The following is a 111873-nucleotide window of genomic DNA, read 5'->3' as shown; positions in this document are numbered from 1 at the left end:
CTGATCACCAGACGCTGGATCTGGTTGGTGCCCTCGAAGATCTGCGTGATCTTGGCGTCGCGCATGTACCGCTCGACCCGGAAGTCTCGGGTGTACCCGTAGCCTCCGAACACCTGCACGCCGTCGGTCGTCACCTTCATCGCCGCGTCCGTCGCCACGAGCTTGGCCACGGAGGCCTGACGTGAGAACGGCAGTCCGGCATCCTTGCGGCGTGCCGCGTCGATGTACGTCGCCCGGGCCGAGTCCACCGCCGCTGCCATGTCGGCCAGCACGAACCCGAGCCCTTGATGATCGATGATCTTGCGGCCGAACGTCGTTCGCTCCTGCGCATAGGCCACGGCATCGTCGAGCGCGGCCTGGGCGATGCCGACGGCGACGGCGGCGATGCCCAGCCTCCCGGCGTCGAGGGCACTGAACGCGATGCCGAGCCCCTGCCCCTCCTCGCCGATGCGGCGATCGGCCGACAGCACCGCGCCGTCGTAGTGGGCGGCCGTCGTGGGTATCGCGTGCAGCCCCATCTTCTCCTCCGGAGCTCCGAAGGAGAGCCCCTCTAGGTCGGCGGGCACGAGGAAGCAGGAGATGCCCCGCGAGCCCTCGCCTGTGCGCGCGAAGAGCGTGTAGAAGTCCGCCTTGCCGCCGTGCGTGATCCAGGCCTTCGACCCGGTGACGGTGTACCCGGCCGGACCGGCCACGGCCTTGCAGGAGAGGGCGGCCGCGTCGCTGCCGGCCTGTGGCTCCGAGAGGCTGTAGGCGCCGATCGTGCGCCCACCGAGCATGTCCGGCAACCACCGCGACTTCTGGTCCTCCGACCCGAAGGACATCAGCGGGTGGCACGAGAGCCCGTGCACGCTCACGGCGACGGCCACCGCGGCCCAGCGCGACGCCAGTTCCTCGAGCACCTGCAGATAGACCTCGTAGGACTGACCGCCGCCGCCCCACTCCTCCGGATACGGCAGGCTGAGCAGCCCCGCCTCGCCGAGCGTGGCGAAGACGCCGTCGGGATAGGTCTCGGCCTTCTCGTGTTCGTCGACGATGGGGTCGAGGACCTTGTCCGCGATGTCGCGGGTCAACTGGAGAAGGTCACGTGCGTCGTCGTTCGGCAGCAGTCGTTCGACAGCCATGGGTCCTCGTCTCGGTCGCGGATCGGATGAGGCGGCACCAGTACTGCAGCGGGCACCTCAGTACTACGACAGTACTGCATGGCGTTCTGCAGTACTGTCGCTCACCATGACAGCAGCTCACGCGACGGCGCGGCGCGCGCAGCTCTTCGATTCCGTGGTGGCCCTGTTCCTGGCCGAAGGCTTCGCGCACCTCACTCTCGACGACATCGCCGCCCGCCTTCGGTGCTCGAAGAGCACGCTGTACACCCTCGCCGCGAGCAAGGACGACCTCGTCCGCTCCGCCGCGGTGCACTTCTTCACCTCGGCAGCGGTCCGCGTGGACGCGGCCTCCGACGCCGCGACGGGCACCCGCGAGCGCCTCGCGGCGTATCTGGGCGCGGTCGGTGAAGCACTCGCGCCGGCGTCGGAACGGTTCATGACCGACCTCGCCGACTTCGAGCCGTCGAGGCTCGTCTACGAACGCAACACCGCCATCGCGGCCGAGCGAGTCCGCGGCATCATCGACGACGGGGTCCGCGCCGGCGACGTGCGGGACGTCCACGCCGCGTTCGTCGCCGACGTCGCCGCGTCGGTGATGGTCTCGATCCAGAGCCGTGCCCTCGCCCGTCGCACGGGTCTGGACGACGCCGCCGCCTACCGGGAGCTGGCCACACTGCTGACTGCCGGCATCGCGCGATGACTTTCGCCGTCGACCGGAGTCGACACGGCTGACGGGTCGAGTTCGCTCCGCCATCCGAAGACGAAGGACCTCACGATGCAGAAGATCACCCCCACACTGTGGTTCGACGACCGGGCCGAGGAGGCCGCGGAGTTCTACCTCTCGACGTTCGGCACGGGAGCGATACTGAACGTCAGCCGCTACGGGGACGGTGGACCCGGCGCCCCGGGCCGCGCGATGATGGTCGACTTCGAGCTCTTCGGTCAGCGATTCAACGCCCTGAACGGGGGGCCACAGTTCCCGTTCACCGAAGCGATCTCCATGGCTGTCAGCTGCGACGGGCAGGAAGAGGTCGACCGCTACTGGAACGCGCTCACGTCCGACGGTGGATCCGAGGGCCGGTGCGCCTGGTGCAAGGACAAGTTCGGGGTCTCCTGGCAGATCGTCCCGGTCCAGCTGATGCAGCTGATGAGCACCCCGGATCCGGCGGCGTCCCAGCGCGTCGTGCAGGCCATGCTGTCGATGTCGAAGATCGTGGTCGCCGACCTGCAGAAGGCCCACGACGGAGCCTGAGCGGCGACGTTTCCTCACGTCACACACCGGGCAATCCCCGAGCGTGAACGAGACGTCGATGCCCGTGCGCGCGCTCGCCCTGCCGTTCGGGCTGGGGTCGGCGCTGCGCCACGCCAAGCTGTTCCATCCCCACGGGAAGGTTCTGACGGGCACACTGCGCCGTACCGCCGAGGGCGACGCCGGACTGCCTGTGGGCACGTGCGAGGTGACGGTGCGCCTGTCCACCGCGCTCGGGCTGCCCCGACGGGTTCCCGACGTCGCGGGTCTCGCGTTGCGTCTCCCGCCGACCGACCGGGCCGACGGTGCCTGGGACATCCTCCTTGCCAGCGCCGGGCGGGAGGTCGTGACGCGGTGCGTTCCGCTCCCGGTGCTCGCGTTCGAGACGGCCTCCTTCTCGACGCTGATGCCGCTGCAGTTCGAGGGTGGTCAGTGGTGGGTCCGCGCGCGGGCCGTCGCCGCGCCGCCGCTGCCCACCCTGGACTCCATCGTCGACGCTGTACGTGCGAGGCCGCTGGTCTTCGAGTTCGAGCAGGCCGAGGGCACCGGGGCGTACGCCCCGCTGGCCGAACTGATGCTCGGCTCGGTCGACCAGTCCGGTGGCGACCTGTCGTTCGACCCGATCCGGCGCACTCCCGACAGTGTCCGGCCCGGTCCGGAATGGCTGCGGTCCCTCAGGGCGAGGGCCTACCTCGACAGTCGACGCGGCCGGTCCGACACCTGACCGGAATGCGACCGACTCAGGTTCCCTGACCGATCTCGCGCCCACACCCCACTCAGCGCGCCACACCCCTGTCGACACGCGGCACAGGGTGTGCCCCTCACGAAACCCGTGCACGCCGGCGGCGACCACGCACCCGCGCACCCGACCGACGGGGTTCGACTGCCGCATTTGTGGATATTCACACGCGAAGTAGGATTTGTTCACATACGCGTGTGCCGATGGGGGTGGGCGCGTCCCAGGGGAAGGCTCCACGTGACCAGCAATTCGGTGACCGACGACTCCGTGACAGGTGCTCACGAGACTCGCCCGCTCGTTCCGCACGAGCCCGATCACCGGTTCGAACGCAGCTCCCGCCTGGTCGGACACGCCTACGTCATCCCCGACTACTACGAGGTCGGCCGCGAGAAGATCCGCGAACTCTCCCGCGCCATCCAGAACGAACATCCGGCGCACCACAAGGAGGCCGCTGCGGCCGAGTTGGGATACGAGGGACTCGTCGCGCCCGCGACCTTCGTGAGCGTCGTCGGATCCATCGCCATCGACTATCTCTTCGCGCACATCCTCGTGGAGTACGAGATCACGGCAGTCATGCAGACCGATCAAAGCTTCGTTCTGCATCGCCCGGTCATGCAGGGAGATCAGCTGGTGTCCACTCTCCAGGTGCTGTCGATCCGCCAGTTCGCGGGCAACGACATCCTGGTGGTCCAGAACCATCTGACGTCGCACGGCGAGGACGTGTGCACCAGCACCACGACGTTCATCGCCCGGACCGATGCCGACGTGGACCCGCGAGCGGCGGCTCTCGTCGACGCCGTGCTCCCCGCCAGCGTGCCGCGGATGGGCCCCACCGCCCGCCCGACCGCCTGACCGCCTGCATTCCGACCGACCCCGGCCTTCCCGCCACACCCCGACCGGCCTCCGGCCCTCCCGCTAGAGTCCCCCGTGTGGAGGACGAATTCGCCGACCGGTCGTTCGAGGACGAGAACTACAACGAGATCGACGCACACGGCCAGCGGTGGGACAGGCGTTCGTACACGTCCTGCAGCTTCATCGACGCGGACCTCGGCGGTCTGACCACCCACGGTGTCGTCTTCACCGACTGCGACTTCTCCGGCGTGGATCTGACGGACTCGACGCACATCGGGTCGGCCTTCCGCAACTGCGAGTTCCGGCGGAGCCGGTTGTGGCACAGCACCTTCCGCAGCACATCGTTTCTCGGTTCCGCCATCGCGGACTCGCGCATCACGCCCGCGGTCTTCGACGAGGTCGATCTCATGCTCACCTCGCTCGGCGGTCTCGACCTCCGCGGACTCGACCTCACCGGGGCGCGCCTGCGTGACGCCAACCTCGTCGGGACCGATCTCCGCAAGGCCACGCTGCGCGGTGTCGACTTCGGCGGTGCCCGCACCTCCGGGCTCCGGTTGAACGATGCGGATCTGCGGGGCAGCATCGCCGATGCCACGTTCTGGACGTCGGCCGTGCTCGACGGAGCTCGCATCGACACGGTCCAGGCACTCGCCTACGTGCACGCGCACGGTCTCACCGTCTCGGACTGAGTAGATCCGACCTCCGCCCGACTCCGAATAGAAGACGGAAACGGCCTCCCCGCCCGCGTGGTCCGTGCGGGAAGGCCGTTCCATCGGCAGGCTGTGGTCTCAACCTCACCGGGCGTCCACGCCGACGCACGCGCCGCCGCTGCCGCCGCACGTCTTCTACCCGAGCCACCCACTTCCGAAACGGACACAGGTGCTCGACCGCGTCGAACCGCGATGATCGGAACCCTGGACCGGACGACACCCGAGGACGCACGATGACGGGGAACTGTCACCGAGTGAAGGGCACACCATGAGCGACAACGTCTACCGCGTCACCGAGATCGTCGGAACCTCGACGGAGGGTGTAGACGACGCCATCCGCAAGGCCATCTCCCGTGCGAGCAGCACACTGCGGGAGCTCGACTGGTTCGAGGTCACCGAGACCCGCGGACACATCGAGAACGGCGCTGTCGCGCACTTCCAGGTGACGCTGAAGGTCGGCTTCAAGCTCGACGACTGAGCGATCGGGCGGGCGACGACTCGGCGGGAACGCGGCGGCCCCCGTGCCCGTTTCCGATCGAGCACGACGGGTAGCCGACCAGGATGCCCGTCGTCAGAGTCGCGTCCGATCCCGGCTTCGCCGCCGCCGTCGCCGACTCCGTCGCGGCCGATCTCGACGGATCGGCCACGCGCGACGGCGACGTGCTCACCGTCGACCAGGTCGCGATCCCGTTGCCACCGGTACAGAGCGGCAGCCCCGACCTGGACACCTGGGCGTCCCTGCTCGGCCATACCGGGGGCAGCGAGGACATCCTCACCGTGTGCGTGTCCGAAATACCGCGGCGCGTGCGGTCCCGCCCCGTACTCGCCGAGATCGTCGGGCCGTCGATGGTGGTCGTCTACGTTCCGTCGTTCGGGACCCACCGAGTCGCGCCGCGGGCGCGCGCCGTCACGCTGGCCGCGCTGGAAGCGCTACGCGACGCCACCGGTGTCGACAGGCCCGATCCCGCCACGGGTCTCGCGCACTGGTCCACCGTCTCCGGCCACGACGCCCTGGTGGCGCCCGCCCTGGCGGGACGAGCGCGAGTGGTCGCGGGCATGATCCGCACCAACCGACCGTGGCGGCTGATACCGACACTGTCGGGCGCACTGGCCGCGGCGACCGCGACGTCCGCGTTCGGCCTCTTCTACTCGAGCATCTGGCAGATGGCGGCGTCGATGTCGATCATGCGCCTGACGGCGGTGTCCGCCACCGCCCTGTTGGCCGTGACGGCCTGGCTCATCTTTCCGAACGGATTGTGGGAGAGGCACACTCGGCGAGCGCGAGCGATCGACCGCACGATGTACAACCTCGCCACCCTCGGCACGGTCGCCGCCGGAGTCGTCACCATGTACGCGGTCCTGTTCCTGGTGGTCGGCGCAGCAGCCGCAGTGGTGATCTCTCCGTCGTTCCTGTCCGAACAGATCGGGCGGTCGGCGAACGTCTCCGACTACGTGCGCCTGGCGTGGCTCTCGGCATCGCTGGGCACCGTGGCGGGTGCAGTCGGCAGCACCGTGGCCGACCAGGAGCAGATTCTCGGGGCGACGTTCGGACACCGCGAGGTCTTGCGTCGACGCGCGGCGGCCGGCCGACTGGACGACACACGGGACCACGTCGACTCGTGACCCGTCCCGAAGTTCCGATCGAATCATCAGCACTGGCATCCGACCCTGTTATGTTGCCGCGGAGCCGAGGGGACGGCGTCGAGACACGGGGGAACCACGATGGCGACACGACGACAAGCTCTGCAGACACTGATCGGCGGAGGCATGCTCGGCGCGGGCCTGCTCGCGGCCACAGGGCCGACGGCCTCGGCCGCGCCCGTGGGTGCCTATCGAGTGGACCTGCACGCGCACATGATCCCGCCGATGTATCGGGAGGCCGTGCTGCGCGCCGGGCTTCTCGCTCCGGGCGGCCTACCGCTGCCCGCGTGGTCGCCGGAGTCCGCTCTCGCGTTCATGGACGAATTCGGCATCGCGGCCCAGGTGCTCTCGATCTCCGACCCCGGAGTGCGGTTCGTGCGCGGCCTCGAGGCGGTGCGCCTCGCGCGCTCCTGCAACGACTACGCGGCCGACCAGGTTCGACTGCATCCCACTCGTTTCGGCTCCCTGGTCACCGTGCCACTTCCGGACGTGCCGGCGTCCCTCGCCGAGATCGCGTACGGCCTGGACGTGCTGGGAATGGACGGGGTGGCACTGCTGTCGTCGTACGACGGCATCTACCTCGGCGACCCACGCTTCGAGCCGATCATGGCGTTGCTCGACGCGCGGTCCGCCCTCGTCTTCGTGCACCCCGGCGAGCTCCCCGCGGGTTCGGCTCCCCCACTGCCGCTTCCGAGCTTCCTCCTCGAGTTCCCGTTCGAGACCACACGGACCGCGGTCGAGATGATCGCGGCCGGCACCCTCGACCGGTATCCGAACATCCGCTTCGTCCTCGCTCACGCGGGCGGTTGCCTGCCGTACCTCGCCACGCGGCTGAATGCGCCCCGCGCCGTCGCACCGGATCAGATCCCGTCCGTGTCGCTGCTCGGCCTCGAGGGTGCACTGCGACGCTTCCATTACGACACCGCACTGTCCGCCTCGGCGTCGTCGCTGCGATCGGTGCTCGAAGTGACCGACGTCGACCACATCGTCTTCGGAACCGACTGGCCCTTCAGCGGACTCACCTACTCCGCCTCGGACACGGACGACCCGGCCCCCGGCCTGTCCGACGTGTTCGACGGCGACGGCCGGGCACGGGTGGAACGCGCCAATCCCCTCGCGCTGCTCCCTCGGCTGGCGGCGGAGCTGCGGTAGCCGGTCGAGGTTCTGCCACCATGGGGGTATGGCCACGAGCACCACTGCCCCACTCACCGGATATCTCAGCGACAACGCCGCGGGCACCGCCCCGGAGATCCTCGCGGCCATGGCGGAGGCATCGACCGGGCTCGCAGCCCCGTACGGCAACGATCCGACGTCCGCTCGTCTCACGACGCTGATGGCCGACGTCTTCGAGCGTCCCGTCGACGTGTTCGTCGTCGGAACCGGTTCGGCGGCCAACGGACTGGCGCTGGCCGCGTGTACACCGCCGTGGGGCAGCATCCTCACTCATCCCGACGGCCACATCACCAACGACGAGGCCGGCGCTCCGGAGTTCTTCACCGACGGCGCCAAGATCGTCCTCGTGGACGGCCCCCGTTCGACGATGGATCCCACCGCACTGCGCGCCGCGGTCGTGCGACGACGCGGCGACGTCCACAGTGTCCAGCCGTCGGTGGTGAGCCTCACGCAGGTCACCGAGACGGGCAGCGTCCACACCCTCGACGAGGTGCGTGAGGTGTCGACCATCGCGCACGATGCCGGACTCCGCGTGCACATGGACGGCGCCCGGTTCGCCAACGCGCTCGTGGCCCTCGAGTGCACGCCGGCCGAGATGACCTGGCGAGCAGGCGTGGACATCCTGTCCTTCGGCGCGACGAAGAACGGCACGATGACCGCCGAGGCCATCGTGTCGTTCGATCCCTCGTTGTCCACCGAACTGGCGTTCCGACACAAGCGCGGTGGCCAGCTGACGTCCAAGATGCGGTTCCAGAGCGCGCAACTGGTCGCGTACCTGGAGAACGACCTCTGGATGCGTCATGCGCGGAACGCCAACGCGATGGCCGCGCGGCTCCGAGACGGGCTCCGACAGATCGGGGGCATCGAGGTCGTGGGCGACGCGTCGGCGAACATGTCCTACTTCCGCTTCCCCGCTGCTCTGACACAGGCACTGCACGACCGCGGATTCACGTTCTACGACGACCGGTGGGAGCCGGGGGTCGTGCGTCTCGTGACGTCGTTCGCGCACACTGCGCGCGACGTGGACGCGTTCGTCGATGCCGTGCGGGCGCTCGCCATTATTGACTGATCAGTCTAGAATGGGTGCATGCCGAGACCGCGCGAGTTCGACACGGACACTGTGCTCGCGGCCGCCGTCGACACGTTCGTCCGTCACGGTTACACCGGCGCGTCCATCGATCAGATCCTCGACGCCGTCGGCATCCGACGGGCGAGCCTCTACAACGCGTTCGGAAGCAAGCGCGGACTGTTCCTCACCGCACTGCGCTCGACGCACTCCACGATGCCTCTGCTTCTCGTCGCTCTCATGGATCTGGCCCCCTCCGATCCCTCGGTGAGGCAGGAGATCCGCGAGAAGTTGGTTGCCGAGAACATCGACGCACGGGCACTGGGCGACGCGATACTCACGCGCGCCTGCATCGAGAGAAAGGGCACAGCATGAACACCGTGACCATCGTCGACGGCCGACTGGTCGTCGAACCACGCGGCCTCGACAAGCTCTGGAGCTTCACGCGCCGACTCGACATTCCGCTGTCCGAGGTGAAGGGCGCCACCGTCGACACCGGTGTACGGCGTGAGCCCAGGGGCATCAGGGCTCCGGGCCTCTCGATACCGGGAAAGTACGCCGGCACCTTCCATCGTGACGGCGAGAAAGTGTTCTGGAACGTCGGGGACCCGGTGCGCAACATCGTGATCGAGCTCGACGGCACCGGACGGTTCGATCGACTCGTCCTGACGGTGGACGATCCGACCCGAACGGAGAACGCGGTCAACGCCGCACTCGCGACCTAGTTCTCACAGGTCCGCCCATGCCTCCGGATTGACGGCGTGGGGCGGCATCGTGCCGGCGGCCATCGCGACGGCGTTCTCCGCGCACAGACGCGCCATCTCGCTCCGCACCGACACCGTCGCGCTCCCGACGTGCGGCAGCAGCACGGTGTTGGCCAGCTCCGACAGGCCGGGTGCCGTGGCCGGTTCGTCCTCGTAGACGTCGAGCCCCGCACCGGCGATCACGCCGTCCCGCAACGCCTCCACCAGAGCGGACTCGTCGACCACCGGCCCGCGCGCGGTGTTCACCAGAATCGCGGAGGTCTTCATCGCGCCGAGAACCCGAGCATCGACGAGGTGGTACGTCGCCTCGGTCAGCGGAACGTGCAGGGACAGGAAGTCGCTCGTCGCCACCAACTCGTCCCACGAGACGTGCTCGACGCGACCGCCGAACTCGTCGAGCTCCGCATCGTCGACGGGCCTGTCGGACGGGGGCCGTGGGCAGAACCGCACCGTCATACCGAATCCGAGAGCGCGCCGCGCCGTCGCGCGAGCGATGCGCCCGAATCCGGCCAGTCCCAGCACCCGTCCGGACACGTCCGTGCCGAGCATCAGGTCCGGTGCCCATCCGGTGAACTCACCGGCGCGCACCGTCCGGTCCGCCTCGAGCGCCCGACGCGCTGTGGCCAGCATCAGCAGGAGAGCGATGTCCGCCGTGGAGTCCGTCAGGACGCCCGGAGTGTTCCCGACGACGATGCCTCGGGCGGTGGCGGCGCCGACGTCGATGTTGTCGACACCCACCGCGTAGTTGGAGATCCCACGCAGGCGCGCACCGGCGAGCAGTGCGCTGTCGAACCGGTCCCGGAGCTGGGCCACCACCACGTCGTAGTCGCCGGAGGCGCATCGCTCCGCCAGCGCGACGTGATCGAGCGCGATAACGTCGACGTCGGCGGCGCGGCGCAGAATCTCCATACCCGGTTCGGGAATCGGCAGGGTGACCAGAATCCGTGTCATGCGTCGTGCTCGCTCTCGGTGCGTCCCAACAGTTCCTGCAGTACTTCGGCGGTGTGCTCGCCGAGGTCCGGTCCGAGCGATCGGATGGGAACGGACGCGTCGCCGATGACGGGCACCACACCGACGAAACCCACGTCCACCGGAGTCTCACCACCGACGTCCACGGGGAACGTCTGAATCATGTTGCGCGCTCGATACTGTGGATCCCGCACGATGTCGGCGGCCGTGTAGATGGGCCCCGACGGCACACCAGCCCGATCGAGCACCGCCAACGCCTCGTCGCGGGAGTGCAGCATGGTCCAGGCGGAGATGGCCGCGTCCAGTTCGTCCCGACGTCGCCAGCGGCCGGCGTTGGCGGACAGCTCGGGATCCGCGCCGAGATCCGGCCGGCCGATCGTCTCCATGTAGCGCTGGAAGATGGCGTCGCCGTTGCCGGCGATGATGATCGAGTGACCGTCGTTGCACGGGTACGCATTCGAGGGCGCGATGCCTTCCATCCGCCCACCGGTGCGCTCGCGTTCCACTCCGTAGGCGAGGTAGTCCGGTACCAGCGATTCCATCATCGACAGAATCGACTCGTTGAGCGCGACGTCGATCGAGCGTTGCTCGAGCGAGAGCTCGCTCGACGCGGTCTGGCGTCGGAACAGAGCCATGACACACCCGAAGGCGGCGTAGAGGCCGGCGATGGAGTCACCGATCGACACTCCGACGCGAACCGGTGGTCGGTCGGGGTCGCCGACGAGGTTGCGAAATCCCCCGTAGGCCTCGGCGACGGCGGCAAATCCGGGACGCTCGGCCATCGGACCGGTCTGCCCGAAAGCGGAGATGCGGGTGATGATGAGATCGGGGTTCCTCTCGCTCAACCGCTCCGGCGAGAGTCCCCATTTCTCGAGAGTGCCGGGCCGAAAGTTCTCGAGCACGATGTCGCACTGCGCGGCGAGATCCAGCACGTCCTGCCGCCCCTGCTCGGTGCGCAGATCGAGCACGATCGACTTCTTGTTGCGGTTGATCGTCCGGTACAACATCGACGTGGTACCGGAATAGAGACGCCAGTTCCGGATCTCGTCGCCGGTGCCGGGTCGCTCGACCTTGATCACCTCCGCGCCGAAGTCCGCGAGCATGCGTCCCGCGGTCGGCGCGGCGATGTAGTTGCCGAGCTCCAGCACTCGAACGCCGGTCAGCGGTAGCGACATGGGGTCCTCTCCGTCAGTCCCGGTCGTCCGGGCGCACGTCCTGCTCGGGATACCGGTCCATCAGCATCCTGTGGACCGCCGGGTTCGCACCCTCGAGCACCCGGCCCGCGAGTCGCCCGAGCTCGAGTGCGTCCTCACGACCGAGGCGGTCGACGACCAGTTCTCGCACCTGCGCGACGTGACCGGGAGCCGCGCGACGAACGATCTCCATGCCCTCGTCGGTCAACGTCACCGCGGTCTGCCCACCGGGGCCTCCGCGTGGCCCCCGTTCGACCCACCCCCGCGACTCCATACGCGTGAGTGCGTGGGAGACCCGAGAGAGTGATCCTGCGGCGAAGGCAGCGATCTCACTCGTCGGCGAACTCCGACCAGGCGACTCGGACAGACCGGCCAGAAGCATGTATTCGAAGTGGTTGACCCCCGCGTCGTTCTTCAACTGCGAGTTCAGTACAGCGGGGAGCGCCTCGAGGAGGCCTGCGACCGCGAGCCACGCGCGTACCTCGTCGGGTCGCAGCCACTCGACGTCGTCGTTCACGCACCCAGCCTAGGTGTCGTGAACCTTCGCTACCCTCACTTGAAGGTTCAACTCGACGACACCACAGAGTGTTGAACCTTCACTACATCGGCAGAACGGCACCAATGCAGATCGGGATCGGCAACTTCGTGTCGGCCGTCGTCGAGTACGACACCGGCCACCGCGTCACCGCTCGCGAGCGGGTGGCGCATCTCTTGGACGGACCATGCTGCGGGGCATCGAGTTGCTCGGCACCGAGGTCGCGCCGCTGGTGAAGGCACGCGTGAGCGATCGCCTCCGAGCATCACGACCGGAGCGCCTCCGCCAGCATGGGCACCACGGTGTCGAGTGCGTACTGCAGCGAGAGCGCCGAGTTGGTGGAGTAGGACTTCGCCACCGCCGGGTCGTCGAACACGATCGCATGCCCCTGCGCCACGGCCGGGATGCTGCGGAACAGCGGGTTCTGCTCGATGTCCTGCGCAGTCTTGCCGATCGGAAACATGACGACGAGATCCGCGTCGAGCAGACCCAGCTGCTCGTCCGCGATCGGTACGGAGAACCGCACCGGGGTCATCGATGCGATGGTCGGGTTCTGCCGGAACCCGAGCCGCATCAGGAACTGCACCCGCTCGCTGTCCTCTATGTAGGCGCCGTAGCCGGTTCCGCTGAGGGCGCCCACCGTCACGGTCTTCTCTGCGAACTCCGGATGGTCCGCAGCGGCCGTGCGGAAGCCGTCGTCCAGCCCGGCGATCAGCTCGGCGCCCTTCTCGGGCACACCGAGCGCCGCGGCCACCATGGTGACCTGATCCTCGTAGGACGTCGTGTAGTTCTCCGCACCCTCCGGGATGCCGACGGTCGGCGCGATGGCCGCCAGCCGGTCGTGCCGGCCGACGTCGCCCGAGCTCTTGGTGTCGAGGATCAGATCCGGCTCGAGTGCCGCCACGTCTTCGTAGGACGGTTCCAGGGTTCCGATGATCTCGGGTGGTGTGTCGTAGAGACCCTCCGCCCACGGACCGACGCCCTCTCCGCCGAAGTCGAGCCAGTCGCTGGCACCGACCGGCTGGACCCCGAGGGCCAATGCCGTCTCCGCGTCCCCCCACCCCAGCGCCACGACGCGCGTCGGCGCCGACTCGAGGTCGACGGCGCCGAACGCGGTGTCGACCGTCGCTGGATAGACGCCGCCGGCCGCCGTCTGCGCCGCGTCGCGGCCGTCCTCGGTGGCGGCCGACGAGCACGACACGGTGAGGGCCACCGTCGCGACGAGTACAGGGATCAGTCGCCTCACGGGCGCACACACGGTGAGAAACATTGCGTTAGCCTAACCTAACCTGACGCCCACGAGCGCACTGCGATCCAGCTCACAATCTGCATCACCCCAGGTGAGACCCGTTCTCGACTGGTCGCCGAAAAATATCTCGGCAGATCGGTAATGAAATTCGGGATGGGCGCGATTCAGTAGACATGAGCATTGCAACCGACTTCGCCACCGCAGACGTCACGCGCAACCACGGTGCCGACACCGCCCACGACATCGACTCCATGCACGACGAGATCGAGCGTCTCGACGCCCAGATCCTGGCCGCAGTGGCACGACGCACCGAGCTCACTCGCACTGTCGGCATGATGGAGCCCCGCTCGGCCGCATCGTCCGCACGCGAGATGTCGGTGCTCCAGCACTTCGGTGATCTCGGCCGCGAGGGCCGCACCCTCGGCATGCTCCTCCTGCGCATGGGCCGCGGACAGATCGCTCGCTAGTCCCGCCCGCGGTAGAACTACCGCATGGTGTGGTTCGTTCTGGCGGCGGCCGTGGTGGCCGAAGTGTCCGCCACCCTGTCGCTCAAAGGTTCCGAGACCCGTCCCGTCCTCTACGTCGTGGTGATCATCGGTTATCTGCTGGCCTTCGTCGGACTCGCGTCCGTACTGCGCCGCGGTATGGCCCTCGGTGTCGCCTACGGTATCTGGGGAGCAAGCGGTGTCGCTCTCACCGCCCTTCTCGCGTCAGCGCTCTTCGGTGAACCGCTGACCATCGTGATGGGTCTCGGAATCGGACTGGTCATCGTCGGTGTACTCCTCGTCGAGACCGGGTCCCACCCCGCAGAGCGGGAACCGTGATGCAGTACCTCTTCCTCCTCGGCGCCATCCTCCTCGAGGTGTCGGCCACGCTGTCGCTCCGCGTGGCGGCCACCGGACGCCCCGCGTTCTACGGGGTCGTCGCTCTCGGCTATCTCCTCGCGTTCGTCGCCCTGCTCGGTGCGCTCCGTTCGGGTCTGGCCCTGGGAGTGGCCTACGGCATCTGGGCCGCGTGCGGAGTCGCCCTCACCGCCGTGGCCTCCCGGTACCTCTTTCGAGAACCCCTGACCCGCCGCATGCTCGGCGGGATCGCATGCATCGTCGTCGGCGTCCTGCTCATCGAACTCGGTGCCGCGGCCGCTCGATGAACCTGCCGAGCAGTCAGTGACCGGTGACGTCGAGTGCGGCCCGGACGATCGAGTCGGTGTCGATCTGATGGTGGCGGTACACCTCGTCGAGTGCGCCGACCTGACCGAACTCACTCACCCCGAGAGACGTGGACGGCACCCGGTTCACCGTCGCCAGGAACGCGAGCGTGTGGGGATGACCGTCGAGGACCGTCACCATCGGCGTCGCCCGCTCTGCCGGCAGCAGATGATCGAGAATCCACGACTCCGCCTCGAGATGCCCCTGCCGTGCCTGCACCGCCCGATACAGCTCCCCCGGACTCGTGACGCACAGGACGTCGGCAGCGAGCCCGATCTGTTCGAGCCGCTCCGCCGCGGCGAGGGCCTCGGTGACCATCGCGCCCATCGCCGCGATGGTCACCACCGCACCGTCCCGCCGCACCAGCGGGTATCCCCCGGCGACCACCTGCCGCCGTCGGCGCTCCCGCGCCGCCGGATCCGCCGGAACGTTCGCCAGCGACTGATCGACCGGCCTGGTCGACAGGCGCAGATACGCCGACGTGCCGCCCGGGCGCCCCAACCGTCCGATCGCCGCCAGCAGCGTCCACTCGACGTCGATCGCGAACGCCGGTTCCCAGCTCACGCACCCGGGCTGCTCCAGACCGATCGACGGGGTCTTGATCGACTGGTGCGCACCACCTTCCGCCGCCAGGGTCACTCCCGAGGGGGTGCCGACGAGGATGGACTGTCCGCCTGCGTAGATGCCGTACGACCACGGCTCGAGCGCGCGCTCGACGAACGGGTCGTACATGACTCCGATCGGGAACAGCGGCTCTCCCCACCGGCTCCACGTCGCACCGAGCTCGCCCATCAGTCCGACGAGGTTGGTCTCGGCGATGCCCAGTTCCATGTGTTGCCCCGTGGGGCTCTCGCGCCAGTGCATGATCGTCTCGGCGTCGTCACCGAACCAATCGTGGCGTTCCGAGGACGACCAGACGCCGACCTTGTTCACCCAGCCGCCGAGGTTGGTGGTGGAGCTGACGTCGGGACTGACGGTGACGACCCGCCGCGCGGCGTCCGGAGCCGCTCTGGTGAGGTCGAGCAGGACGCGACCGAGCGCGGCCTGTGTCGTCGCCGTTCCCTTGGGCGTGCGCCCGATGTCGGTGGGCACCGAGGGAGGCTCGGCCGTGTGTATCGGTTCCCGGCGCAGCCGGTCCGCGGTGTCCGCGCACACCCGCCCGGCCGGACTGTCGTCCGAGAATCGTGCCCAGGGCGCGTCGGGGTCGGTGCCCAGCGAGCCGGCGAGTGCGGCGTACTCCTCGACCGTCAGCAACGACGAGTGATTCTGCGGATGACCCTGCGTCGGCAACCCGAAGCCCTTGACGGTGTACGCGATGATCACGGTGGGACGGGTGTCGTCGATACGGGCGAACGCGGCGCGCAGTGCGGCGAGGTCGTGTCCGCCCAGGTTGCGGACGGCCTCCGTCAGAGCGGCATCGTCCAGATCGGCGACGAGGGCACGAATCCGTTCGGCACCGGGCCCGGCGCCGGGCAGTCGGGTGCGCAGTTCGTCCGCCGTGCAGCGCAGGAGGCGTTGGTACTCCGGGTTGGGCATGTCGACGATGCGTTCGCGCAGGGCCTCGCCGCCGGGACGGGCGAACAATGCGTCGAGAAGGGTGCCGAACGAGACCGTGACGACCTGCCAGCCGGCGGCGTCGAACATCTTCTCCAGCCGCCGCGCAGCGAAGTTCGGCACCACTCGATCCAGCGATTGGCGGTTCAGGTCGACGATCCACACGATCTCGCCGAGGTCGGCGATTCCCGGGTCGATCACCGCTTCCCACACCGCGCCCTCGTCCAGTTCGGCGTCGCCGACGAGCGAGTACTGCCGCCCCCGGAATCCGGTCGCTGTCCGGGCGTCGTCGTGCGCGTCACCGAAGGCGGCGTCGACGTAGCGGCGCGACATCGCACCCCAGATCGGTGCGGTCGCTCCGATTCCCACGGACCCGGTGGAGTAGTCGACGGTGTCGGGGTCCTTGGCACGCGAGGGGTAGGACTGCAGACCGCCGTAGGACCGCAGCGTCGTCAGGTACTTCTCGTCCAACTCACCGAGGAGGTAGTTGATCGCGTGCAGCACCGGAGACGCGTGCGGCTTGACCGACACCCGGTCCCCGGGCTGCAACTGTTCGAACCACAGGGAGGTCATGATCGACACCATCGACGCGCACGAGGCTTGATGGCCTCCGACTTTGAGTCCGCTGGGGTTGGGCCGAATCCGATTGGCGTGGTGGATCATCGAGGTCGACAGCCACAACACACGCTGTGCGATCTCCTCCAGGGTCTCCACCGTCTGTGGCGCTCGATCATCGACATGCTCGTTGCTGGTCATGGCGCTTCCCCCTCAGGACGTCATCTCCGGCTCGATGCTTCGCGGAGATCCCCAGGTGACCACGGTCTTGCCGACTGCGCAAGATCCGGCTCCGCGACCGAGCATTCTGCGCACAGCACCGCATGTCGTCGTGGGTCTTCCGAGCGTGTCGACCACTCAGGTGACCGCCGACACCCGGTGAGTGGGCGCCCGTGTTCGAGGACACCGGCCGGATGTGGTGTGCGGAGCCGACGGACGGGTACACGATGAACGGCGAGACACACCCTCAGCTGCGGTCCACGAACCGGTTACACGAACGCAGCGAAGGACGCCCCATGGCATCGAACTCGGCCCGCGAGCCCCATCCACCCGACGAACGCGTCACGGGCGCCCTGCGGTCCGGACGCACTGCGGAGACATGGCTGGCCGCGTGCGTGCAGTGGTGCCGGGCGGACGGAGCCGCCGTGGTGGCGGAATCGGCGGCCGATGCCGACGTCCGGCTCGTCACGTACGCGACGGACGACCTGGCGGAGCGGCTGGCCGACCTCCAGTACCTGCTCGGCTGCGGACCGCACACCGAGTCGATGGCGGGAGCGGGACACAGCCGACTCGATGTCGAGGACCCTGACCACGGCGTCCGCTGGACCACTCTCGTCGACGAATTGGCGACCCTCGGAGTCGTCGAGGTCGCGACGTTCCCCATCGGTGCACCCGCCACCCCCCTGGGAACGCTCCAGATGTACTGGCGTGGTCGACGCCGCAGCAGCACGCACTCCGACGCCGCCATCGCAGCGCTCGTGGAACGCCGCCCGGAGTTGCTTGCGCCGCGAGTTCCCCTGTGCGACGACCTGGACGGAGACACTGTCCTCACGGCCGTCGACGGCGGGCCCGACCACGGCTTCGACCTGTCGACCGTGCACCTGGCGATCGGCGTGGTGGTCGCTCGGCACCACCTCGGCGTCCAGGCAGCGTCGGCACTGCTGCGAGCACAGGCCTACAGCGCTGGGACCACGGTCACCGAGCAGGCTCGACGGGTGCTGGACGACCAACGAGGCTGACGACCGTCGTCGCCGACACCCACTAGGCTCCCCTTCATGCTGTCGAGCGACGTCCCCACCGCAGTCGGACTCACCACAGCGGAAGCGGAGACCCTCGCATCGCAGGGTCGGTCCAACGACGTGCCGGCCCGCTCCTCGAGGTCGGTCGCAGACATCCTGCGCGGCAACATCTTCACGCGCATCAACGCGATTCTGGCGGTACTTCTCGTCATCGTGCTGTCGACCGGATCGATCATCGACGCGATGTTCGGTCTGCTCATCGTCGCCAACAGCGGGATCGGCATCATCCAGGAACTGCGCGCGAAGCGCACCCTCGACGCGCTCGCCATCGTGGGCCAGAGTCGGCCCCTCGTGCGACGAGACGGCCGTGCACGGGACCTCGCTCCCCACGAGGTGGTGCTCGGCGACGTCGTGGAACTCGGTCCGGGCGATCAGATCATCGTCGACGGCGACGTGATCGAGGCGGACTCGCTCGACGTCGACGAATCACTGCTGACGGGTGAGTCCGACTCGATGACCAAGACCCCGAGCGACTCCGTGTTCTCCGGGTCGTTCGTCGTCGCCGGCCGCGGAGCCTACCGCGTCACCAAGGTGGGGAGGGAAGCGTACGCGGCCCAGTTGGCCGAGGAGGCAGGCAAGTTCACGCTCATCGACTCCGAACTCCGGTCCGGTATCGACCGCATCCTCCGCCACATCACCCGGGTGATGGTCCCGGCCGGCATCGTCATCGTCGTCAACCAGCTCGTCGTCACGGGCCAGCCGCTCGGCCCCGCGCTCAACGGCATGGTGGCGGCGCTGGTCCCGATGGTGCCGGAAGGACTGGTCCTGCTCACCTCACTGGCCTTCGCCGTCGGCGTGGTCCGCCTCGGACGTCGACAGTGCCTCGTGCAGGAGCTTCCGGCGGTCGAGGGGCTGGCCCGTATCGACGTGGTGTGCGCCGACAAGACCGGAACGCTGACCGAGAACGCGATGGTCATGTCGGACCTCCTCGTGCTGTCGGCCGAGTCCGACGAGGACGTCCGGCGCGACCTGTCCGCCGTCGTCGCCGACGACGATCGACCGAACGCCAGCATGATCGCCGTCGCCGACGCGCTTCCGACCGCGCCTGCCCGGACGGCGTCCGCGCGGGCTCCGTTCTCGTCGGAGAAGAAGTGGAGCGGAGTCTCCTTCCCCGACGCGGGCAACTTCCTGGTCGGTGCTCCGGACGTGCTGCTGGATCCGGCATCGGAGGCCTCCGCACGCGCCACCGAGCTGGGCGCGGCCGGAAAGAGGGTGCTGCTCTTCGCCACCAGCGACCTCCCGATGGATCACGCCGACGCGCCGGGTGTCGTGACGCCCCGAGCCCTCGTCGTGCTCGAGCAGAAGATCCGGGCGGACGCCGGCGACACACTGAACTACTTCGCGGATCAGTCCGTCCAGGTCAAGATCATCTCCGGCGACAACGCGGTGTCCGTGGGCGCGGTGGCCGGGTCGCTCGATGCTCTGCCGTCGGGCGATGCGGTCGACGCTCGCAGTCTCCCGTCGAACACGGACGATCTCGCGGACACCATGGAGCGTCATGCCGTGTTCGGACGGGTACGCCCGGAACAGAAGCGGGACATGGTCACCGCCTTGCAGAGCCGTGGTCACACGGTGGCCATGACGGGTGACGGCGTCAACGACGTTCTCGCACTGAAGAAGGCCGACATCGGTGTCGCCATGGGCGCGGGAAGTCCCGCGGCGCGGTCCGTGGCGCAGATCGTGTTGCTGGACAACGCCTTCTCGACGCTGCCCCACGTGGTGGCCGAGGGTCGACGAGTCATCGGCAATATCGAACGGGTCTCCACGCTGTTCCTCACCAAGACGGTCTACTCGGTGGTGCTCGCGGTCCTCGTCGGGCTGTCCGGCCTGCTGTCCCTGGTCGTGAACGTCGACCCGCTGCCCTACCCGTTTCTTCCCCGCCACGTCACCATCGCGGCGTGGTTCACCATCGGCATTCCCGCGTTCCTGCTGTCGCTGGCGCCGAACAACGAACGGGCCCGCTCCGGCTTCGTCCCTCGGGTACTGCGCAAGGCGGTGCCTGCAGGACTGGTGGTGGGAATCGCCACGTTCGCGACCTATCTCGCCACCTACGACGGACCCGATGCCTCGCGGGTGGACCGGATCCAGTCCAGCACCTCGGCGCTCATCACTCTCATCGTCGTCGCGATGTGGGTCCTCGGGACGGTGGCCCGGCCCATGCAGTGGTGGAAGGTGACGCTGCTGACCGTGTCCGTGGCGGCCTACGCGGTCATCTTCACCGTGCCGCCACTCGCCCGCTTCTTCGAGCTCGATGCGGGCAACGTGTCGTACACCGTGCTCGCCTTCGTCTCCGCGGCAGTGGGTATCGCGGTTCTGGAGGCGGTACGCCCCGTCATGCGGCGCCGCGCGGCGTAGCGCGCACAGCACCGCGCGCCGCGCATGATTGGCGACGACGGGAATCGGGCATTTCACAGCTGTGCATTTCACGCCGGCCCGGGTCGAGCGCATCGTCGCAGTGGTGCCCGCCCACAACGAGGACGCATCGCTGTCGGCGTGCCTCGATGCCCTGCGCACCGCTCGCACGCTGTCGCCGGTCCCCGTCCGACTGGTGGTGGTGCTGGACGCCTGCAGTGACCGCACCGCGGAGGTGGTGGGTGGGGGCGTCCGGTGCGTCACGACGGACGTCGCGAACGTGGGAGCTGCACGGGCCCTGGGGTTCCGATCCGAGACGTCGAGCGCCGGATCGTCCACCTGGTACGTCAACACCGACGCCGATTCGCTGGTCGACCCCGGCCACTTCCGATCGATCGTGGCGTGCGCTGCGCAGTCACACGTCGTCCCCGGACCGGTGCGCGTCGACGAGGGCCTGCGCGATCCCGTCGTGCTCCGGCGATTCCGGCGCGACTACGCGGACCGTGAACGACGCGGTCTCCTGCAGGTCCACGGAGCCAACCTCGCGGTGCGCGCCGACGCCTACCGTGCGGTCGGCGGCTTCCGCGCGCTCGCCGTCCACGAGGACGTCGATCTGGTCGAGCGACTCGTACGCCGGGGGTACCGCATACGCCGCACCGCCGCTCCGTGCGTGACCACGTCGGCCCGCACCAGTACGCGCACCACAGGAGGTTTCGCCGCGTTCCTCGACGAGATGGCGACTCCCGTCACCGCCTGATCAGTGTGCGCCGGTACCCCGCGTGAAGACGTCGACGAGAACGTCGTCGTCGCGGTACTCCGCCCGGAGGAGCAGGTGCGGTGACGCGCGGAACGCGGTGTGCACCTCGGCCGCAGTGCTCGGGTACTCCGGAACGTCGTGGCGCCAGTGCGCGACGCACACGGTTCCGCCGGGCTCTGCCGCACCGACCGCCTTCGACACCAGAGCGTCGAGCGCCGTCGGGTGGACGTAGTAACACATCTCGCTCAGCACGACGAGATCGAACTGCTCGTCCGGCCACCCGTCGTGCAGCGACTCTCGGCGGAACTCCACGTTCGGAATCCCACGCTCCCGTGCGCGACGCAACGGTGCCTCCGCGATGTCCGTGGAGAGCAGGCGATCGGCTCGGCCCGCGATGAGTTCGGACAGAACTCCGACGGAACACCCCGGCTCGAAGGCCGACCGGTACCGCTCGTTCGGGAGCATCGCCATCGTGAGGGCGTACTTGCGTCGCTCGTACCACCGGCTCTCGAACCCCCACGGGTCCGGATCGGCCTCGTACATGCGCTCGAAATAACTCGCCGGGACACCTCCGGCCTGCCCGCCCGTTTCCGACCGGCCTCCGGCCTGCCCGCCCGATTCCGACCGGCCTCCGGCCTGCCCGCCCGATCCCGACCGGCCTCCGGCCTGCCCGCTCACACGAACACCGTCTCGTGAGAACGCAGGAGCCGCTCCAGAACCCACGGCGGGAGGATCTCGTCCTCGTTCCCGTCCCGAGTCGTCTGGCTGACGAATCTGCTCACCGCTACCTCCTTGCGCGCGATCGCGTCCGCGTCGAGCGTGATCGTGCGGGCCGACTCCCAGTCCACGGCCTCGTCCCCCGGTTCTGCCCAGTGCCACATCCACACCGGGTACTCGACGAGCGTGCACCCGTTCCGGCTCGCCGCCGCGGCCGACGCGCGCCCGACCGCTTCGTGATCGGGGTGGCCGTCGCCGCGCAGCGTCGTCGCGCACCACACCGTCGTACCGCGCCCCACGGTGTCGAGCACGTCGACGAGAGCGTCGACGAGGGCGCGCTCGTGCTCGGCCACCTGTCCGTCGGGCATGCTCAGCCGACGGATGTCGACCATACCGAGATCCACCAGCGCCGAGGCACTCTCGGCTCTGCGCACCGCTTCCAGGTCGGCGCGCGACCGCGCGGGCGTGGGGGTGTGAGACGCGCCCCCGTCGGTGACGGCGACCACCGTCACCGGAACACCGGATGCGGCCAGCATCGATGCCCAGCCGCCCAGACCGAGGACCTCGTCATCGGGGTGCGGAGCGACGAGGACCAGATGCGCCAGCCCGTCGTGGACAAGGTCGGGGTACGTCGGACCGTTCTCGCGCCACACGGACTCGGGCGTTCCATGCTGTGCCACCGGGCGTTCCGCGAACCTGTCCACACTCACGATGCGGAACCCGACGCCGCGACCGCCCGGCCCAGGTTCTCCAGATCGACCTCGGCGTGGCTCTGGCGAAGATACGTCGTCAGGTCTGCCACCCGGCGGGAGTGCTCCGCGTCCAGACCGAGGGGTGCCGCACCCAGCGCGCGGCCGACCCGGTCGAGAACTTCGGTGCAGGCCCGCTCCACGATGGCGCGAACCCGCATGGCGCGGACTCTCGCCTCGTCCAGAGCCAGTGGGTCTCGGTCCACCTCGTCGGCAGCGACGTCGAAGGTGTTGACACAGGCCGTCAGTGCCGCGTCCACTGCTCCGAGGTGCGCGAGCGCATGCGGTCCGGCCCGGTCCGCAGCGGCCCGGCGGTAGAGCGGGTCGGCGACGGCGAGTGCCACCCCGAACCAGCAGGCGGCCACCCCGATCGCACCGTGCCAGAATCCGGCACGCGCGGTGTAGTCACCCGGTTGCCCCACCGCGACCGCGGGCGTTCCCGCGAGAGACACTGCGCCGGAATCGCTCTCGCGCATACCCGTCGCGTGCCACGTGTTCGGTTCAGGGATCACGGTGCCGCTGTCCAGCGCCACGGCGAACAAGGCGGAGTCCTCCCCCGCCCGTGCCGTCACCAGCGCATGCGAGCAACTGTGGGCGCCCGAGCACCACATCTTCCGGCCGGTCAGCGACCAGGAACCGTGCTCGTCGGAGACCGCGTTGACGGGCGGCGGCGTCTCTGCGGCCCACACTCCCCACATCTGCTCGGACGAGGTCGCGGGACCACCCAGCTCCGCGCAGATGGCGACGGCGTCGAAGTGGGCTTCGAGCAACCGGCCGACCACCGCGTCGTCGCGGCACCACGCGGCCAGCAGATCCCAGCGTCGCCTGGTCGCACCGGACCCCGGTAGCGGGATCTCACCAGCGGACGCGATGCGGGACCGTACGGCCGCGGCGACACCGGGGTCGAGATCGTCCGTACTCACGTGAGTTGCTCCTGTCGTCGTTCCGCGGGGTACCCGATCGGCGTCAGGCCTACGCAGACCGGTCGATCGCTCGCTGTGCGGCTGCACAGCGCAGGCCGACCCGACGTGGAGTCACGCACCTGTCGCGGGGCTGCTCGCCGGGCGACGCTGAGGGGACCGCGAACGACGACCCGTGAAGGACAGCGCATGGCATCGATGGCAGGCAAGGTCGTACTCATCACCGGCGGTGCGTCCGGGATCGGTCTCGAGACCGGACGCCGACTCGCGTCGCAGGGCGCGCACGTGGTGCTCGTGGACCGATCCGACATACCCGCATCGGTGATCGGGAGCCTGGACACCAGCGCTCACGGCCGGCACCTGGCCGTGACCGCCGACGTCACGGACACCGCGTCACTCGAATCAGCTGTTGCACAGATCCTCTCGGAGTACGGGTGCCTCGACGTGGTGGTGGCCAATGCGGGCATCGCCGAGGCCGGCACCGTCGCCATCAGCGACGTCGAGACACTGACCCGCATCGTCGACATCAATCTGAACGGCGTCATCCGCACCGTGCACGCCACGTTGCCCGCCGTGACCGCACAGCGCGGCTTCTATCTGTTGGTCTCGTCCGCGGCCGCCCTGAAGACCGTGCCGGGCCAGTCCGCCTACGCGGCCGCCAAGACGGGTGTCGAGGCATTCGGCGGCGGACTGCGCCTCGAGGTGGCACACAAGGGCGTCGGCGTCGGGGTCGCGCATCCCGCATTCGTCCGGACTCCGATGTTCGAGTCGCAGCACAGCATCGAGTCGGTGCGGGCGAGCATCGAGGAACTGCCCTGGCCGTTCGATGTCGTCACCGACGTCGAGGACTGCGCCGACGCGTTCGTCGACGCCATCGTCCGGCGCCGCCGGAAGGTGTACGTGCCGGGCGCTCTGCGCGGCGTCGACAAGATCCGCGGTGTGTTCACCGGCTCGCTGTGGGACGCGATTCTCCGTCCGAAGATGCGGAAGACGGTTCCACTACTGGAGCGGGGGATCCTGGAGAGCCGAGCGCGCGCTGCGCTCACGCGTCAGTAGCCACCACGCGAGGACGAGATCGGCTGTCCGGTCGATGTCGAGGCCCGTCAGATCACCGAAACGCGCCACCCTGTTGCGCACGGTGTTGCGATGCACGTAGAGGGCGGCGGCGGTGTCGTCGACGCGCCGATCATGGTCGAGGTACGCCGCGACGGTGTCCAGGATCTCGCGACCCGCCTCGCCGCGTTCGGCCACCGTGGTCAGATGCGCGGACGCGAGTCGATCCGCGGCCTCCTCCCCCAGCGCGAGGAGAGGAAGCGGTCCGAGTGCGGCCAGGTCGACCACCCCAGTCCTCGCGAAGCGGGTGGCGAGGTCGAGTGCGTGCCGCGCCTGCCCGTACGACGCGCGCGCGTCCGTGGCCGGTCGAGCATCGCCCAGACCGACCGCCACCGAGGCCGCGAGGCGGTCCGGAACCACGGGCAGAAGGGCGACGAGACAGCCGTCGATGACCGCGTCCACCACGCCGAGATCATCGGTGCCGCAACGTAGTCGCAGCATCGACCGGATGTCCGACACGATCGACGAGTCGTTCCAGGTCACACAGGCGACGCTGTAGTGGTGATCGAGCGCGATACCGTGCTCACGGGCGTCCCGCTCGACGGACGCGGGCACGTACGACCCGTCGACGAGCTGCCGGATGAGATCCGCACGCCGGGTGGCACCCGTGACCGCTCGTTCCTGCATCACCGTGTTCACGGCGGCCGAGTACGACGTGGCCCACTCCCACATCATGTCCTGCATGTCGTCGATGACATCGGTCGACAACTGCTGCTCGACGGCGTTGCGCCGGATCATCTTGAACAGCTCGCGGGCACCGAGCTGGATGCTGTGTGCGACGAGTTCGAGGGGGATCCGCTGATCGGCCCACCGCCGGACCAGATCGGCGACGTCCCGCTCGTTCACGGCAGGTGCATCGCTACGCACTCGCCACAGCACGATGTCCAGGACGGCACGCGTGTTGCGCTGCACCTCCTCGTGCGCCACCGAGTCGTACACCGGAATGCTTCTGCGGTACAACGACGTCAGGTCCGACGCGACGGCATCGAGTTCCTGCTCGGCGTCGGTGACGAGGGAGGCGATGCGCGCGGCGATCTCCCGCTCCCGCGGAGTACCCGTCCGGTCGCTCATCGCGCCTCCTCTTCCACCACCCTGCCTGTCCGGTTCACGAGCGTCGCACATCCCGAGCAGCGAGCGCACGAATCCGCGGAGCTGCTGCTCGACTCCGCGCAGTGAACGGTGCCGTCGGGAGCGCGGCACGGAGGACGATGAGGACGCGGCCGGCTCTCGGGTACACCATGCGCGACGACCGCCGCTCCAGCGCGCGGACGATGTGCGGAACGATGTCGTCGACGGGGCTGACCGCACCGAACGGGCCGGGAAGGGCGGCGAGCAGGGCCGCGAACGCGGGCTGCGCCATCTTTCCCGTGACCATCGACGTGTCGATCCATCCCGGGTGCAGGGATCCGACACGCACTCCGGTGCCGCTGAGTTCCAGTCGAAGGGCGTTCGCGAACGCTTCCAGCCCCGCCTTCGCCGCGGCGTAGCCCGAGTGGCCGGGCTGATGAGCGAAGGACGCCCAGGAACACGTGAAGGCGATGTGGCCGCGCGAGACCAGAACAGCCGGGAGCGCGGCCCGCACGATGTTGTGGGCACCGATCAGGTTGATGTCGATCATGCGCTTCCACGCTCCGTCGGGCAGAAGGTCGAGCGGACCGTACTCCGACACACCGGCATTGGCCCACACGATGTCGACCCGCCCCCGCTCGGCGACGACGGTATCGATCACTCGGCGGCAGGCATCGGCGTCCCGGACGTCGAGCACGTGGGTGTCGCACGGGCCCGTCAGCGACCGCGCGGTGCGGGTCAGACCGCCCTCGTCCACGTCGAGCAGGACGACGATCGCACCGAGGTCCGAGCACCGCCGCGCCGTCGCGGAACCGATGCCTCCGGCCGCGCCCGTGACGACGAGGACCTGGCCGTCGAGGCTGCTCACCATTCGACTCTCCCCTGTGACGTGGGCGGGAGGTCGACGACCGCCAGCGCGGATTCGGTGATGCTTCCGAGAATCAGTTGCGTGCCGCGTCGGACCACGCTGGTCACCATCGAGTACTCGGGAGATGCCGACTGCAGGTCGTGCACGACCGTGCCGCCGGAGTCGAGAGCGATCACCCAGGTCGTGGACTCGCCATGTCGCACACTCTCGGGGAGGCGGTACGCGAACCTCCGGACGATGCCGGGGAGCTGCGCGACCCGATCGTGCAGTGTGCTGCGCGGCGTCGCCAGGGCCACCCACAGAAGGTCACCGTCGACCGAGACGTTGTCGGGGAAGGCGGGCAGGTTGTCGGCGACGACATGCGGCGGTCCGGCGTGACCGTCGACGAGGGGGTACCGCAGTACGGCGAAGTCGCCTGTCGAGATCACGGTGACGGAATCCTCGTCGTCCGAGACCGCCAGCCCGTTGGCGAACTGGACACCGTCGACGAGCGTGCGCGCGGCGCTGTCGGGCGACACCACCGCCAGCCGGCCCGTGCCGGAGTGCTCGAGGAGATCGGCGAGGAAGTCGTGGAACCCGAACCGCCGGGTGGACACCGTGAAGTAGATGTTGCCCGACCGCCCCTGGACGATGTTCGACGCGAAGGTGATCGGTTCGCCGTCGAGTCGGTCGAGAAGGACGTCGACCACCCCGGTGCCGAGATCCACGCGGAGAACACCTCGTTCGGCATCGCACACCAGCAACGTGGCGTCGTCGACGACGGTGATGCCGAGCGGTCGACCTCCCGTGTGCGCGAGAGTCTCGACGCCGTGACCGGTGTCGTCGATGGTGACCCGGACGATGCGCCCGTCCTCCAGGCCGGTGAGTACCCGCCCCCGCGAGTCCAGCCTGACGTCCTCCGGCCCGCGGCCCGGTAGTTCGAGACGCCGGATCGACGCCACCGGCTCCCTGCTCGTCACCTGCCGTGCTCGGGCCGGCGCGCTCGGTGGAGTCCACCGGACCGGGCGTAGTCGCGGAGCCACCGTGGAAGTGGGTCGAACGGCCTCGCTCGGGTGCGCGTCGCCGGCGATCACGGCGGCCACGGCACCGGCCGAACTCCACGGGGCACCGTGCCCCTCGCGCCGCAGCGGATACGCGGTGGTGCGCGGGCCGCCTGCACTGTCGGCCATCGCGGCCGGATCCACACGTCGGTCGTTCAGGCCGTACACCAGTGAGACCGGGACGGACAGTCTCGACAGTCGTTCTCTCAGCGGCGCTTCGGTCACGTAGTGGTCGATCGCCGTCGAGGACGCGCGGAACCGACGCAGTCCCGTCGCGACGAGGTCCCGCACCGCGAACTCGGGAACCGGACCACCGGGGGCGAACGCCGACGCGAGACCGGACCGGAGCCTGCGCTCGGGCAGCATCGTCCACACCGCGGCGCCGACGACCGGCACACCGAGAACCATCTCGGAGACACCTCTGGCCGTCAGCCGACTCGCCGTGGTCGGCGGAGTCGCGACCAGCACCAGACGGGTCACGAGGCCCGGGAACTGCTCCGCCAGGGACGTGGCGACGAGTCCGCCGCGCGAGTGTCCCACCACGACAGCGGGACCGATGCCGGCGGCCCGAACCGCCCGGGCGATGTCGAGGGCGTCCTGCTCGATCGACGCGGTACCCGCGATCTCGGGCGCGAGCACCGTACCGGTGAGCAGCGGTCGAACGCGATCCCAGATCGCAGGCGACCCGCCGAGTCCGTGCAGGAGGACGACGGGCTCGCTCATCGCGGCACCGTGTCCGCGTGGACCGCGTGGTGCTTCTCGTCGAATCGCTCGGCACGGCGTCGATACCCGAGGATGCTGCCCGGCCAGAGGTTGCTGTTGCGGCCGGCGGGGTCGAGGTACCAACTCGAGCACCCACCGCTCGTCCACACCGTCCCGTCGGTGAGGTCGTCGATGTCGGTCGAGTACTCGGCCTGCGCCCGGGCGGTCGGCTCGATGGAACCGCGTGCGGTCATCGCACGACGCATCGCCTTCTCGATGTATGCGATCTGAGACTCGAACATCAGGATCACCGACGTGTGGCCGAGTGCGATGTTCGGTCCGTGCATCAGATAGAGATTCGGGAATCCCGCGACGGTCGTTCCCAGGTAGGCCCGCGGACTGTCGCCCCACGTGTCCGCCATCGATCGACCCGACCCGTCGAAGACACTGTCCGTCAGCGGAAGTCGACTGGTGTCGAACCCGGTGCCGAAGATGACGGCGTCCACCTCGTGCGCGGTGCCGTTCGTGTCGATCACTCCGGTGGGAGTCACCGTCGCCACGCCCGCCGTCTCGACGGACACGTTGGGTTGCGCCAGGGCCGGGTAGTACTCGTCGGACAACAGGATCCGCTTGCAGCCCATCCGATAGTCCGGTGTGAGTTTCTGCCGCAGAACAGGATCGCTCACGGCATGTGCGAGGTGCGCACGACCCTCGCGCTCCCCCATCGCCATCAACGCAGGGTGCCGGAAGGCCAGGAGCTTCACCTCCCGCTCGAGGTAGATGGCCGCGCGCGCAGCACGCTGGTATCCGGGAACCGACTTCAGCAGGGTCCGCGTGCGTGCGGAGATGGGCTTGTCGTCGCGCGGCATCACCCACGGTGCCGTGCGCTGGAACAGGGTCAGGGACTCCACCAGCGGTTGGATTCTCGGGACGAACTGGATCGCGGAGGCACCGGTACCGACGACGGCGACGCGCATACCCGTCAGATCCGTGTCGTGGTCCCACTGCGACGAGTGGAACATCGGACCCGCGAAGGACTCGATGCCGTCGACGGCGGGGAGAGAGGGGTCGGCGAGGGATCCCGTGGCGAGAACGACGTGATCCGCGGTCGACGTCCCGCGCGGCGTCTCGAGAGTCCATCGCGCCGCGCTCGCGTCCCAGGTGAGGGACGTGACCGGGCACTGCGTCCGGAGTCGCGGGAGCAACCCGTGGTCCCGCGCCACCCGGTCGAGGTACTCGCGGATCTCGGGCTGCCGTGCGTAGGTGTGACGCCACCGGTGGCTGGGAGCGAACGAGAACGAATAGAGGAGGCTCTGGACGTCGCACGCAGCACCCGGATAGTCGTTGTCGCGCCACACCCCGCCGAGCGTCGCCGCGCGCTCGAAGATGACGACGCTCCCCTGGTGCAACGGTGCCAGCCCGATCGCTGCTCCGACTCCCGCGAAACCCGAGCCGACGACCGCCAGCGTGTGGTGGTCGGAACTCGTGGTGGTCCCGGACGATGTCATCACTGACCCTCTTTCCCTGCGTGGTGGTGACGGGCGAACTCCGACCATTCCGCGACTGCTGTCGGGATGCGGTCGGGCAGCACGAACGTGCCGTCGAGAGCGAGGATCCGCGCCGGCGGCACCGACCCGCCGCCCCGATCGGTCAGTCGGACGGACACCACCGCGGTGGCATGGTCGACGTCGCGAATGTGGAAGACCTGCTCGAAGTACAGGTTCTTGGCATCGGTACCGATCAGACGGGTCCGCACGCGATACGCACGCGGGAAGGTCAGCGAGCGCCGGTAGGTGATGCTCTGCGCCGTGACGACGGGACTCCAGCCCCGCACGCGGAATTGGTGCCACAGACCGGTTCTCGCGTAGTACGCGATGCGGGCCGCGTCCAGAACGGACAGGTACCGGCCGTTGGTCATGTGCATCAGGATGTCGAGATCCGCCGGGAGTACGCGGAACCGTGTCTCGAGAGGATCACCCACTCGCGCCGTCCGTCCGAACGAGTGCATGCGGAGGACCCAGCGCAGCATCATGATCACGTGCCACTCCTCGCCGGACGACGGTATCGATCACTCGAGTGTGGCCTTCGGGAGCGTCGCGCACGATGGCTGTCGCGACACGGCGCAGCACGATGCGTTGTGCACGTGCCCACCGCCGCGAGGGATGCGCGGCGTCAGTGCCCGGTGACCACGCCGAAGGCTCTCACCACGAGGTCCACGACGTCGTCGAGCGACAGGTCGTCGCGCTCGACGTACTCGTCAGCCGCCCGGTCGAGAAATCCCGTCCAGGCGACGACCGCCGTCTGCATCACCGGAGTCAGGGGCTGCTCCAGTCCGACGATGTCCGCCACCTGACGCGCGCCTGCCGCACGTGCCTCGCGGAGCGCCCGTTCGACGGCCGGATCGCCCAGCACGCCCTCGACGACGACGCGGACGTACAGCGTCCGATGGTTCTCCAGGAACTCGATGTGCCGTCGGACGAAACCGTCGAGGCGTTGCTCCGGAGTCTGCTCGTCCGCCCTCGGACTCTGGTGATGCATCAAGCGCGACAACACGTCTGCGAGCGCCGCAGCCACCAAGCCCTGCTTGTCGGTGAAGTAGTAGAACAGCAACCCGTGTGCCACGTCGGCCCGCCGGGAGATGGCGGCCGCGCTGATGTCCGCGTCGCCGCCCTCGCTCATGAGGGCGATGGCCGCATCGATGAGTGCCTGTCGACGATCCCGTCGCGGACGACGCGCGCCGTCGGGGGGGTTCGCGGACATGGCACCGAGGGTAGTGCACCCCGCCCTGCACCTCGAGCACAAGTCAATTTCTTGACTGACAGTCAAAGTGCTCGTAGCGTCGCGGTCACTTCCCCACGGCGAGAGGCGACGATGAACGCGACGGGTGACCACACCGGCTCGGCCGGTCTCGGCAGGCACGGACCGGATCGCATCGCCCACTGGGTGGTGAAATCGACTCGCACCGACGAGATGGTGCGGTGGTACGGCACCGTCTTCGGGGCGCAGGTCGCGTATCAGGACAACGAGATCACGTTCCTGACCTGGGACGACGAGTCGCACCGCCTGGCGATCATCGCCGTGCCCCCGGTTCTGCGGCTTCTCTTCCCGCTCGCGAGGCTCAAGCGCAAGGTCTACGGCATCGACCACATCGCGCTGACCTTCACGTCCCTCGAACGGCTGCTCGAGAACTACGTGCGGTTGAAGCGCCAGGGCATCCGCCCGGTCTGGTCCATCAACCACGGCCCGACCATCTCCCTCTACTACGAGGATCCCGACGGCATCCGACTCGAGTTCCAGGTGGAGAACTTCGACCCGGATCACACCGCGGCGTTCTTCTACAGCGACGAGTTCGCCCGCAATCCGATCGGCGTGAACATCGATCCCGACTACCTGCTGAGCCGACTGCGCAACGGCGAGTCGCCGAAGGAGCTGCGGCGGCGGGAGGCCGGGACCAGGCCGGGCCGGCCGGTCGTGGCGAACAAGAAGACCATCTCGTTCCGTACCTTGTGATCCCTTCTCGAGAAAGCGAATCACCATGCCCGTGAACATTGTTCGCACTGCCGAGGGATGGTGGCGCCTGCACGGTGAGACCGCGGCCCGCATCGACACCACGGCCGACACCACCCGTGATCTGCTCGCCGATCGTGCGGCCGTCGAGAGCGCACACGGCGAGGACGCCGTCGCGGCGGATCTCGACGTCCTCTCGCCGATCACCGCACCGTGCCGCGTCGTGGCTCAGTTGCTCAACTACCGGTCGCACGCGCTGGACATCGGAGCCGACCCGGCAACGCTGTACCCCACGTTCTTCCGGAAATCGTCGGCCTCCATCAGCGGCCCCAACGATCCGATCCGCCAACCCGCCGACGTCGCCCTGCTGGATCACGAGATCGAGCTGGGCATCGTCATCGGGGCGGACGTCCCTGTCGGGACCACGGTCACGCAGGACACCCTGCCGCACTACGCCGCGGGGGTGGTCGTGGCCGACGACGTGTCGGCGCGCGAGATCCAGCTGACCCGCGTCCAGGTCTACGAGAGCAAGTCCTATCCCACCTTCACGCCACTCGGCCCGCGACTCGTCCTGTTCGACGCAGCGGACTGGGCGCGGCTTCCCGAGTTGCACATGACCCTGTCCGTCAACGGCGACGTCCGTCAGGATCAGACCATCGGCGATGACCTGATCACGCCACCCGCCGAGGCACTCACCCGCCTGTCTCGTTTCCAATCCCTCTCCGCAGGAGACGTTCTCCTGACGGGCACGCCCGTCGGAACCGCCATCTCCGCCCCACCGAAGATCGTGCAGAAGATCGGCGAACTCCTTCCGCCGACGGTCAAGTGGAAGATCTTCTTCGCTCGACAGGCGCGCAATCCCCATTATCTCTCCGTCGACGACGTCGTGACCGCCACCATCCGCACGGCCGACGGCACCATCGACCTCGGCACTCAGCGGACCGTCGTCCGATGACGACTCCGGTGGTGATCGTCGGCGCGGGTCCGGCAGGCGCCACAGCCGCACTGCTGTTGGCTCGCAGGGGTATCCGCACCGCTGTCCTGGAGCGTCGAGCCACGCCGCTCTTCCATCCGGCCGCACACGTGATCAATGCCCGCACGCTCGAGATCTGGCACGAGTACAGCCCCGATCTCGCGTCGGTCATCGCGTCGATGTCGCCTCCGCACGACGAGGTGAACCTCATCAGTTGGTTCGGCGGCATCGACGACGGCCCCATCGGGTCCATCGACCTGCTGTCCGATCCCGAGCGGAAAGCAGTCGTCGAGAGCCAGAGCCCGTACATGGTCTCGCACATCGGACAGCACCTGCTCATGCCCGTGCTGTGGAACGCGCTGGACGAGGACCCGCTCATCGACTTCCGCCGCGGCGTCACGGTTCTGGATGTCGAGTCCACACCCGAGGTCGCCCGAGTGCGAACGCGCAGTGGAGATGACGACGGAGAGCTGACCGCTCGGTACGTCTTGGGGTGCGACGGGGCCAACAGCCCTGTTCGCGATGCCAGTGGAATCGACCTCGACGGGCCGGTCCTGGCGAACATGGGCAGCGCGTTCTTCACCTCGCACACGCTGTTCCCGGACGACGCTCGTCCACTTCTGAGCTGGATCTACACGCCGGATCTGTGCGGCGTCCTGATATCGCACGCCGATCACCGGTACATCCTCATGACGGCCTACCTGCACCCGGCCCAGGAGATCGCCGCGAACAGCCGCCAGTTCTGGGCCGACATGTTGCCGAAGGTGCTCGGTGACAAAGACTTCGAGCTGGAGTCGACCGGCACCTGGGTGATGACGTCGCAGACCGCGGACTCGTTCCGCCGCGGGCGGCTCCTGCTCCTCGGTGACGCTGCGCATCGGTTCCCGCACACCGGCGGCTTCGGCCTGAACTCCGGGGTGCAGGACGCGCACAATCTCGCGTGGAAGCTCGACGCGGTGCTGTCCGGCACTGCCTCTCCCACTCTGCTCGACACCTACGAGACGGAACGCCGACCGGTGGTGGAGAAGTTCGCGGAGCAGAGTGTGGCCAACCATTTCCGGCTCGACGACATCGGTGGACGCATCGGCATCACCAACAGGATGCTCGCGGTCGCGACCCGGGTCGCGGCACGTGCACCGCTCGTGTCGCTCCCCGACCGGCTCGTCGCGCCGATGGCCACGGCGATGATGCGTCGGCAGATGCGTCGAGCGCGGCGACTGCATCCTCGGGCTCCGGGTTCGACGGCACTGCGCGGGCAGATCGCGGAGGCGTTGCCCGGTCAGATCGAACACTTCGTCTCCACCGGTCTGCAGTTCGGCTATCTGCACACGAGCGACCTCGTCGCCGACGACGACCCTGCAGTGCGGCCGCCCGAGGACGTGGTCGACTATCTCCCCACCACCTACCCCGGCGCCCGGCTTCCCCACGCGATGATCTCGACGCGCGGGCTCACCACGGGCATCCACGACGTACTCCACCGGACCTCGTTGACCCTCCTCGCCCTCGACGACGACGGGTGGGAGAACGAGCTCGGCACTCACCGCATCGTGGGCCCGGGCGTCGTGGTGGCCCCCGTCGACGCACCGGATCCCGCAGACCGACGTCGACTGATCGACCTGCTGGAGGTCGGCGAGAAGGGAGCCGTGCTGGTCCGCCCGGACGGGCACGTGGCCTGGCGTACGACCTCGCCGGCGTCGTCGGGTGTGGCCGAGTTGACGAGATTCCTCGAACGCTGGCGCCAGCACTATCCGATGCGGTGACAGCGGCATGTCGAGGGTTCCGCGCTCCGATTCCTTCGGCAACACCGGAACCGACGGGGTTGACTGTGCCCATGACTGACACGAGGGTCGCCATCGTGACCGGCGGTGGACGCGGGATCGGACGGGCCATCAGCCTGGCCCTGGCCCGCGCCGGGTGGGACGTGGTGATCGGCTACCACTCCGACGCGGACTCGGCCGACGCCGTCGCAGCTGACGTCACAGCCCTCGGTCGCCGCGCGGTGTGCTGCGCGGTCGACATCGTCGACGAGGATTCCGTCGCCGCGTTCTTCGCGGCAGCGGAGACGTTCGGGCCGGTGACCGGGGTGGTGAACAACGCCGGCGCGGCCACCGCAGTGGGGCGGCTCGAGGACAACGACCTCGCGGCGATCCACCGGGACCTCGACGTCGACCTCTTCGGAGTGATCGTCTGCTGCAAGTTCGCGCAGGCAGCACTCATGAGACAGGGCGGTGGATCGATCGTCTCGATCTCGTCCGCGGCCGCGACGCTCGGAAGTCCGTCGAGGTACGTCCACTACGCGGCAGCGAAAGCCGGAGTCGACGCACTGACACTCGGACTGTCGAAAGAACTTGCCCCCGCGATCCGCGTGAACGCCGTGTCGCCCGGCACGATCTGGACCGACTTCCACCAGGAGCCGGACCGGCCCGCGCAGGTCGCCCCGACGGTGCCGCTCGGTCGAGCGGGCACCGTCGACGACATCGCGGGAGCCGTCGTCTGGCTCATGTCCGAGGACGCGAGTTACGTGACGGGTGCGGTGCTCCGGGTGGCCGGTGGACTGTGAACTACCTGCGGTGCGGACCCACCTTGTTCTCCGAGTTCTCGTAGTCCCCCCGGTAGAGGCGATTGCTGAACGGCTTCTCGTTCACGGGGATCTCGATCAGCCAGTCGTGCTCACGGATGTCACGCGGCCGATACGACCCCTTGAACGTCACGGTCACCGCGCCACCGCGTTCCGCAGCGGCCTCCTCGGTGGCCTCGCGACCGGTGTTGAACGTCTCGGCGAGGTCGCGACCGTCGTTGCCGACGATGATGGTCCCGTCGTGCACGAACTGGACGAAGGTGCCGTTCGTGGCCGCTGCGGTTCCGGCGACGGCCGACCCCAACTCCGGGTTCAGTTCGGCGACGAAGTCGGGGGTGCCCGGCGCGGCCTCGCGGTCGTCCGCTCGTACGTCCGCGTGGCGGGCCGGTGCGGGCGCGAGGGTGACGTACTGGCCGAGGGCACTGTGGCGTCCGCGATCGACGATGTCCCAGACGTGCGAACTTGAGGTGACCTTCACCCTCCCGTCGTGGAAGACGGTGACGCGGTCGGCGCCGTTGCTCAGAATCGTGCGCTTCGCGTTGGGGGGCATCCGGTAAGTATGCGCCCCGGGACCGTCCGCACTCACGCTCGGCTCCGAAGACATGGGCCGTGGTGAGGCCAGGCGCGATCAGTCGGCCGACGTGATGGTCACCGTCACCGTGCCACCGAGCGCACCGACCACGCCGACTCCCGACGGGTCCATGGTCCCGAGTACGACGATGCCGGGGAAGTAGCGCTGATCGCCGTAGTACAGAACGACGTCGTTCGACGGCGCGTAGTACCCGATGTCGCCGGGATCGGGATCCGCCCCTGCGGGAGACCCGTCCGTGCTCAGCACCGCCGGCAGCGGACCCGTCTTCTCCACGCCGCCGTGATCCGACATCTCCACCGTCACGGGCAGAAGTGCCGCGAGATCGCGGGCCGCCACACTGTCGTTCAGCGTTCCGATCACCGTGGTGCCCTCGACGTCGATCGCGATGCGCATCGTCTCTCCGTTCCGTTCTGCGGCGGTCGGCCGCGTGGTCGTCGGTGACGAGGCAGCCGCACCGACGGTGTCGCTCTCAGCCGAGCAGCCGGCGAGCAGAGAGACTGCGGACGCGAGGGCAATCGCTCCGCGGCGCGTCATCCACGCTCGTAGGTGGCCCGGAAGCCGTCGGCAGGATCGCTCGGTGTCGGAACGAGAGTGTCACCGTCCACCTCGTGAGCACGATGAAGGGTCTGCCCGATGAGATCGCGCGCCAGAGCCGACTCCACCGAGATCGTGAAGGTCCCCGAGGTTCCGTCGGACTCGGTCACGAGATCACCGTGGAACGACTCGTACCCCTGCAGGATCGAACGCCGAGCCCGGTCATGCGCCACTCCCCCACCAGCGGGCTCGCCTCCTCCGACGCCGTCCACGCCGCGCCCAGTGCGGGCACAGCGACCGCCGGCGCGGCAATCACGAACGGTCTCTTCACGGTTGGTACCTCGTCACGTCGGAGGGTTGGTCTGGCCCCACCAACGCTAGAGACGTGATCGCACGCGAGGGAGTCCCTACGAGGGCACCTTTTGCTGTCTCCCGACGACACTCAGAAATCGAGGCTGTCCACTCCGTCGGACGCACCACGTACACGCCGAATGTGCACCCGTCGAACGAGGCGGATGACAGGCCGGACGAGCAACTCGATGCTCCCGACAAGGAAGAGGACTGTTCCGAGCTCGGTGGTCGACTCACTGAAGAACAGCACACTGCCCGCGATGAACCACACCGCGATCGCGATGTCGTTGACGATGCTGACCACTTCCCACCGGTGACGGACGATCAACTCGTCGTGTCCGATGGTGAGTGTCAGCGTCTTCCCGCTGGTGTCGATACCCACGGTCGCCGATCAGGAGTCGGTGTTCGCATCCCCGGGGTGCGGCACGTTCTCCTCGTCGACGTACGCGGTGTGCTCGGTGTCCTGCTCGTGCTCGCGCGGTCCGTCGTTGCTTCCGGCGGCGGGCACGGCGTCCGCAGCATCACTGGGCATCGTCATCGCGGGGTCCTGCTCTCTGATCGGTGGTCGGGTCACGCCCTGAATGCCCCGCGCCCCGATTCCGCAACCCTCAGGCGGGTGTGCCGTCGCCGACCAGATCACCCATGTCGAGCACGAACCGGTAGCGCACGTCTCCGGCCTCGAGGCGATCGAGAGCGATGCCGACGAGGGCCGACGGCAGCACCTCCACCTGCGCGGTGATGCCGTGGTCGCCGCAGAAGTCGAGCATCTCCTGCGTGTGCCGGCGACCACCGCTGCCGGACGAGCTCACCGATTTGCGACCGACCAGGAGATCCACCGTCTCGATCGAGACCGAGCCGAGGTGGCCCACCAGACAGAGGGTTCCGTCGAGCGCCAGGCTCGCGAGGTACGGCTGCGGATCGTGAGCGACCGGGATGCAGTCGACGACGAGATCCAGTCCGCCCTGCACCGCCGCCATCGCGGCGTCGTCGGTCGACAGTACGGTGTGGTGAGCACCCAGTTCCCGCGCCTCCTCCGCCTTGGCCGACGAGGTGGTGAACACGGTGACCTCGGCGCCCAGCGCCGCCGCGAATCGCACGGCGAGATGACCGAGGCCACCGATTCCGGCAACACCGACACGAGAGCCGGGACCGATGTTCCAGCGGCGCAACGGCTCCCACACCGTGATGCCCGCGCACATCAGGGGAGCGACCGCGGCCGCATCGAGGCCTTTCGGCCGGTGGTAGACGAACCGATCCCGCACGACGTACTCCGCCGAGAAGGCTCCTGCCGTCGTCGATCCGTCGACGCGGTCCCGCCCGCCGTAGGTGAGGGTGGGGAACTCACGGCAGTAGTTCTCCTGCCCCGCAGCGCACATGTCGCACACGTCGCACGAGTCGACGATGTTGCCGACGGCCACGGGGTCCCCAGGGGCGAAGTCCGTGACGCCGCTGCCCACGTCGAGCACCGTTCCGACGAACTCGTGGCCCGGGGTGAGCGGGAAGGACCCCGCGTCGTCCCGGAGCGCGTGCAGATCGGAATGGCACACACCGCAGTGGCTCACGAGCACGGCGACGTCGTCGGCCCGCAGGTCCCGTCGCTCCACCGAGTCCCGGATCAACGGGGCTCCGGGTGCGGATGCGCTGTAGGCGGCCACGGTTCTCACTGGATGTCCCTTCGACGTGGACCGGTCGGTGACAACCAACTGGTTAGTTGGAAGCGTAACCGAGAACGATCGAAGTGACCAACCAGTTGGTCACTGCGTAGGCTCGACCCATGGGTGACGCCGCCGAGACGAGACGACGAATACTCCGTGCAGGGACGGCCGAGTTCGCCGAGCACGGCATCGCGGGGGCGCGCGTCGACCGCATCGCTGCGAACGCCGCCATCAACAAGTCGCAGATCTATGCGTACTTCGGCAGCAAACAGGCACTGTTCGACGCGGTATTCGACAACCGGGTGGACGTCGACATGGCGGACGTCCCGCTCGACGCGGACGACCTGCCCGGATACGTCGCGGCCCTCTACGACATGTACCTCGGCGATCCCGAGCTGGTGCGCCTGGTGACCTGGGCGCGGTTGGAGCGGACTCCGATCGGCCCCCTCTTCGCGCACCGCGAGGATGCCGGTCGCGCCGAGTTGGACGCCATCCGCGACGCACAGAAGCGGGGCACTCTCGTCGACGACGTCGCGGCGGAGGATCTCTGGTCGATGCTGGTGTCGCTCGCCGCCACATGGGCGCAGTCTGCGATCGTCCACACCGCGCACGCGGGTGAGAGCGCGTCCGACCACGACCGCCGACGAGCAGCACTGGCAGCGACAGCGCGGAGGGCGTTCCACGCGATCTGAGCCGGCGAGGCACCCGTCAGCCGAAGACCGTCTGCCGTTCGGTGTGGGTGAAGGTGAAGATCGTGGCACCGAAGCTGAACAGCGCGGCGAGCAGGAGCACCTGGGGACCGGTGATGACGACGCCGATGAAAGCGCCGATCGCACCGCCGAGCGAGAACGACCCCAGCAGCATGAGGTAGCAGAGCCAGTCGTAGCGGGTTCCGCCACCGCAAAGGTGGCGTTCGATTCCCTGCCCCAGCTTGACCAGCGTTCCGGTGACATAACTCAGCGGAATGTAGGTCTCTTCCTTCTTGGTGAAGGCGGTGTTCAACGCGCCGAGCGCGAAAGCGATGAGAAGGATCGGATAGAAGTTCACGTCGGCGGACGACCACCCGGACAGTGCGATGTCGATCGACCCCGCCACCGCGAGCGCGATCGTCGTCACCACGGTGGCACCGTGCGGATGGTTCGACCAGTACTTCCGTCGGCAGATCGACGCGATGACCACGCCGAGCAGGAACGATCCCATCAGTGCCAGTGCGGCCCAGGGAGATGCGCCCGGAGCCACCTCCTTGCCGGCGGGCTCACCGAAATGTCCCACGACCGCGCGTTCGGTATTTCCCGTCATGAAGGTGACGAAGTATCCAGCGGAATGCAGAAATGCGACGGCGCCGACCATCCCGGCGAGGCCCGACAGAATCCAGGACAACCGGGCTTCCGGGCCGACTGCTGTGTCACGGCTGATCGCCACAGATGAGGTCATACCTGTCATTCTCCGGACGGAATGTGCTCGGACGGCTCCGTGAGGCGTGTATCACAGAACAATAAAGATGCTTAACACCAGTGAAATGTGGTGGGTCACAACAGCGTTCTCCGAAGGCTGGAACAACACCGAAGGATTGAGGGTGGTCAGACTCGGGGCACCCGTGCTGCGTGGGCGGCAGTTCCGCCCCACGCCTGAGGAGGCCCCATGTATCTGCACGTACAGAAGCTGATCCACGACATCGTTCCCGACGAGCCCGATCCCGCCGCAGCGAACGCGCTGCAGGAGGGCCTCGGTGGCCAGTTCGGCGAGATGCGCACGATGATGCAGTACCTGTTCCAGTCGATGAACTTCCGCGGCTCCGCGGCCAAGCCCTACCGGGACCTGATCCAGGGCATCGGTACCGAGGAGATCAGTCACGTCGAACTCATCGGCACCACCATCTCTCGCCTGCTCGACGGGTCGCCGCGATACCAGGGCAAGCAGAACGATCCGCTCGACACACCGGGCGCGGGCGGCGCCGTGCCGCTGAACATCGCCCTGTCCGAGGGCAATATCCACCACTACCTCGTCGGTGCTCAGGGCGCGATGCCCGTCGACTCGGTGGGCAACCCGTGGAGCGGCAGTTACGTCTACAACTCGGGCAACCTCGTGCTCGATCTGCTGTACAACCTGATGCTCGAATCGACGGGCCGCCTGCAGAAGTGCCGCATGTACGAGATGACCGACAACAAGACCGCCCGGTCCACCATCTCCTACCTCATCGTTCGGGACCAGGCGCACGAGAACGGCTACGCGAAGGCACTCGAGACACTGGGTGTCGACTGGAAGAAGACGCTGCCCATTCCGAAGACGAACGCCGAGCAGTTCCCCGAGGTGCAGAAGCTCGTGGAGATGGGCCTGCAGAGCAAGCAGTACACCTTCGACCTCACCGGCGCGTCCGAGGCGGGCCGTATCTACCAGGGCATGTCGCCGTCGAAGGACGGAACGGATCTCGACGCGAGCGAACAGGCGCCGGCGGGTGCACCCCTCGACATCGCGCCCGAGCGACCGGAGGAGTTCGCACCCGGGCTCGATCCGGAGCTCATGGAGCTGATCCAGCAGACCGCAGAGATGGAGATGGCCGACATCGACGCCACGTTCGGCGAACTCGGGAAGTGATCTGACAGATCACGACACCATGCGTCGCAACAACCCGACAGCCTTCTTCATCCCGTAGGCCACGACGGTCCTGCGACCGTCCTCGTGTGTCCACTCGAGGAGAGCCGAGCCGTCCTTCACCGATCCCTCCAACACGGTGGGTGCACCGACGAGAGGCAGCGGACCGACGACCTTGATGGACAATCCCAGTACCTCGGTCCAGAAGTAGTCGTCCGTCGGTGCGCACCGGGCCGGCACATCCAACACCGATGCCGCGGCGACCCTGCCCTGCGCGATCGCAGTGGACCAGAACGGGGTACGGCGAACCCGGCCGTTTTCGTCCGAGCCACGAGTGACGTCTCCCGCAGCGAACACTCCCGGCACCGCGGTCGCACAGCGGTCGTCGATGTCGACGCCGCCGCCGTCACCGATCCCGCTGCCGTCGAGCCAGTGCGTGCCGGGGACCTCACCGACACAGCTGACCACGAGATCGGCCGTCGACTCGATGCCGTCGATCCGGACCCCACCCACCGGATCGCCGATCAACTCGACGGGCCGGTCCACCCGGCGGACGTCGACCGAGCGTGCAGCCGCCCGTGCGGTGATCGCCTCGGACAGGAACGGGCCGAGTATCCGCTGCAACGGCGGATCCACGTCGATGACCGTGACCGGAACATCGCGTGCCGCACAGGCACTCACCACTTCCATCCCCAGGAACCCTGCGCCGACGACGATCGCGGACGTCGCATTCTCCAGCCGCTCCCGCAGCAGACGAGCATCGGCAAGGCTGCGCACCACCAGCTCACCGCTCTGGTCGGGTGCAGCCAGTCTGCGAGCGTCCGCCCCCGTCGCCACGATGAGAGCGTCGTACGGAACGTCGTCACCCTCCGCGAGAGTGATCAGTCGTCGCCCGACATCGACTCCGGTCGCCAGCGCGGTGACGGCGGTCAGGTCGAGATCGGACAGGTCCCAGACATCGGACGCACCGATGCCCTCCGCGAGAACGCGTTTGGACAGCGGCGGCCGGGCATAGCAGCCGTCGGGATCGCATCCGATCATGGTGATCGGACCGTCGTGACCCAGCGCTCGGAGTTCACGTGCGGCGGTACATCCGGCGATGGAATCACCGACGATCACCACCCGGCGTGCGGCACCGCTCACGCGCGCTCACGCAGCGCCGCGACCGGACAGACACTCACGGCGGACCGAGCACCGGGCACCAACTCGTCCGGGACGTCCGCGCCGTCGTAGGCATGGTGCAGCTCGCCCTCGTCGTCGAGGCTGAACACCTCCGGCGCCTGCTCTGCGCAGATGCCGTGTCCCTCGCATCGATCCCAGTCGACATCGACGATCATGACGATCTCCTCTCTGCTGCGACCAACCTCAGTGGGAGGCGGTCGAATCGGTGGATGACGTTGTTCACCGCACGCGACGGTGTGCCCGTGAGTTCGATGCGCTCGACGCGCTCGGCCAGCACTCGCAGCATCGTGGACGCCTCGAGACGAGCGAGCCCCTGACCCGCGCATCCGTGCACGCCGGATCCGAAGCCGAGTTGACGGGACGCATCGCGGGTGATGTCGAAGGAGTCCGGGTCGTGCCACTCGCGGGGGTCACGGTTCGCCGACGCGTAGAGCACCAGCACTCGCGCGCCCCGAGGAATGATCGCGTCGCCGATGGTCTCCTGGCGCACCGCCCTGCGGGAGAACGCACGGATCGGCGACTCGTATCGCACGACCTCGTTGACCGCGTTGGGAATCAGGGACGGATCCTCGCGGACCGCCTGCCACTGGTCCGGATGGGTCGCGAACAGGTGCAGTGCACCGGAGATGGCGCCGATGGTCGTGTCCAGCGACGGTCCGAGGTAGTCGATCATCAACGCCGGGCACTGCGATCTCTCGATGCGCCCCTCGTCGGCCGCGGCGAGAACGTCCGCACCCATGCTGCCCGGCAGCACCGAGCGTTCACGGACCACCCGGCGGGAGTAGGCCATCATCTCCGACGCTGCTCGGGTCGCCGTCACCGCGTGCCGGTTCAGGGGACCGAGCGCATCGAATGTCGCTCCGGCCCAGCGCAGCAGGTCGCCACGGCCGTCCTCCGGCCACCCGACGAGATCGGGAACGATCGACGTCGGGAGCGCGGTGGCCAGGTCGTCGACTCCGTCGATGCACTGCTGCGTCAGCGCCGCGTCGACGATCTGCTCGGCCTTGTCCTGCACCGCCGACGCCATCTTCCGGACGGCCTTCGGAGTGAGACGATGTGCGAGCACGGATCGCTTCAACGCGTGCTCGTCGCCGTCACTGTTGAGCGTCGTTCCACGACCAAGTCTATTGGCGACGGGATTCAGCGCGACACCGTCGCCGGAGACGAACGTGCCGTCGTCGAGCAGCGTCGACTTGCATTCCGCGTAGCGCGTGATCGCGTGAACCTTCTGGCGAGTCAGCCACACCACCGGACCCAGAGCCCGCATCTCCGCATAGTGCGGGTACGGATCGAGAATGGCCGCGGTGGAGTAGATGTCCTCGGTGTAGCGAGGAAGTGCCGTGTCAGTTCTCATCGGCGCGTCCGATCGTGTTCGGGGGCAACGGGCTCGGCGACGGCGGTACAAGGGTGTGGAGGGCGGACAGTGACCGCGCGGTCGCCATCACCGTCCGGTCGGGGCGGACCAGAGCGGCGGACACCCGTCCGCGGCGTAACCATCTGCCGTGGTCGGAGCCGGGGCTGACCAGAAGGACCTCCGCGCCGCGGCGGGCGATCTCCTGACGTTGCGCAGGTTCGGGTTTCACGGTGGTGACCACTGTGAACCGGTACGGTGCCACGGCATCGAAGCGAACACCGCGCTCGGTCGGCGCGTTGGGGCACAGCGTTCCCTCGAGCCTGCGCGGCGACATCGATCCACGTCGCACGAACATCGACGGGTGCAGACGCGGAGTCGCGCTGTCCGTGACGACGGAACTCAGTCCGGGAACACGTGTCACCACCGGGAACACCCGGCGACGCAGACCCGCGACCCTCTCACCGCCGCCGTTCATGGCCCATCCGACGGCAACTGCCTGGCGGATCATGGCGCGCGCGTGCGGTACTCGTTCCTGCTCGTAGCTGTCGAGAGCAGCCTCGGGCAAAGATCCGCCCAGCACCCCGGCCACCTTCCAGGTCAGGTTGTAGGCGTCGCGCAGACCGGCGCCCATCCCCTGGCCGATGAACGGCGGTGTCAGATGCGCCGCGTCGCCCAGCAGGAACACCCGTCGATCACGCCACCGGTCTGCGAGCTGGGCCCGGAACGTGTACTCGGTGACCCGGACGAGCTCGAGATCGGTGCGCGGTGCTCGGCGCAGCCACGGGTCGAGCAGCGGTGCGAGTGCATCCAGATCCGGGAAGTCGCCGACGGTCTCGTGTTCGAGAAGTTCGAACTCCCAGCGATAGCGGGTCTCGCCGATGCGCATGAACGTGCCCGCGCGGTGCGGATCGCACAGCTGATGCACCCCGTCCCACAGGCCGGGGTCGACGGGGCTCGACGCGTCGACCACCAGCCACCGCTGTTCGGGCGCGAGAGTCCGCATCGTCGTTCCGAGCGCGGCCCGCACCGCGCTGTTCGCACCGTCGCACCCGAGCACCACGTCGGCCGTGACGGCGCTGCGTTCGCCCGTGGCGACGTCCCGGACGATCACCTGCACGTGGTCCCTCATCGTGGCCACGTCGGTGATCTCCACGCCGCCGCGAAACTGCACGTGAGGATTCCGCATCATCGCCGATCGCAGGATGCGCTCGAGCTCCGGCTGGTCGAACATGTTGGCCGGAGGGAAGCCGTGGGGACGGGAATCGGGATCACGCTCGAACTCGGCGATGGTGTCCATGGCGGGGTCCACCAGGCGCAGGCCGCGTCCGGGGCGGGAGATCTCGGTGAACGCCTCCGCGACGCCGAGGTCACCGAGGATGCGGTGGACCTCGTCGTCGAGGTGGACGGCACGCGGCTGCGGGAAGATGTCCTCCCACCGGTCGAGTACGAGGCACTCGATGCCGTGCCGACCGAGCAGTGAGGCTGCCACCATTCCGGTGGGTCCCGCGCCGACGACGACGGCCGGGTGGTGCGTCACGCGTACCGCACCGTCGTGCGCTGCATCCCCAGGTCGAGCATCGCGTCGTCGGTGGCGATGGTCACCTCCACCACGTCACCGTCCTGCAGGTAGGCCGGGTTGCTCGCCTGACGCTTGAAGAAGGTCTTCCACTTCACGGCCGGCGGCAGCAGAGCGCCGATGATCTCGATGGGCTTCGGTGGCGCCTTCAGAGCCGTGCCTCCCGGAGTGCCGGTCAGGATCAGGTCGCCCGGGTCGACGCGCTGGAACCCCGTCAGGGTCCGCAGCGCTTCCGTGGGTCGGTAGATCATGTCTCGCACCGTACTGTTCTGCCGGATCTCCCCGTTGACGCGCAGCATCAACCGCAGTTGCTCGAAACGATCGAGGTCGCCGTCCTCGAGAACAAGGAGGACGGGGCCGACGGGGGTGAAGGTCGGGTACGACTTCGCCTCGTAGAACTGGGTCTTGGGCAGCTGGACGTCGCGGGCCGACACGTCGTTGGTGATCACCAGTGCCGCGATGTGGCGGGCGACCGTCGTGTCGTCGATCGTCGATCCGACGGGAAGGGTCGTCCCCACCACGAGCCCGATCTCCACCTCGTAGTCGAGCAGGGTGACATGGGCCGGCCGGACGATGTCGGCGGTCGGTCCGCTGATCGACCCCGACGACTTCCGGAAGAAAGTCAGTGGCACCGTCTCCGGATTCATACCGGAATCCTTCACGTGCGACACGTAATTGGTCATCTGTGCCACCACTCGACACGGCGCGGTGACGGGCGAGACGAGCTCCAGCGATGCCACGGGGACGGTCTCGCCACCGGCCGCGGCAGCATCGACGGCCGACCGGTCTGCGAGCAGGTCCGCGGTGGTGGTCGCTGTGGTGTCCACCCGAACGGCACCCTCGCGGGTCTGCACCCACCATCCGTCGGCGGTGCGGAGAACGGCGATGCTCATGTCGAGGCTACTTTCATCAGGCCGAGAAGGCGTTCGGAGTCGAATTCGTTGTCGCTGCGCAGTCCGGTGAGGATGGATCGCAGTTCCGACAGGGACCGCTTGTTCGGTGCGATCCCCAGGAAGTCCTTGCTCGCGGGTGGTCCCCACTGCGCGAGACCGGACGCCGTCATCGGCGCCCAGCCCGGTTCGAGCGTGGCGTCGAAGCGGTCACCGTCGCTGAAGTGCTCGACGAGGAAGCCGTCCGGGTCGCGCCAGTAGTCGAAGATCTGACTGCCCTGGATGTGCCGACCGATCCCCCACGAGTGCCGGTAGCCGCGCTCGGTGAGATAGCGACTCCCCGCACCGATGGCGTCGAGATCGCACACCTGGTACGCCGAGTGGACGTAGCGGTCCGACGGCCCCAGCGTCATCGCGAGCGTGTGGTGGTCGGTCGGTTCGGACCCCCGGTCGCAGCGGATGAAACTCATGACCGGTCCGCGGTGACGTTGCCCGTCGTAGTAGAGGAAGTCGCTGACGATCAGCCCCAGGTGTTCGAGATACCAGGTCAGGTTCACCAGATAGCGCGTGCGCTGCAGCACCACGTGACCGAGCCGTTCCACGAGGGCGGGCTCGTGCGGTGGCCGCTGCGTGGCATTGGTGCGCGTGATCCCCGCGTCGTCGAGCGCCCCGAAGTTGTAGTCGTGGGTGCGTTGACCCGGCAGTGGGCGACCGTCGTCGAGATCGGCGACCACCCGCACCGGCTGGCCGCTCGGATCCGTCACGGTCACCCCGATCCCCCCGATCGACTCGGGCAGCCGCTCGACGCGATGACCCGTCGCGCGGGCGAGGCGCAGCACGTCGGCGGACTCGGCGGCACGGAAGGCGGCACCGACGTAGGACGTCCGGCGCCCCTTGCGGATGATGACGCACGGCGCTCCGTCAGCCAGCCCGCGCAGATGCAACTCGTCGTCGGTCCGCACGGTGACTCCGAAGCCGAATGCTTCCGCGAACGTCTGCGCGCGGTCCAGGTCGGGCTTGCGGAACTCGAGCCAGGCGATGTCCTGGACCTTGATCACCGGGTTCACCGCACGACCGGGATGCTCACCCGGCAACGCACCCTGATCGACGTGCATCCCCTGATGCCCGTCGACGTCGCGAGTTCGGTGCGCGTGGTCGATCGTCATGGCCGCTCCTGAAGTAGATGATCACATCGTCACTCATGATCGGATGGCCCGTCAAGACTTTCTGATGAAATCATCACAAGGTGGGGTTCGAGTGGGAAGCACGGTGCTCGAGCGCTGACTCGCGTGCAGTGATCCGCGGTATCCGCGGATCACTGCACACAGGTGGCTCGGGAGCGAGAGGTTCCCTGTCAGGGTCTCGTTGCGCCGCGAGGACGTCGATAGCGTCGACGACCGTGCCTTCCACCACCGAACGTCGACCGCTGCCCTTCCTCGTCTCCGTCCTGGCGATGGGCACGTTCCTCATGGGCACGTCCGAGTTCGTCGTGGCCGGGTTGCTGCCCGACATCGCCGGCGACCTGGCCATCGGGATCTCCGAGGCGGGTCTCCTGGTCACGGCATTCGCGATCGGCATGATCGCCACGCCGGCGGTGGCGGTGGCAGTGCTTCGAGTTCCCGAGCGCACGACGCTGCTGCTCTCGCTCGCCGTGTTCGCCGCCGGACATGTCGTCGTGGCACTCACCGACGAGCTCTCCGTCGTCCTCGTCGCCCGCTTCGTGACCGCGCTGGTGACGGGGGCGTTCTGGTCGATCGCAGCGTCCGTCGGTGCTCGAGTGTCCGGCCCGGACGACGCCGCGCGTGCCATCGGCATGGTCCTCAGCGGCGGCATCCTGGCGACCGTCATCGGCGTGCCCCTCGGGTCCGTCGCCGGTCAGCTCGTCGGGTGGCGTGGCCCGTTCTGGATCCTCGCCGGGCTGGCGCTGCTCGCGACCGTTCCCGTCGCTCGCATCGTTCCCGGCGGTCGCTCCGCCTCGACCACCGTCCCGCTGCGAGAGCAGACGGCGGCACTGATGTCGCGGCGCCTGTGGGTGGTCATGGCTGCCTGCGTCCTCGTCACCTCGGCCGTGATGTCCACCTACTCGTTCATCGCCCCGCTGCTGACGGAGCGCGCGGGCCTGTCCACCGAACTCCTCCCGGTGGGTCTCGCGATCTTCGGCGTCGGGGCCGTCACCGGCACACTCGGCAGTGGCCGGCTCGCGGGCCGCGCGCCGTACGGGACTGCTCTGAGCGGTGGCATCGCCGTCGTGGCAGCACTCGCCCTGCTCGGCGCGGTGTCGGACCACGCCGCACCGGCGATCGCACTTCTCGCGATCGCCGGTCTCGCCGGTCTCGGCATGAACCCGGTCCTCATGTCGATGGCCGTCAGGTTCGCCGAGGGCGCACCCACCCTGGCCACGTCGCTGTGCACGTCCATGTTCAACCTCGGCACCGCGATGGGGAGTGCGGTCACCGCGCGGGCCATCGGCGTGTTCGGCCCGGCCTCGATCCCGGTCGTCGGCGCAGCGTTCGCTGCCGCGCTGCTCGTTCCGCTGGCTACCCTCGTGATCATGGCCAGGCCCGGACACGGCCACCGCGCCGGCACCACCCCGCAGCACGACGCACTGGTGTCCTGACTTCCACTCGATCAGAGGAGTAACGACCATGACCACGATCGCCATCATCGGTGCGGGTGAGGGACTCGGAGCCGCCGTCGCTCGCCGCTTCGGCCGCGTGGGGTTCTCGGTCGCCCTGATCTCACGAGAGCAGGGCAATGTCGACCGCATCGCCGACTCGCTGGGCGATGCCGGGATCACCGCCGCGGGCTTCGCGGCCGACGTCCGGAACCCCGAGTCCCTGACCACCGCGCTGGACTCGGTGGCCGAGCGACTCGGACCGATCGAGGTGCTGCAGTACAGCCCTGTCCCGGCAAGGGAATTCATGAAGCCGGTCCTCGAGACACGCGTGGCCGATCTCGTCGGTCCGGTCGAGTTCTCCATCTACGGACCCGTCACCGCGGTGAACTGGGCACTGCCGGGAATGCGGTCGCTGGGACGCGGCACCGTGCTGTTCGTGAACGGAGGCAGTGCAGTTCGTCCCGGCGCGACCGTCGCCGGGACCTCGGTCGTCTTCGCCGGCGAGAGTGCCTACGCCCAACTGCTGCACGACGCACTCGCACCGGAGGGGCTGCACGTCGGCCAGCTGATCATTCCGCGGGGCATCGGCGCGGGTGAGCCGTCGCACGAACCGGACGCGCTCGCGGAACTATTGTGGACCATGCACACCGAGCGCGGCGAATTCCGCACGTTCGCAGCACCTCTGGACTGACCGTCTCGACGAGAGGTGCCCTGCGGGTACACCCTTCGTCAGGGACTCCCTCGACCGCCGATGCGGGTGTCGACTGGAGACATGACCACTCCCGTGAAGGCGTACGCCGCCACCGCAGCAGACGAGCCACTGTCTCCCTACACCATCGACCGCCGCGATGTCGGACCTCACGACGTCCGAATCGACATCGCGTTCGCCGGAATCTGCCACTCCGACATCCACACCGCCCGCGGCGAATGGGGCCCGGTTCCGTACCCCCTCGTCGTCGGCCACGAGATCGCGGGAATCGTGGCCGAGATCGGCTCCGAGGTCACGAAGCACGCGGTCGGCGACCGCGTCGGCGTCGGCTGCATGGTCGGCTCGTGCGGCGAGTGCGCCCAGTGCGTCAAGGGATTGGAACAGTACTGCCTCGTCGGCACCATTCAGACCTACGGCAGCACCGACCGCGACGGCACGGTCACTCAGGGTGGCTACTCGCAGCAGGTCGTCGTCACCGAGCACTTCGTCGTCACGATCCCCGAGGGCATCGAGCTCGACGCTGCGGCGCCGCTGCTGTGCGCCGGCATCACCACGTACTCACCGCTCCGCCACTGGGGCGCAGGACCCGGCAAGAAGGTCGCCGTCGTGGGGATGGGTGGACTCGGGCACATGGCCGTGAAGCTCGCGCACGCCATGGGAGCCGAGGTCACCGTCCTGTCGCAGTCGCTGGCGAAGCAGGAGGACGGACTACGTCTCGGCGCGGACCACTACTTCGCCACCGGCGATCCGGACACGTTCACGGATCTCGCCTCCACGTTCGACCTGATCATCAACACCGTCAGCGCGTCGATCGATCTGAACGCACATCTGTCGCTGTTGGCCGTCGACGGTGCCATGGTCAACGTCGGCGCGCCGGCGGAACCACTCCCCCTGCAGGTCTTCTCGCTCATCCCGCACCGCCGTACCTTCGCAGGATCCGCCATCGGCTCGATCGCGGAGACTCAGGAGATGCTCGACTTCTGCGCCGAGCATCGTCTCGGAGCCGAGATCGAGGTCATCTCCGCAGACAAGATCGACGACGCGTGGGAACGCGTGCTCGCCTCCGATGTCCGCTACCGGTTCGTCATCGACACGGCGACGCTGGCCTGACCGCGCGAGGGGTGTCATGACAGGGCCTCCCTCATCGCCTCCGGTCGTCCTACGCTGAATTCATGGACACCAAGGCCGAGGTTCGCGAGTTCCTCATGACCCGCCGCGCGAGGTTGACACCGGAGGCAGCGGGCATCACGACCAGTGGTACCCGTCGGGTGGCCGGCCTGCGTCGCAGCGAGGTGGCGTCGCTGGCCGGCCTGTCGGTCGAGTACTACGCCCGCATCGAGCGCGGCGCCATCGGCGGCGCATCGTCGTCGGTGCTCGACGCGCTCTCGCGCGCCCTGCAGCTCACCGACACCGAACATGCGCATCTGCTCGATCTGGCTCGCGCGGCCGACGGTGTCCCCACGTCGGGACGCCCCCGTCGCAGGGCGGAGCGCATCACCCCACCGCGCATCAGCCTGCAGTGGGCACTCGACTCCATCACCGACGGCGTCGCTTTCGTGCGCAATCGACGGCAGGATCTGCTGGCCACCAACGAACTGGGAAAAGCGTTCTACGCGCCCGTCATCGGTGACGGCGGCCGGGTGCCCAACCTGGCTCGGTTCCAGTTCCTCGATCCGCTGTCGCGGGAGTTCTATCCCGACTGGGACCTGTTCGCGCAGATGTGCGTCTCCATCATGCGTGCGGAGGCCGGCCGGGACCCACACGACAAGGGCCTGCAGGACCTCGTCGGCGAACTGTCCACACGCGACGAGACCTTTCGCAGGCTGTGGGGAGCGCACGACGTTCGCACTCACGGCGCCGGGACCAAACGCTTCCACCATCCCGTCGTCGGCGAGGTCCACCTCGCCTACGAGGAACTGGTGATCACCGCGGACCCCGGTTCCGTCCTCATGGTCTACACAGCGGAGCCCGGATCCCCGAGCGCGGATCGACTGCGACTGCTGGGGTCCTGGTCGACTGAAGCAGCCCGCTGATCGTGGAATCGAGACCCCGGAATCCGGGGTCTCGATTCCACTGTCGTCATTGCGTCGTTCAGGACGACGCCCACACACCCAGCACGGTGCCGCTCGGATCGGCGAAGTGGAACCGTCGTCCACCCGGGAAGTCGTAGGGGCCGGACACCACCGATCCGCCCGCGGCCTCGACCGCCTCGGCCGATGCGCCCAGGTCCTCGGAGTAGAGCAGCACGAGTGGTCCTCCCGCCGGCGCGGGGGTCTCGACCACGGCCAGCCCACCGACCTCGGCGCCGTCGGCTCCCACGATGCCGGCGTACGTCGGGCCGAAGTCGACGAACGTCCATCCGAAGGCCCCCGCGTAGAAGGCCCGAGCGACCGTCAGGTCGGTGACCGACAGCTCGATGTAGTCGATGCGGTGGTGCCTGGTCGTCGCCATTGCCCGATCATGCCGGTCGAGCACGCCCGGCGCGTGTCCTTCCGCGGGACCCCTGTCGCCGAGTGGCAACCCGCCGACCGCACGAGTAGTGTCCTCCCACGGTGTGCCGGGAAGTCTGGTCGGCGGTCGCTTCCGCGACCCCGAACGACGTCCAGCAGGAAGAGGCACCTCGACATGATGCTCGCCGTCGACACGGGCACGTACCGGACCACAGCAGGCCGAGACGCCGTGCAGGAATGGTGCCGACGCAGACTCGCCGACTGGTCCACGCCGCACACCGTTCGCCGGATCGACACCTCGCTCGGCTCGACCGTCGTCACGTCCGTCGTTCGACCCGACGCGCAGCGCACCGTCGTGGTGGTGCCCGGCGAGCTGTCCTGCGCGGCACTTCTGACGCCGCTGATCGATGCGATGCCCGACGCCACGGTGCACGTCGCCGACATGCCCGGCCAGCCCGGGCTCAGTTCGGGGGTGCGCCCGCGCCGGGGCCGGGCCTCGGCCGACTACGGTCGCTGGCTGGAGGACACCCTGACGCAGATCGGCGCCCCGCGGCCGGTTCTGCTGGGCATCGGGAGCGGCGCCGCGGCGGCCCTCTCCGCCACCTGCCGATCGTCGGTCGGCGCGATGGTGCTGGTCCGTCCCGAAGGCATCGTCCCGGTCTCTCGCCCCGATGGGCGGTTCCTGCGACGCCGCACGTCAGCGCACAGCACCTCCAGGGCGGTGGCCGCACTCTGCGGACAACATTTCCGTCCGGACGACGACCTGGTGGAATGGCGACTTCTGGTGTCGACGCATTGCGCCGGAACGCGCGCGGATCGCCACATCTCGGAGCGGCGGCTCGCGGAGTGGAGCCGCGCGGTGCCGCTCGAAGTGGTGGCGGGATCGTGTGATCCGGTGCTCGACCACCGTCGACTGGACGACCAGGTGTGGGAGATCACCGGTCGGGACACGACGGTGCTCGACGACTGCGGTCACCTCCCGGAACACGAATGCCCGCGGTCGCTCACCGCCGCGATCGAGCGGGTCGACCGACTGGTCCGGACGTAGCGGATTCGCGTCCACCCCGGCCTCACCGCCATGATCGACTGACCGATCGTCTATTTCTCTGGATGTGAACAAGTGAATTCAGTAGGATCCGCCTGGCGCGGAATACGCAAACCGGTATTCATTCCCGCGTCCGCGATCATCGTCGCCATGATCGTTTTCTCCGTCATTTTCGCGGGTACCGCGGCCGACGCATTCGAGGCCCTCAACGGGGCCATCACCGACGGTGTCGGATGGTGGTACATCCTGACGGCGACGGGATTCGTCGTCTTCGCCCTCTACTGTGGCGCCAGCCGTATCGGCAACATCCGCCTCGGCCGCGACGACGAGAGCCCCGAATTCGGCGTCCTCTCCTGGTTCGCGATGCTCTTCAGCGCCGGTATGGGCATCGGACTGGTGTTCTACGGCGTCGCGGAACCGTTGTCGCACTACATCACTCCCCCAGTTGCCGGGGGTGTCGACGGATCGACCGACGCGGCCGCCAACCAGGCCATGGAGCTCACCCTGTACCACTGGGGTCTGCACGCATGGGCGATCTACGTCGTCGTCGGTCTCGGACTCGCGTACATGACCTATCGCAAGGGCCGCCCCCTGTCGGTTCGCTGGCTCCTCGAGCCACTGCTCGGACGGCAACGGATCGAGGGCGGTATCGGTCACGCGATCGACGCGATCGCCATCATCGGAACGCTGTTCGGCGTCGCGACCTCACTCGGTTTCGGTGTTCAGCAGATCTCCGCCGGTCTGTCCTACCTCGGCTGGGTGGAGACGAACAATTGGCTGACCATCGCCCTCATTGCCTTCGTCACGTTGCTCGCCACGTATTCCGTCGTCTCGGGTGTGTCGAAGGGCCTGAAATGGCTCTCCAACATCAACATGGCACTCGCCGCCGGCTTGGCTGTGTTCGTCCTGATCGCCGGACCGACGCTGTTCCTCATGCAGTCGTGGGTGCAGAACCTCGGTGGGTACGTCCAGGCGCTGCCGGAATTGATGCTCCGTACATCGCCTTTCGCCGAGGACGGGTGGGCCGGCGCCTGGACCATCTTCTACTGGGGATGGTGGATGAGCTGGGCACCGTTCGTCGGCATGTTCATCGCACGGATCTCGCGCGGCCGCACGATCCGCGAATTCGTCTTCGGCGTGCTGCTCGCACCGACTCTCGTCGGCTCGCTGTGGTTCACCATCTTCGGTGACTCCGGAATCCTCCGTCAGCGCAACGAGGGCACCATGCTCGCCGACGACGGAACCGTCGGCACGGACACGAGCCTGTTCCAACTTCTCGACGGTCTTCCGCTCGCGACCGTCACGAGCGTTCTCGCCATCGCGGTGATCGTGTTCTTCTTCGTCACCTCCTCGGACTCCGGCTCGCTGGTCATCGACATCCTCTCCACCGGTGGTGATCTCGACACACCCAAGATCACCCGCGTCTACTGGACCGTGCTCGAGGGCGTCGCTGCCGCTGTTCTGCTGCTGATCGGTGGATCCGGATCACTCACGGCCTTGCAGACGGCGTCGATCGCGACCGCGGTGCCGTTCTCGATCATCATGGTGCTGGCGTGCGTGTCACTCCTGAAGGCCTTCCGCTACGAGGTGGCCACCACGCCGTCCTACGTCCGGATCACCCCTGCCGGAGATGCACCGCCCGTGGACCGCGCGACACCGGCGCGACGGCCGGAGCGCGGCGGTATCTCCACCACGTTCGCCGGTCTGTCCCCGTCGAAGGACGGCCTGTCCACCCCGTCCGGGCTGCTCGCGGTCCAGTCGGTACCGCAGAGCCGACTTCAGATCGACCCGGACACCGGCGCCGTTCAGTACTCGGAGCACGACGAGCCGGTCGATCCGCTCGGCGGCGAGGTCTTCGACACCCCCGAGTTCGCGGACTCCGCCGAAGGCGAAGCCCACCAACGCCGTACCGACGCCACCGCGTACGACAACTCCTGATCGTCAGAGCACCGAAGGGCACCCCATGACGTCATCCTCGCCACCTCCCACGCGTCGCAGTCTGCTCTCGCGGGGGTCGTGGTCCGAAGCCTCGCGCATCACCGACGTGCTGCGCAAGGAGACCGTCGGGGGTGCCCTGTTGCTGGTCGCCACGGTGATCGCTCTCGTCTGGGCCAACTCCCCGTGGTCGGCCGCCTACGACACGCTCATGGCGACACGAGTGGGCCCGTCCGCGCTCCACCTCGATCTCACTCTCTCCACGTGGGCCGCGGACGGCCTGCTCGCGATCTTCTTCTTCGTCGTGGGCCTCGAACTCAAGCGCGAGTTCGTCGCCGGCGACCTCCGCGACCCGGCGCGTGCGGCCCTGCCCATCGCGGCCGCGATCGGCGGCATGGCCGTGCCCGCACTGATCTTCGTCGTCGTCAATCTGCGCACCGGTGACGGCGCACTGCTGGGGTGGGCCATTCCCACCGCGACCGACATCGCCTTCGCGGTCGCCGTTCTCGCCGTCGTCAGCACGCACCTACCGCTCGCATTGCGCACCTTTCTGCTCACGCTGGCCGTCGTCGACGATCTCCTCGCGGTGACGGTGATCGCGATCTTCTACACCGCCGACCTGAACTTCGTGGCGCTCGGCGCCGCGATGATCCCGCTCGCCCTCTTCGCCGTCGCCGTGCAGCGACGGATCCGGTCGTGGTGGATTCTCATTCCCCTCGCGGTCGTCACCTGGGTTCTCATGCACGAGTCCGGCGTTCACGCCACGGTCGCCGGCGTGCTGCTCGGATTCGCGGTGCCGGTGATCCGCAGCCGCGCCGCCGGCGGTCCGGAGGCCGGACCCGGTATGGCCGAACACTTCGAACATCGCATCCGACCTCTCTCTGCCGGTGTCGCGGTGCCGCTCTTCGCATTCTGCGCCGCCGGCGTGACCGTCGGCGGCGTGTCGGGCTTCTTCGAGGCGCTCGGCGACCCGATCGCCATCGGCATCGTCGCGGGACTGGTGGTCGGCAAGACCATCGGCGTGCTGGGCACCACGTATCTCGTGTCCCGCTTCACCCGTGCCACTCTCGATGCCGGACTCGCGTGGCGTGACGTGTTCGGCGTCGCCGTTCTCGCCGGCATCGGTTTCACCGTCTCGCTGTTGATCGGCGACCTCGCCTTCGGTGAGAGCACCGAGCGAGACGATCACGTCAAGGTCGGAGTTCTGACCGGATCGGTGATCTCGGCGTGCATCGCCGCCGCGATTCTGCGCAGCCGCAACCGCGCGTACAAGCTGATCCACGAGGAGGAGACTCGCGACGACGATCACGACGGCATCCCCGACGTGTATCAGCGCCGCGAGGAGAGCTGACTCAGAGTTCGGTGACCGGCCTGCGGGCCGCGAGCAGAGCTGCGAACTCCTCGCCGTAGGCAAGATGGCGTCGCAACGTCTCGCATCGGTCCAGCGCCTTGTCGTGGCACTCGTCGACGAACTGTGTTGCAGCAGCGCGGTCCTCGTCGTCGGCATCGCCGTTCCCGAGGACGTCGAGGGCTGCGAGCAGCTCGCCCATCTCGGCCAGCGTGAACTCCAGCGGCTTCATTCGCCGGATCACCAACAACCGCTCGACGTCGGCCTCGGTGTAGAGCCGGAATCCGCCGGCCGATCGCGCCGACGGGACGACGAGACCCACCGAGTCGTAGTGGCGCAGTGTGCGAATGGACAGTGCCGTGCGCTCGGCGACCTCACCGATCTGCATGCTCTCGCCCACTGTCCCGCTCCTTCGTCGTACGTCGAGTGTGCGTCGACTCTAGTTCCGACCCGGAGACCGGGCCCGATCAGTGTCCTGCGCCGAGGTGTCCGCTGAGCCGGTCCCGTCGTTCCACGGACGACGCGTTCAGACCCACGATCTCGACCTTCTTGCCCCTCGCCGCGTACTTCGTGGTGACGGCATCGAGCGTCGCGACCGTGGAGGCGTCCCAGATGTGGGACTCCGACATGTCGATGACGATGTTCTCGGGGTCACCGACGTAGTCGAACTGGTGGATCAGATCGTTGCTGGAGGCGAAGAACAGCTCTCCCAGCACCTTGTAGACGCGCGTGTTCTCGTCCGGATGTGCCACGTCGACCACCTCGGTGAGGTGCGCGACCCGCCGCGCGAAGAGCACCATCGCGGTGACGACACCGACGACGACGCCGTAGGCCAGGTTGTGGGTCGCGACGGTCACGGCCACCGTGGCGATCATGACCAGCGTCTCGCTCTTGGGCATGCGCCGCAGGGTCGACGGACGGATGCTGTGCCAGTCGAACGTGCCCACCGAGACCATGATCATGACCGCGACCAACGCGGCCATCGGGATGAGTGCCACGATGTCGCCGAGTCCCACCACGAGGATCAGCAGGAACGTTCCGGCGAGGAAGGTCGAGATCCGGGTACGTGCGCCGGAGACCTTCACGTTGATCATGGTCTGGCCGATCATCGCGCAGCCGCCCATGCCGCCGGTGAAGCCCGTGACGAGGTTGGCGACACCCTGGCCCCAACCCTCGCGGGTCTTGTTCGAGCGCGAATCGGTGATGTCGTCCACCAGCTTCGCGGTCATGAGTGATTCGAGCAGACCCACCAGTGCGATGGCGAGCGAGAACGGCGCGATGATCGACAGGGTGTCGAGGGTGAACGGCACGTTCGGGAGCAGCAGCGTCGGAAGCGAGGACGGCAGCTCGCCCTCGTCGCCGACATCGGGAACCTGCAGCGCGAACACGAGGGTGGCGGCGGTGAGCATCACGATGGCGATCAACGGTGCGGGCACTACGGTCGTCAGCTTGGGAAGGAACACCATGACCACGAGACCCACTGCCACGAGGGGATACACCAGGGCGGGCACGCCGATGAGGTAGGGCAACTGCGACGTGAAGATGAGGATGGCGAGCGCGTTGACGAACCCGACCATCACGCTGCGCGGAATGAAGCGCATCAGCTTCGCCACTCCGACGACGCTGAGCACGATCTGCAGGACGCCACCGAGGATCACGGCGGCGATGAGGTAGTCGAGGCCGTACTCGCGTGACAGTGGCGCGACGACGAGGGCGATCGCTCCGGTGGCGGCCGAGATCATGGCCGGACGACCGCCGACGATCGAGATGGTGACCGCCATCGTGAAGGACGCGAACAGTCCGACGCGGGGATCGACACCGGCGATGATGGAGAACGAGATCGCCTCCGGGATCAGCGCCAGCGCGACGACCAGGCCCGCCAGCACCTCGGTCTTCAGTCGACGAGGTGAGCGCAGCGCGGCCAGCACCGAGGTGTCCTCGGGTGGGGCGACGGTCGAGCCGGCGTGGGACATGACGAGCCTCTTTCACGGTGCGGGACTGCCGGAGGCCGAGCACGGCCCTCCGCTGGGGCGGAACTCTACTCTCACCGGAGAGTAGGGTGCGACTTGACCGAGACCATCGACAACCGTCAATATAGAAGAATGTCGAATCAGTCAGAGCCCGACACGGGTGTCCGATGCTCGCCCCTGGTTCGTGAACCTCTGACCGAGCAGCAGTCGCACATCCTCGCGTCGATGTTCAAGGCGCTGGGCGACCCGGTCCGGTTGCGCCTGCTCAGTCTCATCGCGAGTCATGACGGTGGTGAGGCGTGCGTGTGCGACATCTCCGGATCCTTCGACCTGTCGCAGCCGACCATCTCCCACCACCTCAAGGTGCTTCGCCAGGCCGGCCTGCTCGGCTCCGAGCGGCGTGGAACCTGGGTCTACTACCGCGTGGTTCCCGATGCGCTGCAGCAGTTGTCGGCCGTCATGGCCACCGTCGACCCGACGCTGGTGACCGCATGAGCACCGCGGCGAACACCAGCGACCACCCCGCCGTCGTCGGCAAGCTCTCCACCCTCGACCGGTTTCTGCCGGTGTGGATCGGCGTCGCGATGGTCGTCGGGCTGCTGCTCGGACGACTGATCCCCGGGATGAACGACGCCCTGTCGTCCATCTCCGTCGACGGCGTCTCCCTGCCGATCGCGATCGGCCTGCTGATCATGATGTACCCGGTGCTGGCCAAGGTCCGCTACGACCGGCTCGACACCGTCACCGGCGACACGCGACTGCTCGCCGGATCCTTGATCCTCAACTGGATCCTGGGCCCGGCCCTGATGTTCGCGCTGGCCTGGCTGTTCCTCCCCGACCTACCGGAGTACCGCACCGGACTCATCATCGTCGGACTCGCCCGCTGCATCGCGATGGTCATCATCTGGAACGACCTCGCCTGCGGCGACCGCGAAGCCGCCGCCGTACTCGTGGCCATCAACTCGGTGTTCCAGGTGATCATGTTCGCCGTCCTCGGCTGGTTCTACCTCTCCGTGCTCCCCGGCTGGCTCGGCCTCGACCAGACCACCATCGAGGCATCACCGTGGCAGATCGCGAAGTCCGTCCTGATCTTCCTGGGCATCCCGTTGATCGCCGGATTCGCCTCTCGGTACTTCGGCGAACGCGCCAAGGGCCGCGACTGGTACGAGACCTCGTTCATCCCGAAAATCGGGCCGTGGGCGCTCTACGGACTGCTGTTCACCATCGTCGTCCTGTTCGCCCTGCAGGGCGACCGCATCACCTCCCAGCCCCTGGACGTCGTTCGCATCGCGCTCCCGCTGCTGGTGTACTTCGCCGTGATGTGGGGCGGCGGATACGCCCTCGGCGCAGCGATGGGACTGGGCTACGAGCGCACGACGACCCTGGCGTTCACCGCGGCGGGCAACAACTTCGAACTCGCCATCGCTGTCGCGATCGCCACCTACGGCGCCACGTCCGGTCAAGCCCTCGCCGGCGTCGTCGGACCCCTGATCGAAGTCCCCGTGCTCGTGGGCCTGGTCTACGTCTCGCTGGCACTGCGCAGACGATTCTCACCCACCCGACAGACGGAGGAATCCTGATGTCCCGCAAGCCGAGTGTGTTGTTCGTCTGCGTGAAGAACGGCGGCAAGTCGCAGATGGCCGCAGGGCTGATGCGCACGGTTGCTGGTGACGATGTCGAGGTGCATTCCGCCGGGACTGCCCCCGGCAGTGCAGTCAACGCTCTGTCCGCCGAGTCGCTGCGTGAGGTCGGAGTCGATCTCACCGGTGAGCACCCCAAGCCGATCGATCCGGATCTGATGTCCCGGATGGACTACGTCGTCACCCTCGGCACCGAGGCGACCGTCGACCCGGTCGAGGGACCGACCTACCTGAACTGGGACACCGACGAGCCGTCGACGCGAGGCATCGAGGGCATCGAGCGGATGCGCCTGGTGCGCGACGACATCGCCGCGCGCGTCGACGAACTCGCGGCGCGCCTCCGGAACTGACACGGGCCGCACCCGATGGCCGCCACTCCCGTCGGAGTGGCGGCCGTCGGCCGGAGGTCAACCGAGAAGTTGTTCCATCCTGGCGATCTCGGCGTTCTGCGTCTCGACGATCGTGCGGGCCATCGCGACCGCGTCGTCGTTCGAGCCCTCCTCGATCTCCGTCTCCGCCATGGCGACCGCACCTCGATGATGGTCGATCATCATCGTCAGCCACCGCTGGTCGAACTCGTCGCCGGACAAGGCCGTCAGGGAGGCCATGTCCTGCGAACTCATCATTCCGCTCCCCGACCCGTGGTCCATGCCCTGCATGTCGTCGGGCGATGCAGACGGAGACGGCCGACCCCACTCCGCCAGCCAGGAGGCCAACTGGTCCATCTCGGGTCCCTGCGCGTCCGCGATCTCGTCGGCGAGCGTGACCACGTCCGGGTTCGTGGACCGCCCGTCGACCATGGAGGCCATCTCGACAGCCTGAGCATGGTGCGGGTACATCATCGATGCGAACGCGACGTCGGCGTCGGCGAAGTCCGCAGCGGGATCCTGAGACGGCGCGGACTCCATGGACGAGGAACCCATCGAGTGGCCCTCCATCGACGCGGACGACCCGTCGTCGCCACAACCGGCGACGAGGGCGACTCCGATCGCGGCAGCGGCGAGTGTGGTGACTGTCGTGTTCTTGACATGCATGGGCGTACTCCTGAGGTGTGTCGAACGGAAAAGGGGTCTGAATCGACGTGCGATCCGCCGGGGCATCACTGCCCCGGGCTCCCCGTCACACCCGCAGAAGTACCGAGTCGTCCAGCGAGGACAGCGCCCATGGTGGAGCTCGACCTGCGCGGGCGACGATCACGACGACACGGTCGGATGCGTCATCGAGCGCCGGCAGGCACTCGACGGCCCCGATCGGGACCGACATCGGCGGGAACGAGGTGACCGTCCCGATGCACGGATGCATCATGTCGTGACCGCCGGGACACGGCAGTCGCTCCGCCGCCGGACCGGGCTCCGCGATGTGCGTGGCGGCGTCAGCGTGGACCTCCGCGTCCATCGACGCGTGGTGGTTCGGCATCGCTTCATGGGCCGCGGCGGTCTGGACGGGCACCACCATGTGCATCAGCACCACGCCCAGTGCGATCGAGACGGCCCACCAGGCCATCGGCACAGCGAGGGTCAGCGAACGTCGCTGCCGAAGACTGTGCAACACGGGCCCCAGCGTACCGACGAGTACCCCCTGGGGGTACGTCGGCGGTCGTCGCACCGACACCCGGCAACCTCGGTCAGATACCCCAGGGGGTACTTGCATACCCCCCCTCGTATGTGACACGGTGTGCGCAGTACAGCGGATCGAACGCGGAAGGAGTGTCCTGTGGGCCCCCTTGCCGAATGCTCACAGTTCCACCGCTGAGCACACCCTCACACCACTTCTCGACGATGGCCGATCCAGGCCGCTCAGATACCCCCACCCGTATAGGAGTCCACCGTGTCCCAGTCCGACACCGTCGCCGAATCCCTGCCAGGCGACCACCACGACAGTGCCCCCGGCCGCCTCGGCCGGTGGGGCGCAGCCATGGTCACCCGCCGCCGCTGGGTCTTCGGCACCTGGCTGATTCTGCTGATCGCCCTCGGATCCGCTGCACCGTCGGTGTTCTCGTCCCTCGCCGGCGCCGGGTGGCAGGCGAACGGATCGGAATCGGTGCAGGTCCGCGAGCTCGCCGAGGAGCACTTCGGCGGCAACTCCTCCGCCGCGGTGCAGGTCGTCGTCCACAGCGACTCCGGTGCGCTGAGCGACCCGGCAGCGACCGCCGCGCTCACCGGCGCGACCGACATCCTGAACGCGGACCCGCGTTTCGGTGAGATCGTGCCCCCGCAGCCGGGGATGACGATCAGCCCGGACGGACGCACCGGCATCCTCATCGCCGGCGCCGACGGCACCACCGACGAGATGGTCACCGCCGTCGACGACGTCAAGGACCAGCTCACCGCACTCTCCGGCGACGGTGTCGAGGTCTACCCCACCGGAGCGTCGGCGCTGTGGTCGGACTTCGACAAGGCCAACCACGACGCGATGATCCAGGCCGAACTCATCTCCTGGCCCGTCACCCTCGCCATCATGGTCCTCGCGTTCGGCTCGCTCGTCGCCGCCGGACTCCCGCTGCTCTTGACCATCGCCGGTCTCGTCGCCTCCGCCGGCGGGCTGGTCCTGCTCAACGAGATCACCCCGATCTCGGTGTGGGCCATGAACTTCGCCATGATGTTCGCCCTCGCACTCGGCATCGATTACGTACTTTTCCTCGTCGCCCGCTTCCGCGACGCCCTGCGCTCCCGCGATCCCCGCGCGGCCGTCGCCGAGACCATGGACACCGCCGGCAAAGCCGTGGTCCTGTCCGGACTCACCGTCCTCGTCAGCTTGTCCGCCGTGCTGATCGTCCCCGCCCCCGCGGTGCGGACCATGGCCGTCGGGATCATGCTCGCCGTCACCTTCGTCCTGCTCGCCACCCTCACCCTGCTCCCCGCCGCCCTCGGCGCGCTCGGACCGAAGGTCGATGCCGCGTCCCTTCCCTACGCCAAGCGTCAGCAGCACCGCTCGTCGGTGTTCGCCGCGTGGGGCGCTCTCCTGCACAAGCACCCGTGGCCGTTCGCGCTCGCCTCGATCGGGGTCCTCGTCGCACTCGCACTGCCGGTCCTGGGCCTGAAGGTCGCGATGCCGTCGATCTCCGTCGTCCCCGAGGACGCACCCGTGCGGCAGGGCTACGCCCTCGTCCAGCAGCAGTTCGGAGACGGCGCCCCCGGCGCACTGCAGATCGTCGTTCCCTCGGCCGGCGCCGCCGACACGGCCGCCGCCGCGGCGCAGATATCCGGAATCGCCATGGTCACCCCACCGCAACCCGCCGCCGACGGCTCCGGCTACGCACTCCTGCAGGCGATCCCGGCGGTCGACCCCTCCGACGAGTCGATGAGCACCATCCTCGCCGACCTGCGCGGCGAGCTCCCGGAGTCGGCGCTGGTCGGTGGCGCACCCGCGGAGAACCTCGACCTGCAGCAGGCCCTGAACGACTATCTGCCGCTCGTCGTCACGATCATCCTGATCCTCGGGTTCGTGCTGCTCCTCGTCGCACTGCAGGCACCCCTGATCGCGTTCCTGGGCACCGCGGTCAGCTTGCTCTCCACCGCCGCCGCGTTCGGCGTCGCGAAGCTGATCTTCCAGGACGGGCACGGCGCCTCGCTGCTCGGCTTCACCCCGCAGGGCTTCCTGAACGGGTGGGGACCGGTGTTCTTCTTCGCGATGATCTTCGCCATCGCCATGGACTACACCGTGTTCCTCCTCGCCACCGCCAAGGAGCACGTCGAGCGCACCGGCGACGCGACGACGGCGATGATCGACGGTCTCGCCCACTCCGGGCGGGTCATCTTCGCCGCGGCCGCGGTGATGGTGGCGGTGTTCTTCACTTTCGCCCTCGCCGACCCGCTCCCGCCGAAGGAGATGGGCATCATTCTCGGCGTCGCCGTTCTTCTCGACGCGGTGCTCATTCGATTGATCCTGCTGCCCGTCCTGCTCCGACTGACCGGTTCCGCCGCCTGGTGGTCACCGGCCTGGCTCCGCAAGGCCCTCCCGTCCATCAGCTTCTCCCACTGACACCCCCGACCGAAGGACGACACTCGTGACCATCGCTCTGACCACCACCCTGACCGACACCGACTTCGACACCGCCGTCCAGCGCACCCGAGACGCCTTGGCAGAGCAGGGTTTCGGCGTGCTCACCGAGATCGACATGCAGGCCACCCTGAAAGCCAAGCTCGGTGAGGACATGGAGCGCTACCTGATTCTCGGCGCGTGCAACCCGCCCCTGGCCCACCGCGCCGTCGGCGTCATGCGACAGATCGGCCTGCTGCTCCCCTGCAACGTCGTCGTCCGCGAGGACCCGGACAACGCCGACGTGATCATCGTCGACGCCATGAACCCCGACATCATGGTCCAGTCGACCGGAGTGCCGGCGCTCGGCGACGTCGCCCACGACGCAGCGACCAAGCTCCGCGCTGCCATCGCCACGCTCGCCGACGAACCGGCACCCGGACACTGAGACTCTGATGCCCCCGGGGGTACCATCGACAGCTCACGGCAGTTCTGACAGGAGTTCATCATGGTCGGCGACGACGACAGCATCGCACTGGTACTCAACCGACTCCGGCGCGCCAACGGCCAACTCACCGGGGTCATCTCGATGATCGAGAACGGCCGCGACTGCAAGGAGGTCGTCACCCAGCTCGCCGCCGTCTCGCGCGCGCTCGACAGGGCAGGGTTCAAGATCGTCGCCACCGGCCTGCGCGAATGTATGACCGGTGCCACCGCCGACAACAAGGAACCCATGACCGAGGCGGAACTCGAGAAGCTGTTCCTCGCACTCGCGTGACGAGACGAGCACTCCTGCACACGGCGGCCCGACCGCGCGTCGCGCTCGCTGTCGTCGCCCTGGCCCTCACCGCGTGCGCTCCGTCGGGCGGTGTGCCCGTCTCGCCGGCTCCCACGTCGAGTCGAGCAGAGCGCGACGACGTCTCGACCGGACTGCAGGCTGTCGAGGAGCGCTACGACGTGACGGTGGGTGTCAGCCTCCTGAACACCGGGACCGGCGAGACGATCAGCTATCGCGGAGCCGAACGTTTCGGTTTCGCTTCGACAGTGAAGGTGTTCCTGGCAGCCGAGTTCCTGCGACGAACCCCTGAGGACGCTCGGGACGACCTCGTGAGGTGGACCGCGGCCGACATCGAGCGCGCGGGATATTCACCGGTGACCACGGCACGTCTGGACACCGGACTCACGGCGGCCGAGTTGGCGGAAGCGGCCGTGCGGGAGAGCGACAACACGGCGACCAACCTCGTGTTCGACCAAATCGGCGGTCCCGCAGAGCTCGATGCGGCTCTGTCCCGACTCGGCGACGATGTCACGGACATCGTCGACGTGGAGCCGGGCCTCAACACGGTCGGACCCGACAGCACCGGAAACACCACCACCGCCGACGCGTTCACGACGAGTCTGGCCGCACTGCGGGGTGCCGGCTCGTCGACCGATGCCGACGCAGCGACCCTGGCCGAGTGGATGAGCGGGAACGCCACGGGCGACGCACTCGTCCGCGCGGGGGCGCCGAGCGGATGGACGGTGGCCGACAAGTCGGGTGGCGCCGGGGCCGTGCGGAACGACATCGCCGTCGTCACACCACCCGGCCGTCCCCCGCTGGTACTGACGGTGCTGACACGGAAGAACGACGCCTCGGCACCGTACGAGGACGCCGCGGTGAGCGAGAGCGCCGCGGTCGTCCTGAACACCGTTCGGTAGCCCCTGAACACCGTTCGGTAGCCCCTGAACACCGTTAGGTAGTCTCGGAAAGTATGATCACCGCACCACTCAACGACGACATCGTCCTCGGTGCAGCCGAGCTCGAACGCGTGGATCGGGGCGTGCGCCCACACCGGCTCCCCCGTGCCGTCCGGCAACGCGATGCGGACCCGCAGCTCGCGATGATGGAGGCGCAACCGTCCGGAGTACGTATCGCCGCGCGCACGACCGCCGTCCAGATGGTCCTCGAGGTCCACACCACGCGCATGACCTACCGGGGTGTGATGCGCGACCGGGGCGCCGTCGACGTGGTGGTGAACGACTCGATTCTTCAGTCGCACGTGCTCTCGGGCGGTGACACCGTCGAGATCGATCCGACCACCGGGACGAGCACGGTCCACCCGGGAACGACGGAACGCATCACCCTCACCGATCTGCCGGCCGGGGAGAAGACGGTCGAGATCTGGCTCCCCCACAACGAACAGGTGGATCTGGTCTCGCTGTCCGCTGATGCCGTTCTGCACCCGGCGCCGACGAGCGGACCGAGGTGGCTGCACCACGGCAGCTCGATCAGCCAGGGATCCAACGCCGCGAGCCCCACGCGCATCTGGCCTGTCGTCGCGGCCCGTCGTGCCGGCGTTCGGCTGCGCAACCTGGGTTTCGGGGGCAGCGCCTTCGTCGATCCGTTCATGGCTCGCGTCGTGCGGGACTCCCCCGCGGACGTCATCAGCGTCAAGCTGGGCATCAACGTCGTCAACCTCGATGCAATGCGCCTTCGTTCGTTCGTTCCCGCAGTTCACGGGTTCCTCGACACCGTCCGCGACGGGCACCCGACCACACCGCTGCTGCTGATCTCGCCGATCCACTGCGCGATCCACGAGAACACTCCGGGACCCGGGGCGATCGATCCCGACTCGTTCGCCGCCGGCTCCGCGAGATTTCGCGCGACGGGCACGGAGGGCGACATCGCGCTCGGACGCCTGACACTTCGCGTGATCCGAGACGCGCTCGCTCAGATCGTCGACAGTCGATCGGACGACCCGAACCTCCACCACCTCGACGGACTGCTGCTCTTCGGCGAGGACGACGAACGGCGCCACCCACTTCCGGACAACCTGCATCCCGACACCGACGCCCACGCCGTCATGGGACAGCGTTTCGCGGACATCGCCTTCGGCCCGTCAGGGCCGTTCGCGCCGGGGTGATCACGGGGCGTGGGCCCGACCGGGGAACGTGAGTGTGACCAGTCGGTGCATTCTCACGGAATGCGCGTGGGGTGGCGAGAATGGGGGTAGTCCCGAGTGAAGCGCGGCACCCGCGCACCGAGAGAGGACGACCCTCGATGGTGAGCGCGGGGAACCACGACGGCGGGCTTCGCACGTCGATCATCACCGACATCGTGGATGTCTGTGTCGATCTGACGGGGGCCGACGGCGCCGCCCTGGTTCTGGTCCCGCCCGGCGACTGGTCGGTGCAGAATGTCGCGCACGTGACAGACGCGACGGCGGCCCGCGTCGCACGGGAACTCCAGGCAATCGGGCTCGGTCCGGTCGTCGACGCTCTCGCCGACGGTGCGGTCCACGATGCCGCGGTGGAGGATTCACTCGATCGCCTGCGGTGGCCGCAGGTGACCGGCGCCCTGAGCGTCCTGGGCGTCGGGTGGCTACGGGTGTTCCCTGTGGGCCCCCGCGCCCGACCGTCGGGAACCTTGCAACTTCACCGACGCACCTGGAGAGGTCGAGGGTGGTCGACGGAGCTCGACGGCCCTCTCGGCCGACTGGCGCACTCTCTCGGCATTCTGTGCGCCACCGACTTCGCCGCCGAGAACGGTGCACAGCCCGGCCCCGACACCGACGTGGTGCACACGGCGATCGGAATGATGGCCGCCAGGCACGAGCTTTCCGTATCCGCCGCATCCGCACTTCTGCGCGCGGTCGCTGATTCTCACGGGCGCTCGTCGGTGGCGCAGGCACGGGTCATCGTCGATTCAGTCGGGCGACGGGGAACCGGCACCTGACCTCGTTGATTGCATAATAAGGGCAGCCTACCCTTAGCATCAAGGCATGATGCGTATTCCCGGCAGCGTTCCACGATGGACGAGACGCTCGATCACAGTTCTCATCGCCGCCGTGGCGGTGACCGCGCACCTCGTCGGCTGCAGCTCGTCGGACCCCGCTGACCCCGGTTCGGCGACGACCGCCGATGCGTCGTTCCCGAAGACGTTGCGGCACATGTACGGCGAGACCGTCCTCGACTCGACACCCGCCCGCGTGGCCACCTGGGGTGCCGGCGCCACGGATGCCGTGCTGGCTCTCGGGGTGATGCCGGTGGCCATGCCGTCGACCACGTACGGCGGCGGTGACGACCTGACGTACCCGTGGATCGCCGAGTCGATCGCCCGGAACGGCGGTGAGGCACCGGCTCTCCTGGACGACGTTTTGGGTCCCCTGTCGGTCGAGAAGCTCGTCGCAGCCGACCCCGACGTCCTGCTGGCACCACATTCCGGCCTCACTCGGAGCGAGTACGACGCGGTCACATCGGCCGGCATTCCCGTGGTCGCACCGCCGTCCGAGCTCTGGTCGACTCCGTGGCGAGACACGATCGGTGTCACCGGTGAGGTTCTCGGAAAGAGCGTCGAGGCAACGGAACTCGTGTCAGAACTGGACCAGCAGGTCGTCGATGCCGGCGCAGGACACCCCGAGTTCCGAGACCGAACCATCGCCTACGTGTCCGAGGCGCAGGACGTCTACTACCTCCTGCTTCCCTCGGACCCGCGCGTCGAGCTGCTCGAGAACCTGGGATTCACGTCCGATCCGTCCGTCACCGAACTGGCGACCGGTGATTCCACGTTCTCGACCGCGGTGTCGTCCGAGGAGATCTCCCGAATCGATGCCTCTGTCGTCTTCACACAGGTGGACACGGACGCGGCACTCCGGGAGTTCCTGTCATCCGACGTGTCGCGGCAGATCCCCGCTGTGGCGGCAGGTGCCGTCGCCGGATTCGTCGGCCAGGAAGCCGGGGCCGCCATCGGCCCGACGGCACTGACGATTCCCTACTTCCTCCCGACTCTCGTCGACGGCTTGGCGACGGCGGTCGACGCAACGGAGCGGTGACGAACCACGGGACTCACCGGAGCGAATCGACGTCGCGCACCGCACCCTTGTCTGCGGACAGTGCGAGCGCGGCGTACGCACGGAGAGCGACGCTCACCTCGCGCTGCCTGTGGCGGGGCCGGAAGCCGTCGAGGGCAGAACGCCGTTGCGCGAGCACGCTGTCGGCGACGTCCAGTGTGATCGAGCGGTGCGGGATGTCGATGGTGATGCTGTCCCCGTCCTCGACCAGAGCGATCACGCCACCCGCGGCCGCCTCCGGAGACACGTGCCCGATCGACAGACCCGATGTCCCGCCGGAGAAGCGGCCGTCGGTGATCAGCGCACACGATGCCCCGAGGCCGCGACCCTTGAGAAATGCTGTCGGATAGAGCATCTCCTGCATTCCGGGCCCACCGCGCGGACCCTCGTACCGCACGACCAGCACGTCGCCGGCCACGATCCGTCCGGACAGGATGGCGTCACATGCGTCCTCCTGCGACTCCACGACCACGGCCGGGCCGGTGAAGGTGAGGATGGAGTCGTCGACGCCCGCCGTCTTCACCACACACCCGTCGGCGGACAGGTTGCCGCGCAGAACCGCCAGGCCGCCGTCGGCCGAGTACGCGTGCTCCACATCGCGGATGCATCCGCCGGCGGAGTCGAGATCCAACGTCTCCCAACGCTCGGACTGCGAGAACGCAGTGGCGGAACGCACGCATCCCGGTGCGGCGTGGAACAACTCGATCGCGGCCTCGTCGGCACACCCGGACCGGACGTCCCACCGGTCGAGCCAGTCGGCGAGAGACTCCGAATGCACCGTGTGCACGTGATCGTGCAGATGCCCGCCCCTGCGGAGCTCACCGAGAATGGCGGGCACTCCACCGGCGCGGTGCACGTCCTCGACGAGGTAGTGCCCGTTGGGTGCCACCTTGCACAGACATGGGACCATCCGCGAACGCTTCTCGATGTCGTCGAGGCTGTAGTCGAGTTCAGCCTCGCGTGCCGCGGCCAGGAGATGCAGGATCGTGTTCGTCGACCCACCCATCGCGATGTCGAGGGCCATGGCGTTGTCGAACGCAGCGCGTGAGGCGATCTGCCGAGGAAGGACCGACTCGTCGTCGTGGTCGTACCACCGACGGCACAGATCGACCACGGTGCGCCCGGCATTCTCGTAGAGGTCCCGACGCGCCGTGTGCGTGGCGAGCGTGGTTCCGTTGCCCGGCAGAGCGAGCCCCAGCGCTTCGGTCAGGCAGTTCATCGAGTTTGCCGTGAACATGCCCGAGCAGCTCCCGCACGTGGGGCACGCTGACTCCTCCACGCGTGCCAGGTCCTCGTCCGAGACGTCACCGGCGGCGGCATCGGACATGGCGGACACCAGGGTGAGTCGGGTTCGCACGGTGCCGTCGACGAGCACTGCGGTGCCACCCTCCATCGGACCGCCCGAGACGAACACCACCGGGATGTTCAGTCGCAGTGCGGCCATGAGCATCCCGGGGGTGATCTTGTCGCAGTTCGAGATGCACACGAGAGCGTCCGCGCAGTGTGCGTTCACCATGTACTCGACGGAGTCGGCGATGAGATCGCGGGAGGGCAGCGAGTAGAGCATCCCGCCGTGTCCCATCGCGATGCCGTCGTCGACCGCGATCGTGTTGAACTCGCGCGGAATGCCGCCGGCTGCGGTGATCGCGTCCGAGACGATGCGGCCGACCGGCTGGAGATGGGTGTGGCCGGGAACGAACTCGGTGAAGCTGTTCGCGACGGCGATGATCGGCTTACCGAAATCGTCGCCGTTCACCCCCGCGGCGCGTAGTAGCGCGCGGGCCCCCGCCATGTTGCGTCCGTGCGTGACGGTTCTCGATCGAAGTGCAGGCATGGGGACGACGATGCCGGTCGAATGCCGCCGCAGGAAGACAGCTCCGGTACTGGTATCACCACCACCACCTTCACGCGTGGACGATCGTAGAGTTGCCGTGTGACCACCGACCGGGACTTCGCCGCGCGCCGTGAGCTGGGAGCTTTCCTGCGCGCCCGCCGCTCGGCACTGCCACGGTCGCGGCTCGGGTTGCCGCCCGTTCCGCGGGGCCGGTCGACAGGCTTACGTAGAGAGGACGTCTCGTCGCTGTCCCATGTCAGCGTCACCTGGTACACCTGGCTCGAACAAGGGCGGGACATCCACCCGTCACGCCAAGTCCTCGATGCCGTCGCCGCGACGCTCCACCTCACGCCTGCCGAGCACGATTACGTTCTCGACCTCGCGGGACACCCGCCGACGCCGACCCCGTCGAGCGCGGAGACGACGCCTCCGGCCGTGCAACGTCTGCTCGATGCCCTCACCGATTTCCCCGCGTTCGCTCTCCGTCCGGAGTGGACGATCGCCGGATGGAATCGTGCGTACCGTGCGTTGTTCCCCCGCATCGAGACCGTGGAGGCAGCGGACCGAAACCTTCTGTGGCTGGTCTTCACCGACCCGTACGTGCGCGAATTGCTCCCGCACTGGGAGTCCGACAGCAGACGCTTCCTCGCAGAGTTCCGGGCGGACGGAGGCGCCGCCCTCGGCACTCCCTCCTTCACGGACCTGGTCGATCGGCTCCGCTCGACGAGTGACACGTTCGCCGACGGGTGGGACAACCGCGACATCGAGGGATTCGCCTCACGTGAGCGCGTCTTCCGGCACCCTGTCGTCGGAGAGCTGCGCTTCGAGCACCACCAGTTGGCGCCGACCGATCACAAGGACCTGAACATCGTCGTCTACCTTCCTGTCGCGGGCACCGACACTCGCGAGAAGGTGCAGCGCCTGATCGGCGAGTGACGCCGTTCCGGATCGGCACGGACATGAAAGAGGGACAGATGGCTACCGTCCTCATCACCACCGACTACCTCCACCCCGGCGACGACGTCGACACCCTGCTCCGTGCGCACGGTCACGAGACCGTCCACTCCCCCGCCGTCGGGCCCCGCCCCGACGGTGAGATGGCCGCGCTCCTCGCCGCGAGTGACGCTGCCATCATCGCCAGCGAACCCGTCACCGCCGCCATGCTCGCCGCGGCCCCGTCCCTCAGCGTGATCGCGCGCAGCGGAGTCGGGTACGACTCGGTCGACATCGAGGCCGCCACCGCTCACGGCGTCCTCGTCTGCAACACCCCCGGAGCCAACCGCCATGCGGTGGCCGAGATGACCCTCGCTCTGCTCCTGATGTGCGCGAGGCGGATCGGCGAGACCACCGACGGCGTGCGGCGCGGAGAGTGGCCACGCCACGACACTCGACAGCTACGGGGCGCGACTCTCGGCATCATCGGCCTCGGGCCGAGCGGACGGGCCGTCGTGGACCTCGCTCACGCGTTCGGCATGACCGTCCTGATCTCCACCGGCCATCCCGACCCCGCACTCGAGGTCACCTACGTCGACAGAACCACTCTGCTCCGCGAGTCCGATTTCGTCAGCCTCCACGCCCGTGCCGGCGGCGCACCCGTCATCGACGCCGCGGCACTGGCCCAGATGAAACCCTCTGCCTACCTGGTCAACACGGCCCGCGGATCGATGGTCGACGAGGATGCCCTCGTCGACGCGCTCCGCGACCACACCATCGCGGGAGCGGCGCTCGACGTCTTCGCCACCGAACCACCGAACCCGGACAACCCGCTCCTGGCCATGCCCACGGTCGTGGCCACCTCACACCTGGCCGGTCAGACCCGCGAGGCGCGCACCGATGCGGGTACCGCGGCCGCCGAGTCCGTCGTCGCAGCACTGGCCGGTCGGCCGGCCGCGGGTGCGATCAACGAGTCGGCGGTGGCGACGAGACGACCCTGAGCCGCCGCCGGACGGGGCCCCTGGACCATGCAGGAGTACCCCCCGGTCGGCGTCAGGTCGACGAGCTCGTGCGGTCGACGGCGTCCCCGAGGCGGTACAGCCAGTCCGTGTACTCGTCACAGGGGGTGGGACGCTTCGTCGCGGTCAGCGGGTGCGTGATCGGCGCCGGGCCCCTCCGACATTGACGACCAGCGCAACGAGTGCCAGCACCACCGCGACGACCCACGCATCGGGGTCCACCGCGTGTACGAGGATCACGGCACCGAGGACGACGAGCGCAGCGAGCGCGACCACCCCGAGCCCGGGGCCGCCGAGCGCTGTGCGGGTGCGACGGTCCAGAGCGCCGAGTCGTGTCCTCACACGTCGACCCTACGACGTCGAATCCACCGGGCAGCGTCGTTCCTGTTCGCGGAGGTCACAGAGTCTGCGTCTCAGGCCAGCGTGAAGCGGGTGCGCAAATTCTGCGTCTGCCGGTGCAACTCTCGTAAGGTCCGCTTGTGCGTCGCGGCCTGCTGCTCGTGCCACGTACCGGTGGGCGCGTTCCCCCTGGCCCGAGCTTCTGCGGCGAGCCGACGCGCATCCTCGAGCTGGGCCGACACGGTGGCGATCTCGTCGTCCAGCGCCGCGAGAAACACCCGCGCCTGCGCCACGTCCGAATCGTCCGCCACCCCGGTCCACCTCCTCGTCGTCGACCAGCCGGTCCAGTCACTCACGATAGCGAGCCGACCCTGCTTCGCCCCTGCTGCCACACCCCTCAGATTTCCCGTGTGTCGGACGATCCGGTGCAGTGGACCGTGTACAGCACGGTCAGGTGCACCGGATCACGCACAGCGGTGGCCTGGTCGATGAGTTCTCGACCTCGCGCCGGTCCACATCAGTGACACCCGACGAGAGGACGAGCCCATGATCGAAAACGTACTGACCGTCGTACCCGTGCGCGACATCGATGTCGCACGCGAGTGGTACTCACGCCTGCTGGGACGCGAACCTGACAACAACCCCATGCCGAGTCTGATCCAGTGGCAGGTCCTTCCGGGCGCATGGATGCAAGTGTTCCTGGACGCCGACCGGGCCGGCCACACGCAGACGAACCTCGCCGTCGACGACATCGACACCCACTCCACGCAGCTCACAGACCGCGGACTCGCTGTCGGCGACATCACGGACGCCACCAACGGGGTCCGACTCGCGCCGATCACCGATCCTGACGGCAACGTCATCACTCTGATAGGTGGCTTCCGAACGGTGTACTGACCGCCCGGCGTTCTCGTCGAGAGTGTGCAGCTGTGGTCGTGTTCGACGTTCCCGGAACGGGGAGCAACGGGCGGAGTGCATTCACGATCAGCCCCCTCGTTCCGACGTGCTGTTCTCACGCACGTACTGGCCCGGCGTCACCCCGGCCACGCCGCGAAAATCCCGGATGAGGTGCGCCTGGTCTGCGTAGCCGAGGCCCACTGCGATGTCGGAGACATCGACACCACTGAAAGAACGCACGATCGAGCCGATGACCATCATGGGTAGCGGTGAACTGGTCCGTAGCCTGCACGCGGCGAACCTGATCGACGAGTACGTGCTGCAGATTCATCCGATCGTATTGGGATCGGGCACCCGACTGTTCGGGACGGCCGACCGGGTCGATCTCGAGCTGGTCAGGTCCGTTCCCACGACCACGGGTGTGATCATCGCTCACTACGTGGCCCGTCGATGACGCGGCAGGGAGCGTGGGTCTGATGCCGCATGTCCGTTCCGCCGACGGCACACCGATCTCCTGTGACCGCCTGAGCACTCACGGGCCGGCGGTGGTGCTCGTCGGGGGCGGTCTGGACGACGGCGCCGAGAACCACCCGCTGGGCACGCACCTGGCCGATCACTTCGCGGTGGTGAACTACCAGCGCCGCGGCAGAGGTGACAGCGGTGACGCTCCGTCGTATTCCGTGGGGCGGGAGGTCGAGGATCTCGCGGCCGTGATCGACACTGCCGGAGGGCACGCGCATCTGTTCGGTGCCTCGTCCGGAGGTGCGTTGGCGCTGGAAGCCGCCGCAGCAGGGCTTCCCGTCGACCGCGTCGCCGTTCACGAGGTGCCGTACCAGGTGGAGGCTCCGATGATCTCCGCCTGGCATACGTACAGGCGTGAGCTCGAGCCAGCACTCGACGCCGACGACCGCGACCTCGTACTGCGCCTGTTCATGCGACTCGCCGGGTCCTCGGAGGACGACATCGCGGGCGCCGAGGCCTCCCCTGTGTGGTCTGCATTGCGTGAGCTCGCGCCGACACTGCGATACGACGCGGAATGCCTCGGCGACGGACCTCCGCCAGTCCACCGCCTCGCCCTCGTTCGGCAACCGGTACTGCTGACGACGACTGTCGGCTTCGACCCACAGATGGCCGGACTGCCCGTCGACTTCTTCGGAGGGGCGGCCGACGCCGCTGCCGACGCTCTGCCCGATGCCCGACGGGTCACCCTCGAGGTCGGTGGACATGTGGCAGATGCCGAAGCGCTTGCCCGAGTCCTCCGTCGGTTCTTCACGGAGTGAACCAACTCGCCACGCGGGCGAGACGTTCGGATCAGCTCGAGCACAACGGGTGACCGCGGGACAGCTCGTACGCCAGTGTCGGAGTACATGACTGCCCTCACCGACTCGGCCTCGTTCGAACCCGATGCCGACCGGCGCAAGCGCCTTCGCACGGTCGTGGCGTCGAGCCTCCTCGGCACCACCGTCGAGTGGTACGACTTCTTCCTCTACGCCACGGCGGCGAGTGTGGTGTTCAATCGTCTGTTCTTCCCGGATCAGTCGTCCTTCGTCGGCACCATGCTGTCTTTCGCCACCTTCGCCGTCGGATTCGTGGTGCGCCCCATCGGTGGAGTCGTCTTCGGATACTTCGGAGACCGTATCGGCCGCAAGAAGACACTGGCGTTGTCGATGCTGATCATGGGTGTGGCGACCACCCTGATGGGCGTCCTGCCGACGACCGAGGACGTCGGTCTGCTGGCTCCGATTCTGTTGTTGCTGTTGCGCATCGCACAGGGTTTCGCTCTCGGCGGCGAGTGGGCCGGTGCCGTGCTTCTGGCCGTCGAGCACAGCCCGGCGCGTCGGCGTGGATTGTTCGGAAGCATCCCGCAGGTGGGTCTCGCGCTCGGCCTCGCGTTGGGCACCGGAATGTTCGCCCTGCTGCAGGTGATCTTCGACGAAGAGCAATTCCTCTCCTACGGCTGGCGCATCGCGTTCCTCGTCAGTCTCGTTCTGGTGATCGTCGGTCTGGTCGTGCGCCTGAAGGTGGAGGAGACGCCGGCGTTCCGCGAGGTGTCGGAACTCCAGCAGCGATCGAGCGCACCGATCAAGGAGGTGTTCGCACGGCGCCATGCGCGAAGCACCGTCCTCGGACTGCTGTCGCGATGGGGCGAGGGTGCCGCCTTCAACACGTGGGGTGTCTTCGCCATCACCTACGCGACGACACAACTGAAGTTCGACAAGGTCTCGGTCCTGCTCGTGGTCACCGTGGCGGCAGTGGTGATGGCGGTGCTCATCCCGGTGTCCGGGGTGCTCGTGGACAGGGTGGGCGCCAAGCGTGTGTACGTCACCGGCATCGCGGCCTACGGGCTGGCCGTGTTTCCCGTGTTCGCCCTTTTCGACACGGGCAGCCTGTGGCTCTTCGGACTCGGACTGGTCCTGGTGTTCGGCATCGTCCACGCCACCTTCTACGGAGCGCAGGGCACGCTGTACGCGAGCCTCTATCCGACCGAGATCCGCTACACCGGCCTGTCCGTGGTCTACCAGTTCTCCGGGATCTACGCCTCGGGCGTGACGCCCCTCGTTCTCACCGCTCTGATCGCCGCGGCGAGCGGGTCACCCTGGCTCGCGTGCGGCTTCCTCGTCGGCACGTCGGTGATCAGCGTCATCGCCACGGCGCTCATTCGCGAGGACGATCTGCATCTGTCGCGCCCTCGCTCCGACGCGGAGACAGAGCACGACTGAGGTGAACGGTTCACACCTCGTGAACCGTCTCCGCCCGTGGCGCACGGAGCTCCAGCACGGCGGTGGTGCGCTCGGCGTCGACGGGTCTGCCGAGCAGGAACCCCTGCGCCAGATCGCATCCCGTCTCGGCGAGTGCATCGAGTTGCGCCCGAGTCTCGACGCCTTCCCCCACGACGGTCATCTCGTACGCCTTGGCCAACGCGACGATGGCGGTGACGACCGCGCGGCCCCGCCGGGTGTCGAGTGCGTCGATGTATCCCTTGTCGATCTTGAAGCACTCGAACACCGGAAACCGTTCGAGGTAGGCCAGGCTGCTGTGACCGGCGCCGACGTCGTCGAGGAGCAGCGCGACGCCCATCTCGGTCACCGCGGTGAGGTTCCGGGCGACGCGTCCGGTGTCGGCGAGCCACACCGTCTCGGTCACCTCGAGCCCCAGGGCCTGTGGCGGTAGGCCGGTCTCCCGGAGCACCGACGCGACCCGGCCGGGGAACGCGGGATCTCGCAACTGAAGCGCGCTGACGTTCACCCGCACGGTGATCGAGAAGTCCCTGCGCCATCTCGCCGCCTGGCGGCACGCAGTGCGTAGCGCCCAATCCCCCAGTACCGCAGCCAGACCGGTGCGCTCGGCCACCGCTACGAACTCGGACGGCTCGATCTGCCCGAGCGTCGGGTGATTCCAGCGTGCGAGTGCTTCGACGGACACCACCTCCCCTGTCGCGATGTGCACCAAGGGTTGGTACGCGAGGGTCAACTCGTCCTCGGCCAGGGCAGCCCGCAGGTCGACCGACAGGGAGCGGACGCGGTCGGCGTCGTAGTGATCGTCCTCGGCGTCGAAGACGGCATGCGCTCCGCCGCCGCCGTCCTTGGCGCGGTGCAGCGCCAGATCGACGCGCCGCAGCAACTCCCGCACCGTGACGCCGGGCTCGGACACCGCGATACCTATCGAGGCACTCATCGGAATGGGGGCATCGGCCGCGGACGGCGGCGCGGCCAGCGCAGCGGTGACACGGAACGCGAGATCCTCGGCGTTCCGGGCGTCGTCGAAGCCCCCGCAGACGACGAGAAACTCGTCACCTCCGAAGCGATACACCGCGTCCCGCGTTCGGACCGCAGCGACGAGACGCTCGGCGAACCGGACCAACGCGCGGTCCCCGGTGTCGTGTCCGAGGCTGTCGTTGATGATCGCGAAATCGTCGACGTCGAGGAGGAGCAACGCCACCTCGTCGCCCTGCGCACGCGCACGAGTCAACGCATCGCCCACCGCCGAGTAGGCCCGCGTGCGGTCCGGAAGTCCCGTGAGTGGATCGTGATCGGTCTGTTCCCGGAGAAGCCGCGAGAGGTCGACGCGTTCGAGCGCTGCGGAGAACACTCCGGCCACCGCCGACAGGAACGCGATGTCCGTGTCGTCGAACAGATTCGGTTCCGCCCCGAACACGATCAGCGCGCCCCACACCCCGGCGCTCGTCGTGATCGGCACTGCGGCGCCGCTGCGAAAGCCGACCGACGACATGGTGGACGTGTCGAACCGTGTCTCTGTCTCGCCGTCCGAGCAGACGGTCAATCGACCGTGCGCCAGAGCGAATCCGGCCAGGGAGCCCGCGCCGGACCGCACCTCGACATCGGTGCGCAGCACATGGGTGACCGCGTCGATGCGCAGAAACGGATCCTCCGGACTCTCGTGCCGAGCGAGCGCCGCGGACGCGACCCCCACCAGGGTCGCCGCGGTGGAGGTCGCTGCGGCGGACACCTCGTCCAGGTCGGCGGAGACGGCGAGCCCACTGAGCCTGGCGAGCGCGGTCTGCGCCAGCGCGAAGCGTCGGGATGCACGAACGTCCGCGAGGACACGGGCGGGGATCGTCACCATCACTCCGTTCGGCGTCTGTGAGTCGATGGTCGGTTCGACCACGGGCACACGTCACGAGCGACAAACCCCGACATTCACGGCTTATGACCCGTCCAGCATCGCACGTCGATCGTTCCGTGGCCGTGCGAACGCCGACGGAGCCGAATGCACTCGAGTCAGGGGGCGGTCGGATAGTGACCGTCGGGTGCGTTGCTGACCACCAGGCTGCGACCCCGAAGGTCGTCGGGGAGCATGTCACGCCATCGCAGCGCCTCGTCGAGGTCGGTACTGGTCCACAGAGCCGACACCAGTTCGTCACGTCCCGTCGCGCGCGGCGATCGCAGTTCCACCGTGTACACGTACGGCAACGGATGGGGGCCGGTCATCGATGGTTCCCAGTCCGCGCGGTCGACTATCCGGCCGTCCGGACCCTCGATGTACTGCACCCGTGCTCCCCAGGCCGCGCAGTGCGCGCGAGCCGTCCGCACCGCCGACGACACGTCGGCCGCTGCCCGCACCACTACAGTGTCGCGGTCGTCGATCAACCACACCAGGAACCGACTCGAGGGTTCGATGTCGGACGTGCCCATCACCTCGAGGAAGTCACACGAGCGCGGCGTCGGTTGAGTGCGATGAACCATGAAACACATTCGCACACGATCGCCGATCGGGATGCGTGCTCTTCCTCACCACGCGTGGTGAGGGTCCGGCGCCCGGTAGTCAGTCCGGGAACCCGACTCCGGCGAGCTCGGTCGACAGTTCCCAGACCCGTCGCGCCTCCGCACGATCGCGCAGCCGCGAGTACAGCTTCTGCGGTCCGGGACGCCCACCGAGGTGCCCGAGTCCCGCCGGCCCGTGGAAACTTCCGGACGTCACGTCGACGGCGGTCGCCGCGTACAGAGCCGGCAGCGCAGCGGTCTCGGTGGTGCCGACCAGTAATCCGCGACGGGACAGGGCCTCGATCACGCGACGGCTCGTCGTCTGCGAGGTCCGGTCGAGCTCGGGTCGCGCGGCGAGCAGACCTGTCGGCGCGATTCCGGGGTGCGACAGATGACTCGAGATACCCCAGCCACGCTGCGCGCTGAGCCGCCTCAGTTCGAGGCCGAACAATCCGAAGGCGATCTTCGACTGGCTGTAGGCGCGCATTCCGTCGTACGACCGTTCCCAGTTCAGATCGTCCCAGTTGATCGATCCGCTGTTCGCGGCAATGCTGATCTGTGAGACGACGCGGGCGCGCCCTGCTCGCAGCAGGGGAAGCAGACGGCCCACGAGCGCGACGTGGCCGAGGTGGTTCGTACCGAACTGCAGCTCGAATCCGTCCGACGTCGTCCGTCGCGACGGTGGAGTCATCACGCCGGCATTGTTCACGAGGATGCCGATCGGTCTGCCCTCCGACGACAGCGTGTCCGCGAGTGCGGACACGGAGTCGAGCGACGAGAGATCGAGGCGCCGGAGTGAGACGTCGGCGCTGGGATGAGCCTGCCTGATCGCGTCGATCGCCGCCTCCCCCTTGCTCTGCGAGCGAACGGGCAGGACCACCTCCGCCCCTGCTGCCGCGAGGCGACGGGAGAGGACGAGGCCGATGCCGTCACTGCCGCCGGTGACGACAGCTCGGATACCGGAGAGATCGGGGACGGCGATGTCGATGGTGCGTCTCATGGGTCGCTCCTGATGGGTGTGAGGTGTCGTGTCGACGACGTGTGACCTCACCGTGCCGGGGTCCTCCCCCGACAACCAGGACTCGTCGATCCCCCGATGGCCGGGTCACCCCTTGCGCGTGAGAGGGGGATCGACAGACCCTGGTCGGCGCACGCGCCACGCGATAGGAAGAAGCAATGGAGATCGACAGAGCAGGGCTGGCCCAGTTTCTCCGGGGTCGCCGCAGCGCACTGCAACCCGAGGACGTGGGTCTTCCGCGAGGGCTGCGACGTCGGACCGACGGATTGAGGCGCGAAGAGGTCGCGGCACTGAGCCACATGTCGACCGACTACTACGCCCGTATCGAGCGGGAGCGAGGACCCCAACCGTCCGAACAGATGGTCGCCTCGATCGCACAGGGACTGCATCTCTCGCTACCCGAACGCGACCACTTGTTCCGGCTCGCCGGCCACACCCCACCGACACGCGGGGCCGTCGGCGATCACATCGGTCCGGGCCTGCTGCGCATATTCGACCGACTGCACGACACTCCCGCCGAGATCGTCACAGAGTTGGGAGAGACGCTGCGGCAGACGGCACTCGGTGTCGCGCTCACCGGTGATCAGTCCGGCCGGACCGGGCCCTCACGCAGCATCGGGTATCGGTGGTTCGCCGACCCGGCGAGCAGGAACCTGTACGCCCCCGAGGATCACGCGCACCTCACCCGAACATGGGTGTCCGGCCTACGCGAGGTCGCCACTCTTCGCGGACCCGACTCGCGCGCTGCGCGTCTCGCGGCGACGCTGCTTCAGGAGAGCGACGAGTTCCGCACCGTCTGGGAGCGGCACGAAGTGGGAGTGCGGCCGGCCGAGACGAAGCGATTCGTCCACCCGGATCTCGGCCGCCTCGAACTGTCCTGCCAGACGCTCGTCGATCCGCTGCAGTCCCATTTCCTTCTGGTCTACACCGCAGTTCCCGGCAGCCCGAGTCACGAGAAGCTTCAGCTGCTCCCCGCACTGGGAACACGAACGTCCACGACACCGGGCCCGTGACGAACACACAGTCACGTCGAGGAATCGATGCCATCAGCCGAACGACCGCCTGCTCACAACTCGATCCGCCCGGTGCGGTCGTGGAACTCCCCCGTGGGTCCGTCGCTGCCGAGCAGGGCCAGGCGAACGGTGGCGTCGGTTCCCTCCGCGACAGTCTGATGCCCGGTGTTCCCGTTGAGGTCGGTGGCCGTGTAGCCGGGCTCGGAGGCGTTGATTCGTATCTCGGGGAGGTTCTTGGCGTACTGCACGGTGAGAGTGATGACGGCCGCCTTCGAGGCGGCGTACGGGATGGCGGCGACAGGGAACTCGTCCCGGCCGGGATCCTGGAGGAAGCGGCCCATTCCCACACCCGAGGCCACGTTGACGATCACCGGATTCGACGACTGCCGCAGCAGCGGCAGCGCTGCTTGCGTCACCCGGACGATGCCGACGACGTTGGTGTCGAGGGTGTCCGCCATGGAGTCGGCGTCCACATCGTCGACACCGCCGCCGTGTCCGATGACGCCGGCGTTGTTGATCAGGACGTCCAGTCGGGGAAGTGACGACACCGCCGCGGTGACCGAGTCGGTGTCCGTCACGTCCAGCCGTACCACGTGTGCGCCGAGTAGCCGGACGTCGTCTGCCCTGTCGGGGTCGCGGACGCCGGCGTACACGTCGACACCGGAGTCGACGAGTCGTCGCGCCGTCTCGAGTCCGAGGCCCTTGTTCGCTCCCGTGATGAGTGCTGTTGTCATGTCTCGATCCTGTGGCCCGGTGACGTGCAGGTCCAGGTACTGCCGGTACCACCCGCGCTCCGGCGACGCGGTGCACGATGGTGGCATGAGTGAACTGTCGACGGTGCTCCGGGCTTGGCGGGACCGGACTCGACCAGAGGAGGTCGGCCTGCCCGCCGTCCCCGGCAGACGAGCTCCCGGACTGCGCCGTGAGGAACTCGCCACGTTGGCGTCCATCAGCGTCGACTACATCGTCCGCCTCGAGCAGGGGCGGGCGCGGCACCCGTCGGCGCAGACCGTCGCCGCGTTGGCGCGAGCGCTGCGACTGAACGACGAGGAAGTGGATCACCTGTATCGGGTGGCCGGACTGGCTTCACCGAACGGGCGCCTCGTACCGCACCACATCGGGCCCGGCGTGCGGCGCATGGTCGACCGCCTGGACGACGTGCCACTGGCGGTCTTCACGGCCGCGTGGGACATCGTCCATCACAACGGCCTCTGGGCAGCCATCAGCGGGGACCCCGCACTGCGACACGGTGTCGACCGCAATGTGGTGTGGCGCCATTTCACCGACGACTTCACCGGCGTCGGGTACGACGACCGCCATCACGAGGAATTCGGCGAGGACCTCGTCGCCGATCTTCGAGCGGCACACGCCCGCTATCCCGACGACCCGTATCTGACCACCCTCGTCACCCGACTCCGGGCGAGGAGTGCGGACTTCGACGCTCGCTGGGGTCGCGCCACCATGTCGGTGCACAAGGCAAGCCGCAAGGTGATGACGACGCCGGTGGGACCGATCGCCGTCGACTGCGATGTGCTCACGGCACCGGGCAGCGATCTGCGCATCGTGGTCTACACCACCGTTCCCGGCTCCGAGGACGAGCAACGTCTGGAGTTGCTGCGCGTCGTCGGCACGCAGACTCTGGTGTGAGCCGGTCGCGGGGAGCGGGTCAGGAGCGGCGAGTACCGATGCCCCGCGACACGAGATCGGCCACGAACCTCTGTGTCAGCGCGTCCGATTCCGCCCCGACCATCACGACGACCGACCTCGTCAGTGGAGGTGTCATCGACTTGACGATCCCGGCGAAGCGAGCGGGAACGGCGGCGGCCGGCACGAGCGCGACCCCCAACCCTGCGTGAGCGAGTTGTGCTGCAGTCGTGGCATGTCGAGTGTGCGTGACAGCGTCGAGCTGGACTCCGTGCGTCGCAGCCACGGTGTCGAACCATCCACGAAGGCCGTTCGACGGGTGGTAGTGCACGATCGGCCTGCCGGCGAGGTTCGGCCAGCAGACGGCGTCCCCGTCGGCGAGATCGAGACCTTCCGGAATCACGACCAGGATCTCCTCGGTCCCGATCTCGGTCATCGCTGCGGACCCGCGCGACGGCGCCGGCCCCACTGCGATGTCGAGGTCGCCGTCCGTGATCGCCGTCGCCATCGCGTCGGCGCTGGTGTACTCGGTCAGATCCAGACCGATGTGCGGATGCTTCCGGGTCCAGGTGCGCAACGTCGGCGCCAGGATCGGGACGGTCATGCTCTCCGCACACCCCAGGCGTAGCCGACCCGCATCACCCTGTGCCGCAGCGTGTCCGGTTCGCAGAACGCGCTCGGCCGCTGCCAACGCGATCCGCGCATCGACGAGAACGGCACGGCCGGTGGACGTGGGACGCACGCCTCGCGGAAGCCGCTCCAGCAGAGGACTCCCGATCTCCGTCTCCAACGACGCGAGGTGATGGGAGAGCGCGGGCTGCGACAGATGCAGCTGGGCTGCTCCCGCGGTGACAGAGCCGGCGTCGACGACGGCCACGAAGCATTCCAGGGCTCGCAGAGTCGGCACCGATGGAGCGTATGTCAGCGGCGCACGCTCACGTCGGGGTGATCGTGCGACTCGTCGTCGGAATGCGGAGGGAGGGGATGCGAGGGGAGAAAGACCAGCGTCAACACACCGGCCACGGCGGTGACCATCCCGGCGACGAGACTGCCGGTGGTGAAGCCGTCGACGAAGCGTTCCCGTGCGAGATCGGACAGTTGCGACCCGAGCAGTGCCCCGGTGGCACCCAACAAGTCCGCCGCCTGGCGTGCGGCTTCGAGCGCGGCGCCCACCGACTCCTGCGCGGGTTCCATCAGGACGGTCGGCAACTGCGTCGTGTTCAGACCGTCCCGGTACACCGACAGTGCGACCGACCCGATCACGGCGACACCGAGTGTTCCGCCGAGTTCGCGGGTGGCATCGTTGACCGCTGATCCCATCCCGGCCTTGTCGGTCGGAACGACTCCCATGATCGCCTCCGTCGCAGGGGCACTCGTCAGACCCAGGCCTGCGCCCAGCAGCACCATCTGACCCGCGATCTGCAGGTAGGACGTGCCCGTGTCGATCTGCGAGATCCACAGGAACGCAGCCGTCAACGATGCCAGGCCGGCGGCCACCACGATCTTGGAACCGACCAGTACCGCCAGGCGGGGACCCACCAGCGAGAACACTGCCAGCGATCCCGCGACGGGCAGCATGCGCACGCCGGTCTCGAGGGCACCGAAGCCGCGCACGGACTGGAAGTACTGGGTGACGAGGAAGATGAACCCGAACAGCGCGAAGAACGCACTGGTGACCGCCCCACTGGCAGCCGTGAAGCGCATGTTCGTGAACAGCCGCACGTCCAGCATCGGGTGGCGAGCGCGCGACTCCCGGAGAACGAAGGTGACCAGCACTGCGGCGGCCACACCGAATCCGAGCGCCGTCGACGCCGAGGACCACCCGCGGTCGGGGCCTTCGATGATGGCGTGCACCAGTGACCCCAGGGCCAGCACGGACAGAAGCAAGCCCGACTTGTCCAGCGGCGGGGTCGACGGATCACGGGAGTTCGGCACGAAACGCGCTGCGAGAGCGATGGTTGCGACAGCAGCGAGGCCGTTGAAGACGAAGATCGATCCCCACCAGAAATGTTCGATCAACGCCCCACCCACCACGGGTCCGACCGCGACCGAGACGCCGGTCGCCGCGCCCCACAGTCCGATGGCCATGACGCGTTCGGACCGCTCCTGGAACACGTTGGTCAGAATCGACAGCGTCACCGGGTACACCACGGCAGCCGCGACACGACCCGGAACAGATCGCCGCCCAGTTGTGGAGCCTGGTACACGGGTTCGTCTCACTCGAAGCGGCCGGCCACTTCGCCGATCACAGCGACCCAGTCGCGAGCGTCCTCGCGCCCATGGCTGTTGCCCAGCTCGTCGGTATCGGCGACGACCGCGCTCGGGCCACCCGCGGAGCGCTCGACGCCTACGCGACCTGGACCGCGACGGCAGTCGAGTAAGAGAACGCCCTGCCCGCTCGAGAGCTCGCCGATCGCGACTGCGACAACCTCGCAACCCGGATCGCGGCGCGCGGAGATGGGCGCGGGCCCGGCGACCCCGTCGTGCCCGTCGTCGCACTGCCCTCACCTGCGTGATTGACATCACAAGGACGTCATACTACTTTCAAACTGACATCAGTTCAGGAAGTCCACTCGCACCGACAGCCGAGCGGCCCTGTGAGTCCGAGAGAGGTCTGACCATGCGGAGGATTCCCCGAGCCATCGCCACCGTTGCCATGGCAGCGTCGGCGTTCGCGCTCACAGCGTGCGGCGGCAGCACCACCCCGTCCGGGCCCGTCGAGGGCAGTTGGGACGACGTCGTCGCCGCGGCGAAGACGGAGGGCAGCGTGATGCTCTACTCCAGCCAGAAGCCTGCGAACCTCGACGCGCTGAAGGCCGCGTTCACGCAGAAGTACCCGGAGATCTCCATGGACTTCGTGCGCGGAACGGATTCCGAGATCAATCCCCGTGTCGAGACCGAGAACCGCACGGGTACAGGCATTGCCGACGTCCACATGGTGACCGACGCGTCGTGGATCGCCAGCGCGTCCGAGTCCGGCACCTTCTCCACCGAGATCGTGGGTCCGGACTTCGACGCACCCGACTACGACCGCGCGGCCAGCGTGAAGAACGACCGCTTCTTCCTCTCGTCCGCCGCTGTCTTCGGCCTCGGGTGGAACACCGCCGCGGTGCCCGACGGTCTCGAGACCCCGCAGGACATTCTGGACCCGGCCTACCGCGGCCGCATCGGAATCGTCAATCCGACGGGCATCGCGTCGTACGTCGACCTGTATCGGCACTACGCCGAGAACTACGGCGAGGACTACTGGAACAAGCTGGCCGAACTGCAGCCGCGTGTCTACCCGAGCGCACTGGCGGTCGCGCAGGCCCTGACGTCGGGTGAAGTGGTGGTCTCGCCCAGCGTCCAGCCGCTCGTCACCGAGGTCGACGCGGGCGCTCCCGTCGACTGGGTGCTGCCGGAGAACCCCTGGGGCACACCGTGGTACACCGAGGTCCTGAGTGCGGCGCCGCATCCGAACGCGGCTCAGGTCCTGGCGGACTTCATGGTGACCGCCGAGGGACAGGCCGCGCTGAACGGTGGCTACGCCGCCGCGCTGCCGGATGTTCCGGGCGCCGTCGAGCGGGCACAGAACATCGCCTCACCCGATCCCGCCGATCTGACCCCCGAGAACGTCGACCAATACTCGCAGGAATGGTCGCAGCTCTTCCAGTGACGGGGACGCGACCGCTCTCGACCATCCGAACTCGTCATCCAGGGAGGTGATCATGGACGCTCGGACAGCGCCTTCGCACGGCTCACGTGTGCTCGTCACCGGCGCCGCGCGCGGCATCGGTGCGGCATGTGCCGCGCGCTTCGCCTCTCTCGGAGCGACCGTGTACGTCACGGACGTGGACGACGAGGGTGGTCGCGCGGTCGCCGACACCCTCGGACCGTCGGTTCGCTACCTGCATCTGGACGTGGCGTCGGAAGCCGAGTGGGACGCGTGCGTGCAGAGAATCGAAGCGGACGGTGGAGGCCTCGACGTGCTGGTGGCCAACGCCGGGGCGGCGCACCGCGGCGACATCGCCGACACCTCACTGGCCGACTTCCGACGCATGCTCGACATCAACCTGGTCGGCACCTTCCTCGCCCTCAGGACGGCGAGCACCGCCGTCAAGTCCGGCGGTTCCGTGATCACGGTGTCGTCCCTGCGCGGAATCCTCGCGACAGCGAAGCTCGGCGCCTACGGCGCCTCGAAGTTCGGGGTGCGGGCCCTCACCCGAGTGGCTGCGCTCGAGCTCGCCGAGCGGGGGATCCGAGTCAACTCGGTGTGCCCCGGAAGCATCGACACCGACATCACCGGTAGCGAGGACTTCGCCGACCACGATGTCGCCGGCTATGTGCGCACCATTCCGATGCAGCGGCGGGGCACCACCGGCGACGTTGCGGACGCCGTCGTGTTCCTCGCCGGATCCGAGAGCAGCTACATCACAGGAACCGACCTCGTCGTCGACGGTGGTCTGGCGGCCGGCGCGCGAACACCCACACACACCTCTGGACAGAAGGCATGAGATGACCGATCGCTTCACCATTTCCGGACTGACCAAGACGTACGGCAGCACGAAGGTCGTGGACGGTCTCGACATCGACATCGAGCAGGGCGAGTTCCTGGTTCTTCTCGGCCCGAGTGGCTGTGGAAAGACCACCACGCTGCGGTGCCTCGCGGGGCTCGAGACGCCCCAGGGCGGGCGTATCTCGTTCAAGGACAGGACGGTCTTCGACGCGGACCAGCGAGTCGACGTCCCCGCGCACAAGCGCAACATCGGAATGGTCTTCCAGTCCTACGCCCTGTGGCCGCACATGACGGTGCGCCGCAACATCAAGTACCCCCTCGACGTCCGCGGACTCACCAAGTCCTTCGGACCGGGAGCCGTCGAGGCAGCGGCCGACATGGTGGACTGCGGCGCACTGCTCGACCGGTATCCGTCGCAACTCAGTGGTGGCCAACAGCAGCGCGTGGCGGTCGCCCGCGGGCTGGTCGCGCGTCCGGACCTCATCCTCTTCGACGAGCCGCTCAGCAACCTCGATGCCCGGCTGCGCGATCAGGTCCGGTCCCAGATCCACCGCCTGCACCGCGAACTCGGGTTCACCGCCGTGTTCGTGACCCACGACCAGTCCGAGGCATTCGCACTGGGCGATCGTCTGGCCATCATGAAATCGGGTCGCATCGAGCAGCTCGACACGCCGTCGAGCGTGTTCGAGAACCCCGGCTCGGACTACGTCGCGGCATTCATCGGCATGGCCAACAAGCTCGAACTGCGCAGGGCGCACGACGGCTGGCAGACCTCCGCGGGTGACGCGATCGATCTCCGCGACTCGGTGGTCCGCGATCGTGCCGACGAGGGCGATTCCGCGGTCGCACGGCTGCGTCCGGACGACCTGCTCCTGCACCGCAGCATGGCCGAGGTTCCGCCCGGCCACGTCGGACTGCACGCCGCCCTCGTCGATCACGAGTACGGAGGTCGGCACTTCGATGTGACCGTGCGGTCCGGCGCCGAGACACTCACCCTGCGTGCGTCGGCCGCCGAGCACGGCCTCGCGCTGCGTTCGGCCGAGCCGGGTGACGCCGTGGTCGTCTCCTTCTCCCCCGCAGCGCTGCGGGTGTTCCCCTCGACGCCCTCCACCGCGACAGCCGCGGACACCGCACCCGTCGCCGCAGCAGTGGGGAGCGCATCGTGACCGCCACCCTCACACCCCCCGACACCGACACGACGCCGCCGCCGGCGGGACGACGGTCACGGCTGACCGGCCCCTGGCGTGCCCGGCTCGGTTACGGCATTCTTCTCGCCGTTCTCGCCTATCTGGTCGTCCTCCCCATGGTGCGTCTGCAGATGCTCGCGTTCGAGGACGGAGCGCGGGGCTACCGCAGCCAGTACGGACGGTTCGACATCGCCCAGACACTGTGGACGACAGTGATTCTGGCGCTGGGATCGCTCGTCATCGCGCTCGTTCTCGGCACCCTGCTCGCCTACGCCGCGAGCCGCCTTCCCGCGCGACTGGGGTTCCTCAAGATGATCCCCATCCTGCCCATCGTGCTTCCCGCGGTCGCCAACATCGTCGGCTGGGCCTTCCTGCTGTCACCGGGACCCGGCTACCTCAATGTCGTACTGCGCGCGCTGCCCTGGTGGAGCGATCTCGAGAGCGGCCCCGTGGACGTCTACACGGTGCCGTGGATCGTCATCCTGACCGGATTCGGTCTGACGTCGTTCGTCTATCTCTTCGTGTCCTCGGGGATGGACAACATCAGTTCGGAGCACCTCGAGGCCGCACGGATCAGCGGATCGTCCTCGATGGGTGTGTTCTTCCGTATCGTTCTCCCCCTGCTCCGTCCGTCGCTCATCTACGGCGGTGGTATCGCGTTCCTCCTCGGGCTCGGCCAGTTCACCGGACCACTCCTGTTGGGTCAGAACAGCGGAGTGAAGGTCCTCACCACCGAGATGTACCGGCGGGTGTCGGAATCACCGTCCGACTTCGCGGCCGCCGCAGCTGCCGGTTCCCCCCTCGTCCTGTTCGGACTGGCGCTGGTTCTGGTGCAGAAGATGTTGCTGGGCAATCAGAGCCGGTTCGTCACTCACGGCGGCAAGGCGTTCTCCGCACCCTCGGGCCGCGGAACGTGGGCGGCCGTCACCATCAGTGTGTACGCCCTGTTCGCGCTGCTGATCCCCATCGTCGGACTCGTCATCGTGTCGCTGACCCCGTACTGGTCGGACACCCTGACCCTGGATCTGTTGACGCTGGACAACTTCCGGGCCCTCATCTCCGACGACGCGATCGTCTCGTCCGTGCTCACCAGCATCCTCACGTCCCTCGCCGCGGTGGCCGTGTGCATCCCCATCGGGTACGTCATGGCCAACCTGCTGGTCCGCGGCCGGCGCTTCCGCGTCCTGGGCATGATCGGCGACTTCATCACCGCCCTGCCACTGGGTATCCCCGCGGTCATCTTCGGTGTGGGGTTCCTGCTCACGTACACCGAACCTCCGTTGATCCTCTACGGCACTCGCACGGTGATCGTGCTCGTCTACATCGTGCTGATGTTGCCGTTCTCGGTGCGACTGCAGATGACGGCGATGCTCGCGCTGGGCAACACCTACACCGAGGCCTCGGCCACCAGCGGCGCCTCGCCCGTGGTGACCAATCTTCGGATTCTGTTGCCACTCATGCGAGGAGCCATCTTCGGCGCCGTCGCCCTGATGTTCATCCTTCTGACTCACGAGTTCGCCGCCTCGCTGCTCGTCCGCGCCTCGACGACCCAGGTCATGGGCACCCTGCTCTACGACATGTGGCAGAACGGCTCGTACCCGCTCGTCGCGGCGATGGCGCTGCTCATGACCGCGGTGACCACCACGGGAGTCGCGATCGCCATGCTCGTCGGCGGTCGCAACGTCCTCAGCAAGCTCTGAAAGGCACACCATGCCCGAAGGCAGTACCCGTCTGACCGACAAGGTGATCCTCGTGACCGGCGCGACCGGCGGGATCGGTGTCGACATCGTGACGAGGCTGGCGTCCGAGGGAGCCAGCGTGATCGTCACCGATGTCGACCAGAGCGCCTGCGACGCAGCGGTGCACGCGCTGGAACGCCCCGACTCGCATCTGGCGTGCGCGCTGGACATCACCGACGAGGAGCAGTGGGCGGCGACCCTCGCCCTCGTGGAGGACCGTCACGGCACGCTCGACGCCGTCGTCAACAACGGTGCGATCGGATCGCTCGCCACCGTCGTCGACGAGACGGTGGAGCAGTATCGCCGCGTCGTCGAGGTGAGTCAGACCGGTACGTGGCTGGGGATGAAGCACGCCGGCGCCCTGATCGAGCGGACCGGCGGCGGATCGGTGGTCAACATCTGCTCCATCCTCGGCAGCGTCGGCGGACTGGGCAACAGCATCGCCTACGCCGCGGCGAAGGGTGCCGTGCGGACCATGACGAAGAACGCGGCGCTGCACTGGGCCAGCCTCGGGGTGCGGGTCAACTCGATCCACCCCGGTTTCATCGCGACCCCGCCACTGCTCGCGCGCTACGAGGGCACACCGCGCCACGAGGCCATGCTGGCCGGCACGCCGATGGGACGACTGGGTTCCGGCGCGGAAGTCGCTGCCGCGGTGGCGTTCCTGGCCGGTGACGATGCACGCTTCGTGACCGGTACCGAGCTGTACGTCGACGGCGGGTGGACCGCCGCCTGAGTCTCAGGCGACGCTGAACACGTCGACGCCGTCCTGGTTCTCCACACGCAGCACGCCCCGGTGGACGTCCAGATCGAGGTGGGCCAGGGTCTCGCAGACCGCGACCATGCGATCGAACGTTCCGAGATCCGCGAACGGGCGATCACGACGGGTCCACGGAAGGCGCTCGGCGACATCGAGGCCGGTCGCCCGGGTCAGGTCGGCGACGACCGCACGGGTCGCCGCCAAGCGGCGCGCGTGGTGATCGAGGAGTTCGCGCACGCGCGCGTGCAGACCGACACCGGTGTCCCCGTGAGCGGGCAGCACGGTGCGATCCCGATCGTCGAGCATCATCTCCAACGACTGCAGGTAGTGCCCCAGGGGCAGGTCCCACTCACCGAGTTCGAATCCGATCGACGGGGTGATGGTCGGCAGAACGTGGTCGCCCGTGTAGCTGATGTCTCGGTCGAGATCGTGGAACACCATGTGGCCCTTGGTGTGGCCGGGCGTGTGAACCGCGGTCAACCGGTGTCCGGGGATGTCGAGGGCGCCCTCGGTGAGCCACGCGTCCGGCGGCTCCCAGTCGTCCGAGTCGAAGTCCCCGTCGCTGGTGTCCAGGCGAACCGCTCGCGCGATGTCGTCGGCGCCGGCCCGTTCCAGCTCACGCAGTGACGATGTCGGCATGTTGGAGGCAAGCTCCCCGATGGCGACGATCCCCGGCGCCTCGGCCGACCCGAGGTGGATGCGGCAGCCGTGTCGACGGCGGAGGTCGACGGCGAAGGTGTAGTGGTCACGGTGGACGTGAGTGACGAACACGTCGTGTACGTCGTCCGGTCGGCAACCGAATTCGGCCAGCGCGGTGGAGAACTCGTCGTACGTACCCGGCCGTCGCCATCCGCCGTCGATCAGCGCCAGGCCCCTGTCGGTCTCCAGGGCATAGACGTTGATGGCACGGAGTCCGTCGGACGGCATCTGCAGTGGCACCCGGTGGATGCCGTCCGCGATCCGAACGGATCCCGGATCGGACCACCGGGCGGTCACGAGGTGGTCGACGTGTCGGCGACCATGGTCCGCTCGTCGCCGTACCAGATCATCCGTCGCCCACGCATGGTTCCGACGTGCTCGACGGCGACCTTCCACTCCGGACTGGCGAGCGCGGTCTCGAGATCGTCGCGCGAGGCGAAGCTCAGAATGGACAGTCCGTCCCACCCGGCGCTGCGCTCGTCTATCGAGTGGACGATGTCGATGTGCTGCCACCGCAGCAGGCCCGGGAGCGGGTAGGTCACCTCCGCGTGCTCACCGCGCCACCACGTCATGAACTGCTCGTGCGTCCAGTCGTTCGGACGGGCGGCGAGAACCATCAGATCGAACATGATTTCCTCCAGGGTGTGATCAACATGAATTCGGTTTGGTATGGGTGGACGTGATCGACACGAATGGCCGAGCCGGGCTCAGCGCCCAGCGGTCAGGGGCGCACCATCTTGAGCACCGCGGTGGTGACGGTCTCGGCGATCTCGTCGAGGGTGGCGGGGCCGTTCGGCCGGTACCACCGCCACACGCTGATGACGAGGGCGAGGACCAGGCGTCCCACCGTCTTCGGATCTCCCTCGGCGAAGACCCCGTCGTCCATGCCACTGGCGATCAATCTCGTCCACCGACGCTCGATCTCCTGGACCAGCTCTCGGGACTGGAGACGCTCGGCCTCCTCCTTCCCCGACTGCCGCTCCGTCGCCAGAAGGTCCATGTGGTTCTGCAGGATCCGGCGCTGCAGAGCGTCCAGCGGCGAGGCCTGGAGAGCTCCCGCGACGGCGGCTCGCAGTGCCGCCTCCGGGTCGCTCCGGTCGGCCGTGGCCGCGTCGAAGCGCTCGACGGAATCCGCCAGTTCCAGACGCATGATGGTGAGCAGACAGTGCGCTTTGGACTCGAAGTAGTGGTAGAGCGCGGTCTGGCCTATTCCGACCTCGTCCGCCACCGACGCCCACTTGGTGTGGTCGTAGCCCACCCTGCCGAACTGCTCGATGGCGACGGTGAGAATACGAGACCGCTTGGAGCGCGGGCTCTCGCGGCGTGCCGTCGTTCCGACGCTCATCGCGGCACCCTCGAAGACTGGCCCGGCCGGCCTCCGGCCTCCCCGCAACGTGTCAGCATCGTGCTCATGTTACTCGTCCCGAGGTGAATTCGGATCGGGAACACCGGCGAGACGCGCTGCCATCCGCACGGCATCGGGTCGAGAGAGCTTCCCGACACGGTTCTGCGGCAGATCGTCCACAGCGAAGACGTACTCCGGCCAGTTGTGTCGTGGCACGCCGCGACGGGACAATCCGTCCGTCACCTCGGCCAGACCGAGAGCGCGTCCGTCGGTCACCACGAGGGCTCCGGCGCGCTCGGACAGCAGCTCGTCCGGGATCGGCACCACGCAGACCTGCACGATGCCGGGGACGCCGGCCACCGCCGCCTCGACCTCGTTGATGTCGATGTTGCGACCACCACGGATGATGATCTGCTTCTGCCTGCCCATCACGGTGATGGTGCCGTCGGTCGCCACCTCGACGAGGTCACCGGTCGGCAGGTATCCGTCGTCGGTCAGTGTCGGTGCCGCGACCTGTCCTCCCCGTGCGTACCCGACGAACATCGAGGGTCCGCGGACCTGCGCGTCACCGATCTCCCCGGTGCCCACGTCCTCCCCCGCACCGTTCACGGCCCGCACTATCGTGCCGGGGAACGGCCGTCCGTCCGTACCGAGGCGAAGTCGAGGATCGTCGTCCGGGGTCGCGGTCGTGTGACCGAGGCACTCCGACATGCCGAACACCCGGAGGAACGTCGTTCCCAGGAACTGCTCGGCCCGTTCGAGAGCCGACGCGTTCATGGGCCCGCCGCCGACCGTCATCGCCCGCATCCCCGCGAGTCGACCGGCCCCGTTCTCGACGAGGGACAGCTGCAGCGCCATCGTCGGCACCAGCATCGTCCAGCGGACGTCGTGGGCGGCCATCGCGTCGAGTGCGGCCGCCGGTGACCACTTGCCGATCGACACCATCGGTCCGCCCACGAACAGCGGCAGATACATCCCGAAACATGCTGCGGCGACGGAGGACAGGGGGACGAAGGCGCCCACCGCGTCGCCCGGCCGCAGACCCACGGCGTCCCTCGTGCACGAACAGGCGTAGCGCAGTGCGTCCTCGGACTGGACGACGCACTTCGGGCGACCGGTGGATCCGGAGGTCATCGCGATGACACTGCCTCCGTTCCAGCGCGACACACCTCGCGGATCACCACGGCGAGCACGCAGATGACGGTCACCGACCGCCGCGTCGCCCGACGGGAAGTCCTGGTCGGACACCCCCCACTGTTCGAGTGTGCGAAGGTCGGCCACCACCATGTCGGGGTCGACGTCCTCGACGGCGAGCACGAACTCCGATGCTGTGGCATGCGGGCTGAGCACGGCGACCACGCCTCCGCGCAGACCGACCGACAGTGCGGTGGCCACCGTCTGCCAGGTGTTGTCCGCCTGGATCAGCACAGTGGGAGGTGTGGGGTCGTGCTGTGCCATGTGCTCGGCTCCGCGTTCGGCGGCAGCCATCACGTCGGCCAGTCGATGGGTGCCGTGCAGGTCGATCACGGCGATCGCGTCGGGGTGTTCCCGGACGCGGTCTCGCAGTTCGAGCGCGAGAGTCTTCACTGACGGTGGTCCTTTCCGGCATCACGTTCTGGGGTGGGCTCGTCGGACGTGGTGGGCAGGAGCACGGTTCGGCCGGCGTCCTCCCCGGCACGCAGACGCGCATAGGCGTCGATCGCCTCGTCGAGAGGTCGCGTGGTCACCTCGGGCAGCAGCGCCCCGGACTCCGCGAGCGCCACCACCTCCACCAGATCCGCCCGACTGCCCCAGAAGGGGGCCGAGACCTGCCACCCGGCGGCGATCCCCCGGTTCTTGGCCACCGACACGGACCCTCCGGCGCCCCCCACCACGACGAGGCGTCCTCCGGGTACGAGCGTGGCCAGCCCCTCGGCCATCGTGTCGTCGCTGCCGACGAAGTCGAACACCACGTCGACGCCCCCGAGATCTCTCGTGGCAGAGGCCGCGTCGGCCAGTGACGAGTACACCACGGTGGCGCCCATGGTCGTCGCGGATCTCCGAGCCGCGTCGCGCGGATCGACGGCCACCACGTGGCCGGCTCCCAGCAGCGACGCCATTCGGACCGCGAGGTGACCGAGACCGCCGACACCGACGATCACGACCACGGCGTTCGAGTCGAGGAGGTCGGCCTGACCGCTAACGGCGTGATGCACGGTGGCGCCCGCATCGGCGAGGGGCGCTGCGAGTTCCGGTGCCAGGGAACCGGTGTCGACCAGCACCCCGCCGTGCGGAACCACCATGTACTCGGCCAGTCCGCCCGGCGCGCCGAGGCCGTTGCCGATCACGGCGAGCCTGCCGTCGACCGGCCGCAGTGCCAGACAGTAGTTCTCCCGACCCCGGCGGCAGTTACGGCAGGTCCTGCAGGACCACACGCCGTGGACGACCACGGACGATCCCACCGTGCTCCCGTCGGCATCGAGGCCGGCAGCGACGACGCGTCCGGCCACCTCGTGTCCCAGCGTGAGCGGCAACGGGTAGTCGAACCGTCCGGCCGGCGCATCGCAGACGGACAGATCGCTACGACACAGACCCGCCGCCGTGACTTCGAGCAGCAACTGCTCGCCCGTCGGTTCGGGAACGGGAATGCTCCGCAGCTCTGGAGCGGAGCCCCACTCGAGCAGTTGCACGGCCAGCATCAGCGCGCCGTCCAGCCGCCGTCGACCACCAGGGTGTGCCCGGTGACGTACGACGAGGCATCGGAGGCGAGGAACAGCACCGCGCCGTCCACCTCGCCCGCAGTACCCCCGCGACCGAGCATCGTGTTGCGCCGCACCCACCCGGCCGACTTCTCGTTCTCGAAGAGCCCGTCGGTCATCTCGGTGTCGAACCACCCGGGGACCACCGCGTTCACGCGGATACCCCGTCTCCCCCACTGCCCGGCGAGTTCGCGGGTCAGCCCGAGCACACCGGCCTTGGACGCCGCGTAACTCGCACCGCCGATGGGGGCGGTGGACACGAGACCCACGACGGACGAGATGTTGACGATCGACACCGGAGCGGACTCCGGCGTCGTCGAGGCGACGCGCACCGCCAGGTGGAAGCCTGCGAGGAGGTTGACCTCCAGGATCGCCGAGAAGCCCTCCGCGGTCTCCTGTTCCGCGTCCGGCGGGCCGGGCATGCCGGCATTGTTGATCAGGATGTCCAGGCGCCCGGTCTCCTCGCGGCACCGATCCACCAACGCTCGACGGTCCTCGTCCGAGGTCACATCGCATCGCACGGGAACGAGGCCAGGGACCGTCTCCGCCACCGCGGCCAGACGATCCGCGCGGCGTGCCGCCGCGTACACCGTGGCTCCTGCGGCGGCGAGCGTACGGGCGAACCCGAGACCGAGACCGGACGACGCTCCGGTCACCACCGCAGTTCGACCGGTCAGATCGAACAGGGCAGCAGGGGTCGGGGTGTCGTTCATGTCCGTCACGTCCACGTCCTCCTCAGTAGACCGCGGTGCGGCCGCCGTCGACGGGAATGATGGCACCCGTCGTGTACGACGAGGCGTCACTCGCGAGATGTACGACGAGACCGGCGATCTCCTCGGGGCGACCCAGACGTCCCGACGGCAGCCGGTCGACGATCTTGCCGACGAACTCGTCGTCCCAGTGCTCGGCCATGTCCGTGGCAAATCCCCCGGGCATCACGCAGTTCACTCGCACGTGCGGCGCATACTCCTGCGCGAACGCCATGGTCAGCGCATTGAGGCCGTTCTTGGCCGCGGCGTACATGGCTTCGGGTGGGCTCGGTCGAACAGCTCCGATGCTCGAGATGTTGATGATCGACCCGCGTCCGGCGGCCGCCATCCGCGCTCCGGCCACTGCCATCAGCCTGAACGGACCCTTGAGATTGACCTCGATAGTTTTGTCCCACAACCCTTCCGTCACTCCGACGAGGTTCTCGGACAGCGGTGCGATGCCGGCGTTGTTGACCACGACATCGAGTGAGCCGAACTCGTCGACGATGGCGTCGACCGCGGGTTCGATCTCGTCCCAGCGACCGACGTGCAGAGCGCGGGCGTGAGCGCTGCCCACCGTCGACGGTCCGAGTGAGGCGACTGCTTCCTCGCACGCCTCGAGTTTGCGGCTGGACACCACGACGGTGGCTCCCGCGTCGCGCAGTCCACGAGCGATGGCGAGGCCGAGTCCGCGGCTCGCGCCGGTCACGAGAGCCACTCTGCCGGTGAGGGAATGCATATCGGTCATCGGTACTTCTTCGTCTCGAGGCGGGCGATCGTGCGGAGATGGACCTCGCTGGGTCCGTCCGCGATCTGGAGGGCGCGGGTGATGGCGTGCAGGCGGGCCAGGACGAAATCGTCGCTGACCCCGGCCGCTCCGAACGTCTGGACAGCACGGTCGACCACCTTGTGCGCCACCTCCATCGCCGCGACCTTGATCGCGGCGACCTCGGAGCGCGCCGAGGCGTTGCCGCGGGTGTCCATCATCCAGGACGACTTCAGGACCAACAGTCGGATCTGGTCGATCTCGATACGACTGCGCGCGATCCACTCGCGGACGACGCCACGATCGGCGAGCGGGGCACCGAAGGCCACTCGGTCGAGGGAGCGTCGGCACATCATTTCCAGAGCGCGCTCGGCCATGCCGACGGCGCGCATGGCGTAGTGCATCCGGCCCGGGCCGAGACGACCCTGCGCGATGGCGAAACCGTCGCCCTCGGCTCCGAGCATGTTCGAGGCCGGCACCCGGACATCGGTGAACTGGACGTCGCCGTGCCCGAGACGGTCGTGGAAACCGAACATCGGGAGATCGCGCAGCACCTCGATGCCGGGACTGTCGGCCGGAACCAGGATCATGCTCTGCTGACGGTAGGTCGGACCGTCCGGATCCGACTTGCCCATGAAGATGATGAGCTTGCAGTCCGGGTCGAGAACGCCGGAGGTGTACCACTTTCGGCCGTTGAGCACGTACTCGTCACCGTCGCGCCGGATCGTCGAGGTGATGTTGGTGGCGTCGGAGCTGGCCACGGCCGGTTCGGTCATGGCGAACGCGGACCGGATCCGACAGTCGAGCAGGGGCTCGAGCCAGTCCTTCTTCTGCTCCTCGGTGCCGAACATGGCGAGGATCTCCATGTTGCCGGTGTCCGGGGCGGAGCAGTTGATGGCCTCGTTGCCGATGATCGAGCGCCCGACCACCTCGGCGAGAGGGGCGTACTCGAGGTTGGTGAGTCCGGCCCCGAGCCCGTCGTGCGTCATGAACAGGTTCCACAGTCCCTGCGAGCGCGCGGTCTCCTGCAGTTCGCGCATCACCGCCGGCTGCTCGTGCTTGTTCGTGTTCGCCGCGATCTGCGCGTCGTACACCTTCTCGGCGGGCAGAACATGATCGGTCATGAATGTCTCGAGGGTCTCGAGCAGCGCGTCGGTACGAGCACTGTAGGAGAAGTCCACGGTTGGCCTCCTGGAGGGCGGATCGAGCGGGTGAATACGAGGACGAGGGAGCTCAGGCGAGCAGGGCGGTGCCGGTGTCGATCAGCCGAGAGATGGTGGCGGGCAGCTTCTCCTGGTCCGGATCGTGATGACGGCCCTCCCGGTGACGACGCAGGTTGTGCCCCATGATGGCGGCCATCTTGAGTCGTCCCAGGGCGTCGAACCACGGCAGATCGGGCAGGTCGCGTCCCGCACCGGCGTAGATCTCCACCAACTCGTCGGCGCTCGGCAGACCGGGGACGGACCGCCCGACACCGGGGAAGTTGTCGCCATCGGCGAAGACGAGGAACCACCCCAGCTCGACACGGGGGTCGCCCACACTCCAGATCTCCCAGTCGATGAGCGCGACCGGCTCGGTACCGTCCGCGATCAGATTGCCCAGGCGATAGTCACCGTGCACCAGCGTCGACGAGACCGCATCCGGGACGCGGGCACCGAGAAGGCTCAGCAGTCTGTCTCCGCCCTCCACCAGTTCCGGTGGAACGGCGCCGAGCGTGCGAGCCCACCGGGCGAGTTCGTCACCCGGTGAGAGCGTGGGACCGGCGTCGGGCACAGCTCGGTGATCGACCGCGTGCAGCTCGGGCAGGACCGCCGCCGCACGCCGCATGCGCGCGGCCGCCAGCTCCGGGTCGACGGCCGGATCGTCCAGAACAGGCTCGAGCGACTCACCGCGGACGAATGTCATGGCGTACCAGGAGGGCTCGGTGTCGTCGACCATCACGATCGTGGGCACCGGCACCGACGTACCCGCGAGTTCCCGCATGATGGTCGCCTGCCGCAGCATGTCGTGGCGCCCGACGGGGCGCTGCCCTGCGGGCACGGCCTTGACCACCAACTCGGCGTCGTCGGTCCGCACGCGGTAGGTCAGACCGGAGTGTCCGCCGAGGAGTGGATCGAAGCTGCGCAGCGATCCGAGGCCGCCGGCCTCCAGCTTCTCGGCGACGCGCTGCTGCAGTGCGGAGTGTGTCGTGTCGTCGGTGGTCACGGCCTCGGCTCTCGGGGAAGGCCGAGAACGCGCTCGGCGATGATGTTGTGTTGGATCTCGTCGGTGCCGCCGGCGATGCGGTATCCGGGCGCGCCCAGGACGTGTTCCGTCCAGGCGAACGTGCCCCATTCACCGGTGTCGGACACCAGATCGGAGCCCAGCATCCGGCGGACCGCCGCTGATGTTCGGGACATCGTGGTGGTCGCCAGCAGTTTGCCGACGGACGCCTCGGGGCCGGGATCGCGTCCGGAGACCACGACGCCGGCGACGCGCATGGCGGTGACGCGCTGAACATGGCTGTGCACAACGAGATCAGCAACCTGATCCAGCTCGATCTCGGTGAGGGGCCGACCCAGGTTGCGCGCCAGTTCCACGGCCCGGTCGGCGTTCGCCAATCCGAGGTTGCCGCCATCGAGCCGTTCGGCCGCCAGCACGGTGAGAGCCACCTGCCATCCCTGTCCCTCCGGCCCGAGACGGTGCGCATCGGTCAGCCGCACGTTCTCGAGGTACACCTCGTTGAACGAGCTGCCGCCCGTCATCTGCCGAATGGGGCGGATGGTGACGCCCTCCGCGTCCATCGGGACCAGGAAGACGGTGAGACCTTTGTGCTTCGGGACCGAGGAATCGGTGCGGCACACCGCCACTCCGATGTCCGAGACGGTGGCTCCCGACGTCCAGACCTTGTGGCCGTTCAGCACCCACCCGTCGTCGTCACGGACTGCGCGCGTACGGACCGCAGCGAGGTCGGAACCGGCCTCGGTCTCCGAGAAGAGTTGGCAGGCCATGAGGTCGGTGCGCAGCATCGCGCGCACGTACGTTGCGCGCTGATCCGGCGTGCCCCATTTCTCGATCGTGGGTGCCACCAGTTGCTGTGTCACGGAGAACATCTCGGTGCGGCGCGGGACATCGAACCGGTCCTCCGCGCGGCGGAAGGCGAGTACGTGGGACAGCGGGAGATCTCGTCCACCGTATTCCGCGGGCCAGTCGAGCGGACCCCAGCAGGCGTCGAACTTCCGTCGTTCGTAGTCGCGGATGACGTCCGTGTGCCGGCGTTCCTCCTCGGGCGTCCAGTTCTCGAAGACGGCCACCGAGTCGGAGCCCTCGCCCCACGTCGTGCTGGTCCGCGGTGCGGCCACGCTGCTGAGCCACGCCGTCGCCTCGGCGGTGAATGCTCGGACGTCGGACGACACGGTGCTGGTACTCATGGACTGACCTCGCTGGTCGGATCGGACTGGTTCAGACGGACAGAACGGTGCAGGCGCTGATGCCCGGTGCCCCGTAGACATGGGTGAAGCCGATGGACGGCCCGCCCGGCACCTGACGATCGCCGGCCTCGCCGCGCAACTGGGTTACCACCTCGTGCACCTGGCGCAGACCGGAGGCGCCGATCGGTTCTCCGTTCGCGATGCACCCACCGTCGGTGTTGACGGGTAGACGCCCGCCGATCTCGGTGGCTCCCTCGGCGATCCACTGCTCCTGCTCGCCGTGCTCGCAGAAGCCGCACTCGGCCATGTGCATGAGCTCGGCGCCACTCTCGGTGTCCTGCAGTTGGGCCACGTCGACATCCGACGGGGAGATCCCGGCCTGCTCGAACGCGGCTGCCGCGGCATCCGCGCTGACGCTGGTCGGCTCGCCGACGCCCTGGACGGACGGACTGAAGACCTCGAACGAGCCGAATCGCCGCGTCCGATGGGTGATGGCGCGCAACCGGATCGGCCGGCCCGTCAGCCGCTCGGCCACCTCGGGTGAGGCCACGATCACGGCCGCACCGCCTTCGCCGGGAGAACAGAACATGTACCGCGTGAGGGGATCGTTCACCATGTCGGCGGAGGCGATCGCCTCGGCCGACATGGGTTCGCGGCGCCACGCATTGGGATTGAGCGCGCCGTTGCGGTAGGACTTCTCGGCGACGCGCGCGAGCGTGTCCGGGGTGATGCCGTGCTGCCGCATGTAGCGGGAGATCTTCGCGCCGAAGAACTGCGTGGTCACCATCAGACCCGCCTCGCCGTACCCCTCGGACAGACCCCACTCCGCCGGCGTGGGGTCGAACGCACCGCGCGGGTGCTTGTCGAAGCCCACTGCGAGACCGATCGACGCCGATCCCGCCCGTACGGCGTTGACCGCCGAGAACAGGGCGCTGCCGCCCGTGGCGCAGCCGTTCCGCACGTTGGTGAACGGCAGTCCGGTGAAACCGAGTTCACTGACGAGCGTGTCGGCGAGGCCCGCGGAGTCGCTGCCCCCGAACGCCACATCGACGTCCGGCCAGGCGATGCCCGCGTCGGCGAGCGCGGCGGTGATGGCCGAGACGGCCATCGCTCGGCCGCTGACACCGGGCTGGCGACCGAACTTCGACAATCCCACTCCGACGATGACCACGGACTCGCTCATACGGTGTCTCCCAGTGTGCTCGGTGCGGACGACGGGCCGGCCGCGACGACCTCGAACCGGGGAACCGGCACGACGGCCGTGAGGTGGACGAGCGCTCCGTGCAGATCGTCGACGTTCTCGGTGTCGAGAATCGCCTCGATGCGGATGCCCTCGCTCAACTCGACCCAGCCGACCGCGAACGGGGTGAACCCGCCCGCGGGTGGCACGTACGGCGGCGACTTGGGCGGGAAGCGCTGCACCGTGTGGGCCCACACGGTGCCCGACGTACTCAGGTCGACGGGTTCTGCCGTGGGCGTGACGCACCGGGAGCAGAGACTCGACGCCGGGTACGCGACCGTGCCGCACACAGTGCATCTACTGCCCTGCAACACCACCCGCTGTGTCCCGAGACCATTCGTCATCGTGATCCTCCCGCTCCCCGCCGACCGTCGTTCCTCGTTCGTGTCTCGCTGAGGATCAGCGACCGACCCACTTCGGCTCACGCTTCTCGAGGAACGCGGTGACGCCTTCTCGCCCGTCCTCGGACTGCAGGGCGTTGCCCACGGCGAGATGCTCCATGACCATGAGGGACTGGATGTCCGCGTCGAGGCCGCGATCGATCGTCATCTTGGTCAGCTTCATCATGAACGGGCTCTTGTCGGTGAGCTGCGCGATGAACTCCTCGACGGTCTTGTCCAGCTCGGCGGCCGGCGCGGACGCGTTGATGAGATCGAAGTCCGCAGCCTCGACACCGGAGAGCAGCTTGCCGGTCAGCATCAGTTCCTTGGTCTTGCGGATGCCGATCATGCGCGGGAGGCGATAGATGGGGCCGGCGCCGCCGAACAGTGCACGGCGGATGTGGAAGTCGCCGATCTTGGCGTCGTCGTCGGCGATGGCGAAATCACAGGAGATCATGAGCTCGAACCCACCGGCGGTGACGTAGCCCTCGAGGACCGCGACGGACGGCGTGTTCATGGAGTACAGGCGATCGCAGACCTTGGCCGAGAGCACGGCCACGTCCATGGCGTTGGTACTGCCGACGTAGTCGGACAGCAGGATGTCGAGGTCGAACCCCGAGCAGAAGGTGTTGTTCACACCGCGCAGGACCAGGACCTTGAGGTTCGGGTCGGCGTCGACCTCGGCGATGATCTCGTCGAGTCGGTACAGCAGCTCCGGAGTCACCGCGTTCTTCTTGTGCGGGCGGTTGAGCCAGACGCGAGCGACGTCGCCGTCCTTCTCGAGCAGGATGTGGTCGGTGTCGATCATGGGATCTCCTTGAGCTGCGTCACGATTTGAACTGGATTCACTTCAGTTTTACGGCATGGGGTCGAGCGCGTCAACCCTCGAATCGAACCGGGTTCAGTCCGATGAGGTCGGCGATGCGGCGGCGGTGGTACACCGCATCGCCGAGCAGCGCCTCGTCACCGGTAGCTCGGCGAAAGTATCTGTGCGCCTGGTGCTCCCACGTGAAGCCGACGCCACCGTGCAGCTGCACCGCCTCGGCGACCGACTCGGACGCGACCTCCGTGCACACGGCGCCGGCGATCGCGACCGCGAGCGCGGCACGGTCCGGGGAGGTGTCGTGGAGCGCAGCAGCGAAGCGGGATGCCGATCGCGCTCGTTCGAGAGAGAGGAGCAGGTCGGCGAGTCGGTGCTTCACGGCCTGGAAGGAGCCGACGGGCCGACCGAACTGCTGCCTGGTGGTGACGTACTCGACGGTCATCTCCAGCATGCGATCGGCGATTCCCGTGTGCTCGCTCGCCAGCCCGATCGTCGCTCGCGCTGTCAGGTCGTCGAGAGCGGAGGCCGTGTCCGCCACCTCGGTGAGCACGGACGCCGCTGCCGAGTCGAGGTGCACGTCGGCGCGCGGCCGCGTCGGGTCGATGACCGTCCGCGGGACGGCGCGCACCGCGTCGGAGAGGGGTACGGCGAACACTCGGGCGCCGTCCGCCGTGTGCGCCCCGACCACGACGACATCGGCCGACGCACCGTGAACGATGTCGGTCGCGACACCGCTCAGACGCCATCCGTCTGCTGCGTGGTCGGCCGTGATCACCTGCGTGGCCGCTCGTCGCGTCTGCGACACGGGCAGGTGCACCGCGACGCGGAGTTCACCGGCGAGGGCACCGGACAGCAACTCGTCCACAGTTCCGGCCGGAGCTAGGAGCAGCGCGTGCACGCCGACACCGGCCGCGAACAGCACCGGTTCCGACACGAGCGCTCGGCCGCACTCCTCCAGGACCACGGCCATGTCCGTCATCCCGTACCCGAGGCCGCCACGATCCTCGGGAACGGACAGCATGGTCACGGCCATGTCGTCCACGAGTGTCCGCCACAGTGCCGTCGGGTCCCCCTCGTCTCGCCCACGGTGCCGCGCCAGTACTGCGCGCATCGCGGACCGGAGATCGGTCTGCTCCGGCCCGGGAATCAGGCCCGCGGGCTCCGCCTCCGGCCAGGGTGAGTAGGTGACGTCGTCGATCGCTGCAGACATAACACTCCTGAGTCGAGTTCAGTTCTGTTTCGAGAGTATCGGCGAAATCGGAGACGTGCGGACTTTTCTTGAACTAAGTTCGGTTCATGCTTCGAATCGAGTCCTATTACGCCACCCTCGACAGCGGTGAGCTCGAGCGGGCCACCGACATGCTGGCGGAGAACGTCACCTTCGTGATGATCGTTCCGACGGGAGCCAGAGCCGGCACCGGTCGCGCCGCGATGCTCGACTACCTCACCGGACGTCCCCCTGTCGGCCGGCAGCATCGACTGCTGCGACGCGCACAGGACGGCGACGTCCAGTTCGCCCAGGGAGCCGTCACCGAGCACGGCGATGTCGTCACGGGCTATTTCGTCGCGGCGATGCACCTCGACGAGAACGGACTGATCGACCGCTACCAGGTCTCGTTCGATCCTGACCACGCACTGGTGCCGTGGACCGGTTCCGACGCGACCTCCACCGACCCGACAGGAGCATGACGATGACGACCGATGCGACAGGAGTCCTGCGAACCTGGTTCTCGTACATGGACTCCCAGGATCCGGACCGGGTGCTGACCATGATCACGGACGACTTCCGGATGTCCGTGCAGTTCTCCCGTGGCGAGGGAGCGTCCGCCGAATTCGTCGGCGACAGAGCAGGACTCGTTCTCTACCTCGCCCAGCGGGAGAAGAGCACCCTTGTCCATCACATCGACGTCGGATCCCGGGTGGGCGACGTGGAACTCGTACTGGGGCGGACCACGCGAGACGGCGACTTCGAGGCGTCCTTCAACGCGAGCGCATCGGTCGACGCGGCCGGCTCGATACGCCGGTTGCTCATCTGCCGCACACCGGAACTCGCGTTCGACTGACGCCGTCGACCAGAACTGACAGGAGACCCGCATGAGAAGGTGTTTTCGTACGCTCGCGGCACTGACATCGGCAGCTGCAGTCGGGTTGTCGACGGCCTGCAGCGGTGGGGCGTCAGCGTCCGGACCGGTGTCGGGCACCTGGGACGAGGTGATCGCCGCAGCGAAGGACGAGGGATCCGTCTACCTGTACTCGTCGCAACATCCCGAGAACCTCGCCTCGGTGAAAACCGGATTCGAAGCGACGTATCCGGGCATCACGGTGGAGTTCACGCGAGGTTCCGACGTCGAGCTGAACCCCCGCGTGGACGCGGAGCACAAGTCCGGACGCGGGATCGGTGACGTCCACATGACCACCGACCCCGCGTGGATCCGCGCGGCCGCCGACTCGGGCGAGTACTCGGTGAACATCATCGGACCCTCGTTCGACAACCCCGACTACGGTCGAGACACCAGCGTCCTGAACGACAAGCTTTTCCTCACCAGCGCCGCCGTTCTGGGGCTCGGCTGGAACACCACCGCGTTGCCGGACGGTCTCGACAGTCCGCAGGATCTGTTGTCACCGGACCTGCGCGGCCGAATCGGCGTCGTGAATCCGGCGGGCTTCGCCGCCGTGACCGATCAGTTCCGGTTCTTCGACCGGAACTGGTCACCCGACTACACCGACGAACTCGCGCAGAACGAGCCACGTGTCTATCCCGGCGTTCTGGCCGTCGCGCAGGGCCTCGGGTCCGGAGAAATCATCGCCACGCCGATGGTCCAACCCCTCGTGCGCGAACAGGAGGCCGGCGCACCCGTCGGGTGGTTCAGGCCGGACCCGGCGTGGGGCGCCCCGTACTACTCGCATATTCTCGCGTCCGCACCGCACCCGAATGCAGCGCAACTTCTCGCCGACTTCCTCGTCTCCCCCGAGGGCCAGCAGGCGTTGTCGAAGGGGTACGCGAGTGTGCTGCCGAACATCCCGGAGTCGGTCGGACGCGCACAGGACATCGCACTGACCGACCCCGCGGACCTCGACCCCGCAGCGGTCACCGAGTACCAGGCGGAGTGGGAACAGCGTTTCATCCGGTGACGTCGGGCTTCATCCGGTGATGCCGGCGGGCGGCGAAGGGGCACAGGCCATGACACGACCACCGACCGTCACACTCCTGACGCCGTTGCGTGTGCGCCGATTACGCATGATGTTGGGTTTCGAACTCGGCGCCGCCATCGGCATCTGGATCCTGGTTCTGGCGGTCCAGTGGACCCTGACCCGAGCAGGAGAATCCGCGTTCGCAGTGTCGGGCGTCCAGTTCGCCGCCAGCCTGCCCTTCTTTCTGCTCTCCCTCCCCCTCGGCGCGATAGCGGAGCACGCCGGCCATCGAACTCTGCTGACCGGCACGGCGATCGGTCTGTTGGTCACGTCGGCAGTGCTCACGGTGCTCCAGGTCCTCGACCTCGCGACGATGCCGGTTCTGATGGCGGCCGTGTTCCTGTCGGGGTGCGGTCTGGCGTCGGTGGCGATCGTCTGGCAATCGCTGCTGCCGACGCTGGCGACCCGCGAGATGATGACCGTCGTGCCCGCGATCGACGGCGCCATCTTCAACGGTGCACGCGCCATCGGTCCGGTACTCGGCGGGGCACTCCTGGCCGCATGGGGCGCCACCTCCACCTTCGCTCTCGTCACGGTCGTGTTCGCGATCTGCGTCGTCCTGGCGGCCGGTCAGATCCCGCCTCGGTCCGGGCGAGTTCCCAGGACCGAGTCGGTTCTCGAATCGGTGGCGACGAGTCTGCGGTTCATCCGTCATTCGCGATGGACGCGGAGACTGTTGTTCCGTGTCGTGATGTTCGGCCTGCCGGCGAGCTGCCTGTGGGCTCTGCTGCCGCTCGTGGCGTACGAGATGCTCCACGTGACGACGTTCGAGTTCGGAGTGTTGTCCGGGGCGATCGGTGTCGGCGCGGTGGCGGGCACCATCGCCTCGATGCCGCTGCGTCGACGCCTGAGCTGGAACGTGTTCGCAGCCCTGGGTTCTGCCGCGTACGCACTGGTTCTGCTCGGTCTCGCCTTCGTGCCGTGGATGCCGGTCGTGGTCGCTCTGTTGGTGATCGTCGGCGCGGCCTGGGTCGGCGTGCAGAGCACGTGGATGATCGCGACGCACGCGGTCGTGCCACCGTGGATCAAGGCCCGAGTCATCGCCGTCGTGATGCTGACGTTCCAGGGCAGCCAAGCGGTCGGTGCCCTTCTGTGGGGGCTCCTCGCCGACACGATGGGGCTCGTCTCCGCTGTCGCACTCTCCGCCGTCGCGATGTCGGTGTCGTCGATCGGACTGCTGCGCCGAGGCATTCTGCCCAGCGACTCCATCGCGCCCGACCCGTCCGGTGCCGCCGGACCGCCGGAACTCGAACCGGGTCATCGTGGCGCGACAATCGTCGTCGAGACGACGTACGTGGTCCGTCCGCAGCGGGCGGACCACTTCGTCCACGCCATGACTCGTCTGAGGTCGTCGCGCCTGCGCCTCGGCGCATCGCGATGGGCGCTGACCAGGGTGAGCGACTCCGCCTCGACGTACGTCGAGTTCTGCACCTTCCGGAACTGGGCCGAGTACTCCGCCCAGGAGACCGTGCGTCTCACCGTTCCGGAACGGCTCGTCCGAACCGACCTCGCGCTCGACCTGGCGGAGGAACCGCGTGTTCGAGTCCTCGTCCGCCCCAGAACACCCGCCGACAGAACCGAGTCCGAATGAACGACCACTTTCCCCACCTCTTCTCGCCGATCCGGATCGGCGGACTCACGTTGAAGAACAGACTGGTCGCGCTCCCGGCGGGCACGTCGATGGCGGTCGACGGTGTGCCCACCCACGGGGACACCGAGCACGTCGAGCGTCTGGCCGCGGGTGGAGTGGGCTTGATCATCGGGGGTGCCACGGTCGTGCACCCGACGACGACGCTGCGCTCGCGCAAGCTGATCGAGGCCTACCGGGTCGACGTCATTCCGAGCACAGCGGCCAAAGTGTCTGCCGCGCATCGCCACGACGCACGATTCATCGGCCAACTCTGTCATCTCGGACGTGAGTTCATCGGCGGCGAATCGGATGCGCCACCCTCCGCGCCCTCGGCGATCAAGACCGCGCGCGACGCCTACCCACCCCACGAACTGTCGGTCGCGGAGATCGAGGACATCGTCGAGGGATGGCGCACGTCGACGCGAAACCTGGTGCGAGCAGGTGTCGACGGTGTGGAGCTCCATGCTGCGCACGGGTACCTCCCCGCTCAGTTCATGTCCCCGCTCACGAACCGACGGACGGACGATTTCGGCGGCACGTTCGACGGCCGAATGCGCTTCACCCGGATGGTGATCGAGGCAATGCGGTCGGAGATGCCCGCGGGGCTCGCACTCGGAGTGAGGTTGAGCGGGGAGGAGGAGATCCCCGGCGGAATGTCGATCGACGACTGCGTTCGCATCGCCGAGAACGTGGCCGCGGTCGGCGTCGACTACTTCAGTATCACCCACGGCACCCGCGGGAAGTACGTCAAGGATTCCACCGGCGCGGACGCGGTCGCGATCCCGTCGGCCGCGAGGGTCCGAGCGGCGACCGGGACGCCGACCCTCGTCGGACAGCGAATACGCGATGCGGGCGTTGCGGACCACGCCATCAAGACCGGACAGGTGGACATGGTCGGCATGGCACGGGCGCTGATAGCGGACCCTGAACTGCCGAACAAGTCCCGAACCGGTCGCCTCGACGAGATACGCGGTTGCCTCGGCGTCAACCAGGACTGCAGGGCCTTCGACCCGCATCTGCACTGCGCGGTCAATGCCGAGATCGGGCGCGGTCGACACGTCGACGTCGGTCGACGAGCCCGCGCGACGAAGGACGTCGTCGTGATCGGCGGCGGCCCCGCCGGCCTGGAGGCCGCTCGCGTGGCCGCAGGGAGGGGTCACCGCGTCACCGTGTTCGAGAAGAGCAGTGTCCTCGGAGGATCGGTACGCGTGGCTGCCTCGGCGCCCCATCGCTCGACGCTCATCGACATCGTCGACTATCTGGAACGTGAGATGCGTCGGCTGAAGGTCGAGGTTCACCTGTCGGCCGGAATCGGCGAGGACGACCTGGACGAGATTCGCTCCGCGTCGGACCACATCGTGGTGGCGACAGGATCGCGTCCCGCAGACGTGACCCCGTCCCTCCGGACGCGGACCGCCTACAGCGTCGACGACGTTCTGCTCGGCCGCGTATCGAGCGATGCGGGCAGGGTGGTGGTGTTCGACGACGGTGACGGCTTCTGGCCGGCGTACAGCGCAGCCGAATCGCTCGCGCAGCGGGGCTGGGAAGTCACCGTGGCCACGACGCTCACGGCTCTCGCGTCCCGAATCCCCACCGAGAGTGCAGGACCGCTGCTCGATCGACTGGGTGACGCAGGGGTCGACGTCAAGGTCGCGCACGCCCTTCACGTTCCCGACGACCCGGCAGATCCGGTGACCTTGCGCCCGGTCTTCGGGGCCGGCGACCTGCCCTACGAGGACGCCGCCATCGTGTGGCACCAGCCGCGAGTGGCACTGTCGTCGTTCGGACTCGACTCGAGCTCCACCGTCAGCGTCATCGGAGATTGCGTCACACCACGGCGCATCGGTCACGCGATCGCAGAGGGATATCGAACAGGCGCAGAACTCTAGAATCCCGATGCCGCTGAACCGCACCAGCGGCACATCACGAAAGAAGTGGAGACACATCATGTCGTTCGTACTCGTGCACGGTGCCGGAATGGGCGCGTCGTGTTGGGACCGCTTCGTACCGCGGTTGACCGGTCGCGTGGTCGCGGTCGACCTTCCCGGCCGCGGTGAACGCGCAGACATCGACCTGCGCACCGTCACACTGGAGGACTGCGCCGACGCGATCGTCGCGGACGTGGAGCGGGAGGATGTCACCGACATCGTGCTGGTGGCCCACTCGTTCGCCGGAGTGTCGGTTCCTCGCGTTCTCGACAGGCTGCAGGACCGTGTCCGGCACGTCGTCTTCCTGGCCGCGGTAGTCCCGACGGACGGAACGGCGGTGATCGACGGGATCGATCCTGCGGTTCGCGACATCGTGAAGGCGTCCATCGTGGGCGGCAGATACGTCCAGGGCCCCGAGGGGGCACAGGCCATGTTGTGCAACGACATGGACGACGAACAGACCGCGTGGACTCTCGAGCAGCTCGTCGACGACTCCGGCGCGCTGCTCACCGAGACCGTCGATCTCTCCGGCCTCCAGGTCGACGTCCCCCGCACCTACATCCGAACGGCGAGGGACATGTGCTATCCACCAGCACTGCAGGAAGCCTCGTCCGCACTGGTCCGCGCCGGAGCCGGGTCGGGGCACGTCGTGCACATGGACTCCGGACACATGCCGATGATCAGCGCCCCCGACCGCCTCGCAACGCTGCTCGAATCCCTCTCCGCCGACTGAGTTCCGACGGTGACGCCCGCGAGGTCATCCCAGTCGGACGAGCGTCTTACCGATGTTCTCTCCTGCCAGCATCGAGACCAGTGCGGCCGGGGCCGAATCGAGCCCGTCGAAGACCCATTCGTCGTACCCGAGACGGCCCGCGTCGATGAGGGAGGTGATCTCCGCGCGCATGTCGGATTCGAGGTGCAGGAACGATCCGGCCCGGTACCCCCGCATCGACAGATTCTTCGACACGAACTGGAACAGGTTGCCGGGAAGACTCGGCGCGTCGGCCGCGTCGTACTGGGACATCTGGCCGCACATCGCGATACGTCCGTTCGGTCGGAGTGCGTCGATCGCTGCAGTCAGGTGATCACCGCCGACACAGTCGAAGTACGCGTCGATGCCGTCGGGAGCCGCGGCGGCCAACGCCGCGGGCAGAGATTCGTGATGATCGAAGGCGTCCGCCAGGCCGGACGCTCGCAGATGGGCCACCTTGGCCGCTGACCCTGCCGAGCCGACGACGGTGGCCCCTCGTGCCACCGCGAGTCCCGCCGCGAGCCCACCGACCGCACCGGCAGCGGACGACACCCACACCGTGTCCGCGGGCCCCACGTCGAGGATGCCGATCATCCCCGCGTACGCGGTGAGACCGGAACTGCCCAGGGGCCCGAGAAACCACTGTTCGGGCAGACCGCCCGGACGGACGACGGTGGGCGACCCGTAGCCGCCGATCGTCGCGGTGTCGGCCGAGATGAGGGCGTGCTCACGGAAACCCAGTGTGTGAGTGACGATGTCACCGACAGCGAAAGCGGAGCTTTCCGATCGTTCGACGACGCCGAGAGCGAGACCTTCCAGTGCCTGCCCTGGCGCGAAGGGCGGCAGATAGCCTCCCGGCGTCTGCCTCGACAGCCGGATGCGGATCGACGGATCGATCGAGAGCCACGTGTTGCGGACGAGCACGTCGCCGGAACGGAGCTCGGGCACCGGCGCCTCCACCACCTCGAGGTCACCACTCGTCAGTGCGCCGTTCGGCCACGAACGCAACACGACATGACGGGTCGAGATCACCCCGGTCATGCCGCACCTACCGCGCTCGGCGTCATCCCGGTCCACCGGCGGAAGGCGCGCCGGAACGCCCGTGGTTCCGAGTAGCCCAATCGGGCCGACACGATGTCCAGGGCCTCGCCGCGCCGAAGCGCCTCCACCGCGCGGGCGGCGTCGTGTCGAGCACGCAGAGCACCCAGAGTGGTCGACTCACCGGCGAGCAGGCGCCGTAGGTGCGGCTCGCTGATGTGGAGAGCACGGGCCACCGCGGTGGTGCTCGGCAGGGGTCCGCGGCCACAGGATGCGAACTCGTCGAGCACCCTGAGTGATACCGGCCGCGCGTCGTGGACGGCCGTTCGGTCACCACACAGCATCGAAACACCTCTTCCTCTAACTGAAGTCAGTTCATGTTAACCTGGCCGTCGACCCGAAGGGAACCACCATGGCGATCGATCTGACCTACGACCCTGTCGTCCGCGAGTGGATCGAGCGCACCCGCACGTTCACCCGCGAGCACGTCCTGCCCATCGAGGACAAGTTCCTCGGTGACGTGACCGCTGCGGGCGGCGACGACCTACGCCGGGAACTGCAGTCCGCGGCCAAGGACGCAGCAGTCTTCGCTCCCCACGCGCCCCGCGAATACGGCGGGGGCGGTTTGTCCATGAGCG

At 68.0% G+C, this 111873-nt stretch carries 120 protein-coding genes and 2 pseudogenes (1 of these 122 cut by a window edge); 62 read left to right on the top strand and 60 right to left on the bottom strand.

The annotated features are described in order from the left end of the window. Nucleotides 1-1121, bottom strand: the 5' portion of a protein-coding gene (locus tag ASG69_RS00645) for an acyl-CoA dehydrogenase family protein (protein WP_056446610.1). It extends 16 nt beyond the left edge of the window; only the first 1121 of its 1137 coding nucleotides appear in the window; its start codon is at nucleotides 1119-1121; its stop codon lies off the left edge, out of view. Nucleotides 1122-1227: 106 nt separating this feature from the next. Between ASG69_RS00645 and ASG69_RS00640 the strand changes: the two genes are divergently transcribed. The 11 genes from ASG69_RS00640 (at nucleotide 1228) to ASG69_RS00590 (ending at nucleotide 9255) form a co-directional block, all read left to right on the top strand. Then, nucleotides 1228-1800 carry a TetR/AcrR family transcriptional regulator gene (locus tag ASG69_RS00640; protein WP_056447480.1) on the top strand — a complete coding sequence of 191 codons (573 nt, stop codon included), beginning with the start codon at nucleotides 1228-1230 and terminating at the stop codon, nucleotides 1798-1800. A gap of 75 nt (nucleotides 1801-1875) precedes the next feature. Further along, nucleotides 1876-2352 (top strand): VOC family protein, encoded by a 477-nt coding sequence (locus ASG69_RS00635; RefSeq protein WP_027504343.1) that lies wholly within the window; start codon nucleotides 1876-1878, stop codon nucleotides 2350-2352. 43 nt (nucleotides 2353-2395) lie between these two features. Beyond that, nucleotides 2396-3073 (top strand): hypothetical protein, encoded by a 678-nt coding sequence (locus ASG69_RS00630; protein WP_056446606.1) that lies wholly within the window; start codon nucleotides 2396-2398, stop codon nucleotides 3071-3073. 252 nt (nucleotides 3074-3325) lie between these two features. After that, entirely contained in the window at nucleotides 3326-3940 is a 615-nt protein-coding gene (locus ASG69_RS00625) for an FAS1-like dehydratase domain-containing protein (RefSeq protein WP_051612996.1), read from the top strand. Between the two features lie 128 nt (nucleotides 3941-4068). Beyond that, nucleotides 4069-4629: a pentapeptide repeat-containing protein gene (locus ASG69_RS00620; RefSeq protein ID WP_231476201.1), complete on the top strand. Its 561-nt coding sequence runs from the start codon at nucleotides 4069-4071 to the stop codon at nucleotides 4627-4629. Nucleotides 4630-4918: 289 nt separating this feature from the next. Next, a complete protein-coding gene (locus ASG69_RS00615; RefSeq protein ID WP_027504346.1) occupies nucleotides 4919-5128 on the top strand; it encodes a dodecin in 210 nt (69 codons plus the stop codon). Nucleotides 5129-5211: 83 nt separating this feature from the next. Next, the gene (locus tag ASG69_RS00610) at nucleotides 5212-6273 is read left to right on the top strand and encodes a hypothetical protein (RefSeq protein WP_056446603.1); all 1062 of its coding nucleotides are present in this window, start codon (nucleotides 5212-5214) and stop codon (nucleotides 6271-6273) included. Between the two features lie 99 nt (nucleotides 6274-6372). Then, nucleotides 6373-7443, top strand: coding sequence for an amidohydrolase family protein (locus tag ASG69_RS00605; protein ID WP_056446600.1), 1071 nt, complete (start codon nucleotides 6373-6375; stop codon nucleotides 7441-7443). A gap of 28 nt (nucleotides 7444-7471) precedes the next feature. Then, complete coding sequence (locus tag ASG69_RS00600; RefSeq protein ID WP_056446597.1) at nucleotides 7472-8533, top strand: threonine aldolase family protein; 1062 nt, start codon at nucleotides 7472-7474, stop codon at nucleotides 8531-8533. An 18-nt stretch (nucleotides 8534-8551) separates the two neighbouring features. Next, nucleotides 8552-8905, top strand: a complete 354-nt coding sequence (locus tag ASG69_RS00595; protein ID WP_056446594.1) for a TetR/AcrR family transcriptional regulator — start codon at nucleotides 8552-8554, stop codon at nucleotides 8903-8905. Next, the gene (locus ASG69_RS00590) at nucleotides 8902-9255 is read left to right on the top strand and encodes a hypothetical protein (protein WP_056446591.1); all 354 of its coding nucleotides are present in this window, start codon (nucleotides 8902-8904) and stop codon (nucleotides 9253-9255) included. The genes ASG69_RS00595 and ASG69_RS00590 overlap by 4 nt, the downstream gene beginning before the upstream one ends. 3 nt (nucleotides 9256-9258) lie before the next feature. Here ASG69_RS00590 and ASG69_RS00585 read toward each other — a convergent pair whose 3' ends face one another. From ASG69_RS00585 to ASG69_RS00570, 4 genes are all read right to left on the bottom strand, one after another. Beyond that, nucleotides 9259-10245 carry a 2-hydroxyacid dehydrogenase gene (locus ASG69_RS00585; RefSeq protein WP_056446588.1) on the bottom strand — a complete coding sequence of 329 codons (987 nt, stop codon included), beginning with the start codon at nucleotides 10243-10245 and terminating at the stop codon, nucleotides 9259-9261. Then, nucleotides 10242-11438, bottom strand: coding sequence for a CaiB/BaiF CoA transferase family protein (locus ASG69_RS00580; protein ID WP_082544576.1), 1197 nt, complete (start codon nucleotides 11436-11438; stop codon nucleotides 10242-10244). The genes ASG69_RS00585 and ASG69_RS00580 overlap by 4 nt, the downstream gene beginning before the upstream one ends. A gap of 13 nt (nucleotides 11439-11451) precedes the next feature. Continuing rightward, on the bottom strand, nucleotides 11452-11973 hold the full coding sequence (locus ASG69_RS00575) for a MarR family winged helix-turn-helix transcriptional regulator (protein ID WP_056446583.1): 522 nt from the start codon (nucleotides 11971-11973) through the stop codon (nucleotides 11452-11454). A gap of 283 nt (nucleotides 11974-12256) precedes the next feature. Then, nucleotides 12257-13261 (bottom strand): iron-siderophore ABC transporter substrate-binding protein, encoded by a 1005-nt coding sequence (locus ASG69_RS00570; RefSeq protein ID WP_056446579.1) that lies wholly within the window; start codon nucleotides 13259-13261, stop codon nucleotides 12257-12259. Between the two features lie 152 nt (nucleotides 13262-13413). Here ASG69_RS00570 and ASG69_RS00565 point away from each other — a divergent pair, with 152 nt between their 5' ends. Genes ASG69_RS00565 through ASG69_RS00555 form a run of 3 tightly spaced genes read left to right on the top strand, consistent with a single transcriptional unit; the run spans nucleotide 13414 to nucleotide 14390 of the window. After that, nucleotides 13414-13707, top strand: a complete 294-nt coding sequence (locus ASG69_RS00565) for a chorismate mutase (protein ID WP_037184031.1) — start codon at nucleotides 13414-13416, stop codon at nucleotides 13705-13707. 24 nt (nucleotides 13708-13731) lie between these two features. Continuing rightward, nucleotides 13732-14064: a DMT family transporter gene (locus ASG69_RS00560; RefSeq protein WP_056446576.1), complete on the top strand. Its 333-nt coding sequence runs from the start codon at nucleotides 13732-13734 to the stop codon at nucleotides 14062-14064. After that, on the top strand, nucleotides 14064-14390 hold the full coding sequence (locus ASG69_RS00555; protein ID WP_027504356.1) for a DMT family transporter: 327 nt from the start codon (nucleotides 14064-14066) through the stop codon (nucleotides 14388-14390). Before ASG69_RS00560 ends, ASG69_RS00555 begins: the two co-directional genes overlap by 1 nt. Nucleotides 14391-14403: 13 nt before the next feature. Here ASG69_RS00555 and ASG69_RS00550 read toward each other — a convergent pair whose 3' ends face one another. Further along, nucleotides 14404-16758, bottom strand: a complete 2355-nt coding sequence (locus tag ASG69_RS00550) for a transketolase-like TK C-terminal-containing protein (protein WP_056446573.1) — start codon at nucleotides 16756-16758, stop codon at nucleotides 14404-14406. Between the two features lie 314 nt (nucleotides 16759-17072). Between ASG69_RS00550 and ASG69_RS00540 the strand changes: the two genes are divergently transcribed. From ASG69_RS00540 to ASG69_RS00530, 3 genes are all read left to right on the top strand, one after another. Continuing rightward, the gene (locus tag ASG69_RS00540; protein ID WP_155956911.1) at nucleotides 17073-17795 is read left to right on the top strand and encodes an ANTAR domain-containing protein; all 723 of its coding nucleotides are present in this window, start codon (nucleotides 17073-17075) and stop codon (nucleotides 17793-17795) included. A 36-nt stretch (nucleotides 17796-17831) separates the two neighbouring features. Next, nucleotides 17832-20210 (top strand): HAD-IC family P-type ATPase, encoded by a 2379-nt coding sequence (locus tag ASG69_RS00535; protein WP_056446569.1) that lies wholly within the window; start codon nucleotides 17832-17834, stop codon nucleotides 20208-20210. A 103-nt stretch (nucleotides 20211-20313) separates the two neighbouring features. After that, nucleotides 20314-20964 (top strand): glycosyltransferase, encoded by a 651-nt coding sequence (locus tag ASG69_RS00530; protein WP_235578795.1) that lies wholly within the window; start codon nucleotides 20314-20316, stop codon nucleotides 20962-20964. On the opposite strand, the gene ASG69_RS00525 is transcribed toward ASG69_RS00530, so the two are convergent. The 3 genes from ASG69_RS00525 to ASG69_RS00515 form a co-directional block, all read right to left on the bottom strand. Beyond that, nucleotides 20965-21507, bottom strand: a complete 543-nt coding sequence (locus ASG69_RS00525) for a class I SAM-dependent methyltransferase (protein WP_056446563.1) — start codon at nucleotides 21505-21507, stop codon at nucleotides 20965-20967. Between the two features lie 131 nt (nucleotides 21508-21638). Then, the gene (locus ASG69_RS00520) at nucleotides 21639-22361 is read right to left on the bottom strand and encodes a PIG-L deacetylase family protein (protein WP_235578794.1); all 723 of its coding nucleotides are present in this window, start codon (nucleotides 22359-22361) and stop codon (nucleotides 21639-21641) included. A 26-nt stretch (nucleotides 22362-22387) separates the two neighbouring features. After that, entirely contained in the window at nucleotides 22388-23353 is a 966-nt protein-coding gene (locus tag ASG69_RS00515; RefSeq protein ID WP_373425242.1) for an acyl-CoA dehydrogenase, read from the bottom strand. A 186-nt stretch (nucleotides 23354-23539) separates the two neighbouring features. Between ASG69_RS00515 and ASG69_RS00510 the strand changes: the two genes are divergently transcribed. Beyond that, complete coding sequence (locus ASG69_RS00510; protein ID WP_027504363.1) at nucleotides 23540-24406, top strand: short-chain dehydrogenase/reductase; 867 nt, start codon at nucleotides 23540-23542, stop codon at nucleotides 24404-24406. Here the strand turns inward: ASG69_RS00510 and ASG69_RS00505 are convergent. The 6 genes from ASG69_RS00505 to ASG69_RS00480 all read right to left on the bottom strand — a co-directional run bounded on the left by ASG69_RS00505 (nucleotide 24350) and on the right by ASG69_RS00480 (nucleotide 30901). Further along, nucleotides 24350-25534 carry a PucR family transcriptional regulator gene (locus ASG69_RS00505; RefSeq protein WP_056446558.1) on the bottom strand — a complete coding sequence of 395 codons (1185 nt, stop codon included), beginning with the start codon at nucleotides 25532-25534 and terminating at the stop codon, nucleotides 24350-24352. The genes ASG69_RS00510 and ASG69_RS00505 overlap by 57 nt on opposite strands. Nucleotides 25535-25568: 34 nt before the next feature. After that, complete coding sequence (locus tag ASG69_RS00500) at nucleotides 25569-26402, bottom strand: SDR family NAD(P)-dependent oxidoreductase (RefSeq protein ID WP_056446555.1); 834 nt, start codon at nucleotides 26400-26402, stop codon at nucleotides 25569-25571. Then, the gene (locus tag ASG69_RS00495) at nucleotides 26396-28162 is read right to left on the bottom strand and encodes an alpha/beta fold hydrolase (protein ID WP_056446552.1); all 1767 of its coding nucleotides are present in this window, start codon (nucleotides 28160-28162) and stop codon (nucleotides 26396-26398) included. Before ASG69_RS00495 ends, ASG69_RS00500 begins: the two co-directional genes overlap by 7 nt. Next, nucleotides 28159-29649, bottom strand: a complete 1491-nt coding sequence (locus ASG69_RS00490) for a flavin-containing monooxygenase (RefSeq protein ID WP_056446550.1) — start codon at nucleotides 29647-29649, stop codon at nucleotides 28159-28161. The genes ASG69_RS00495 and ASG69_RS00490 overlap by 4 nt, the downstream gene beginning before the upstream one ends. Continuing rightward, nucleotides 29649-30173: a thioesterase family protein gene (locus ASG69_RS00485; protein WP_235578830.1), complete on the bottom strand. Its 525-nt coding sequence runs from the start codon at nucleotides 30171-30173 to the stop codon at nucleotides 29649-29651. Before ASG69_RS00485 ends, ASG69_RS00490 begins: the two co-directional genes overlap by 1 nt. A 140-nt stretch (nucleotides 30174-30313) precedes the next feature. Beyond that, on the bottom strand, nucleotides 30314-30901 hold the full coding sequence (locus ASG69_RS00480; protein WP_056446542.1) for a TetR/AcrR family transcriptional regulator: 588 nt from the start codon (nucleotides 30899-30901) through the stop codon (nucleotides 30314-30316). A 111-nt stretch (nucleotides 30902-31012) separates the two neighbouring features. Here ASG69_RS00480 and ASG69_RS00475 point away from each other — a divergent pair, with 111 nt between their 5' ends. The 4 genes from ASG69_RS00475 (at nucleotide 31013) to ASG69_RS00460 (ending at nucleotide 35181) form a co-directional block, all read left to right on the top strand. Beyond that, nucleotides 31013-31651, top strand: a complete 639-nt coding sequence (locus tag ASG69_RS00475; RefSeq protein WP_056446539.1) for a VOC family protein — start codon at nucleotides 31013-31015, stop codon at nucleotides 31649-31651. A 25-nt stretch (nucleotides 31652-31676) separates the two neighbouring features. Next, nucleotides 31677-32603 (top strand): fumarylacetoacetate hydrolase family protein, encoded by a 927-nt coding sequence (locus tag ASG69_RS00470; protein ID WP_056446537.1) that lies wholly within the window; start codon nucleotides 31677-31679, stop codon nucleotides 32601-32603. Further along, nucleotides 32600-34381 (top strand): FAD-dependent monooxygenase, encoded by a 1782-nt coding sequence (locus ASG69_RS00465; protein WP_056446534.1) that lies wholly within the window; start codon nucleotides 32600-32602, stop codon nucleotides 34379-34381. The genes ASG69_RS00470 and ASG69_RS00465 overlap by 4 nt, the downstream gene beginning before the upstream one ends. 71 nt (nucleotides 34382-34452) lie before the next feature. After that, nucleotides 34453-35181, top strand: coding sequence for an SDR family NAD(P)-dependent oxidoreductase (locus tag ASG69_RS00460; RefSeq protein ID WP_056446532.1), 729 nt, complete (start codon nucleotides 34453-34455; stop codon nucleotides 35179-35181). A gap of 1 nt (nucleotide 35182) precedes the next feature. Here the strand turns inward: ASG69_RS00460 and ASG69_RS00455 are convergent, their stop codons facing one another. From ASG69_RS00455 to ASG69_RS00435, 7 genes are all read right to left on the bottom strand, one after another. Further along, the gene (locus ASG69_RS00455) at nucleotides 35183-35749 is read right to left on the bottom strand and encodes a hypothetical protein (protein WP_027504369.1); all 567 of its coding nucleotides are present in this window, start codon (nucleotides 35747-35749) and stop codon (nucleotides 35183-35185) included. Nucleotides 35750-35827: 78 nt separating this feature from the next. After that, nucleotides 35828-36184, bottom strand: coding sequence for a cyclophilin-like fold protein (locus ASG69_RS00450; RefSeq protein WP_235578793.1), 357 nt, complete (start codon nucleotides 36182-36184; stop codon nucleotides 35828-35830). A gap of 137 nt (nucleotides 36185-36321) precedes the next feature. After that, on the bottom strand, nucleotides 36322-36495 hold the full coding sequence (locus ASG69_RS22980) for a hypothetical protein (RefSeq protein ID WP_235578792.1): 174 nt from the start codon (nucleotides 36493-36495) through the stop codon (nucleotides 36322-36324). After that, entirely contained in the window at nucleotides 36492-36656 is a 165-nt protein-coding gene (locus ASG69_RS22975; RefSeq protein WP_235578791.1) for a hypothetical protein, read from the bottom strand. The genes ASG69_RS22980 and ASG69_RS22975 overlap by 4 nt, the downstream gene beginning before the upstream one ends. A gap of 111 nt (nucleotides 36657-36767) precedes the next feature. Further along, nucleotides 36768-37058, bottom strand: a complete 291-nt coding sequence (locus ASG69_RS00440; RefSeq protein ID WP_056446524.1) for a YrhK family protein — start codon at nucleotides 37056-37058, stop codon at nucleotides 36768-36770. 9 nt (nucleotides 37059-37067) lie between these two features. Beyond that, nucleotides 37068-37214 carry a hypothetical protein gene (locus ASG69_RS22820; RefSeq protein ID WP_197027715.1) on the bottom strand — a complete coding sequence of 49 codons (147 nt, stop codon included), beginning with the start codon at nucleotides 37212-37214 and terminating at the stop codon, nucleotides 37068-37070. Between the two features lie 70 nt (nucleotides 37215-37284). Continuing rightward, nucleotides 37285-38340, bottom strand: a complete 1056-nt coding sequence (locus ASG69_RS00435) for an NAD(P)-dependent alcohol dehydrogenase (RefSeq protein ID WP_056446522.1) — start codon at nucleotides 38338-38340, stop codon at nucleotides 37285-37287. Nucleotides 38341-38450: 110 nt separating this feature from the next. Between ASG69_RS00435 and ASG69_RS00430 the strand changes: the two genes are divergently transcribed. Next, nucleotides 38451-39023, top strand: a complete 573-nt coding sequence (locus ASG69_RS00430) for a TetR family transcriptional regulator (RefSeq protein ID WP_056446518.1) — start codon at nucleotides 38451-38453, stop codon at nucleotides 39021-39023. Nucleotides 39024-39039: 16 nt separating this feature from the next. Here ASG69_RS00430 and ASG69_RS00425 read toward each other — a convergent pair whose 3' ends face one another. Next, nucleotides 39040-39765, bottom strand: coding sequence for a YoaK family protein (locus ASG69_RS00425; protein ID WP_056446515.1), 726 nt, complete (start codon nucleotides 39763-39765; stop codon nucleotides 39040-39042). A gap of 207 nt (nucleotides 39766-39972) precedes the next feature. Here ASG69_RS00425 and ASG69_RS00420 point away from each other — a divergent pair, with 207 nt between their 5' ends. Then, nucleotides 39973-40926 (top strand): manganese catalase family protein, encoded by a 954-nt coding sequence (locus ASG69_RS00420; protein ID WP_056446512.1) that lies wholly within the window; start codon nucleotides 39973-39975, stop codon nucleotides 40924-40926. 9 nt (nucleotides 40927-40935) lie between these two features. On the opposite strand, the gene ASG69_RS00415 is transcribed toward ASG69_RS00420, so the two are convergent. From ASG69_RS00415 to ASG69_RS00390, 6 genes are read right to left on the bottom strand one after another with little or no spacing between them, the layout of a single operon-like run. Further along, on the bottom strand, nucleotides 40936-42066 hold the full coding sequence (locus ASG69_RS00415; RefSeq protein ID WP_056446509.1) for an NAD(P)/FAD-dependent oxidoreductase: 1131 nt from the start codon (nucleotides 42064-42066) through the stop codon (nucleotides 40936-40938). Beyond that, nucleotides 42063-42260 carry a ferredoxin gene (locus tag ASG69_RS00410; RefSeq protein WP_027504376.1) on the bottom strand — a complete coding sequence of 66 codons (198 nt, stop codon included), beginning with the start codon at nucleotides 42258-42260 and terminating at the stop codon, nucleotides 42063-42065. The genes ASG69_RS00415 and ASG69_RS00410 overlap by 4 nt, the downstream gene beginning before the upstream one ends. Beyond that, on the bottom strand, nucleotides 42257-43459 hold the full coding sequence (locus ASG69_RS00405; RefSeq protein WP_056446505.1) for a cytochrome P450: 1203 nt from the start codon (nucleotides 43457-43459) through the stop codon (nucleotides 42257-42259). Before ASG69_RS00405 ends, ASG69_RS00410 begins: the two co-directional genes overlap by 4 nt. Next, nucleotides 43449-44996: a bifunctional 3-(3-hydroxy-phenyl)propionate/3-hydroxycinnamic acid hydroxylase MhpA gene (gene mhpA / locus ASG69_RS00400; RefSeq protein ID WP_268788533.1), complete on the bottom strand. Its 1548-nt coding sequence runs from the start codon at nucleotides 44994-44996 to the stop codon at nucleotides 43449-43451. Before mhpA ends, ASG69_RS00405 begins: the two co-directional genes overlap by 11 nt. Beyond that, complete coding sequence (locus tag ASG69_RS00395; RefSeq protein ID WP_027504379.1) at nucleotides 44993-45928, bottom strand: fumarylacetoacetate hydrolase family protein; 936 nt, start codon at nucleotides 45926-45928, stop codon at nucleotides 44993-44995. The genes mhpA and ASG69_RS00395 overlap by 4 nt, the downstream gene beginning before the upstream one ends. Next, the gene (locus tag ASG69_RS00390) at nucleotides 45925-47091 is read right to left on the bottom strand and encodes a VOC family protein (protein ID WP_056446501.1); all 1167 of its coding nucleotides are present in this window, start codon (nucleotides 47089-47091) and stop codon (nucleotides 45925-45927) included. Before ASG69_RS00390 ends, ASG69_RS00395 begins: the two co-directional genes overlap by 4 nt. Before the next feature lie 233 nt (nucleotides 47092-47324). Between ASG69_RS00390 and ASG69_RS00385 the strand changes: the two genes are divergently transcribed. The 4 genes from ASG69_RS00385 to ASG69_RS00370 all read left to right on the top strand — a co-directional run bounded on the left by ASG69_RS00385 (nucleotide 47325) and on the right by ASG69_RS00370 (nucleotide 51284). Next, the gene (locus tag ASG69_RS00385; protein WP_235578790.1) at nucleotides 47325-48542 is read left to right on the top strand and encodes an MFS transporter; all 1218 of its coding nucleotides are present in this window, start codon (nucleotides 47325-47327) and stop codon (nucleotides 48540-48542) included. Between the two features lie 28 nt (nucleotides 48543-48570). Further along, entirely contained in the window at nucleotides 48571-49233 is a 663-nt protein-coding gene (locus ASG69_RS00380) for an SDR family NAD(P)-dependent oxidoreductase (RefSeq protein WP_056446499.1), read from the top strand. An 81-nt stretch (nucleotides 49234-49314) separates the two neighbouring features. Then, entirely contained in the window at nucleotides 49315-50361 is a 1047-nt protein-coding gene (locus ASG69_RS00375; RefSeq protein WP_056446496.1) for an NAD(P)-dependent alcohol dehydrogenase, read from the top strand. A 62-nt stretch (nucleotides 50362-50423) separates the two neighbouring features. Further along, nucleotides 50424-51284: a helix-turn-helix transcriptional regulator gene (locus tag ASG69_RS00370; protein WP_056446493.1), complete on the top strand. Its 861-nt coding sequence runs from the start codon at nucleotides 50424-50426 to the stop codon at nucleotides 51282-51284. 58 nt (nucleotides 51285-51342) lie between these two features. On the opposite strand, the gene ASG69_RS00365 is transcribed toward ASG69_RS00370, so the two are convergent. Continuing rightward, nucleotides 51343-51702 carry a VOC family protein gene (locus tag ASG69_RS00365; protein WP_056446490.1) on the bottom strand — a complete coding sequence of 120 codons (360 nt, stop codon included), beginning with the start codon at nucleotides 51700-51702 and terminating at the stop codon, nucleotides 51343-51345. 174 nt (nucleotides 51703-51876) lie between these two features. On the opposite strand from ASG69_RS00365, the gene ASG69_RS00360 reads away from it, so the two are divergent. The 3 genes from ASG69_RS00360 (at nucleotide 51877) to nhaA (ending at nucleotide 56032) form a co-directional block, all read left to right on the top strand. Continuing rightward, the gene (locus ASG69_RS00360) at nucleotides 51877-52749 is read left to right on the top strand and encodes an alpha/beta fold hydrolase (RefSeq protein WP_056446487.1); all 873 of its coding nucleotides are present in this window, start codon (nucleotides 51877-51879) and stop codon (nucleotides 52747-52749) included. 147 nt (nucleotides 52750-52896) lie between these two features. Continuing rightward, nucleotides 52897-54684, top strand: coding sequence for a BCCT family transporter (locus ASG69_RS00355; protein WP_235578789.1), 1788 nt, complete (start codon nucleotides 52897-52899; stop codon nucleotides 54682-54684). A gap of 25 nt (nucleotides 54685-54709) precedes the next feature. Beyond that, on the top strand, nucleotides 54710-56032 hold the full coding sequence (gene nhaA / locus ASG69_RS00350) for a Na+/H+ antiporter NhaA (RefSeq protein WP_027504387.1): 1323 nt from the start codon (nucleotides 54710-54712) through the stop codon (nucleotides 56030-56032). A gap of 1 nt (nucleotide 56033) precedes the next feature. On the opposite strand, the gene ASG69_RS00345 is transcribed toward nhaA, so the two are convergent. Together ASG69_RS00345 and ASG69_RS00340 are read right to left on the bottom strand one after the other, a co-directional pair. After that, on the bottom strand, nucleotides 56034-56429 hold the full coding sequence (locus tag ASG69_RS00345) for a MerR family transcriptional regulator (RefSeq protein WP_162246778.1): 396 nt from the start codon (nucleotides 56427-56429) through the stop codon (nucleotides 56034-56036). Between the two features lie 67 nt (nucleotides 56430-56496). After that, the gene (locus ASG69_RS00340; RefSeq protein ID WP_027504389.1) at nucleotides 56497-58002 is read right to left on the bottom strand and encodes a SulP family inorganic anion transporter; all 1506 of its coding nucleotides are present in this window, start codon (nucleotides 58000-58002) and stop codon (nucleotides 56497-56499) included. 129 nt (nucleotides 58003-58131) lie between these two features. Here ASG69_RS00340 and ASG69_RS00335 point away from each other — a divergent pair, with 129 nt between their 5' ends. The 3 genes from ASG69_RS00335 to ASG69_RS00325 are packed head-to-tail and all read left to right on the top strand — an operon-like array spanning nucleotide 58132 to nucleotide 59989. Then, nucleotides 58132-58494, top strand: a complete 363-nt coding sequence (locus ASG69_RS00335) for an ArsR/SmtB family transcription factor (RefSeq protein WP_056446484.1) — start codon at nucleotides 58132-58134, stop codon at nucleotides 58492-58494. Continuing rightward, nucleotides 58491-59579 carry an ACR3 family arsenite efflux transporter gene (gene arsB, locus ASG69_RS00330; protein WP_056446481.1) on the top strand — a complete coding sequence of 363 codons (1089 nt, stop codon included), beginning with the start codon at nucleotides 58491-58493 and terminating at the stop codon, nucleotides 59577-59579. Before ASG69_RS00335 ends, arsB begins: the two co-directional genes overlap by 4 nt. Then, entirely contained in the window at nucleotides 59579-59989 is a 411-nt protein-coding gene (locus ASG69_RS00325; RefSeq protein ID WP_056446478.1) for an arsenate-mycothiol transferase ArsC, read from the top strand. Before arsB ends, ASG69_RS00325 begins: the two co-directional genes overlap by 1 nt. Nucleotides 59990-60046: 57 nt before the next feature. Here ASG69_RS00325 and ASG69_RS00320 read toward each other — a convergent pair whose 3' ends face one another. Together ASG69_RS00320 and ASG69_RS00315 are read right to left on the bottom strand one after the other, a co-directional pair. After that, complete coding sequence (locus ASG69_RS00320; protein WP_056446475.1) at nucleotides 60047-60673, bottom strand: DUF305 domain-containing protein; 627 nt, start codon at nucleotides 60671-60673, stop codon at nucleotides 60047-60049. 85 nt (nucleotides 60674-60758) lie between these two features. Beyond that, a complete protein-coding gene (locus ASG69_RS00315) occupies nucleotides 60759-61190 on the bottom strand; it encodes a DUF6153 family protein (RefSeq protein WP_056446472.1) in 432 nt (143 codons plus the stop codon). Nucleotides 61191-61553: 363 nt separating this feature from the next. On the opposite strand from ASG69_RS00315, the gene ASG69_RS00310 reads away from it, so the two are divergent. The 7 genes from ASG69_RS00310 to ASG69_RS00280 all read left to right on the top strand — a co-directional run bounded on the left by ASG69_RS00310 (nucleotide 61554) and on the right by ASG69_RS00280 (nucleotide 68428). After that, the gene (locus ASG69_RS00310; protein WP_082544620.1) at nucleotides 61554-63620 is read left to right on the top strand and encodes an MMPL family transporter; all 2067 of its coding nucleotides are present in this window, start codon (nucleotides 61554-61556) and stop codon (nucleotides 63618-63620) included. 25 nt (nucleotides 63621-63645) lie between these two features. Beyond that, the gene (locus ASG69_RS00305) at nucleotides 63646-64065 is read left to right on the top strand and encodes a DUF302 domain-containing protein (RefSeq protein WP_027504396.1); all 420 of its coding nucleotides are present in this window, start codon (nucleotides 63646-63648) and stop codon (nucleotides 64063-64065) included. 60 nt (nucleotides 64066-64125) lie between these two features. Continuing rightward, nucleotides 64126-64395, top strand: a complete 270-nt coding sequence (locus tag ASG69_RS00300; RefSeq protein WP_027504397.1) for a metal-sensitive transcriptional regulator — start codon at nucleotides 64126-64128, stop codon at nucleotides 64393-64395. Next, nucleotides 64392-65315, top strand: coding sequence for a class A beta-lactamase (gene bla / locus ASG69_RS00295; protein WP_162246777.1), 924 nt, complete (start codon nucleotides 64392-64394; stop codon nucleotides 65313-65315). Before ASG69_RS00300 ends, bla begins: the two co-directional genes overlap by 4 nt. A 53-nt stretch (nucleotides 65316-65368) precedes the next feature. After that, nucleotides 65369-66520: an SGNH/GDSL hydrolase family protein gene (locus ASG69_RS00290; protein ID WP_027504399.1), complete on the top strand. Its 1152-nt coding sequence runs from the start codon at nucleotides 65369-65371 to the stop codon at nucleotides 66518-66520. Between the two features lie 137 nt (nucleotides 66521-66657). Next, a complete protein-coding gene (locus ASG69_RS00285) occupies nucleotides 66658-67332 on the top strand; it encodes a hypothetical protein (protein ID WP_056446466.1) in 675 nt (224 codons plus the stop codon). Nucleotides 67333-67378: 46 nt separating this feature from the next. Next, on the top strand, nucleotides 67379-68428 hold the full coding sequence (locus ASG69_RS00280; RefSeq protein WP_235578788.1) for an ABC transporter substrate-binding protein: 1050 nt from the start codon (nucleotides 67379-67381) through the stop codon (nucleotides 68426-68428). 13 nt (nucleotides 68429-68441) lie between these two features. Here ASG69_RS00280 and ilvD read toward each other — a convergent pair whose 3' ends face one another. Next, nucleotides 68442-70280, bottom strand: coding sequence for a dihydroxy-acid dehydratase (ilvD, locus tag ASG69_RS00275; protein WP_056446463.1), 1839 nt, complete (start codon nucleotides 70278-70280; stop codon nucleotides 68442-68444). Between the two features lie 99 nt (nucleotides 70281-70379). On the opposite strand from ilvD, the gene ASG69_RS00270 reads away from it, so the two are divergent. Both ASG69_RS00270 and ASG69_RS00265 read left to right on the top strand, forming a co-directional pair. Continuing rightward, nucleotides 70380-71216: a helix-turn-helix transcriptional regulator gene (locus tag ASG69_RS00270; protein ID WP_056446460.1), complete on the top strand. Its 837-nt coding sequence runs from the start codon at nucleotides 70380-70382 to the stop codon at nucleotides 71214-71216. 38 nt (nucleotides 71217-71254) lie between these two features. Continuing rightward, the gene (locus tag ASG69_RS00265; protein ID WP_056447466.1) at nucleotides 71255-72214 is read left to right on the top strand and encodes a phosphoglycerate dehydrogenase; all 960 of its coding nucleotides are present in this window, start codon (nucleotides 71255-71257) and stop codon (nucleotides 72212-72214) included. A 144-nt stretch (nucleotides 72215-72358) separates the two neighbouring features. Here ASG69_RS00265 and ASG69_RS00260 read toward each other — a convergent pair whose 3' ends face one another. Further along, on the bottom strand, nucleotides 72359-72574 hold the full coding sequence (locus ASG69_RS00260) for a hypothetical protein (RefSeq protein ID WP_056446457.1): 216 nt from the start codon (nucleotides 72572-72574) through the stop codon (nucleotides 72359-72361). 71 nt (nucleotides 72575-72645) lie between these two features. Beyond that, complete coding sequence (locus ASG69_RS00255; RefSeq protein WP_156380401.1) at nucleotides 72646-72927, bottom strand: hypothetical protein; 282 nt, start codon at nucleotides 72925-72927, stop codon at nucleotides 72646-72648. Nucleotides 72928-73117: 190 nt separating this feature from the next. Between ASG69_RS00255 and ASG69_RS00250 the strand changes: the two genes are divergently transcribed. Beyond that, nucleotides 73118-73468 (top strand): VOC family protein, encoded by a 351-nt coding sequence (locus tag ASG69_RS00250; protein ID WP_056446453.1) that lies wholly within the window; start codon nucleotides 73118-73120, stop codon nucleotides 73466-73468. 87 nt (nucleotides 73469-73555) lie between these two features. On the opposite strand, the gene ASG69_RS22405 is transcribed toward ASG69_RS00250, so the two are convergent. Further along, nucleotides 73556-73729, bottom strand: coding sequence for a helix-turn-helix domain-containing protein (locus ASG69_RS22405; RefSeq protein WP_156380400.1), 174 nt, complete (start codon nucleotides 73727-73729; stop codon nucleotides 73556-73558). Between ASG69_RS22405 and ASG69_RS00245 the strand changes: the two genes are divergently transcribed. The 3 genes from ASG69_RS00245 (at nucleotide 73719) to ASG69_RS00235 (ending at nucleotide 76188) form a co-directional block, all read left to right on the top strand. Next, on the top strand, nucleotides 73719-73922 hold the full coding sequence (locus tag ASG69_RS00245) for a dihydrofolate reductase family protein (RefSeq protein ID WP_235578787.1): 204 nt from the start codon (nucleotides 73719-73721) through the stop codon (nucleotides 73920-73922). The two genes, ASG69_RS22405 and ASG69_RS00245, sit on opposite strands and share 11 nt — an antisense overlap. Nucleotides 73923-73944: 22 nt before the next feature. Beyond that, on the top strand, nucleotides 73945-74748 hold the full coding sequence (locus ASG69_RS00240; RefSeq protein WP_056447464.1) for an alpha/beta fold hydrolase: 804 nt from the start codon (nucleotides 73945-73947) through the stop codon (nucleotides 74746-74748). 87 nt (nucleotides 74749-74835) lie between these two features. Continuing rightward, a complete protein-coding gene (locus ASG69_RS00235; protein ID WP_056447463.1) occupies nucleotides 74836-76188 on the top strand; it encodes an MFS transporter in 1353 nt (450 codons plus the stop codon). Between the two features lie 10 nt (nucleotides 76189-76198). On the opposite strand, the gene ASG69_RS00230 is transcribed toward ASG69_RS00235, so the two are convergent. From ASG69_RS00230 to ASG69_RS00220, 3 genes are all read right to left on the bottom strand, one after another. Further along, the gene (locus tag ASG69_RS00230) at nucleotides 76199-78052 is read right to left on the bottom strand and encodes a putative bifunctional diguanylate cyclase/phosphodiesterase (RefSeq protein WP_156382970.1); all 1854 of its coding nucleotides are present in this window, start codon (nucleotides 78050-78052) and stop codon (nucleotides 76199-76201) included. Between the two features lie 155 nt (nucleotides 78053-78207). Then, nucleotides 78208-78672, bottom strand: coding sequence for a hypothetical protein (locus ASG69_RS00225; RefSeq protein WP_156380399.1), 465 nt, complete (start codon nucleotides 78670-78672; stop codon nucleotides 78208-78210). Between the two features lie 79 nt (nucleotides 78673-78751). Then, complete coding sequence (locus tag ASG69_RS00220; protein ID WP_056446443.1) at nucleotides 78752-79690, bottom strand: SDR family oxidoreductase; 939 nt, start codon at nucleotides 79688-79690, stop codon at nucleotides 78752-78754. Nucleotides 79691-79866: 176 nt separating this feature from the next. On the opposite strand from ASG69_RS00220, the gene ASG69_RS00215 reads away from it, so the two are divergent. After that, nucleotides 79867-80721 carry a helix-turn-helix transcriptional regulator gene (locus ASG69_RS00215; RefSeq protein ID WP_027504415.1) on the top strand — a complete coding sequence of 285 codons (855 nt, stop codon included), beginning with the start codon at nucleotides 79867-79869 and terminating at the stop codon, nucleotides 80719-80721. 53 nt (nucleotides 80722-80774) lie between these two features. On the opposite strand, the gene ASG69_RS00210 is transcribed toward ASG69_RS00215, so the two are convergent. Next, nucleotides 80775-81455, bottom strand: coding sequence for an SDR family NAD(P)-dependent oxidoreductase (locus ASG69_RS00210; RefSeq protein ID WP_056447461.1), 681 nt, complete (start codon nucleotides 81453-81455; stop codon nucleotides 80775-80777). 85 nt (nucleotides 81456-81540) lie between these two features. On the opposite strand from ASG69_RS00210, the gene ASG69_RS00205 reads away from it, so the two are divergent. Continuing rightward, nucleotides 81541-82368 carry a helix-turn-helix transcriptional regulator gene (locus ASG69_RS00205; RefSeq protein ID WP_056446440.1) on the top strand — a complete coding sequence of 276 codons (828 nt, stop codon included), beginning with the start codon at nucleotides 81541-81543 and terminating at the stop codon, nucleotides 82366-82368. 19 nt (nucleotides 82369-82387) lie between these two features. Here the strand turns inward: ASG69_RS00205 and ASG69_RS00200 are convergent, their stop codons facing one another. Both ASG69_RS00200 and ASG69_RS00195 read right to left on the bottom strand, forming a co-directional pair. Then, nucleotides 82388-83272: a LysR family transcriptional regulator gene (locus tag ASG69_RS00200; RefSeq protein WP_056446437.1), complete on the bottom strand. Its 885-nt coding sequence runs from the start codon at nucleotides 83270-83272 to the stop codon at nucleotides 82388-82390. A 14-nt stretch (nucleotides 83273-83286) separates the two neighbouring features. After that, nucleotides 83287-84516 carry an MFS transporter gene (locus ASG69_RS00195; RefSeq protein WP_056446434.1) on the bottom strand — a complete coding sequence of 410 codons (1230 nt, stop codon included), beginning with the start codon at nucleotides 84514-84516 and terminating at the stop codon, nucleotides 83287-83289. Nucleotides 84517-84530: 14 nt separating this feature from the next. Here ASG69_RS00195 and ASG69_RS23230 point away from each other — a divergent pair. From ASG69_RS23230 to ASG69_RS00165, 6 genes and pseudogenes are all read left to right on the top strand, one after another. Then, nucleotides 84531-84620: pseudogene (locus ASG69_RS23230) on the top strand (TetR-like C-terminal domain-containing protein); the annotation flags it as partial. Between the two features lie 365 nt (nucleotides 84621-84985). Then, nucleotides 84986-86020: an ABC transporter substrate-binding protein gene (locus ASG69_RS00185; RefSeq protein WP_156380398.1), complete on the top strand. Its 1035-nt coding sequence runs from the start codon at nucleotides 84986-84988 to the stop codon at nucleotides 86018-86020. Between the two features lie 52 nt (nucleotides 86021-86072). Continuing rightward, the gene (locus ASG69_RS00180) at nucleotides 86073-86858 is read left to right on the top strand and encodes an SDR family NAD(P)-dependent oxidoreductase (protein ID WP_027504420.1); all 786 of its coding nucleotides are present in this window, start codon (nucleotides 86073-86075) and stop codon (nucleotides 86856-86858) included. 1 nt (nucleotide 86859) lies between these two features. Then, nucleotides 86860-88026 (top strand): ABC transporter ATP-binding protein, encoded by a 1167-nt coding sequence (locus ASG69_RS00175; protein WP_056446431.1) that lies wholly within the window; start codon nucleotides 86860-86862, stop codon nucleotides 88024-88026. Nucleotides 88027-88088: 62 nt separating this feature from the next. Beyond that, nucleotides 88089-89747, top strand: coding sequence for an ABC transporter permease (locus ASG69_RS00170; protein WP_027504422.1), 1659 nt, complete (start codon nucleotides 88089-88091; stop codon nucleotides 89745-89747). 10 nt (nucleotides 89748-89757) lie between these two features. Next, nucleotides 89758-90522, top strand: coding sequence for an SDR family NAD(P)-dependent oxidoreductase (locus ASG69_RS00165; protein WP_056446428.1), 765 nt, complete (start codon nucleotides 89758-89760; stop codon nucleotides 90520-90522). A gap of 3 nt (nucleotides 90523-90525) precedes the next feature. On the opposite strand, the gene ASG69_RS00160 is transcribed toward ASG69_RS00165, so the two are convergent. The 14 genes from ASG69_RS00160 to ASG69_RS00095 form a co-directional block, all read right to left on the bottom strand. Continuing rightward, nucleotides 90526-91542 (bottom strand): MBL fold metallo-hydrolase, encoded by a 1017-nt coding sequence (locus ASG69_RS00160; protein ID WP_414891747.1) that lies wholly within the window; start codon nucleotides 91540-91542, stop codon nucleotides 90526-90528. Then, nucleotides 91539-91874: an EthD family reductase gene (locus ASG69_RS00155; RefSeq protein ID WP_027504425.1), complete on the bottom strand. Its 336-nt coding sequence runs from the start codon at nucleotides 91872-91874 to the stop codon at nucleotides 91539-91541. The genes ASG69_RS00160 and ASG69_RS00155 overlap by 4 nt, the downstream gene beginning before the upstream one ends. Nucleotides 91875-91966: 92 nt before the next feature. Continuing rightward, nucleotides 91967-92590 carry a TetR/AcrR family transcriptional regulator gene (locus tag ASG69_RS00150; RefSeq protein ID WP_027504426.1) on the bottom strand — a complete coding sequence of 208 codons (624 nt, stop codon included), beginning with the start codon at nucleotides 92588-92590 and terminating at the stop codon, nucleotides 91967-91969. A gap of 69 nt (nucleotides 92591-92659) precedes the next feature. After that, complete coding sequence (locus ASG69_RS00145) at nucleotides 92660-94177, bottom strand: class I adenylate-forming enzyme family protein (RefSeq protein WP_027504427.1); 1518 nt, start codon at nucleotides 94175-94177, stop codon at nucleotides 92660-92662. Further along, nucleotides 94174-95268, bottom strand: a complete 1095-nt coding sequence (locus ASG69_RS00140) for an alcohol dehydrogenase catalytic domain-containing protein (RefSeq protein WP_056446425.1) — start codon at nucleotides 95266-95268, stop codon at nucleotides 94174-94176. The genes ASG69_RS00145 and ASG69_RS00140 overlap by 4 nt, the downstream gene beginning before the upstream one ends. Further along, the gene (locus ASG69_RS00135; protein WP_042575808.1) at nucleotides 95268-96041 is read right to left on the bottom strand and encodes an SDR family NAD(P)-dependent oxidoreductase; all 774 of its coding nucleotides are present in this window, start codon (nucleotides 96039-96041) and stop codon (nucleotides 95268-95270) included. The genes ASG69_RS00140 and ASG69_RS00135 overlap by 1 nt, the downstream gene beginning before the upstream one ends. 22 nt (nucleotides 96042-96063) lie before the next feature. Beyond that, nucleotides 96064-96825 (bottom strand): SDR family NAD(P)-dependent oxidoreductase, encoded by a 762-nt coding sequence (locus tag ASG69_RS00130; protein ID WP_056446422.1) that lies wholly within the window; start codon nucleotides 96823-96825, stop codon nucleotides 96064-96066. Beyond that, nucleotides 96822-98024, bottom strand: coding sequence for an acyl-CoA dehydrogenase family protein (locus ASG69_RS00125; RefSeq protein ID WP_042575773.1), 1203 nt, complete (start codon nucleotides 98022-98024; stop codon nucleotides 96822-96824). Before ASG69_RS00125 ends, ASG69_RS00130 begins: the two co-directional genes overlap by 4 nt. 52 nt (nucleotides 98025-98076) lie before the next feature. After that, nucleotides 98077-99048: a phosphotransferase family protein gene (locus ASG69_RS00120; protein WP_037184065.1), complete on the bottom strand. Its 972-nt coding sequence runs from the start codon at nucleotides 99046-99048 to the stop codon at nucleotides 98077-98079. Beyond that, on the bottom strand, nucleotides 99045-100253 hold the full coding sequence (locus ASG69_RS00115) for an acyl-CoA dehydrogenase family protein (protein WP_056446418.1): 1209 nt from the start codon (nucleotides 100251-100253) through the stop codon (nucleotides 99045-99047). Before ASG69_RS00115 ends, ASG69_RS00120 begins: the two co-directional genes overlap by 4 nt. 31 nt (nucleotides 100254-100284) lie before the next feature. Continuing rightward, nucleotides 100285-101436 (bottom strand): thiolase family protein, encoded by a 1152-nt coding sequence (locus tag ASG69_RS00110; RefSeq protein WP_027504433.1) that lies wholly within the window; start codon nucleotides 101434-101436, stop codon nucleotides 100285-100287. Then, nucleotides 101433-101837 (bottom strand): Zn-ribbon domain-containing OB-fold protein, encoded by a 405-nt coding sequence (locus tag ASG69_RS00105; protein ID WP_027504434.1) that lies wholly within the window; start codon nucleotides 101835-101837, stop codon nucleotides 101433-101435. Before ASG69_RS00105 ends, ASG69_RS00110 begins: the two co-directional genes overlap by 4 nt. A gap of 55 nt (nucleotides 101838-101892) precedes the next feature. Next, entirely contained in the window at nucleotides 101893-102681 is a 789-nt protein-coding gene (locus ASG69_RS00100; RefSeq protein WP_027504435.1) for an enoyl-CoA hydratase/isomerase family protein, read from the bottom strand. A 70-nt stretch (nucleotides 102682-102751) separates the two neighbouring features. Further along, the gene (locus ASG69_RS00095; protein ID WP_056446415.1) at nucleotides 102752-103906 is read right to left on the bottom strand and encodes an acyl-CoA dehydrogenase family protein; all 1155 of its coding nucleotides are present in this window, start codon (nucleotides 103904-103906) and stop codon (nucleotides 102752-102754) included. Between the two features lie 86 nt (nucleotides 103907-103992). Here ASG69_RS00095 and ASG69_RS00090 point away from each other — a divergent pair, with 86 nt between their 5' ends. Genes ASG69_RS00090 through ASG69_RS00065 form a run of 6 tightly spaced genes read left to right on the top strand, consistent with a single transcriptional unit; the run spans nucleotide 103993 to nucleotide 110179 of the window. After that, nucleotides 103993-104385 carry a nuclear transport factor 2 family protein gene (locus ASG69_RS00090; protein ID WP_056446411.1) on the top strand — a complete coding sequence of 131 codons (393 nt, stop codon included), beginning with the start codon at nucleotides 103993-103995 and terminating at the stop codon, nucleotides 104383-104385. A 2-nt stretch (nucleotides 104386-104387) separates the two neighbouring features. After that, nucleotides 104388-104759: a hypothetical protein gene (locus tag ASG69_RS00085; protein WP_082544569.1), complete on the top strand. Its 372-nt coding sequence runs from the start codon at nucleotides 104388-104390 to the stop codon at nucleotides 104757-104759. A gap of 31 nt (nucleotides 104760-104790) precedes the next feature. Then, nucleotides 104791-105828 carry an ABC transporter substrate-binding protein gene (locus tag ASG69_RS00080; protein ID WP_056446405.1) on the top strand — a complete coding sequence of 346 codons (1038 nt, stop codon included), beginning with the start codon at nucleotides 104791-104793 and terminating at the stop codon, nucleotides 105826-105828. A gap of 49 nt (nucleotides 105829-105877) precedes the next feature. Further along, nucleotides 105878-107479 (top strand): MFS transporter, encoded by a 1602-nt coding sequence (locus tag ASG69_RS00075; protein WP_162246776.1) that lies wholly within the window; start codon nucleotides 105878-105880, stop codon nucleotides 107477-107479. Next, nucleotides 107476-109407 carry an oxidoreductase gene (locus tag ASG69_RS00070; RefSeq protein ID WP_056446398.1) on the top strand — a complete coding sequence of 644 codons (1932 nt, stop codon included), beginning with the start codon at nucleotides 107476-107478 and terminating at the stop codon, nucleotides 109405-109407. The genes ASG69_RS00075 and ASG69_RS00070 overlap by 4 nt, the downstream gene beginning before the upstream one ends. Before the next feature lie 58 nt (nucleotides 109408-109465). After that, nucleotides 109466-110179 (top strand): alpha/beta fold hydrolase, encoded by a 714-nt coding sequence (locus tag ASG69_RS00065; protein ID WP_056447455.1) that lies wholly within the window; start codon nucleotides 109466-109468, stop codon nucleotides 110177-110179. A 24-nt stretch (nucleotides 110180-110203) separates the two neighbouring features. Here the strand turns inward: ASG69_RS00065 and ASG69_RS00060 are convergent, their stop codons facing one another. Then, nucleotides 110204-111238: an MDR family NADP-dependent oxidoreductase gene (locus ASG69_RS00060; RefSeq protein WP_056446395.1), complete on the bottom strand. Its 1035-nt coding sequence runs from the start codon at nucleotides 111236-111238 to the stop codon at nucleotides 110204-110206. Next, nucleotides 111235-111579 (bottom strand): helix-turn-helix domain-containing protein, encoded by a 345-nt coding sequence (locus tag ASG69_RS00055; RefSeq protein ID WP_082544567.1) that lies wholly within the window; start codon nucleotides 111577-111579, stop codon nucleotides 111235-111237. The genes ASG69_RS00060 and ASG69_RS00055 overlap by 4 nt, the downstream gene beginning before the upstream one ends. Before the next feature lie 68 nt (nucleotides 111580-111647). Here ASG69_RS00055 and ASG69_RS22970 point away from each other — a divergent pair. After that, nucleotides 111648-111873: pseudogene (locus ASG69_RS22970) on the top strand (acyl-CoA dehydrogenase family protein); the annotation flags it as partial.

The sequence above is a fragment of the Rhodococcus sp. Leaf225 genome (assembly GCF_001426145.1).
Taxonomy (GTDB): domain Bacteria; phylum Actinomycetota; class Actinomycetes; order Mycobacteriales; family Mycobacteriaceae; genus Rhodococcoides.
Note: the sequence above shows the minus strand (reverse complement) of the source record. Positions and strands in the feature narration are given on the sequence as shown.

Coding starts and splice junctions, on each gene's coding strand:
- ASG69_RS00460 (WP_056446532.1), top strand. CDS start 34,453: ATGACTGACACGAGGGTCGCCATCGTGACCGGCGGTGGACGCGGGATC.
- ASG69_RS00550 (WP_056446573.1), bottom strand. CDS start 16,758: ATGACCAGCAACGAGCATGTCGATGATCGAGCGCCACAGACGGTGGAG.
- ASG69_RS00110 (WP_027504433.1), bottom strand. CDS start 101,436: ATGAGCGAGTCCGTGGTCATCGTCGGAGTGGGATTGTCGAAGTTCGGT.
- ASG69_RS00500 (WP_056446555.1), bottom strand. CDS start 26,402: ATGGTGAGCAGCCTCGACGGCCAGGTCCTCGTCGTCACGGGCGCGGCC.
- ASG69_RS00565 (WP_037184031.1), top strand. CDS start 13,414: ATGAGCATTGCAACCGACTTCGCCACCGCAGACGTCACGCGCAACCAC.
- ASG69_RS00290 (WP_027504399.1), top strand. CDS start 65,369: ATGATCACCGCACCACTCAACGACGACATCGTCCTCGGTGCAGCCGAG.
- ASG69_RS00175 (WP_056446431.1), top strand. CDS start 86,860: ATGACCGATCGCTTCACCATTTCCGGACTGACCAAGACGTACGGCAGC.
- ASG69_RS00180 (WP_027504420.1), top strand. CDS start 86,073: ATGGACGCTCGGACAGCGCCTTCGCACGGCTCACGTGTGCTCGTCACC.
- ASG69_RS00475 (WP_056446539.1), top strand. CDS start 31,013: ATGAACGCGACGGGTGACCACACCGGCTCGGCCGGTCTCGGCAGGCAC.
- ASG69_RS00310 (WP_082544620.1), top strand. CDS start 61,554: ATGGTCACCCGCCGCCGCTGGGTCTTCGGCACCTGGCTGATTCTGCTG.
- ASG69_RS00140 (WP_056446425.1), bottom strand. CDS start 95,268: ATGCTGGCCGTGCAACTGCTCGAGTGGGGCTCCGCTCCAGAGCTGCGG.
- ASG69_RS00570 (WP_056446579.1), bottom strand. CDS start 13,261: ATGTTTCTCACCGTGTGTGCGCCCGTGAGGCGACTGATCCCTGTACTC.
- nhaA (WP_027504387.1), top strand. CDS start 54,710: ATGACGTCATCCTCGCCACCTCCCACGCGTCGCAGTCTGCTCTCGCGG.
- ASG69_RS00210 (WP_056447461.1), bottom strand. CDS start 81,455: ATGACAACAGCACTCATCACGGGAGCGAACAAGGGCCTCGGACTCGAG.
- ASG69_RS00245 (WP_235578787.1), top strand. CDS start 73,719: ATGACCATCATGGGTAGCGGTGAACTGGTCCGTAGCCTGCACGCGGCG.
- ASG69_RS00560 (WP_056446576.1), top strand. CDS start 13,732: ATGGTGTGGTTCGTTCTGGCGGCGGCCGTGGTGGCCGAAGTGTCCGCC.
- ASG69_RS00505 (WP_056446558.1), bottom strand. CDS start 25,534: ATGAGCGACCGGACGGGTACTCCGCGGGAGCGGGAGATCGCCGCGCGC.
- ASG69_RS00240 (WP_056447464.1), top strand. CDS start 73,945: ATGCCGCATGTCCGTTCCGCCGACGGCACACCGATCTCCTGTGACCGC.
- ASG69_RS00495 (WP_056446552.1), bottom strand. CDS start 28,162: ATGAGCGAGCCCGTCGTCCTCCTGCACGGACTCGGCGGGTCGCCTGCG.
- ASG69_RS00355 (WP_235578789.1), top strand. CDS start 52,897: ATGATCGTTTTCTCCGTCATTTTCGCGGGTACCGCGGCCGACGCATTC.
- ASG69_RS00100 (WP_027504435.1), bottom strand. CDS start 102,681: ATGATCGACACCGACCACATCCTGCTCGAGAAGGACGGCGACGTCGCT.
- ASG69_RS00365 (WP_056446490.1), bottom strand. CDS start 51,702: ATGGCGACGACCAGGCACCACCGCATCGACTACATCGAGCTGTCGGTC.
- ASG69_RS22820 (WP_197027715.1), bottom strand. CDS start 37,214: ATGACGATGCCCAGTGATGCTGCGGACGCCGTGCCCGCCGCCGGAAGC.
- ASG69_RS00130 (WP_056446422.1), bottom strand. CDS start 96,825: ATGACCGATATGCATTCCCTCACCGGCAGAGTGGCTCTCGTGACCGGC.
- ASG69_RS00555 (WP_027504356.1), top strand. CDS start 14,064: ATGCAGTACCTCTTCCTCCTCGGCGCCATCCTCCTCGAGGTGTCGGCC.
- ASG69_RS00375 (WP_056446496.1), top strand. CDS start 49,315: ATGACCACTCCCGTGAAGGCGTACGCCGCCACCGCAGCAGACGAGCCA.
- ASG69_RS00380 (WP_056446499.1), top strand. CDS start 48,571: ATGACCACGATCGCCATCATCGGTGCGGGTGAGGGACTCGGAGCCGCC.
- ASG69_RS00115 (WP_056446418.1), bottom strand. CDS start 100,253: ATGAGTACCAGCACCGTGTCGTCCGACGTCCGAGCATTCACCGCCGAG.
- ASG69_RS22405 (WP_156380400.1), bottom strand. CDS start 73,729: ATGATGGTCATCGGCTCGATCGTGCGTTCTTTCAGTGGTGTCGATGTC.
- ASG69_RS00070 (WP_056446398.1), top strand. CDS start 107,476: ATGAACGACCACTTTCCCCACCTCTTCTCGCCGATCCGGATCGGCGGA.
- ASG69_RS00090 (WP_056446411.1), top strand. CDS start 103,993: ATGCTTCGAATCGAGTCCTATTACGCCACCCTCGACAGCGGTGAGCTC.
- ASG69_RS00610 (WP_056446603.1), top strand. CDS start 5,212: ATGCCCGTCGTCAGAGTCGCGTCCGATCCCGGCTTCGCCGCCGCCGTC.
- ASG69_RS00420 (WP_056446512.1), top strand. CDS start 39,973: ATGTATCTGCACGTACAGAAGCTGATCCACGACATCGTTCCCGACGAG.
- ASG69_RS00485 (WP_235578830.1), bottom strand. CDS start 30,173: ATGATGCTGCGCTGGGTCCTCCGCATGCACTCGTTCGGACGGACGGCG.
- ASG69_RS00395 (WP_027504379.1), bottom strand. CDS start 45,928: ATGAGCATCGCCGTTCTCCGCACCGCCGACGGATGGTGGGTGCAGACC.
- ASG69_RS00325 (WP_056446478.1), top strand. CDS start 59,579: ATGTCCCGCAAGCCGAGTGTGTTGTTCGTCTGCGTGAAGAACGGCGGC.
- ASG69_RS00265 (WP_056447466.1), top strand. CDS start 71,255: ATGGCTACCGTCCTCATCACCACCGACTACCTCCACCCCGGCGACGAC.
- ASG69_RS00165 (WP_056446428.1), top strand. CDS start 89,758: ATGCCCGAAGGCAGTACCCGTCTGACCGACAAGGTGATCCTCGTGACC.
- ASG69_RS00410 (WP_027504376.1), bottom strand. CDS start 42,260: ATGATCGTCGATGTCGACTGGGATCGATGCGAGGGACACGGCATCTGC.
- ilvD (WP_056446463.1), bottom strand. CDS start 70,280: ATGCCTGCACTTCGATCGAGAACCGTCACGCACGGACGCAACATGGCG.
- ASG69_RS00320 (WP_056446475.1), bottom strand. CDS start 60,673: ATGCATGTCAAGAACACGACAGTCACCACACTCGCCGCTGCCGCGATC.
- ASG69_RS00335 (WP_056446484.1), top strand. CDS start 58,132: ATGTCGAATCAGTCAGAGCCCGACACGGGTGTCCGATGCTCGCCCCTG.
- ASG69_RS00480 (WP_056446542.1), bottom strand. CDS start 30,901: ATGTCCGCGAACCCCCCCGACGGCGCGCGTCGTCCGCGACGGGATCGT.
- ASG69_RS00635 (WP_027504343.1), top strand. CDS start 1,876: ATGCAGAAGATCACCCCCACACTGTGGTTCGACGACCGGGCCGAGGAG.
- ASG69_RS00360 (WP_056446487.1), top strand. CDS start 51,877: ATGATGCTCGCCGTCGACACGGGCACGTACCGGACCACAGCAGGCCGA.
- ASG69_RS00205 (WP_056446440.1), top strand. CDS start 81,541: ATGAGTGAACTGTCGACGGTGCTCCGGGCTTGGCGGGACCGGACTCGA.
- ASG69_RS00105 (WP_027504434.1), bottom strand. CDS start 101,837: ATGACGAATGGTCTCGGGACACAGCGGGTGGTGTTGCAGGGCAGTAGA.
- ASG69_RS00615 (WP_027504346.1), top strand. CDS start 4,919: ATGAGCGACAACGTCTACCGCGTCACCGAGATCGTCGGAACCTCGACG.
- ASG69_RS00510 (WP_027504363.1), top strand. CDS start 23,540: ATGGCATCGATGGCAGGCAAGGTCGTACTCATCACCGGCGGTGCGTCC.
- ASG69_RS00065 (WP_056447455.1), top strand. CDS start 109,466: ATGTCGTTCGTACTCGTGCACGGTGCCGGAATGGGCGCGTCGTGTTGG.
- ASG69_RS00080 (WP_056446405.1), top strand. CDS start 104,791: ATGAGAAGGTGTTTTCGTACGCTCGCGGCACTGACATCGGCAGCTGCA.
- ASG69_RS00230 (WP_156382970.1), bottom strand. CDS start 78,052: ATGGTGACGATCCCCGCCCGTGTCCTCGCGGACGTTCGTGCATCCCGA.
- ASG69_RS00220 (WP_056446443.1), bottom strand. CDS start 79,690: ATGAGACGCACCATCGACATCGCCGTCCCCGATCTCTCCGGTATCCGA.
- ASG69_RS00540 (WP_155956911.1), top strand. CDS start 17,073: ATGGCATCGAACTCGGCCCGCGAGCCCCATCCACCCGACGAACGCGTC.
- ASG69_RS00095 (WP_056446415.1), bottom strand. CDS start 103,906: ATGTCTGCAGCGATCGACGACGTCACCTACTCACCCTGGCCGGAGGCG.
- ASG69_RS00590 (WP_056446591.1), top strand. CDS start 8,902: ATGAACACCGTGACCATCGTCGACGGCCGACTGGTCGTCGAACCACGC.
- ASG69_RS00585 (WP_056446588.1), bottom strand. CDS start 10,245: ATGACACGGATTCTGGTCACCCTGCCGATTCCCGAACCGGGTATGGAG.
- arsB (WP_056446481.1), top strand. CDS start 58,491: ATGAGCACCGCGGCGAACACCAGCGACCACCCCGCCGTCGTCGGCAAG.
- ASG69_RS00300 (WP_027504397.1), top strand. CDS start 64,126: ATGGTCGGCGACGACGACAGCATCGCACTGGTACTCAACCGACTCCGG.
- ASG69_RS00285 (WP_056446466.1), top strand. CDS start 66,658: ATGGTGAGCGCGGGGAACCACGACGGCGGGCTTCGCACGTCGATCATC.
- ASG69_RS00600 (WP_056446597.1), top strand. CDS start 7,472: ATGGCCACGAGCACCACTGCCCCACTCACCGGATATCTCAGCGACAAC.
- ASG69_RS00470 (WP_056446537.1), top strand. CDS start 31,677: ATGCCCGTGAACATTGTTCGCACTGCCGAGGGATGGTGGCGCCTGCAC.
- ASG69_RS00525 (WP_056446563.1), bottom strand. CDS start 21,507: ATGTACGAGGCCGATCCGGACCCGTGGGGGTTCGAGAGCCGGTGGTAC.
- ASG69_RS00280 (WP_235578788.1), top strand. CDS start 67,379: ATGATGCGTATTCCCGGCAGCGTTCCACGATGGACGAGACGCTCGATC.
- ASG69_RS00430 (WP_056446518.1), top strand. CDS start 38,451: ATGGGTGACGCCGCCGAGACGAGACGACGAATACTCCGTGCAGGGACG.
- ASG69_RS00155 (WP_027504425.1), bottom strand. CDS start 91,874: ATGTTCGATCTGATGGTTCTCGCCGCCCGTCCGAACGACTGGACGCAC.
- ASG69_RS00425 (WP_056446515.1), bottom strand. CDS start 39,765: ATGACCTCATCTGTGGCGATCAGCCGTGACACAGCAGTCGGCCCGGAA.
- ASG69_RS00235 (WP_056447463.1), top strand. CDS start 74,836: ATGACTGCCCTCACCGACTCGGCCTCGTTCGAACCCGATGCCGACCGG.
- ASG69_RS00185 (WP_156380398.1), top strand. CDS start 84,986: ATGCGGAGGATTCCCCGAGCCATCGCCACCGTTGCCATGGCAGCGTCG.
- ASG69_RS00490 (WP_056446550.1), bottom strand. CDS start 29,649: ATGACATCGTCCGGGACCACCACGAGTTCCGACCACCACACGCTGGCG.
- ASG69_RS00580 (WP_082544576.1), bottom strand. CDS start 11,438: ATGTCGCTACCGCTGACCGGCGTTCGAGTGCTGGAGCTCGGCAACTAC.
- ASG69_RS00455 (WP_027504369.1), bottom strand. CDS start 35,749: ATGCCCCCCAACGCGAAGCGCACGATTCTGAGCAACGGCGCCGACCGC.
- ASG69_RS00340 (WP_027504389.1), bottom strand. CDS start 58,002: ATGTCCCACGCCGGCTCGACCGTCGCCCCACCCGAGGACACCTCGGTG.
- ASG69_RS00055 (WP_082544567.1), bottom strand. CDS start 111,579: ATGCTGTGTGGTGACCGAACGGCCGTCCACGACGCGCGGCCGGTATCA.
- ASG69_RS00465 (WP_056446534.1), top strand. CDS start 32,600: ATGACGACTCCGGTGGTGATCGTCGGCGCGGGTCCGGCAGGCGCCACA.
- ASG69_RS00405 (WP_056446505.1), bottom strand. CDS start 43,459: ATGAGAACTGACACGGCACTTCCTCGCTACACCGAGGACATCTACTCC.
- ASG69_RS00060 (WP_056446395.1), bottom strand. CDS start 111,238: ATGACCGGGGTGATCTCGACCCGTCATGTCGTGTTGCGTTCGTGGCCG.
- ASG69_RS00370 (WP_056446493.1), top strand. CDS start 50,424: ATGGACACCAAGGCCGAGGTTCGCGAGTTCCTCATGACCCGCCGCGCG.
- ASG69_RS00450 (WP_235578793.1), bottom strand. CDS start 36,184: ATGCGCATCGCGATCGACGTCGAGGGCACCACGGTGATCGGAACGCTG.
- ASG69_RS00150 (WP_027504426.1), bottom strand. CDS start 92,590: ATGAGCGTCGGAACGACGGCACGCCGCGAGAGCCCGCGCTCCAAGCGG.
- ASG69_RS00135 (WP_042575808.1), bottom strand. CDS start 96,041: ATGAACGACACCCCGACCCCTGCTGCCCTGTTCGATCTGACCGGTCGA.
- ASG69_RS00595 (WP_056446594.1), top strand. CDS start 8,552: ATGCCGAGACCGCGCGAGTTCGACACGGACACTGTGCTCGCGGCCGCC.
- ASG69_RS00085 (WP_082544569.1), top strand. CDS start 104,388: ATGACGACCGATGCGACAGGAGTCCTGCGAACCTGGTTCTCGTACATG.
- ASG69_RS00225 (WP_156380399.1), bottom strand. CDS start 78,672: ATGGTTCATCGCACTCAACCGACGCCGCGCTCGTGTGACTTCCTCGAG.
- ASG69_RS00390 (WP_056446501.1), bottom strand. CDS start 47,091: ATGACGATCGACCACGCGCACCGAACTCGCGACGTCGACGGGCATCAG.
- ASG69_RS00640 (WP_056447480.1), top strand. CDS start 1,228: ATGACAGCAGCTCACGCGACGGCGCGGCGCGCGCAGCTCTTCGATTCC.
- ASG69_RS00215 (WP_027504415.1), top strand. CDS start 79,867: ATGGAGATCGACAGAGCAGGGCTGGCCCAGTTTCTCCGGGGTCGCCGC.
- ASG69_RS00250 (WP_056446453.1), top strand. CDS start 73,118: ATGATCGAAAACGTACTGACCGTCGTACCCGTGCGCGACATCGATGTC.
- ASG69_RS00075 (WP_162246776.1), top strand. CDS start 105,878: ATGACACGACCACCGACCGTCACACTCCTGACGCCGTTGCGTGTGCGC.
- ASG69_RS00605 (WP_056446600.1), top strand. CDS start 6,373: ATGGCGACACGACGACAAGCTCTGCAGACACTGATCGGCGGAGGCATG.
- ASG69_RS00535 (WP_056446569.1), top strand. CDS start 17,832: ATGCTGTCGAGCGACGTCCCCACCGCAGTCGGACTCACCACAGCGGAA.